This window comes from Parahaliea mediterranea (assembly GCF_003402235.1).
Taxonomy (GTDB): domain Bacteria; phylum Pseudomonadota; class Gammaproteobacteria; order Pseudomonadales; family Halieaceae; genus Parahaliea; species Parahaliea mediterranea.
This window is the reverse complement of sequence record NZ_QEWO01000001.1, coordinates 57,672-173,014: the sequence shown is the minus strand read 5'-3', so window position 1 is coordinate 173,014 and position 115,343 is coordinate 57,672. Positions and strand designations below refer to the sequence as shown.

General features: G+C 64.1%; 91 protein-coding genes (2 of these 91 cut by a window edge). 23 read left to right on the top strand and 68 right to left on the bottom strand.

Translation table 11 applies throughout. The annotated features are described in order from the left end of the window. Positions 1-35, top strand: the final stretch of a protein-coding gene (locus DDZ17_RS00655) for a carboxy terminal-processing peptidase (protein ID WP_116364906.1). The gene continues 2,107 nt to the left of window position 1, outside the view; 35 of the gene's 2,142 nt are visible here — the last part of the coding sequence; its start codon lies off the left edge, out of view; its stop codon occupies positions 33-35. Positions 36-53: 18 nt separating this feature from the next. On the opposite strand, the gene cysG is transcribed toward DDZ17_RS00655, so the two are convergent. Both cysG and serS read right to left on the bottom strand, forming a co-directional pair. Beyond that, entirely contained in the window at positions 54-1,457 is a 1,404-nt protein-coding gene (cysG, locus tag DDZ17_RS00650; protein WP_116364032.1) for a siroheme synthase CysG, read from the bottom strand. Between the two features lies 1 nt (position 1,458). Continuing rightward, positions 1,459-2,757 (bottom strand): serine--tRNA ligase, encoded by a 1,299-nt coding sequence (gene serS, locus DDZ17_RS00645; RefSeq protein WP_116364031.1) that lies wholly within the window; start codon positions 2,755-2,757, stop codon positions 1,459-1,461. Between the two features lie 466 nt (positions 2,758-3,223). Between serS and DDZ17_RS00640 the strand changes: the two genes are divergently transcribed. After that, on the top strand, positions 3,224-3,619 hold the full coding sequence (locus DDZ17_RS00640; protein WP_116364030.1) for an H-NS histone family protein: 396 nt from the start codon (positions 3,224-3,226) through the stop codon (positions 3,617-3,619). A gap of 101 nt (positions 3,620-3,720) precedes the next feature. On the opposite strand, the gene crcB is transcribed toward DDZ17_RS00640, so the two are convergent. From crcB to DDZ17_RS00620, 4 genes are all read right to left on the bottom strand, one after another. After that, positions 3,721-4,095, bottom strand: coding sequence for a fluoride efflux transporter CrcB (gene crcB, locus DDZ17_RS00635; RefSeq protein WP_116364029.1), 375 nt, complete (start codon positions 4,093-4,095; stop codon positions 3,721-3,723). Between the two features lie 85 nt (positions 4,096-4,180). Next, positions 4,181-5,503, bottom strand: coding sequence for a replication-associated recombination protein A (locus DDZ17_RS00630; RefSeq protein WP_116364028.1), 1,323 nt, complete (start codon positions 5,501-5,503; stop codon positions 4,181-4,183). Between the two features lie 2 nt (positions 5,504-5,505). Next, on the bottom strand, positions 5,506-6,117 hold the full coding sequence (gene lolA, locus DDZ17_RS00625) for an outer membrane lipoprotein periplasmic chaperone LolA (protein ID WP_116364027.1): 612 nt from the start codon (positions 6,115-6,117) through the stop codon (positions 5,506-5,508). Between the two features lie 184 nt (positions 6,118-6,301). Continuing rightward, complete coding sequence (locus tag DDZ17_RS00620) at positions 6,302-8,620, bottom strand: DNA translocase FtsK (RefSeq protein WP_116364905.1); 2,319 nt, start codon at positions 8,618-8,620, stop codon at positions 6,302-6,304. 208 nt (positions 8,621-8,828) lie between these two features. On the opposite strand from DDZ17_RS00620, the gene trxB reads away from it, so the two are divergent. The 4 genes from trxB (at position 8,829) to infA (ending at position 11,581) form a co-directional block, all read left to right on the top strand. Continuing rightward, positions 8,829-9,782 (top strand): thioredoxin-disulfide reductase, encoded by a 954-nt coding sequence (gene trxB / locus DDZ17_RS00615; protein ID WP_116364026.1) that lies wholly within the window; start codon positions 8,829-8,831, stop codon positions 9,780-9,782. Between the two features lies 1 nt (position 9,783). After that, on the top strand, positions 9,784-10,494 hold the full coding sequence (gene aat / locus DDZ17_RS00610) for a leucyl/phenylalanyl-tRNA--protein transferase (RefSeq protein WP_116364025.1): 711 nt from the start codon (positions 9,784-9,786) through the stop codon (positions 10,492-10,494). Then, positions 10,491-11,204, top strand: coding sequence for an arginyltransferase (locus DDZ17_RS00605; RefSeq protein WP_116364024.1), 714 nt, complete (start codon positions 10,491-10,493; stop codon positions 11,202-11,204). The genes aat and DDZ17_RS00605 overlap by 4 nt, the downstream gene beginning before the upstream one ends. 158 nt (positions 11,205-11,362) lie before the next feature. Continuing rightward, positions 11,363-11,581, top strand: a complete 219-nt coding sequence (gene infA, locus DDZ17_RS00600) for a translation initiation factor IF-1 (protein ID WP_027948202.1) — start codon at positions 11,363-11,365, stop codon at positions 11,579-11,581. A gap of 167 nt (positions 11,582-11,748) precedes the next feature. Here infA and clpA read toward each other — a convergent pair whose 3' ends face one another. From clpA to icd, 3 genes are all read right to left on the bottom strand, one after another. Next, complete coding sequence (gene clpA / locus DDZ17_RS00595) at positions 11,749-14,037, bottom strand: ATP-dependent Clp protease ATP-binding subunit ClpA (protein ID WP_116364023.1); 2,289 nt, start codon at positions 14,035-14,037, stop codon at positions 11,749-11,751. A gap of 16 nt (positions 14,038-14,053) precedes the next feature. Continuing rightward, a complete protein-coding gene (clpS, locus tag DDZ17_RS00590) occupies positions 14,054-14,377 on the bottom strand; it encodes an ATP-dependent Clp protease adapter ClpS (protein ID WP_116364904.1) in 324 nt (107 codons plus the stop codon). A 251-nt stretch (positions 14,378-14,628) separates the two neighbouring features. Next, positions 14,629-15,882 carry an NADP-dependent isocitrate dehydrogenase gene (icd, locus tag DDZ17_RS00585; RefSeq protein ID WP_116364022.1) on the bottom strand — a complete coding sequence of 418 codons (1,254 nt, stop codon included), beginning with the start codon at positions 15,880-15,882 and terminating at the stop codon, positions 14,629-14,631. A 148-nt stretch (positions 15,883-16,030) separates the two neighbouring features. Between icd and DDZ17_RS00580 the strand changes: the two genes are divergently transcribed. Further along, positions 16,031-16,726 (top strand): pseudouridine synthase, encoded by a 696-nt coding sequence (locus DDZ17_RS00580; RefSeq protein WP_116364021.1) that lies wholly within the window; start codon positions 16,031-16,033, stop codon positions 16,724-16,726. A gap of 8 nt (positions 16,727-16,734) precedes the next feature. Here the strand turns inward: DDZ17_RS00580 and bcp are convergent, their stop codons facing one another. From bcp to DDZ17_RS00545, 7 genes are all read right to left on the bottom strand, one after another. Then, positions 16,735-17,211: a thioredoxin-dependent thiol peroxidase gene (gene bcp / locus DDZ17_RS00575; protein WP_116364020.1), complete on the bottom strand. Its 477-nt coding sequence runs from the start codon at positions 17,209-17,211 to the stop codon at positions 16,735-16,737. A 76-nt stretch (positions 17,212-17,287) separates the two neighbouring features. Further along, entirely contained in the window at positions 17,288-17,614 is a 327-nt protein-coding gene (locus DDZ17_RS00570) for a Rieske (2Fe-2S) protein (protein ID WP_116364019.1), read from the bottom strand. A gap of 4 nt (positions 17,615-17,618) precedes the next feature. Beyond that, a complete protein-coding gene (meaB, locus tag DDZ17_RS00565; protein ID WP_116364903.1) occupies positions 17,619-18,560 on the bottom strand; it encodes a methylmalonyl Co-A mutase-associated GTPase MeaB in 942 nt (313 codons plus the stop codon). 98 nt (positions 18,561-18,658) lie between these two features. Next, complete coding sequence (gene scpA, locus DDZ17_RS00560) at positions 18,659-20,815, bottom strand: methylmalonyl-CoA mutase (RefSeq protein WP_116364018.1); 2,157 nt, start codon at positions 20,813-20,815, stop codon at positions 18,659-18,661. A 94-nt stretch (positions 20,816-20,909) separates the two neighbouring features. Continuing rightward, positions 20,910-21,320 (bottom strand): methylmalonyl-CoA epimerase, encoded by a 411-nt coding sequence (gene mce, locus DDZ17_RS00555; protein ID WP_116364017.1) that lies wholly within the window; start codon positions 21,318-21,320, stop codon positions 20,910-20,912. A 10-nt stretch (positions 21,321-21,330) separates the two neighbouring features. After that, positions 21,331-24,144, bottom strand: a complete 2,814-nt coding sequence (locus DDZ17_RS00550) for an ATP-binding protein (protein ID WP_116364016.1) — start codon at positions 24,142-24,144, stop codon at positions 21,331-21,333. 33 nt (positions 24,145-24,177) lie between these two features. Continuing rightward, a complete protein-coding gene (locus DDZ17_RS00545) occupies positions 24,178-25,911 on the bottom strand; it encodes an acyl-CoA carboxylase subunit beta (protein WP_116364015.1) in 1,734 nt (577 codons plus the stop codon). Positions 25,912-26,238: 327 nt separating this feature from the next. On the opposite strand from DDZ17_RS00545, the gene pabB reads away from it, so the two are divergent. The 3 genes from pabB (at position 26,239) to DDZ17_RS00530 (ending at position 32,053) form a co-directional block, all read left to right on the top strand. Then, the gene (pabB, locus tag DDZ17_RS00540) at positions 26,239-27,609 is read left to right on the top strand and encodes an aminodeoxychorismate synthase component I (RefSeq protein WP_116364014.1); all 1,371 of its coding nucleotides are present in this window, start codon (positions 26,239-26,241) and stop codon (positions 27,607-27,609) included. A 125-nt stretch (positions 27,610-27,734) separates the two neighbouring features. Next, positions 27,735-28,874, top strand: coding sequence for an efflux RND transporter periplasmic adaptor subunit (locus DDZ17_RS00535; RefSeq protein WP_116364013.1), 1,140 nt, complete (start codon positions 27,735-27,737; stop codon positions 28,872-28,874). A gap of 50 nt (positions 28,875-28,924) precedes the next feature. Next, a complete protein-coding gene (locus DDZ17_RS00530) occupies positions 28,925-32,053 on the top strand; it encodes an efflux RND transporter permease subunit (protein WP_116364012.1) in 3,129 nt (1,042 codons plus the stop codon). A 7-nt stretch (positions 32,054-32,060) separates the two neighbouring features. On the opposite strand, the gene thrH is transcribed toward DDZ17_RS00530, so the two are convergent. From thrH to yajC, 7 genes are all read right to left on the bottom strand, one after another. Next, positions 32,061-32,678 (bottom strand): bifunctional phosphoserine phosphatase/homoserine phosphotransferase ThrH, encoded by a 618-nt coding sequence (gene thrH / locus DDZ17_RS00525; RefSeq protein WP_116364011.1) that lies wholly within the window; start codon positions 32,676-32,678, stop codon positions 32,061-32,063. A gap of 106 nt (positions 32,679-32,784) precedes the next feature. Beyond that, entirely contained in the window at positions 32,785-33,759 is a 975-nt protein-coding gene (cysB, locus tag DDZ17_RS00520) for an HTH-type transcriptional regulator CysB (RefSeq protein WP_116364010.1), read from the bottom strand. A gap of 106 nt (positions 33,760-33,865) precedes the next feature. Beyond that, positions 33,866-34,765, bottom strand: a complete 900-nt coding sequence (locus DDZ17_RS00515) for a 5'-nucleotidase (protein ID WP_116364902.1) — start codon at positions 34,763-34,765, stop codon at positions 33,866-33,868. Between the two features lie 59 nt (positions 34,766-34,824). After that, complete coding sequence (locus DDZ17_RS00510) at positions 34,825-36,930, bottom strand: acetyl-CoA hydrolase/transferase C-terminal domain-containing protein (protein WP_157976375.1); 2,106 nt, start codon at positions 36,928-36,930, stop codon at positions 34,825-34,827. A 219-nt stretch (positions 36,931-37,149) separates the two neighbouring features. Beyond that, a complete protein-coding gene (locus DDZ17_RS00505; RefSeq protein ID WP_116364008.1) occupies positions 37,150-38,481 on the bottom strand; it encodes an alanine/glycine:cation symporter family protein in 1,332 nt (443 codons plus the stop codon). Between the two features lie 45 nt (positions 38,482-38,526). Then, positions 38,527-39,528, bottom strand: coding sequence for a 1-aminocyclopropane-1-carboxylate deaminase/D-cysteine desulfhydrase (locus DDZ17_RS00500; RefSeq protein ID WP_116364007.1), 1,002 nt, complete (start codon positions 39,526-39,528; stop codon positions 38,527-38,529). A gap of 38 nt (positions 39,529-39,566) precedes the next feature. Further along, positions 39,567-39,902 carry a preprotein translocase subunit YajC gene (yajC, locus tag DDZ17_RS00495; RefSeq protein ID WP_116364006.1) on the bottom strand — a complete coding sequence of 112 codons (336 nt, stop codon included), beginning with the start codon at positions 39,900-39,902 and terminating at the stop codon, positions 39,567-39,569. A gap of 408 nt (positions 39,903-40,310) precedes the next feature. Here yajC and DDZ17_RS00490 point away from each other — a divergent pair, with 408 nt between their 5' ends. Continuing rightward, entirely contained in the window at positions 40,311-42,014 is a 1,704-nt protein-coding gene (locus tag DDZ17_RS00490) for a class I adenylate-forming enzyme family protein (protein WP_170150123.1), read from the top strand. A 158-nt stretch (positions 42,015-42,172) separates the two neighbouring features. Here the strand turns inward: DDZ17_RS00490 and DDZ17_RS00485 are convergent, their stop codons facing one another. From DDZ17_RS00485 to DDZ17_RS00460, 6 genes are all read right to left on the bottom strand, one after another. Next, positions 42,173-42,622: a nuclear transport factor 2 family protein gene (locus DDZ17_RS00485; protein ID WP_116364004.1), complete on the bottom strand. Its 450-nt coding sequence runs from the start codon at positions 42,620-42,622 to the stop codon at positions 42,173-42,175. A 53-nt stretch (positions 42,623-42,675) separates the two neighbouring features. Then, complete coding sequence (locus DDZ17_RS00480) at positions 42,676-43,440, bottom strand: glutathione S-transferase family protein (protein WP_116364003.1); 765 nt, start codon at positions 43,438-43,440, stop codon at positions 42,676-42,678. Between the two features lie 20 nt (positions 43,441-43,460). Next, positions 43,461-44,333, bottom strand: a complete 873-nt coding sequence (locus DDZ17_RS00475; protein ID WP_116364002.1) for an amidohydrolase family protein — start codon at positions 44,331-44,333, stop codon at positions 43,461-43,463. A gap of 129 nt (positions 44,334-44,462) precedes the next feature. Beyond that, positions 44,463-45,692, bottom strand: a complete 1,230-nt coding sequence (locus DDZ17_RS00470; RefSeq protein ID WP_116364001.1) for a cytochrome P450 — start codon at positions 45,690-45,692, stop codon at positions 44,463-44,465. 180 nt (positions 45,693-45,872) lie between these two features. Then, a complete protein-coding gene (locus DDZ17_RS00465) occupies positions 45,873-46,169 on the bottom strand; it encodes a ubiquitin family protein (RefSeq protein WP_116364000.1) in 297 nt (98 codons plus the stop codon). 7 nt (positions 46,170-46,176) lie between these two features. After that, positions 46,177-47,292, bottom strand: coding sequence for a WD40/YVTN/BNR-like repeat-containing protein (locus tag DDZ17_RS00460; RefSeq protein WP_116363999.1), 1,116 nt, complete (start codon positions 47,290-47,292; stop codon positions 46,177-46,179). A gap of 113 nt (positions 47,293-47,405) precedes the next feature. Here DDZ17_RS00460 and moeB point away from each other — a divergent pair, with 113 nt between their 5' ends. Both moeB and DDZ17_RS00450 read left to right on the top strand, forming a co-directional pair. Continuing rightward, positions 47,406-48,560 carry a molybdopterin-synthase adenylyltransferase MoeB gene (gene moeB / locus DDZ17_RS00455; protein WP_116363998.1) on the top strand — a complete coding sequence of 385 codons (1,155 nt, stop codon included), beginning with the start codon at positions 47,406-47,408 and terminating at the stop codon, positions 48,558-48,560. A 75-nt stretch (positions 48,561-48,635) separates the two neighbouring features. Then, entirely contained in the window at positions 48,636-49,859 is a 1,224-nt protein-coding gene (locus DDZ17_RS00450; protein WP_116363997.1) for a serine hydrolase domain-containing protein, read from the top strand. A 22-nt stretch (positions 49,860-49,881) separates the two neighbouring features. On the opposite strand, the gene DDZ17_RS00445 is transcribed toward DDZ17_RS00450, so the two are convergent. Further along, the gene (locus DDZ17_RS00445; RefSeq protein ID WP_206613397.1) at positions 49,882-52,335 is read right to left on the bottom strand and encodes a zinc-dependent metalloprotease; all 2,454 of its coding nucleotides are present in this window, start codon (positions 52,333-52,335) and stop codon (positions 49,882-49,884) included. A 355-nt stretch (positions 52,336-52,690) separates the two neighbouring features. On the opposite strand from DDZ17_RS00445, the gene pdxR reads away from it, so the two are divergent. Continuing rightward, positions 52,691-54,148: a MocR-like pyridoxine biosynthesis transcription factor PdxR gene (gene pdxR, locus DDZ17_RS00440; RefSeq protein WP_116363996.1), complete on the top strand. Its 1,458-nt coding sequence runs from the start codon at positions 52,691-52,693 to the stop codon at positions 54,146-54,148. Between the two features lie 207 nt (positions 54,149-54,355). Here pdxR and DDZ17_RS00435 read toward each other — a convergent pair whose 3' ends face one another. Next, the gene (locus DDZ17_RS00435) at positions 54,356-54,808 is read right to left on the bottom strand and encodes a MarR family winged helix-turn-helix transcriptional regulator (protein ID WP_116363995.1); all 453 of its coding nucleotides are present in this window, start codon (positions 54,806-54,808) and stop codon (positions 54,356-54,358) included. Positions 54,809-55,050: 242 nt separating this feature from the next. On the opposite strand from DDZ17_RS00435, the gene DDZ17_RS00430 reads away from it, so the two are divergent. From DDZ17_RS00430 to DDZ17_RS00415, 4 genes are all read left to right on the top strand, one after another. Then, positions 55,051-56,280, top strand: coding sequence for a DUF1214 domain-containing protein (locus tag DDZ17_RS00430; protein WP_157976374.1), 1,230 nt, complete (start codon positions 55,051-55,053; stop codon positions 56,278-56,280). Beyond that, complete coding sequence (locus DDZ17_RS00425; protein WP_116363993.1) at positions 56,216-58,522, top strand: TonB-dependent receptor; 2,307 nt, start codon at positions 56,216-56,218, stop codon at positions 58,520-58,522. Before DDZ17_RS00430 ends, DDZ17_RS00425 begins: the two co-directional genes overlap by 65 nt. A gap of 360 nt (positions 58,523-58,882) precedes the next feature. After that, positions 58,883-59,641, top strand: a complete 759-nt coding sequence (locus DDZ17_RS00420; RefSeq protein WP_116363992.1) for an SDR family NAD(P)-dependent oxidoreductase — start codon at positions 58,883-58,885, stop codon at positions 59,639-59,641. A gap of 103 nt (positions 59,642-59,744) precedes the next feature. Further along, entirely contained in the window at positions 59,745-61,097 is a 1,353-nt protein-coding gene (locus DDZ17_RS00415) for a hypothetical protein (RefSeq protein ID WP_157976373.1), read from the top strand. Between the two features lie 189 nt (positions 61,098-61,286). Here the strand turns inward: DDZ17_RS00415 and DDZ17_RS00410 are convergent, their stop codons facing one another. From DDZ17_RS00410 to DDZ17_RS00380, 7 genes are all read right to left on the bottom strand, one after another. Next, complete coding sequence (locus DDZ17_RS00410) at positions 61,287-64,145, bottom strand: TonB-dependent receptor plug domain-containing protein (RefSeq protein WP_116363990.1); 2,859 nt, start codon at positions 64,143-64,145, stop codon at positions 61,287-61,289. 554 nt (positions 64,146-64,699) lie between these two features. Beyond that, complete coding sequence (locus DDZ17_RS00405; protein WP_116363989.1) at positions 64,700-66,232, bottom strand: alanine/glycine:cation symporter family protein; 1,533 nt, start codon at positions 66,230-66,232, stop codon at positions 64,700-64,702. Positions 66,233-66,295: 63 nt separating this feature from the next. Beyond that, on the bottom strand, positions 66,296-67,678 hold the full coding sequence (locus tag DDZ17_RS00400; RefSeq protein WP_116363988.1) for an aminotransferase family protein: 1,383 nt from the start codon (positions 67,676-67,678) through the stop codon (positions 66,296-66,298). Positions 67,679-67,836: 158 nt separating this feature from the next. Then, positions 67,837-69,408 (bottom strand): phospholipase D family protein, encoded by a 1,572-nt coding sequence (locus DDZ17_RS00395; protein ID WP_157976372.1) that lies wholly within the window; start codon positions 69,406-69,408, stop codon positions 67,837-67,839. Positions 69,409-69,504: 96 nt separating this feature from the next. Then, positions 69,505-71,037 carry a SpoVR family protein gene (locus DDZ17_RS00390; protein ID WP_116363986.1) on the bottom strand — a complete coding sequence of 511 codons (1,533 nt, stop codon included), beginning with the start codon at positions 71,035-71,037 and terminating at the stop codon, positions 69,505-69,507. Positions 71,038-71,055: 18 nt separating this feature from the next. After that, on the bottom strand, positions 71,056-72,327 hold the full coding sequence (locus DDZ17_RS00385; RefSeq protein ID WP_116363985.1) for a YeaH/YhbH family protein: 1,272 nt from the start codon (positions 72,325-72,327) through the stop codon (positions 71,056-71,058). Positions 72,328-72,441: 114 nt separating this feature from the next. Beyond that, complete coding sequence (locus DDZ17_RS00380) at positions 72,442-74,364, bottom strand: PrkA family serine protein kinase (RefSeq protein ID WP_116363984.1); 1,923 nt, start codon at positions 74,362-74,364, stop codon at positions 72,442-72,444. 430 nt (positions 74,365-74,794) lie between these two features. On the opposite strand from DDZ17_RS00380, the gene DDZ17_RS00375 reads away from it, so the two are divergent. Next, positions 74,795-75,604, top strand: coding sequence for an acyl-CoA thioesterase (locus DDZ17_RS00375; protein ID WP_116363983.1), 810 nt, complete (start codon positions 74,795-74,797; stop codon positions 75,602-75,604). Between the two features lie 78 nt (positions 75,605-75,682). Here the strand turns inward: DDZ17_RS00375 and nspC are convergent, their stop codons facing one another. The 3 genes from nspC to speA are packed head-to-tail and all read right to left on the bottom strand — an operon-like array spanning position 75,683 to position 80,022. Continuing rightward, complete coding sequence (nspC, locus tag DDZ17_RS00370) at positions 75,683-76,858, bottom strand: carboxynorspermidine decarboxylase (protein ID WP_206613396.1); 1,176 nt, start codon at positions 76,856-76,858, stop codon at positions 75,683-75,685. Between the two features lie 9 nt (positions 76,859-76,867). After that, a complete protein-coding gene (locus DDZ17_RS00365; RefSeq protein ID WP_116363982.1) occupies positions 76,868-78,088 on the bottom strand; it encodes a saccharopine dehydrogenase family protein in 1,221 nt (406 codons plus the stop codon). An 11-nt stretch (positions 78,089-78,099) separates the two neighbouring features. Continuing rightward, positions 78,100-80,022, bottom strand: a complete 1,923-nt coding sequence (gene speA / locus DDZ17_RS00360) for a biosynthetic arginine decarboxylase (protein ID WP_206613395.1) — start codon at positions 80,020-80,022, stop codon at positions 78,100-78,102. Positions 80,023-80,344: 322 nt separating this feature from the next. Between speA and DDZ17_RS00355 the strand changes: the two genes are divergently transcribed. Next, positions 80,345-81,535 (top strand): GNAT family N-acetyltransferase/peptidase C39 family protein, encoded by a 1,191-nt coding sequence (locus DDZ17_RS00355; RefSeq protein ID WP_116363981.1) that lies wholly within the window; start codon positions 80,345-80,347, stop codon positions 81,533-81,535. Between the two features lie 76 nt (positions 81,536-81,611). Here the strand turns inward: DDZ17_RS00355 and DDZ17_RS00350 are convergent, their stop codons facing one another. From DDZ17_RS00350 to leuC, 18 genes are all read right to left on the bottom strand, one after another. Beyond that, a complete protein-coding gene (locus tag DDZ17_RS00350) occupies positions 81,612-83,603 on the bottom strand; it encodes a transglutaminase TgpA family protein (protein WP_116363980.1) in 1,992 nt (663 codons plus the stop codon). Beyond that, positions 83,600-84,607: a DUF58 domain-containing protein gene (locus tag DDZ17_RS00345; protein ID WP_116363979.1), complete on the bottom strand. Its 1,008-nt coding sequence runs from the start codon at positions 84,605-84,607 to the stop codon at positions 83,600-83,602. Before DDZ17_RS00345 ends, DDZ17_RS00350 begins: the two co-directional genes overlap by 4 nt. Further along, positions 84,591-85,520, bottom strand: coding sequence for an AAA family ATPase (locus DDZ17_RS00340; protein WP_116363978.1), 930 nt, complete (start codon positions 85,518-85,520; stop codon positions 84,591-84,593). The genes DDZ17_RS00345 and DDZ17_RS00340 overlap by 17 nt, the downstream gene beginning before the upstream one ends. A 25-nt stretch (positions 85,521-85,545) precedes the next feature. Continuing rightward, positions 85,546-86,748 carry an O-succinylhomoserine sulfhydrylase gene (locus DDZ17_RS00335; protein ID WP_116363977.1) on the bottom strand — a complete coding sequence of 401 codons (1,203 nt, stop codon included), beginning with the start codon at positions 86,746-86,748 and terminating at the stop codon, positions 85,546-85,548. 4 nt (positions 86,749-86,752) lie between these two features. Then, positions 86,753-88,276, bottom strand: a complete 1,524-nt coding sequence (gene purF, locus DDZ17_RS00330; protein WP_116363976.1) for an amidophosphoribosyltransferase — start codon at positions 88,274-88,276, stop codon at positions 86,753-86,755. Between the two features lie 40 nt (positions 88,277-88,316). Beyond that, entirely contained in the window at positions 88,317-88,844 is a 528-nt protein-coding gene (locus tag DDZ17_RS00325) for a CvpA family protein (RefSeq protein WP_241505742.1), read from the bottom strand. A gap of 137 nt (positions 88,845-88,981) precedes the next feature. Further along, positions 88,982-89,698, bottom strand: coding sequence for an SPOR domain-containing protein (locus DDZ17_RS00320; RefSeq protein WP_116363974.1), 717 nt, complete (start codon positions 89,696-89,698; stop codon positions 88,982-88,984). Beyond that, positions 89,695-91,005 (bottom strand): bifunctional folylpolyglutamate synthase/dihydrofolate synthase, encoded by a 1,311-nt coding sequence (locus DDZ17_RS00315; RefSeq protein WP_116363973.1) that lies wholly within the window; start codon positions 91,003-91,005, stop codon positions 89,695-89,697. Before DDZ17_RS00315 ends, DDZ17_RS00320 begins: the two co-directional genes overlap by 4 nt. Beyond that, positions 90,998-91,942: an acetyl-CoA carboxylase, carboxyltransferase subunit beta gene (gene accD / locus DDZ17_RS00310; RefSeq protein WP_116363972.1), complete on the bottom strand. Its 945-nt coding sequence runs from the start codon at positions 91,940-91,942 to the stop codon at positions 90,998-91,000. The genes DDZ17_RS00315 and accD overlap by 8 nt, the downstream gene beginning before the upstream one ends. A 47-nt stretch (positions 91,943-91,989) precedes the next feature. Beyond that, on the bottom strand, positions 91,990-92,811 hold the full coding sequence (trpA, locus tag DDZ17_RS00305; protein WP_116363971.1) for a tryptophan synthase subunit alpha: 822 nt from the start codon (positions 92,809-92,811) through the stop codon (positions 91,990-91,992). 10 nt (positions 92,812-92,821) lie between these two features. Continuing rightward, positions 92,822-94,042 (bottom strand): tryptophan synthase subunit beta, encoded by a 1,221-nt coding sequence (gene trpB / locus DDZ17_RS00300; RefSeq protein ID WP_116363970.1) that lies wholly within the window; start codon positions 94,040-94,042, stop codon positions 92,822-92,824. Positions 94,043-94,048: 6 nt separating this feature from the next. Then, complete coding sequence (locus DDZ17_RS00295; protein ID WP_116363969.1) at positions 94,049-94,684, bottom strand: phosphoribosylanthranilate isomerase; 636 nt, start codon at positions 94,682-94,684, stop codon at positions 94,049-94,051. Between the two features lie 94 nt (positions 94,685-94,778). Continuing rightward, positions 94,779-95,612 carry a tRNA pseudouridine(38-40) synthase TruA gene (gene truA, locus DDZ17_RS00290; protein ID WP_241505741.1) on the bottom strand — a complete coding sequence of 278 codons (834 nt, stop codon included), beginning with the start codon at positions 95,610-95,612 and terminating at the stop codon, positions 94,779-94,781. Continuing rightward, on the bottom strand, positions 95,605-98,028 hold the full coding sequence (locus tag DDZ17_RS00285; protein ID WP_116363968.1) for a motility hub landmark protein FimV: 2,424 nt from the start codon (positions 98,026-98,028) through the stop codon (positions 95,605-95,607). The genes truA and DDZ17_RS00285 overlap by 8 nt, the downstream gene beginning before the upstream one ends. Before the next feature lie 215 nt (positions 98,029-98,243). Next, entirely contained in the window at positions 98,244-99,269 is a 1,026-nt protein-coding gene (locus DDZ17_RS00280) for an aspartate-semialdehyde dehydrogenase (protein ID WP_116363967.1), read from the bottom strand. A gap of 30 nt (positions 99,270-99,299) precedes the next feature. Next, positions 99,300-100,379 (bottom strand): 3-isopropylmalate dehydrogenase, encoded by a 1,080-nt coding sequence (gene leuB / locus DDZ17_RS00275; RefSeq protein WP_116363966.1) that lies wholly within the window; start codon positions 100,377-100,379, stop codon positions 99,300-99,302. 38 nt (positions 100,380-100,417) lie between these two features. Further along, complete coding sequence (leuD, locus tag DDZ17_RS00270) at positions 100,418-101,065, bottom strand: 3-isopropylmalate dehydratase small subunit (protein WP_116363965.1); 648 nt, start codon at positions 101,063-101,065, stop codon at positions 100,418-100,420. Next, positions 101,065-102,495, bottom strand: coding sequence for a 3-isopropylmalate dehydratase large subunit (gene leuC / locus DDZ17_RS00265; RefSeq protein WP_116363964.1), 1,431 nt, complete (start codon positions 102,493-102,495; stop codon positions 101,065-101,067). The genes leuD and leuC overlap by 1 nt, the downstream gene beginning before the upstream one ends. Before the next feature lie 142 nt (positions 102,496-102,637). Between leuC and DDZ17_RS00260 the strand changes: the two genes are divergently transcribed. Continuing rightward, the gene (locus DDZ17_RS00260) at positions 102,638-103,510 is read left to right on the top strand and encodes a LysR family transcriptional regulator (protein ID WP_116363963.1); all 873 of its coding nucleotides are present in this window, start codon (positions 102,638-102,640) and stop codon (positions 103,508-103,510) included. A gap of 84 nt (positions 103,511-103,594) precedes the next feature. Here the strand turns inward: DDZ17_RS00260 and DDZ17_RS00255 are convergent, their stop codons facing one another. Then, complete coding sequence (locus DDZ17_RS00255) at positions 103,595-104,119, bottom strand: PaaI family thioesterase (RefSeq protein ID WP_241505740.1); 525 nt, start codon at positions 104,117-104,119, stop codon at positions 103,595-103,597. Between the two features lie 49 nt (positions 104,120-104,168). After that, positions 104,169-104,633 carry a flavodoxin family protein gene (locus DDZ17_RS00250; RefSeq protein ID WP_116363962.1) on the bottom strand — a complete coding sequence of 155 codons (465 nt, stop codon included), beginning with the start codon at positions 104,631-104,633 and terminating at the stop codon, positions 104,169-104,171. Between the two features lie 246 nt (positions 104,634-104,879). Between DDZ17_RS00250 and DDZ17_RS00245 the strand changes: the two genes are divergently transcribed. Next, the gene (locus tag DDZ17_RS00245; protein WP_116363961.1) at positions 104,880-105,908 is read left to right on the top strand and encodes an NADP-dependent oxidoreductase; all 1,029 of its coding nucleotides are present in this window, start codon (positions 104,880-104,882) and stop codon (positions 105,906-105,908) included. Positions 105,909-106,216: 308 nt separating this feature from the next. Here the strand turns inward: DDZ17_RS00245 and rlmKL are convergent, their stop codons facing one another. The 7 genes from rlmKL to DDZ17_RS00210 form a co-directional block, all read right to left on the bottom strand. Further along, complete coding sequence (gene rlmKL, locus DDZ17_RS00240; protein WP_116363960.1) at positions 106,217-108,421, bottom strand: bifunctional 23S rRNA (guanine(2069)-N(7))-methyltransferase RlmK/23S rRNA (guanine(2445)-N(2))-methyltransferase RlmL; 2,205 nt, start codon at positions 108,419-108,421, stop codon at positions 106,217-106,219. A 29-nt stretch (positions 108,422-108,450) separates the two neighbouring features. Further along, a complete protein-coding gene (locus tag DDZ17_RS00235; protein ID WP_116363959.1) occupies positions 108,451-109,179 on the bottom strand; it encodes a helix-turn-helix domain-containing protein in 729 nt (242 codons plus the stop codon). Positions 109,180-109,258: 79 nt separating this feature from the next. Beyond that, positions 109,259-110,422, bottom strand: coding sequence for a hypothetical protein (locus DDZ17_RS00230; RefSeq protein ID WP_116363958.1), 1,164 nt, complete (start codon positions 110,420-110,422; stop codon positions 109,259-109,261). Beyond that, entirely contained in the window at positions 110,419-111,108 is a 690-nt protein-coding gene (locus DDZ17_RS00225; protein ID WP_116363957.1) for a hypothetical protein, read from the bottom strand. Before DDZ17_RS00225 ends, DDZ17_RS00230 begins: the two co-directional genes overlap by 4 nt. Positions 111,109-111,194: 86 nt before the next feature. Further along, positions 111,195-112,328 carry an acyl-CoA dehydrogenase family protein gene (locus DDZ17_RS00220; protein WP_116363956.1) on the bottom strand — a complete coding sequence of 378 codons (1,134 nt, stop codon included), beginning with the start codon at positions 112,326-112,328 and terminating at the stop codon, positions 111,195-111,197. Positions 112,329-112,347: 19 nt separating this feature from the next. Then, the gene (locus tag DDZ17_RS00215; RefSeq protein WP_116363955.1) at positions 112,348-113,529 is read right to left on the bottom strand and encodes an acyl-CoA dehydrogenase family protein; all 1,182 of its coding nucleotides are present in this window, start codon (positions 113,527-113,529) and stop codon (positions 112,348-112,350) included. A gap of 156 nt (positions 113,530-113,685) precedes the next feature. Further along, on the bottom strand, positions 113,686-114,717 hold the full coding sequence (locus tag DDZ17_RS00210; RefSeq protein WP_116363954.1) for a TIGR03617 family F420-dependent LLM class oxidoreductase: 1,032 nt from the start codon (positions 114,715-114,717) through the stop codon (positions 113,686-113,688). Positions 114,718-115,018: 301 nt separating this feature from the next. Here DDZ17_RS00210 and DDZ17_RS00205 point away from each other — a divergent pair, with 301 nt between their 5' ends. Further along, positions 115,019-115,343: the 5' end (the start) of an LLM class flavin-dependent oxidoreductase gene (locus DDZ17_RS00205; protein WP_116363953.1), read on the top strand. Its footprint extends 560 nt past the window's final position; 325 of the gene's 885 nt are visible here — the first part of the coding sequence; the start codon lies at positions 115,019-115,021; the stop codon falls past the right edge of the window.

Here is a 115,343-nt window from a genome sequence, read left to right as displayed (position 1 = left end):
ACACCCCGGGCGGCGACGAGCGGGCCAGCGACTGAGGCTGCCCGCCCGAAAGACTAGCTGGCGGGCGCCCCGGCGTCCCGCTCCCCGAACCAGGCCAGGTCGCGGTGCAGGCGCACCACATCCCCGACAATGATCAGGGTGGGGGCCTGGGGCTTCTCCCGGGCCACCAGGGCCTCCATCGTTGACAGCGTACCCACAAGCACCCGCTGCCCCTCCATGGTCGCGCGCTCAATCAGCGCCACCGGCGTATCCCCTGCCCGGCCCGCGGCCTGCAATTCCCGGCAGATGACCGGCAGGCCCATCAGGCCCATGTAGAACACCAGGGTTTCGGTGGTGGATGAAAACTGCCGCCAGTCGTGCTCGACCCTGTCGCCCTTGAGGTAGCCCGCCACAAACCGCACGGACTGGGCGTAATCCCTGTGGGTCAGGGGAATGCCCGCGTAGCAGGCGCCGCCGCTGGCGGCGGTAATGCCCGGCACCACCTGAAAGGGAATGCCGTGGCTGGCCAGCAGGGCAATTTCCTCACCACCGCGGCCAAAAATGAACGGGTCGCCCCCTTTCAGGCGCACGACCCGCTTGCCGGCCTGGGCCAGCGCCAGCAGCTGCTGGTTGATATCCTGCTGAGGCACCGCGTGGTCGGAACGGGCCTTGCCAACGTAAATGCGCTCGGCATCCCGGCGAGCCATATCAACAATGGCCGGCGCCACCAGGCGGTCGTAGAGCACCACATCGGCGCTTTGCAGCAGGCGCACTGCCTTGAAGGTCAGTAGATCCGGGTCGCCCGGGCCGGCGCCCAGCAGGTAAACCTCGCCGCGATGCAGCGCCGCGCTGTCGACAAGCCGCGCCTCCAGCAGCTTTGCGGCGTCCTGTTCACGGCCAGCCAGCACCAGCTCCCCGGCGGCGCCGTCCACCGCCTGCTCCCAGAACAGGCGCCGTGCGCCCTCTTCCGGCAGCGCCTGGCGTACCCGGTCGCGCCAGCGCCCGGCAAATTCCGCCAGGCGGCCGTAAGCGGCGGGCACCAGGGCCTCTATCTTGCGCCGCACCAGCCGTGCCAGCACCGGGCTGCGGCCGCTGGAGCTCACCGCAATCAGCAGCGGGTTGCGGTCGATCACCGCGGGGAAAATAAAACTGCAGAGGTCCGGCGAATCCACCACATTCACGGGAATACCCCGCTCGCTGGCCTCGCGGTAAACAGAGCGGTTGGTGGCGGCATCCGGGGTGGCGGCCACCACCAGCGACTGGCCTTGGAGGTCTGCGCCGGTGTACACCTCGCGCCGCCATTCGCCGCCCGACTGCGCCAGCAGGGCCTGCAACTCCGCGCTGGCCTCTGGCGCCACCACGGTCAGCCGGGCGCCGGCCTTCAACAGCAGCCGCGCCTTGCGGGTTGCCACCGTGCCGCCTCCCACCAGCAGGGCCGGCGTGTCGCTGAGCCGCAGGCAAACGGGCAGGTAATCCACCTCAATCCCCCAGTTGCTCGGCGCCGCCCATGTAGGGGCGCAGCACCGCGGGTATCTCCACACTGCCATCGGCGCGCTGGTAGTTTTCCAGCACCGCCACCAGCGTGCGCCCCACCGCCAGGCCGGAGCCGTTCAGGGTGTGCAGCAATTCCGGCTTGCCGGTGGCCGGGTTGCGCCAGCGGGCCTGCATCCGTCGGGCCTGGAAGTCGCCAAAACTGCTGCAGCTGGAAATCTCCCGGTAGGCGCTCTGGCCCGGCAGCCACACTTCCAGGTCATAGGTTCTACGCGCCGAGAAACCGATGTCGCCGCCGCACAGAATCACCTTGCGGTAGGGCAGCCCCAGGGCCTGCAGCACCGCCTCGGCGTGGCCGGTCAACCCCTCCAGGGCCGCGTCGGAATCCGCCGGGCGCACCAGTTGCACCAACTCCACCTTCTCGAACTGGTGCTGGCGAATCATGCCCCGGGTGTCGCGGCCATAACTGCCGGCCTCGCTGCGAAAGCAGGGGCTGTGGCAGGCAAAGCGCAGGCCGGATTCGCCGAGCTCCACATCCTCGAAAATGCGGTCGCGGGCAACGTTGGTGACCGGCACTTCGGCGGTGGGTATCAGGTAGTAGTCCTGTTCCGCGCGCAGCTTGAACAGATCCTCCTCGAACTTGGGCAACTGACCGGTACCGCGCAAGGAGTCGCGATTAACAATGTAGGGGACGTAAATTTCCTGGTAGCCGTGCTCGCCGGTGTGCAGGTTGAGCATGAACTGGGTCAGCGCCCGGTGCAGACGGGCCAGTTCGCCGTACATGACGGTGAAACGGGAACCGGTGATTTTACCGGCGGTTTCGCTGTCCAGCTGCTTAAGGCCCTCGCCGATAGCCACGTGGTCGCGGGCCTCAAAATCAAACGCCGGTGGCTCGCCCCAGCGCGCCACCTCCACATTGTCGTCTTCGCTCTGGCCCGCCGGCACGTCATCGGCCGGCACATTGGGCAGGCCCAGCAGCAGGTCATCCAGGTCCTGCTGAACGGCCCGGGCCTGCTCAGTCAGGTCATCCAGCTGGGCAGCGATTTTCTCCAGGGTTTCGTTCACCTGGGCTTTGGCGTCGTCCACGCTCATGCCCTGGCCGACCAGCTGGCCGATCTTCTTGGAGGCACTCTTACGCTCAGCGAGCAGCGCCTGGCTGTCGATATCCGCCTGCTTGCGCCGGCCGTCGAGGGTGGTGAACTGATCCACATCAAAGGTGAAGCCACGCCTTGCCAGCGCCTGCGCCACCGCCTCTGGATCCTGTCGGACCGCTTTAATATCCAGCATTTTCAATATGCCCCGGTTGGTAAAAAATCAGGCGGCGTATTGTACTGGTTTTACCCCGCCTGCGCAGTGCCGGAAACCGCCGGTGCCCGAAAGCACTGGCCCCCGAAACCGTCGGCGCCTGAAGCCATTGCTGCTTTGTCCGGCCGGAGCCGGGGCACGCCATCCCGCTCGGCAAAAAACAGCGAGAAGATTCGCCGATCAATACTGTCGATGAGTAATCAACCAACCGTTCGCCTGCATTCAATACTGCGAAAACACCCGCATTAAAACTGGGCGATATCCTCGCCATAGAAATAGCGGGGTTTTATCACCGCCTTTTTCCATAGAATCAGGCAGAGATTCTGTAAAAATGGTGGAAATAAAACCCCGTGCGTATTGAGCTATTGCAAAAATCTGATTATTTTATGCAGGCAGGAATTGCGTTTATTCTTTTCCCAAACAGACTCAAACAGGACAACATCCTTCTATGAAAGAATTTCTGAGCGTTCTTACTCACAATCGTCGCCTGAAGGCCGCTGTTAAAAACGCGTCGGTTTCCGATCTTGAAAAGGCTTTTGATCAACTTGGCCTGCTCATCGAAGAAAAGAAAGTCGAGGAAGAAGCGGCCATTGCGGAAGAGCAGGAAAAGCTCGCCATGAAAGCTTCCATTCTTGCGCAAATGCAGGAAGCTGGCCTGGATATTTCTGATCTTGCCCAGGAAGGCGCGAAAAAACCCCGCAAGCGTAAAGCCGGCAAGCGTGCCATCAAGTACCGCTTTACCGACAAGTCCGGTGAGGAACACACCTGGGCCGGCGTCGGCCGCGCACCCAAGGTTTTCGCCGAACTCAAGGCACAAGGGAAACTGGAAAAGCACCGCGTTTGACGTACCCCAACCCGCCGGCCTTGCCGGCGGGTTTGTTTGCCCCGCTTTTCCAACCTGACACCCACTGACTTCCCCCCGCCTCTCGCCTCATCTCTCACCGCTTATGTAAGGGCACGCATTATCCAGATGCCGGAGCCCGCCGCCAAAATACACACCAGCACACTGGATAACACATAACCCGCGGCGTGCAGGTACTCCCCCTGCTCCATCAGCGTTACTGTTTCCAGTGAAAAAGTGGAAAAGGTGGTAAATGCGCCGAGAAAACCCACCATCAAAACACCCCGCCAATCCGGGTGAATTACCTGCCGCTCTATCAAGACAAAAATCAGGCCGATGGCGAAAGAGCCCAGTGCATTCACCAACAGCGTGCCAAGGGGTATATGACCCTGCCAATGGGTATGCACCCAGTTGGCGAATAAGTGGCGCGAAACAGCGCCACCCGCGCCGCCAAGGGCAATAAAGAGTAAATAATTCATGGATGTGGATCACTTATCCCTTGTGAAACCTCAGTCTGCGCGATTTGGCGTCGGATTCCCACACAAGCGCAGCCCGGGTAAATAATCAGTAGCGCTGCTGGTCGCTGTCCCGGTCCTTCTGGCGCAGGTAATTGAGTTTGGCGCGGATTTTCTGCTCCAGCCCGCGATCCACCGGATGATAATACTGGCGCTCGCGCAGAGGCTCGGGAAAGTAGTTTTCCCCCGCCGCGTAGGCCTCTGGCTCGTCGTGGGCATAGCGGTATTGCTCACCGTAGCCCTCGGCCTTCATCAAAGTGGTGGGGGCATTGCGCAGGTGCAGCGGCACTTCATGGCTGGGTGTGGCTTCCACGTCGGCACGCGCCGCCTTGTAGGCGTTGTACACGGCGTTGCTTTTGGGCGCGGCCGCAAGGTAAACCACGGCCTGGGCAATGGCCAGTTCGCCCTCGGGGCTGCCCAGGCGCTCCTGGGTTTGCCAGGCATCCAGGCACAGGCCAAGGGCCCGGGGGTCGGCGTTGCCAATATCTTCACTGGCCATGCGCACAACGCGGCGGGCGATGTACAGCGGGTCGCAGCCCCCATCGAGCATGCGACAGAACCAGTACAGGGCGGCATCGGGCGCGCTGCCACGCACCGCCTTGTGCAGGGCGCTGATCTGGTCGTAAAACAAATCGCCGCCCTTGTCGAAGCGGCGCAGGGAGGCCTGCAGTACCTCCTCCAGTGTCTGCTCAGTGATGGCTCTGCCAGCGCCGGCGTCTGCCGCCAGGTCCGCGGCCAGCTCCAGCAGGTTCAGCGCCCGCCGGGCATCTCCGTCGGCGGCATTGGCAATCAGTTGCAGGCAGTGGTCGCTGGCGGCGGGGGGCTCATCCAGCGCCGCCAGGGCGCGGCGTAACACGCCCTGCAGGGCCTCAGGCTCCAGGCTGCGCAGTTTATAAACCCGGGCCCGGGACAACAGTGCGTTGTTCAGCTCAAAGGACGGGTTCTCAGTGGTGGCGCCAATGAAAATAATCGTGCCGTCTTCCACGTGGGGTAAAAAGGCATCCTGCTGGGACTTGTTGAAGCGGTGCACCTCGTCCACAAACAGCACCGTGTCGCGCCCGCTGCCCTTGTTCTGCCGTGCCTGGGCGATGGCGTCGCGTATTTCCTTGACCCCGGATAGCACGGCGGAAAGCTGGATGAAATGCGCATCGGCATTGTTGGCGACGATGCGGGCCAGGGTGGTCTTCCCGACCCCAGGCGGCCCCCAGAACACCATGGAATGCAACTGCTTGCGTTCGATGGCCAGGCGCAGGGGTTTGCCGGGACCCAGCACGTGGTCCTGGCCGGCGTAGTCATCCAGGGTGGCGGGGCGCAACCGCGCCGCCAGGGGCTGATAGCCCGCGGCGGCGTTACCGAACAGGTCGGAGGTCATGGCTACTCATCGTAGTAGAACAGGTCTGCCCGCGGAGGCGGGCTAAAGTCAAAGTCCGATGCGCGCAATGGTGCATCGCGGACCAAGTGGGTGAAATCCACCTCCACGCGCTGGCCCAGGTTGTCGATAATGTCCATGCTGGTAAGGGTGTTGCCGGCAAACTCCACCTCCAGTTGCCGGAAGGCGGCGTCCTGGCCGCTGGGGGTCAACCGAAAGCGCCCGGGGCCCGCCTCTGCCACCTGGTAGCCCGCACGCAGTGCGGCTTCGTCACCGGCCAGCACCTGCAAGGGGCTGGTCTGGCCGCTGCTGGCAATGGGGCGGCGGGTCACGGTTTCCAGGTCCCTGTCGTGCTGCCACAGGTAGTCGGGTGTGGCAATCACCAACTGGCTGTCTGGCGCGGTAATCTCCCAGGCGAAATACTCCGGGCGCAGCAGTTTGAACTGCCCTTCCGATTCAATGGCCTCATCGCTGCCTTCGGGAAACTGCTGCTGGCTGAATTGCCCGGTGAGTGAGGTAAAGCCCGCCAGGTGGCGCAGCAGTTCGTCGGTGGCATCGGCCAGCGCCGGTACGGCGCTAACCAGCAACGCCAGGGTAAGCAGTAGTTTGTTGCGCATAAGAGCCTTCCGGTGGGCGTAATAATCAGAATGTTGGATGGGTATTGGCAAACCGGGTTCCCCCGAGCGGTTCTAAGCCGCTAATCTAAGCCACTAAATCTAAGCCACTAAATCTAAGCCACTAATCTAAGCCGCTAAAAACAAGCAGTGATCAAAGCCGGTCCATGGCTAAACGGGCGCCCGCCTATTCCGGCGGTGGCGGCGCCAGCACTTCGCGCTGGCCGTTGCTGCCCATTTCAGACACCACACCGGCCATCTCCATCGCCTCGATCAGGCGGGCTGCCCGGTTGTAGCCGATGCGCAGCTTGCGCTGTACCGAGGAAATGGACGCCCGGCGGCTCTTGGTCACGTAGTGTACGGCCTCGTCATAGAGGGCGTCATTTTCATCATCGTCTTCACCGCCAGCGCCGGCCTGCTGCAATTCAGCCGCGGTCACCGGTGTGCTGCCGCCCTCATCCAGCAGGTCTTCAATGTAGGCGGGCTCACCGCGTTTTTTCCAGTCCGCCACCACCCGGTGAACCTCTTCATCGGAAACAAAGGCCCCGTGCACCCGGTTGGGCAGCCCGGAGCCCGGCGGCAGGTAGAGCATGTCACCGTGGCCCAGCAACTGCTCTGCCCCACCCTGGTCGAGGATGGTGCGCGAATCGATCTTGGACGACACCTGAAAGGCAATCCGGGTGGGTACGTTGGCCTTGATCAGGCCGGTAATCACATCCACCGACGGGCGCTGGGTGGCCAGGATAAGGTGGATGCCGGCCGCCCTCGCCTTCTGGGCGATGCGGGCAATCAGCTCTTCCACCTTCTTGCCGACAATCATCATCATGTCGGCAAACTCGTCGATCACCACCACGATGGCGGGGAGTTTCTCCAGCCCCGGCGGGGTTTGCTCCTCGTCGGTTTCGGCGTAGATCGGGTCCGGCGTCCACAGGGGGTCGGCAATGGGCTCGCCGGCCTTGATGGCATCGGCCACCTTGCGGTTGTAGCCGGCCAGGTTGCGCACCCCCAAGGCCGCCATCAGTTTGTAGCGTCGCTCCATCTCGGCCACGCACCAGCGCAGGCCGTTGGCGGCGTCTTTCATGTCGGTAATCACCGGCGTGAGCAGGTGGGGAATGCCGTCGTAGACCGACAGCTCCAGCATTTTCGGATCCACCATGATCAGCCGCACGTCGTCCGGCGAGGACTTGTACAGCAAGCTGAGCAACATGGCGTTGACGCCCACCGACTTGCCCGAGCCGGTGGTGCCCGCCACCAGCAGGTGAGGCATCTTGGCGAGATCCGCCACCACCGGCTCGCCGGATATGTCGTGGCCCAGGGCCAGGGTCAGTGGCGAGCGACTCTGGTCGAAGGCCCGGGAGGACATAACCTCGCGGAAGCTGACGATCTCCCGGTCTTCGTTGGGAATCTCGATGCCCACCACCGACTTGCCGGGGATCACCTCCACCACCCGCACGCTGATCACCGCCAGCGAACGGGCCAGGTCCTTGGCAAGGTTGGAAATGCGCGACACCTTGGTGCCGGGTGCCGGCTGAATTTCGAAACGGGTGATCACCGGCCCCGGGTACACCGCCACCACCTCGGCCTTGATGCCAAAGTCCGCCAGTTTTAATTCGAGCAGCTTGGACAGGCCTTCCAGCGCTTCCTTCGAATAACCCTTGTTGGGGTCGTGCTCTACGGCGTCCAGCAGATCCAGATGGGGCAGCTCGCCGGTAACCGGCGCATCGAACAGGGGCTGCTGCTTTTCCTTTTCCACCCGCTCGGATGTCTCCGGCTTGGCCTTGAGGGGCTTGATCTTGGGGGGCTTGCGCTTTTTCGACGCACTCACATGGTCTTCAATCTGCTGTTTGCGCACCTCCAGGGCCTTTTCCCGCGCGCGCCGATCCCGGGTGCGGTCGATCAGGCCGGTCACCCGGGCGTAGCTGGAGCGGGCCAGCTGCAGGGTCCAGCCGCCAAGGCGGTCCATCAGCCCCAGCCAGCTCAGATCAGTAAAGATGGTCATACCGAACAAAAACACCGCCAGCAGGATAAGGCGGCTGCCGATGGCGCTGAAGGCGGCGGTAAAGGCGTCGCCAATGGCCTGGCCGAGGATGCCCCCGGCGCCCTGGGGCAGGCCCGACAGGCCGCTGTCGTTCATGGCCGCCAACGCGGTGCCGGCCATCATCACCAGCACCAGCCCCAGGGCTCGGATGCCGAAGGTGACCCAGTCGAAGGGCCGCGCGTCAAAACGCTCCAGCAGGATGATCACCGCGCGGTAGGCCAGCAGCAGGGGGAACAGGTAGGCGGCATAGCCCACCAGCGAGAACGCCACGTCCGACAGCCAGGCGCCGGTGGGGCCGCCGGCGTTGGCGATTTTGCCGCCGGTGCCGGTGGCGGACCAGCCAGGGTCCCGGGGGCTGTAGGTCACCAGGGCCAGCAGCAGGTACAGGCACACGGCGCTCACACCGATAAAGGCCCCCTCGCGCAGGCGCGGGCCAAGAAAGCTCCGGGTGTCGGTGGTCTCTGTCACGTTGTTTGCCAATGCTTGCCTTTTTTCATGCCCGTTATTCTGCCACTTTCTTAGATTTTTCAGAAGCTTATGTTCTGTTTTTAGAAACGCCCTCGGCTTCCCCGGCAGCGCCCCTTTAAATTACCATACTCCGTCTCCATATTCGGAGGCAGGCGCCCCCCTTTACGCCGCCCCGATTGACCACTCCAGAGCGCAGGAAGCTACCGATATGAGCGACGTCCAGCACCACCCCCTGATCATCCTGGGCTCCGGCCCGGCCGGCTACACCGCAGCGGTTTACGCCGCGCGCGCCAACCTCAACCCGGTGGTGATCACCGGCATGCAGCAGGGCGGCCAGCTCACCACCACCACCGAAGTGGAAAACTGGCCCGGCGGCCCCGCTGACCTGCAGGGCCCCCAACTCATGCAGCAGATGCAGGAGCACGCCGAGCGCTTCGAGACCCAGGTGGTGTTCGACCACATCGAGGAAGTGGACCTGTCCAACCGCCCCTTCCGCCTGTCCGGCAGCCACCAGTACACCTGCGACGCCCTGATCATTGCCACTGGCGCCTCGGCCCAGTACCTGGGCCTGCCCAGCGAAGAAGCCTTCATGGGCAAGGGCGTGAGCGCCTGCGCCACCTGTGACGGGTTCTTTTACCGCAACAAGAAGGTCGCCGTGATCGGCGGCGGCAACACGGCGGTGGAAGAAGCCCTGTACCTGGCCAACATTGCCTCGGAAGTGGTGCTGGTGCACCGCCGCGACAGCCTGCGGGCCGAAAAGGTGCTGCAGGACCGCCTGTTCGCCCGTGAGAAAGAAGGCAAGGTCACCATCCTGTGGGACCACACCCTGGACGAGGTGCTCGGTGACGACAGCGGCGTGACCGGCATGCGGGTGCGCTCCACCAAGGACGAAGGCACCCGTGATATCGAGCTGGCTGGCGTGTTCATCGCCATCGGCCACAAGCCCAACACCGACATTTTCGCCGGCCAGATGGACATGAAAGACGGCTACATCACCATCAGGTCCGGCCTGGAGGGCAATGCCACGGCCACCAGCGTAGCCGGCGTATTTGCCGCCGGTGACGTGGGCGATCACATCTATCGCCAGGCGGTCACCTCTGCGGGCTTTGGCTGCATGGCGGCTCTGGACGCCGAAAAGTACCTGGACCACCTGAACGACTAAGGTGGCCCTGCTGAGCGTCCTCGCCCCCGGCGAGGACTTTCCCCCCAGCTGCGAGGCCCTGGATTACCCCAACGGCCTGCTGGCAGCGGGGGGCGACCTGAGCCCCGAAACGCTACTGGCGGCCTATCGCCGCGGCATCTTCCCCTGGTACCAGCACCCGGACCCGGTGCTGTGGTGGACCCCGGACCCGCGCTCGGTGCTCTACCCCGACGAACTGCACATCTCCCGCAGCCTGGCGAAACGCCTGCGCCGCAACACCTTTACCCTGGCCACCGACACCTGCTTTCGCGAGGTGATGCTGGCCTGCGCAGAACCGCGGCCGAACCAGGACGGCACCTGGATTGGCGCGGACATGGTGGCCGCCTACAGCGAACTGCACCGGCGCGGCCACGCCCACTCCATCGAGGTGTACAAGGGCGGCGAACTGGCCGGCGGACTCTACGGCATTGCCATCGGCGGGGCGTTTTTTGGCGAGTCCATGTTCGCTCGCGCAAGCGATGCGTCCAAAACCGCACTGGTGGCCCTGGCGTGGCTGCTGCGCCGCGCCGGCGGCGGGCTCATCGACTGCCAGGTGGAAAGCGGGCACATGAATTCCCTCGGCGCCCGCACCATTTCCCGGCTGGACTTCGAGCGCGAGCTTGCCCACACTGTGGCGGTGAGTCCGCAGTCGCTCAACTGGCGACTGCCGGTGTCTAGTGGAGAGTTGCTGTGACGTCGTCCCTGCGGGATCTCAAGGTTTACACCACCTACCCCCATAGCTGCAGCTACCTGCGCGACCAGGAAGCCACCACCCTGTTCATCGACCCCCGCCAGGAGGTTGACCAGCACCTGTACAGCAGCCTGTCCACCCTGGGCTTTCGGCGCAGCGGCAACCATGTGTACCGGCCCCACTGCGGGCAGTGCAAGGCCTGCATTCCGGCGCGCATTCCGGTGCGCGACTTCCAGCCGCGCCGCAACCAGCGCCGCAGCCTGCGGCAAAACCGCGACCTGATCGTGGAGCGCACCGCGGACATCCGCGACAACCAGGCCTACCACCTGTACCAGCGCTATATAGAACAGCGCCACGCCGACGGCGACATGTTCCCGCCGGACCGCGAACAGTACGAATCCTTCCTCAACAACGCCTGGGACTGCACCCGCTACTACCGCTTTTACGATCACCAGCGCCTGCTGGCCGTGGCCGTGGTGGATGTGCTGACCGATGGCCTGTCCGCCATCTATACCTTCTTCGACCCCGATGCACAGCAGCGCGGCCTGGGCGCCTACGCCATCCTGTGGCAGATCGAGCAGGCCCGGGAAATGGGGCTGCACTACCTCTACCTCGGTTACTGGATCGAGGCCTGCAAAAAGATGGCCTACAAGGCCGACTACCAGCCGCTGGAACTGCTGCTGGACAGCCGCTGGCGCCAACTGGTGGTGTAACAGCCAAAATCACCACCGTTCAGCGCAAATCCGGGCAACAATTCAGGACAGCAATTCAGGACCGCAATTCAGGACAAAGCGCCAAAGATTCATCTGGCACATCCCTTGCGTTTAAGGCAAAATGCGCCCCTATTTTTTCGCGAGGAACTGCCAAAGGCATGGCAAAAGAAGACCAGATTGAAATGGAAGGCGAGGTGATCGACACCCTGCCCAACACCACGTTCCGCGTGCAGCTGGAAAACGGCCACGTGGTTACCGCTCACATTTCCGGCAAGATGCGCAAGAACTACATCCGCATCCTGACCGGTGACAAAGTGCGCGTGGAATTGACCCCCTACGACCTCACCAAGGGCCGTATCACCTACCGGGAGCGTTGAGCGCCCTGCTCCGCCGCGGCGGCATAGTGCGCCAGCTGCCCGAAATAGTGCGCCAGCTGCCCGAAATAGAGCCACCAGCTGCCCCATCAGGAAAGAGCGAAGCCCGCCCCAGGGCTGTGTAGCGCAGGCGGGCGCAATCCTGTCATTGCGCCCCGCCCTCACGGCGCTCAGGAATCGGCCAGCACGGCCTCTTCCTCTTCCACACTCACCACCAGCGCATCCGCCGCAGTATCCAGCGACACCAGCGCGGTGCCACCGCCATTGGCCAGCGCGCCAAACAGCACCAGCTCCGCCAGGGGCTTCTTGATGTGATCCTGGATGACCCGCTCCATGGGCCGCGCGCCCATATTGCGGTCGTAGCCCTTCTCCACCAGCCACAGGCGCGCATCTTCATCCACCTGCAGGGTCACCCGCTTCTCGTCGAGCTGCCCTTGCAGTTCGGTGAGGAACTTGTCCACCACCGTCAGGATGACATCCTCGCCAAGGGGCTCGAACTGCACGATGGCGTCCAGGCGGTTGCGAAATTCCGGGGTGAACATGCGGTTGATCGCCTCCATCCCGTCGGTGCTGTGATCCTGGGAGGTAAACCCGATAGTGCGCCGGCTGATGCTCTCGGCACCGGCGTTGGTGGTCATCACCACAATCACATTGCGAAAATCCGCCTTGCGCCCGTTGTTGTCGGTGAGGGTGCCGTGGTCCATCACCTGCAGCAGCAGGTTGAAGACCTCCGGGTGGGCCTTTTCGATCTCATCCAGCAGCACCACCGCATGGGGGTGCTTGGTGACTGCATCCGTCAACAGGCCGCCCTGGTCAAAGCCGACGTAGCCCGGGGGCGCGCCAATCAGCCGTGACACGGTGTGGCGCTCCATGTATTCCGACATATCAAAGCGGATAAGCTCCAGCCCCAGCTGCTTGGCCAGCTGGCGGGTCACCTCTGTCTTGCCAACGCCGGTGGGGCCGGCCAGCAGGAAGGAGCCAATGGGCTTGTCCGGCGAGCGCAAGCCGGCACGAGCCAGCTTGATGGCGGTGGACAGGCTGCTGATGGCCTGGTTCTGGCCAAACACCACCATTTGCAGGTTTTTCTCCAGCTTCTGCAGCACTTCCTTGTCGTCGGTACTTACCGTCTTCGGCGGAATACGGGCGATCTTCGCCACCACCGCCTCGATATCGCCGACGCCAATCACCTTCTTGCGCTTGGAGGGCGCCTGCAACTGCTGGTAGGCGCCCGCCTCGTCGATAACATCTATCGCCTTGTCCGGCAGGAAGCGGTCGGTAATGTAGCGCGAGGCCAGTTCCGTGGCCGTGCGCAGGGCCTTGTCGGTGTAGCGCAGGCCGTGGTGATCCTCAAAGCGGGATTTGAGCCCCTTGAGAATCTTATAGGCGTCCTCCACGCTCGGTTCCAGCACATCGATCTTCTGGAAGCGCCGGCTGAGGGCGCGATCCTTGTCGAAGATACCGCGGTATTCCTGGAAGGTGGTGGAGCCAATGCAGCGCATCTTGCCCGAACTCAGCAGGGGCTTGAGCAGGTTGGAGGCGTCCATCACCCCACCAGAGGCGGCGCCGGCGCCGATGATGGTGTGAATCTCGTCGATGAACAGGATGGCGCCCTCGCGCTTCTTCAGCGCCGCCAGCAGGCCCTTGAAGCGCTTCTCGAAGTCGCCCCGGTACTTGGTGCCGGCCAGCAGGGAGCCAAGGTCCAGCGAATAAACCACGCTGTCCTTGAGCATCTCCGGCACCTCGCCGTCGACGATCATCTTGGCCAGGCCCTCGGCGATGGCGGTTTTGCCAACGCCGGACTCACCCACCAGCAGCGGGTTGTTCTTGCGCCGGCGGGCGAGAATCTGCGCCACCCGCTCCACCTCGGGGATGCGGCCAATCAGCGGGTCGATACGCCCGGCGGCGGCTTCGTTGTTCAGGTTGGTGGCAAAGCTGTCCAGCGGATTGGCCTCGCCCTCCTCCCCGGCGCCCTCTTCCCCGCTCGCCTGGCCGGGCTCCACGCCATCGCCCTCGGCATCGTTGCCGACCTTGGAAATGCCGTGGGTAATGAAGTTGACCACGTCGAGGCGGGCCACGCTCTGGGTTTTCAGGAAGTAAACCGCCTGGCTTTCCTGCTCGGAGAAAATGGCCACCAGCACATTGGCGCCGGTCACTTCGCTTTTGCCGGAGGACTGCACATGAAACACCGCGCGCTGCAGCACGCGCTGGAAGCCCAGGGTGGGCTGGGTGTCGCGCTCGTCTTCGTCTTCGGGAATCAGGGGCGTGGTGGCGTCCACAAACTCCACCAGATCGCCACGCAACCCGCCGATGTCGGCGCCACAGGCCTTCAATACCCGAATGGCGTCGTTGTTATCCAGCAGCGCCAGTAGCAGGTGCTCCACGGTCATGAACTCATGGCGCTTGGCCCGCGCCCCGCGAAACGCCTCGTTCAGCGTCTGCTCCAGATCCTTGCTCAGCATACTTACTCCTCGGGCCCTAGCCCTCCGATGCCTCGATCTCACACAACAGTGGATGCTCGTTCTCGCGCGCGTACTGGTTGACCTGCGCCGCCTTGGTTTCGGCAATGTCCCGCGTGTAAATGCCGCACACACCCTTACCCTTGGTGTGCACGGTCAGCATAACGTGGGTTGCCTGCTCGCGATTCATGCGGAAGAAGGTCTCCAGCACTTCCACCACAAACTCCATGGGTGTGTAGTCGTCGTTGATCAACACCACTTTGAACAGCGGCGGGCGCTTGAGTTCAGGCCGGGATTCCTGCAGTGCCAGATTGCCATCGTGGTGCTCGTCTTCGCCGGCCATGCGCCACTGGCGGTGTGTTTGGTACTCAATCACGCATCGTATCTCTTGGGTGGTGACTTTTGGGGTGGTGCGTTCCGGCTATTGCTCGGGAAGTTCACTTCAGCCTGTCACTAGGATATGGAGTGAGTATACGCCATTTCAAGGTGGCCTGGCCCTGGCCATGCCGGCCGCCAGAAAAGACAAAACCGGCACGGGGCCGGTTTTGTTTGCGTTGTGGCCCGCCCCAGCGGGGCGGGCTGGCAGGCACGGTGTTACATGTTGTCGACCATTTTCTGGCCGAACTCGGAGCAGCTCACCAGGGTGGCGCCTTCCATCAGGCGCTCGAAGTCGTAGGTCACGGTGCCCTGCTGGATGGCGCCGTTCATGCCCTTGATGATCAGGTCGGCAGCTTCGTTCCAGCCCATGTGGCGCAGCATCATTTCCGCGGACAGGATCAGGGAACCCGGGTTCACTTTGTCCTGGCCGGCGTACTTGGGCGCGGTGCCGTGGGTGGCTTCAAACAGGGCCACTTTGTCGGACAGGTTGGCGCCCGGCGCGATGCCGATGCCGCCCACCTGGGCCGCCAGTGCGTCGGACAGGTAGTCGCCGTTCAGGTTCAGGGTGGCAACTACGCTGTACTCTTTCGGGCGGGTCAGCACCTGCTGCAGCATGGCGTCGGCAATCACGTCCTTGATGACGATTTCCTTGCCGTTGTTGGGGTTTTTGATGGACACCCAGGGGCCGCCGTCCAGCAGCTCGCCGCCGAATTCTTCCTGGGCCAGCTCGTAGCCCCAGTCGCGGAAGGCGCCTTCGGTGAACTTCATGATGTTGCCCTTGTGTACCAGGGTCACGGAGTCCAGATCCTGGTCAATGGCGTACTGAATGGCCTTGCGCACCAGGCGCTTGGTGCCTTCCTCGGACACCGGCTTGATGCCGATACCGACGTTGGTGGGGAAGCGGATTTTGGTGGCGCCCATTTCGTTGATGATGAAGTCCACGACTTTCTGGGCTTCGTCGGTGCCGGCCTTGTACTCGATGCCAGCGTAGATGTCTTCGGAGTTCTCGCGGAAGATCACCATGTTGCACGCGCCCGGGTCTTTCACCGGCGAGGGCACGCCTTCAAACCAGCGCACCGGGCGCTGGCAGGTGTACAGATCCAGTTCCTGGCGCAGGGCCACGTTCAGGGAGCGGAAACCACCGCCCACCGGGGTGGTCAGGGGGCCTTTGATGGCCACGGAGTACTCTTTGATGGCTTCCAGGGTTTCTTCGGGGAACCAGTCGCCGTCGTACAGTTCGGCGGCTTTCTCGCCGGTGTAGATTTCCATCCAGGAGATTTTCTTTTCGCCACCGTAGGCTTTGTCTACCGCGGCGTTTACCACGTCGATCATGACCGGGCTGATATCAACACCGATGCCGTCACCCTCGATGTAGGGGATGATGGGGTTGTTCGGGACGTTCAGGCTGTTGTCGTCGTTGACGATGATCTTTTCGCCGCTGGCCGGCACCTGAATATGTTTGTAGCCCATGGTCGTACTCCGTAGCATGTAGGGTTCAATGGAAGGCGGGGTGCGATATCCTTGTGGGAGTGACCCCGGTTCGAGCGGCGCACATTGTAGCAGGTTTCCCCCCCATTCTCTTGATTGAAACGGACATTTTTCCCCTACCCGACACCCCATGGCGCAGCTCATTCTGTTCAACAAGCCCTTTCAGGTACTGAGCCAGTTCACCGATGAAGGCAGTGGCGCGCCCCGCGCCACACTGGCGGATTACCTCAGCGCACCGGGCTTTCGCGCGGCGGGCAGGCTGGATTATGACTCCGAGGGCCTGCTGGTGCTCACCGACCACGGCGCCCTGCAGCAGCAGATCGCCAACCCGCGGCACAAACGCTGGAAGACCTACCTGGCCCAGGTGGAGGGCGATATCACCGACGACGCCCTGCAGCGCCTGGCGCAAGGGCTGCCACTCAAGGACGGCCCCACCCTGCCGGCCAGGGCCCGGCGGATTGCGCCGCCCGCCTGGCTCTGGCCGCGCAACCCGCCCATTCGCGCGCGCAAGAGCGTGGCCGACAGCTGGCTTGAACTGTCAATACAGGAAGGTCGCAATCGCCAGGTGCGGCGCATGACCGCCGCGGTGGGCTACCCCACCCTGCGGCTGCTGCGAACGCAGGTGGGTGACTGGCACCTGGATGGCCTGGCGCCGGGGGAGTACCGGATAATCGAGGTGCCGGCGCCGCCGGCGGACCGAAGCGAGCGCAACGGCAAATACAATGACAAACGCAATGGCAAACGCATTGACAATAGCCGCCGAAATTCACCGAGCCGTCGGCTTAGGGACACCAGCGCCAGCCGCCGGCCTGGCGGCAAGCGCTAGAGCAAGTATCAAAGGCCGAGCTGATCCAGCTCGGCCAAGAGGTCCTCGTGGTGGGTTTTGGTTTTGAACTTGTCCATCACCTTCAGCAGGCGGCCATCCTGGCCAATGATGAAGGTGGTGCGAATCAGCCCCATGAACTCCTTGCCCATGAATTTCTTCAGGCCCCAGCAGCCGTACTTTTCAGCCACCGCGTGATCCTCGTCTGACAGCAGTGAAAAGTTCAGGCCCTGCTTTTCAATGAACTTCGGCAGGCGCGCCACGGGGTCGGGGCTGATACCGAAAACCGCCACGCCGCGCTTGTCCAGCGCCTTGCGGCTATCGCGAATGCCGCAGGCCTGCACCGTGCAGCCCGGCGTCATGGCTTTGGGGTAGAAGAACAGCACCACGGGCTGCTTGCCCTTGAAGTCCTTCAGGCTGACCTTGTTGCCGTCCTGGTCGGGCAGGCTGAATGCCGGTGCCATGTTGCCAATTTTGGGGTGTGCCATGGGGCCTCCTCGGCGCTAGTGGTGGAAACGCTGCCGAGTCTACTGTCACTGCACGCGAAAGGCTAACGGCGATGCGTTAATCGTCGGCATCGCGCAGCATCACGCCCACTTCGTTGCCCTCATACACCAGCGCGAAGGTGCGCAGGCTGCGGCAGGGTTCCTCGGTGGCGTGAATCAGGCGGCCATCGGCAATGGCAAACTGGTACTGGTGCAGGGCGCACTGGATCACGCCGTCGGCGATGGTCGCCACGTCCAGGGGATGGTCGCGGTGCGGGCAGCGGGCCTCAATCAGGTAGCGCTGCCCGGCGCGCTGGATCAACAGCAATTCAGCACTGTCGATCTTGAAGTGCCGGGTGTAGTGATCGTGGAGGTTGATCAGCTTGTCCAGCGGGTAAAATCGCATGCCATCAGGCCTGGAAGACATCCATGATCCGGCGGGCCGCGCCATAGGCTGTCGCCCGCCCTTCGGCCACATCGCGCTCCAACGCCGGCAGGATTTCGCGCACCCGCGGGTGGCGGGACAGCCCCATATGCAGCATTTCGTCCACCAGCTGGTGCATCCACTGGCGGTTCTGCCGCGCGCGCTTGCTGACAAAGGCGCCGTTGTCCTGCGCCTGCAGGTAGTAGTCGACAATCATGCCCCACACGGCGTCCACGTTGTCGTTCTGCAGGGCCGAGCAGGTCATCACCCGCGGCGTCCAGAAGCTGGTGTGGCGCAGCAGGTTCATGGCGTTGTTGTAATGCTGGCGGGTGCGCTTGGCCAGCACCGAGCTGTCGCCATCGGCCTTGTTGATCACCAGCGCATCCGCCAGTTCGACAATGCCCTTCTTGATGCCCTGTAACTCATCGCCGCCACCCGGCAGCATCAGCACCATGAAAAAGTCCACCATGCCCGCCACCTGGTATTCCGACTGGCCAACGCCAACGGTTTCCACCAGGATCACGTCGTAGCCCGCGGCTTCGCACAGCAGCATGGTTTCGCGGGTTTTTTGCGCCACACCGCCCAGGGCGCCCTCGGAGGGCGAGGGGCGGATGAAGGCCTCCTCGCGGCGCGACAGCTCTTCCATGCGCGTTTTGTCGCCGAGAATGGAGCCACCGGCCACCGGGGAGCTTGGATCCACCGCCAACACCGCAACGCGCTTGCCTTGGGAGATCAGGTACAGGCCGAAGGCTTCGATGAAGGTTGACTTGCCCACGCCCGGCACCCCGGTGATGCCGATGCGGATGCTGTTGCCGCTGTGCGGCAGCACCTGCTGCAGGATGTCCTGGGCCTGCTCACGGTGGCGGTCGAGCTTGCTCTCCACCAGGGTGATGGCCTTGGCCAGGGCCCGCCGGTTACCCGCCAGCATGGGCGCAATATCAAAGCCGCTCACGGGGTGAGGGGCCCGATCAGAAGGCGCACGAAAGCGCGCCCGAATGGAAACTGACCCTTGCGCATGCCGTCAAATCAGCCAGCGACGTCATTCACCGCATCCAGCACTTCGCGCGCGCACTGGGGGATGGGCGTGCCGGGGCCGAAGATGCATTTAACGCCAGCCTGGTACAGGTGGTCGTAGTCCTGCCGGGGGATCACCCCGCCGGCAATCACCACGATATCGTCGGCGCCCTGCTTGCGCAGTTCTTCCACCAGTTGCGGCACCAGCGTTTTGTGGCCGGCGGCCAGGGAGGACGCACCCACCACATGCACGTCGTTTTCGATGGCCTGGCGCGCAACTTCCTCCGGGGTGGAGAACATCGGCGACAGGTCGATATCAAAACCGACATCGGCAAAGGCGGTGGCAATCACCTTGGCGCCACGGTCGTGGCCGTCCTGGCCCATTTTGCACACCAGCATGCGCGGGCGGCGACCGTGTTTTTCCACAAAGGCGTCAATGTCGGTGCTGATGCCCTGCCAGTTCTCGTCGTCCTGGAAGGCGGAGCCATAGACGCCGGAGACAGTCTGGGCCTGGGCGTTGAAGCGGCCAAATTCACGCTCCATGGCGAAGGAGATTTCGCCCACAGTAGCGCGGCGGCGGGTGGCTTCCACGGCCAGTGCCAGCAGGTTGCCCTTACCGGATACCGCACACTGGTAGATGTCTTCCAGAATCGCCTCCACCGCTGCTTCGTCGCGACCCTCGCGCAGGCTGGCCAGGCGTTCTAGCTGGGACTTGCGCACTGCCTCGTTGTCGATATCCAGCACTTCCACTTCGCTGGCGGCGTCGGTCTGGTACTTGTTCACGCCGACAATCACGTCATCGCCACGATCGATGCGGGCCTGCTTGCGGGCGGCAGCTTCTTCAATGCGCAGCTTGGGCATGCCGGTTTCAATGGCCTTGGCCATGCCGCCGGCCTGCTCCACTTCCTCGATCAGCTCCCAGGCCTTGTCGGCAATATCCTGGGTGAGTGATTCCATAAGGTAGGAGCCGCCCCACGGGTCCACCACGTTGGTGATGCCGGTCTCTTCCTGGATGATCAGCTGGGTGTTGCGGGCAATGCGGGCGGAAAATTCAGTCGGCAGCGCAATGGCCTCGTCCAGGGCATTGGTGTGCAGGGACTGGGTGCCGCCGAATACGGCCGCCATGGCCTCGATGGTGGTGCGCACCACATTGTTGTAAGGATCCTGCTCGGTGAGCGACCAGCCGGAGGTCTGGCTGTGGGTGCGCAGCATGGAGCTTTTCGGGTTCTTGGGGTTGAATTCGGAGACGATCTTCGCCCACAGCAGGCGCGCCGCGCGCATCTTGGCGATCTCCATGTAGAAGTTCATGCCGATGCCCCAGAAGAAGGACAGGCGCGGGGCAAACTGGTCGATATCAAGGCCGGCGGCCAAGGCAGTACGAATGTACTCTTTCCCGTCGGCCAGGGTGTAGGCCAGCTCCAGCGCGGCGTTGGCCCCGGCTTCCTGGATGTGATAGCCGGAGATGGAAATGGTGTTAAAGCGCGGCATGTGCTCGGAACAGTAGGCGATGATATCGCCGATGATCTTCATGCTGGGCGCGGGCGGGTAGATGTAGGTATTGCGCACCATGAACTCTTTGAGAATGTCGTTCTGGATGGTGCCGGCCAGCTGGTCCTGGCTCACGCCCTGCTCTTCGGCGGCCACAATGTAGCCGGCCAGCACCGGCAGCACGGCACCGTTCATGGTCATGGACACCGACACCTGATCCAGCGGAATGCCATCGAACAGGATTTTCATATCCTCCACCGAATCGATGGCAACGCCGGCCTTGCCCACGTCGCCTGTCACCCGGGGGTGGTCGGAGTCGTAGCCGCGGTGGGTGGCAAGGTCGAAGGCCACCGACACCCCCTGGCCACCGGCCGCCAGGGCCTTGCGGTAAAAGGCGTTGGAGGCTTCGGCGGTGGAGAAGCCGGCATACTGGCGAATGGTCCAGGGTCTGCCGGCGTACATGGTGGCCTGGGGGCCGCGAATGTAGGGCGACAGGCCGGGCATGGTATCGGTGAAGTCCAGGCCCTCGATGTCCGCGGCGGTGTACAGCGGTTTTACCGGAATATCCTCCGGGGTCTGCCAGGTCAGGTCATCCAGCGACTTGCCGCGCATCTGTTTGCTGGCCAGTTCGCGCCAGGCCTCTGGCGTGGCCGCGGATTTGTTGTAGATTTTGTCGCTCATGGGGAATCCTCGTGAAACAGGCCCCGGCGGGCCCGGTTCGGGTGTTGTCATGGAAACCCCCTGTGCCGGGGGCTTGGTCATTGGTAGCGGGCGGTCAGTGGCCCGCCGGCGGCTGGCTCAGCTCGATCAGTACCCCATCGCAGCTCTTCGGGTGAATGAAAATCACCAGGCAGTCGTGTGCCCCGGGGCTGGGTTCGTCCGCCAGGAACTGGTAGCCCTTTTCCTTCAGGCGTGCCACGTCGGCATGGATGTCGTCGGTGCGAAAGCACAGATGGTGCAGGCCCCCGCCCTTCTTCTCCAGGTACTTGGCAATGGGCCCTTCGCCATTCAGCGGATGCACCAGCTCAATGCTGGTGGGTGGCAGGGGGAAGAAGGCGGTGGAGGTTTTTGCCGCCGCCACGTCTTCGGTGCCTTCGTAGTTGAGGCCGAAGTCCTCGAGGAAGCGTTTGACCGCTTTCTCCAGGTCCGGCACGGCGATGGCAATGTGGTCGAGTCCGGTAATCATAGGCGTTGCCTCACACAATCTGTTCGAGGAATGCGCCGGTCATCTTGCGACGGCGGGCGGCAATTTCCTCCGGGGTCTGTACCACGATTTTTTCGTCCGGCGTGATCTTGAACAGGGGCTGGCCCTTGCTGATGATCACGCCGTCGTCTTCCACCAGCACCTTCTCGATGGTGCCGGAGAACGGCGCGTAGACCTTGTTGAACATCTTCATCACTTCCACGATGTACAGCGGGTCGCCGGCGTTGAAGTGGTCGCCCTCTTTCACGTAAACGTCGTGCTGGGGCGTTTCGCGACCGTAGAACATGCCGCCGCTCTCCGCCAGGATCTCGTCGGACTTGGCCACCGGCGGCGGCACCAGCACCTTGGCCATGCGCTCCTGCAGCTCGCCGTCGAACAGGCGCTCGGGAATGTGGATGCTGAGGTCCGGGTTGACGGTGAGGTCGTAGTAACCAGTGGCCTCGGCAATGGCCGGCAGAATGGCGAGAATTTCCGCGCCGGCCTGGAAGCCCTTGTGGGCGGCCCGCACCTCACCCCAGCCGGCCTCGGAGAAGCCCGCCGGGGCCTGGGCCTCAGCCAGCAGCGTCTGCAGGGCAATCCAGTCGTCGGCGTCCACCCGGTTGTTCAGCTCGGCGTAGAAGTCCACCGCCTGCTGCAGCACGTCGTTGTCGTGATCCCAGATCATGCTGGCGGCGGGGGCGCCGGCCACATAATCCATGTTCAGATAGTGGTAGGTGTCGGCCAGCAGTTCCACCGGGTTTTCGTTCCAGCTCACCTTGCCGTTGATCAGGGTGTAACAGTCGCGGTTGATGCTGAGCCAGCCCGACAGTACGTGGGGCTCTTCCAGCAGGCGGGCCAGTGGACGCAGGAACAGGGTGCTCTTGAGGTCCAGGGCCGTGGCCATGGCCTTGGCCGCCTCGCCATCGTGCCCCGCCGCCGCGGCGCTGCACACCTGCCGCCAGGCGTAGTCCAGGTCGACACCGTTGGCCTGCTCTTTCAGCTCGCCCACGGCGGTCAGGTAGGGCACGATAAAGCGGGTGGTGGGGCGGGCATTGATGTTCTGGCCGATAAACCAGTTCACCAGGCCGTAGTGGAATTCCAGGTTGGTGGCCAGGTCCTTGCCGCGCATGTTGGTCTGGCGGATCACCTCGGCCATGCGCTCGTAAGTGTCCAGGCGGGTCTCGCCCACCGTCAGCAGCAGGGCGATGTTGGAATCATAAGCACCGGCCAGGGTGTACTTCATGAACACGTCGGTGTCCGGGTTGTGCAGGCTGATGCCCTGGTCGTCGCGAATCTCGCCTTCCACCGCGTCGGACCAGGCCTCGATCACACCGCCGGCGCTGGGCTGCAGGGCCTGGTTGGTGGCGTTGAGGCGCGCCTCCACGCTGTCGTTGTGGCGCAGGATGCGATCGGGACGCGGCAGTTTTTCGCCGTGGGCCGCCAGCAGCACCATGGCCTCCACCAGCGACTCGACAATAAAGTGCTCGTCGGGGTTTTCGGGGTTGGTGAACTTCAGGGCATAGCACAGCTCGGTGACGCGGTGCTCCACCTGGATACGGGTGTTCATCTCCATGAAGAAGTGCTTGTCGCGATCGACAATACACTCAAAGGTGGACACCGAATCCAGGCCCACGGCTTCGCCGAAACGGGCCGCCTCGTTCTCCATGGCCTCCAGCGTCAGCAAGTCCTGCTTGAGGATGCGGGTTTCCACCTCGTTGCCGCTGGCCTCGGCCTGGGCGATGGCCGCCTGCAGGGATTCCACCGTCACCGACACTTCCAGCAGTTTCTGTTCGTGCATCTGCAGCGAGCAGTCGCGGCCGCCCATGGTCATGCACCACTGGCCGTTACCGATCACCTGGATTTCCTGGTGGCGGGTGGTTTCGATATTCAGCTCCACCAGTACGTTCTTGTTGTCGCCAACGCCGGTGGTTTTCACTTCGTTCAGAATCTCGCGCACCATTTCCGGGGTGCGGGGGGCTTCACCAATACCGAGAATACGCTGGCCCTTGCCGCCGCCGCCGCTGATGGCCTTCAGGCGCACGCGGTTTTCGGGGTAGTCGGCGGCCATTTTCTCCACCGCCTCCGTCAATGTGGCACTCAGCTCATCCACGGTGTAGAGATCGATGCCCTTGTTGTAGGACGCCGCCAGTACCAGGTCGGCCTTGTCCTCCAGGCTGATGTCCGGGTTATCCAGGGCGCCCTCTTCCACCGCCAAGCCCTGGTCGGCGCACAGGGCCTTGAGGTCTGCAATGCTCGGGTGCTTTTTCAGCAGGGTCAGGGCGGTGCCGTTGTCGATGCCAGGGGTCACCGAAACCCCGGACTTCAGCGCGGTGCGCTTGGCTTCGTCCTTAAGGCCCGCGTCGTGCACGGTGCGCGAACAGGGGCCGATGAAGTTGAGGCCGGCGCGCTCCATGGCCGCCACCATGCTCTCGTCCTCGGCCATAAAGCCGTAGCCAGCGAAAATGGCGTTGTAGCCGTTCTCGTGGGCAATGGCGATGATCTGGGCGATGCGCTGGTCGCGCTCTTCCTTGTTGGCGCCGGTGTAGTCCGGCACCCGGTGCACGCGGTCGGGGTTGGCAATGCTGCGCAGTTCCGGCGCCAGCGCGTTCTGGTAGACGATGGAGTCCTTCTCGGACAGCAGAATGCCAAAGTCCACAATGCCCATTTCGCTGAAGACATCCATGGCCTCTTTGCGAATGGGGCCGCGGCAGATGATCAGCGGGCGCAGGTGGGTGCAGTCAAACTGGTTGACCCAGTCCGAGTGGCGACGGCCCAGGCGCCGGTCGCGGTGAATCAGGGGGTTGCGCAGATAGTGCTCGTTGGACACGGTGTTTCCTCTGTTCTTGTGCGTTGCGGCGGCTTAGTGGAATTCGCGCTGTACCGAAGACAGCGGTTCCGGCGTGTAGTGGCGCAGGCAGAAGTCCATGTGCTCCGCCAGCACCTGGCGCAAATCGGAGGGCATGACAATCTGCGAGATAGACCCAAGGCTCAGCGCCTCGTTGGGGTTCATCAGTTCGCGCTCGTAGCGCTGGGCCAGCAGCTGTTCTTCGGATTTGACCCAGTTGCCCACCAGTTGCTCGGCCATGGCGCGGGCATCGTCGGCGGACAGCCCAGCCTGAACCTGGGCCTCGGTTTCGGCGGCGATTTTTCCGGCCACCGCGCCGCGCAGTTTTTTCAGTTCGTCCTTGTACACGTACTCAACGCCCGCCGGGCCCATCACCGCCACGCGGGTGGTGGGCAGGGCCACCACAAAGTCGGCCCCTGTGGGGTAGTTGTTGTAGGACGCATAGGCGCCGCCGAAGGCGTTGCGCACCAGCACCAGAAAGCGCGGGGTGCGCAGATCGACAATGGCATCCAGCATGGCGCGGCCGGCCTGCACAATGCCGCGGCTTTCCTGCTCGCGCCCGGGCAGGAAGCCGGTGGTGTCTTCTAGGAAGATCACCGGGATGTTGTAGAGGTTGCAGAAGCGGATAAAGCGCGCGTTCTTGTAGGCGGCGTCGATATCGATCTGGCCCGAGGACACCGCCGAGTTGTTGGCCACAAAGCCCACCACGTTGCCGCCCATGCGCCCGAGGGCGGTGATGGTGTTGCGGGCGCGTTCGGCCTGAATTTCAAGGAAGTCACCGTGATCGCACAACTGCTGGATCATGATGGTGATATCGATGGGGGTATTGAAGCCGGTGGGGGAGTTGAAGGCTTTCTTCAGCAGGATGTCGATGTCCCAGGTTTTGCGGGTCACCGGGTCCGACGAGGCCTGGTGCGGCGCCAGCGCGTTGTTGCTGCTGGGCAGGTAGTTGAGCAGGGCCCGCACCTTGCGCAGGGCCGCCACTTCGTCGGGCACCACAAAGTCGGTCACGCCGCTCTGGCTGTGCACACCAGGGCCGCCGAGTTCGTCGGGGGTTACGTCCTCGCCAAGGACCGACTTCACCACCCCGGGGCCAGTCAGGCCGAAGAAGGTCTCGTTGGGCTGGATGAGAAAGCTGCCCTGGCGCGGCAGGTAGGAGCCGCCGCCGGCGTTAAAGCCGAACATGCACATGATGGAGGGCACCACGCCGGAGATCTTGCGCAGGGCGGTAAAGGCGTCGGCGTAGCCGTCCAGCCCCCCTACCCCGGCCGGAATGTAGGCGCCGGCGGAATCGTTCAGGCCTACCAGCGGAATACGGCGCTTGGCGGCCAGTTCAAACAGCCGGGCGAGCTTTTTGCCGTTGGTGGCATCCATGGAGCCGGCGCGCACGGTGAAATCGTGGCCGTAGATGGCGATATCGCGGCCGCCCACTTTGATCAGGGCGGTCACCAGCGAAGCGCCATCCAGATTGGGGCCCCAGTTCTGGTACAGCACCGTGGGCGCCTCGTCGGCCAGGAACTGGATGCGCTCCCACACCGTCATGCGGTTCTTCTGGTGCTGACGCTGGATGCTTTTGACACCGGCGGCCCGGTAGGGGCGCTGCTGCAATTCCCAGCCAGCCTTGAGGGCATTTTCGTAGAGACCCGGTTCGCTGGCCACCTGGCCGGGAACCTTGAATTCCACTTCGTTCTTTTCGGCGAAGGGATTCTCCAGGGAGGCGATGAGTGCTTGATCGTTGTGTGCTGTCATAGTCCTTCTTTATCGGGCTGTAAGGTTGCCGTGCGACACCCGTGGGGAAGTGCCCGTTCATGCTCCTCGAGACTTTGGGGGATTTGCGCGTTGCGATTGGCGGGCTTAGGATGCAGTCCTGCCGCTGTATCGGCGAAACACAGTAATTCACCACCTTGGGTGAGTCAATTTCCCGAGGTGACACGAAAATTGACATTCTGGACGCAATTCAAGTGGTTAAACCGCTCTCCTCTACCAGTTTGCGTATTTTTGGCTTGCCGCTGATACGGAAATAAGCAGTGCCAACATTGACCCTGGCGGTCCTCGCGGCACTCCCCGTGGGACGACATGCCTGAATTTGCCCTGAAGCGCGAAGAAGTCCCCTACTTCAGCGACGTCTGCGACCTGTTCAAGCGCCTGCGCGACCTGCCGGACGCCGCCCTGCTGGACAGCAGCCACGGCGCGCCGCGGGCTGGCCGCTTCGACATTGTGGTGGCCAGGGCAGCCGCGGACAGCCCGCCAGTTCTGACCGGGGCCGCGCAGGATGGGGCGAGCGTGCGACGCCATCTCGGCGAACTGCAAACCTACCAGCGCCAGCGCTACCGGGGCATTGGCGCCCAGGATGCCGACCTGCCCTTTTGCGGCGGGCTGCTCGGTTACATCAGCTACGACGCCGGCGCCCTGCTACACGGCATCACTCCCGCCAGTGCCGGCGAACAGCCGCTGGTGGCCCTGCGCGCCTACGATGCCTGTATCATTCAGGATCACCTGCTACAGCGCAGCACCCTGGTCAACTTGCCCGCCCTGCCCGCCCCCTGGCGGGCCGACCTGCTGGCGCGGCTGCGCCAGCCGCCTGCCGCGCACGAGGACGCTTTCACCCTGCTGGGTCGCTTCCAATCGCGGCTGGGTGAACAGGGTTACCGTCGGGCCTTTGGCCGCATTGCCGATTACATTCGCGCCGGTGACTGCTACCAGGTGAACCTGGCCCAATGCTTCAGCGCTCCTTACCGGGGCGAGCCGTTCGCTGCCTATCGCGCCCTGCGCCGGATGGCCGGCGCGCCCTTCTCGGGCTATGTGCAGCAGGGCGACGGTGCCCTGCTCTGCCTGTCACCGGAGCGCTTTCTCTCCCTGCGCGGCCGCCACGTGGAAACCCGCCCCATCAAGGGCACCCGTCCACGGCTGGACGACCCCGCGGCGGATGCCGCCATGGCCAGCGAATTGCGCCACAGCCCGAAGGACCGCGCCGAAAACCTGATGATTGTCGACTTGCTGCGCAACGACCTGGGCCAGAGCTGCCTGCCCGGCAGCATCGGCGTGGACGCCCTGTTTGAGGTGGAAAGCTACCCCACCGTGCACCACCTGGTGAGTGCCATCAGCGGCGAACTGGCGCCGGGGCGCGACGCCCTGGACCTGCTGCGCGACGCCTTCCCCGGCGGCTCCATCACCGGGGCGCCCAAGCGGCGGGCCATGCAGATCATCGCCGAATTGGAAAACACCCCGCGCCAGGCCTACTGCGGATCGCTGCTGTACATCAGCGCCGATGGCCGCATGGACAGCAACATTGCCATTCGCAGCCTGCTGATGAATGGCACCGAAGTGCGCTGCTGGGGCGGCGGCGGCATCGTTGCCGATTCCGATTGCGCCGCCGAGCACAGCGAAACCCTGGATAAAGTCGGGCGCTTTCTCAACTGCCTAGAAACCGAGTTCAGCCCAACCTGAAAACGCCCAACAGTTTCACCTACATGCACTATAGTGGGTTGGTGCCCGACCCGTTGCGGTTTTGTGGTACAGACAGCATGTAATAACTAAGCGGCCCAAAGGGCCGCAACTGGGGGTATCCGGCCATGCGCGTTGAACACCTTTTCCTACTCTGCGGCTTGCTCGCCCTGGGGCCTGGTGGCTGCGACAAAGGCAGCTCCAACGCACCGCCTGCCAGCGCACCCGCGGCGCTGACCTTGCGGGCGGGCCAGGTGGCCACGGTGACCGAGCGCACCATTGAGCCGGCCTTCACCCTGAACGGCAAAACCGAGGCAGTGCAATCGGCAAACATCAAACCGCAAATTGCCGCGCGCATTCAGGCGCAACATTTCAAGGGCGGCGAGCTGGTGGAAGAAGGCCAGCTGCTGGTGGAACTTGACCCGGCCGACTTCAAGGCCAACCTGGCCGCCGCCATGGCCGCACTGCAGTCGGCACAGGCCTCGGCCCGGCAGACCGAAGCCAACTGGGAGCGTGCCGAATCCCTGCTGCCCAAGGGCTATATCTCCCAGCTGGACTACGATGCCGCCAAGGCGGCGGTAGAGGGTGCCCGCGCCAAGGTGGCCGAGGCCCAGGCCAGCCTGGAACAGCATGAGTTGGACCTGTCACGCACCCGCATTCTGGCGCCCTTCAGCGGCCGCATCAGCCCCCCTGGCCACGCGGTGGGCGACCTGGTCAGCCAGCTCTCCGTCACGGCCCTGTTCGAGCTGTCCCAGCTGGACCCGATCTACGTGATCGGCAGTGTGGAACAGAGCACCTACAACCGCTTTGCCCTGCTGGCCCAGAAGCTGGCCGCCGAGGGCGTGGAGCTGCCAGAAGTGAAAGTGTCGCTGGAACTCACCGGCGGCGAGGCCTACCCCCACGAGGGCCACTTCCAGGCCTGGGACCACAACGCCAAAGCAGCGCCGGGGATGATTATCGGGCGCACCGAATTCCCCAACCCCGACGGCATACTGCTGCCCGGCCAGAACGTGATTCTGCACGGCCATGCCCTGCGCAGCGTTACCGGGGCCTTCATTCCCCAGGCCAGCGTCCAGCAGGACCAGCAGGGGCACTATGTGATGGCCATTGCCGAGGACGGCACCCTGCAGCGGCGCAATATCGAGGTGGGCATCCGCGATGGTGCCGACTGGTCAGTGCGCACCGGTCTCAAGCCCGGCGAGCGCGTGGTGTTGCAGGGCGGCCAGGCCCTGCCCCCCGGCAGCCCAGTGGTAGTCGCAGAGCCCTGATTGACGTTGCCAGCGGCAATGTCTGAGCCCCATTACGGAGGTCCAGCCCGGTGAGTCCACAGTTTTTCATCCGTCGTCCCAGGTTTGCCCTGGTCATCTCCATCCTGATCACCCTGCTGGGCGCCCTTGCCGCCATCGTCATGCCGGTGGATCAGTACCCGGACATCGCCGCCCCCAAGGTGGTGGTGCGAGCCAACTTCCCCGGCGCCAGCGCCGAAACCGTCAAAGAAGCAGTAGCCGCGCCCATTGAAGACGAGGTGAACGGCGCCGAGGGCATGGTGTATATGTCCTCCAAATCCGCCAGCGACGGCAGCTACACCCTCACCGTGACCTTCGAGATTGATGTCGACCCGTCGCTGGCTCAGGTGGATGTGCAGAACCGGGTGGCCCTGGCCACCCCGCGCCTGCCGGAGGAAGTGCGCAAGCGGGGCGTGAGCGTCAAGAAACGTTCGCCGGACATGCTGATGGTGGTGAACCTGCATTCACCCGACGAGCGCTTTGACGGCGTGTTCCTGTCTAACTACGCCAGCCTCAACATCACCGGCGAGCTGGCGCGCATCCCAGGTGTTGGCGAGGCCAGCATTATCGGCGCGCTGGACTACGGCATGCGCCTGTGGCTGGACCCGATCAAGCTCAACGCCCACGACCTGTCGGTCAACCAGGTGCTGGCGGCGGTGCGCGAGCAGAACCAGCAGGCCGCCGTCGGCCAACTCGGCGGCCCGCCCAACCCCGACACCACCCAGTTCCAGTATGTGCTCAAAACCAAGGGCCGACTGTCCAGTGTGGAAGAGTTCGAGAACATCATCCTGCGCAGCGACGACCAGGGCGCCCGCCTCACCCTGGCGGATGTGGGCCGGGTGGAGCTCGGCGCCCAGGCCTACAAGGGCTACGGTGAATTCAACAATCGCCCCGGCGTACTGATTGCCATCTACAAGCAGTCCGACGCTAACGCCCTGACCACCTCCGAGCAGGTGCGCGAGCGCATGGACGACTTGGCCACCTACTTTCCCGAGGGTCTGGAATACGTGGTGGGCCACGACACCACCCTGTTCATCGAAGCCTCGCTGGAGGAAACGGTGTTCACCCTCATCTTCACCGTGGTGCTGGTGGTGCTGGTGACTTACCTGTTCCTGGGCAGCGTGCGCGCCACCCTGGTGCCCACCATCGCCGTGCCGGTGGCGGTGATCGGCACCCTGGCGGTGCTCTATGCCCTGGGCATGACCATCAACACCGTCACCCTGTTCGCCCTGATCCTGTCCATTGGCGTGGTGGTGGACGACGCCATCCTGGTGGTGGAGAACGTCGAGCGCTTGATGCACGAAGAGCACCTGGCGGCCCGCCCCGCCACCGAAAAGGCCATGCAGCAGGTGGCCGCCCCCATTGTGGCCACTTCCCTGGTGCTGGCGGCGGTGTTTGCCCCCACCACCCTGCTGCCCGGCATCACCGGCGAGATGTTTGCCCAGTTTGGCGCCACCTTAGTGGTATCGGTGCTGATATCGACCATCAACGCCCTCAGCCTGAGCCCGGCCCTGTGCGTCATGCTGATGAAGGAGAGCGAACACGGCCCCAACCCCGTCATCCGCGTGTTCAACCGCGGTTTCGCGGCCGTCACCCGGGGCTACGTGTGGCTGGTGGGCTGGCTGGCCGCGCATCTGGTCATCAGCAGCGCCCTGATCGTGGGCCTGTTCGCCCTGCTGGTGCTGATGTACCGGGTGGTGCCCACCAGCTTTATCCCGGACGAAGACAAGGGTTTTTTTATTGTGGACGTGCAGTTGCCCGCCGCCGCCTCACTCAACCGCACCGGCCAGGTAATGGATGACATCTACACCCGCCTCAAGGACGACCCGGCAGTGGAGCTGGTGCTGTCGGTGAACGGCTACAGCCTGCTCAACACCGCCCTGCAATCCAACGCCGGCATGGTGATTGTGAAGCTCAAGCCCTGGTCGGAACGCACCTCGCCCGAGGCGCACCAGTTCGCCCTGCAGCGCAAGTACCAGCAGGAGCTAAGCGCACTGGGCTCGGCGCGGGTGCTGGTGTTTGGCTCCCCTGCCATTCCCGGCCTTGGCACGGTGGCGGGCTTTTCCTACGTGCTGGAGGACACCCAGTCCCGCGGCGCCGAAACCATGGCAGCCATGGTGCAGACCCTGCTGCAACAGGCCAATGCCCAACCGGAACTCGCCCGTGCCTTCTCCACCTTCCGGGCGGATTACCCGCAGATCTGGCTGGAGGTGGATCGCGAGCTGGCCAAAAACCTGGGCGTGTCTGTGCAGGACATTTTCCTCACCCTGCAGACCCAACTGGGCGGCTTCTACATCAACGACTTCAACCTGTTCGGCAAAACCTACCGGGTGATGGCCCAGGCCGAGGCGGAATTCCGCCAGACCGAATCGGATCTGAAATCCCTGTATGTGCCCGGCCAGAACGGCCAGATGGTGGCCCTGTCGGCCCTGGTGAGCACCCGCCCGGTACAGGGGGCCGATGTGCTGTACCGCTACAACACCTACGACGCCGCCACCGTCACCGGCCAGCCGGCGGCGCTGTACAGCTCCGGCCAGGCCATGGACGCCATGGAGAACCTGTCGGGTGGTGCCCTGCTGCCCGGCTTCAAGTACGAGTGGACCGACTCCAGTTTCGAGGAGCGCAAGTCCGGCAACCTGGCACCCATCGCCCTGGGGCTGTCGCTGGTGTTTACCTTCCTGTTCCTGGCGGCCCTGTACGAATCCTTCAGCATGCCCATCGCCATTATCCTGTCGGTGCCGCTGGCCATGGTGGGAGCCATGGCGGGCCTGCTGATCGGCGGTGAATCGCTGAGCCTTTACGGCCAGATCGGGCTGGTGCTGCTGGTGGGGCTGGCGGCCAAGGTCGCCATTCTCATTGTGGAGTTTGCCAAGTCGCTGCGCGAGGCCGAGGGCATGGATCTGCAGGAGGCCACGGTCACCGCCGCCCACCAGCGCTTTCGCCCGGTGATGATGACCGGGCTGTCCTTCACCGTGGGCGTGTTCCCGCTGGTGATCGCCAGCGGCGCCGGGGCCGCCAGCCGGGTGTCACTGGGGCTGGCGATTTTTGGCGGCACCATCGCCTCGGCGGTGTTTGGCACCCTGCTGGTGCCCATTTTCTTCAAACTGGTGCAGCTGTTCCGCGAGCGCATTCACGGCGGCAGGACCCTGCCGCCCGAATAGCCGGCCCTTACAGGCTGAGGTCGCGCTCGCTGGCGGTGATGAAGGCCTGCTTCAGGTCCGCATAGGTGTGTACCGCCGGAAACTGGGGAAACTCGGCGATCACGTTGTCGGGCGCATGGAACAGAATGCCCGCGTCGGCCTCGGCCAGCATGGTGGTGTCGTTGTAGGAATCGCCGGCGGCAATCACCCGGTAGTGCAGGCTGTGCAGGGCCTTCACCGAGGCGCGCTTCGGGTCTTCCTGGCGCAGCTTGTAGTCCACCACCCGGCCGCTGTCGTCGGTAATCAGCCGGTGGCAGAACAGGGTCGGCCAGCCCAGCTGGCGCATCAGCGGCTGGGAGAACTCATAAAACGTATCGGACAGGATGATCACCTGGAAGCGCTCCCGCAGCCAGTCCACAAACTCCACCGCGCCTTCCAGGGGCTCAAGGGTGGCAATCACCTGCTGGATGTCATCGATCTTCAGGCCGTGCTGATCCAGCAGGCCCAGGCGCTGGCGCATCAGCACGTTGTAGTCGGGAATGTCGCGGGTGGTGGCGCGCAGTTCCTCAATGCCGGTTTTCTCGGCGAAGGCAATCCAGATTTCGGGGACCAGTACCCCTTCCAGGTCCAGGCAGGCCAGTTCCATGTACTTACTCCAGCAGGCAAATAAAGCGCGACAATCTAGCCGCTGGCGCAAGGCGGCGCAAGCGCGCTGAAGGGGCGGCTTAACCTGCAGGCAGGGGTGGGCTGGTTCAGTAGACCGGTAGTTCCAGGTGGGAGAACAGCTCTTCCAGTTCGGTTTTGCTGTGGCAGGCGAAGGCCTCAGTCACCACCTGGCGGGTCAGATGGGGGGCAAAGTCTTCGATAAAGTCGTACATATAGCCGCGCAGGAAGGTGCCGCGGCGGCAACCAATGCGGGTCACGCTGCTGGCGAACAGGCGGCTCGCATCCAGCGCCACCAGGTCGCTGTCCACGCTGCTGTCGTAGGCCATGTGGGCGACAATGCCGATACCCAGGCCCAGGCGCACATAGGTTTTGATGACATCGGCATCGGCGGCGGTGAACACCACCTTGGGCACCAGCCCCTTGGCCATAAAAGCCTCGTCCAGCTTGGAGCGACCGGTAAAGCCGAATACATAGGTCACGATGGGGTGGGCGGCCACGTCTTCCAGGCTCAGTTGCGACAGCTGGGTGAGCGGGTGGTCGCGCGGTACCAGCACGCAGCGGTTCCAGCGGTAACAGGGCATCATCACCAGATCCGAGAACAGCTCCAGGGCCTCGGTGGCTATGGCAAAGTCCACCGTGCCGTCGGCGGCCATTTCTGAGATCTGCATCGGCGTGCCCTGGTGCATGTGCAGCGACACCTCGGGATAGCGTTCGATGAAGGAGCGAATGGTGGCCGGCAGGGCGTAGCGCGCCTGGGTGTGGGTGGTGGCAATGGACAGGCTGCCCTTCTTCTCGTTGGAGTACTCCTGGGCGACCTGCTTGATGCTTTCCACTTTGCGCAGCACTTCGCCGGCGGCCTTCAGAATGGCCTCGCCGGCCGGTGTTACGTGGGTCAGGTGCTTGCCGCTGCGGGCGAAAACTTCCACGCCCAGTTCGTCCTCAAGCAGGCGAATCTGCTTGCTGATGCCGGGCTGGGAGGTATAGAGACTCTGGGCGGTAGCCGACACGTTCAGGTCGTGATGAGCCACTTCCCAGATATAGCGAAGCTGTTGCAACTTCATGACCGCCTCCCGTAAGACCCCCGTCGCGCCCCGGCCAGGGCGGTGCTATATGCACAATAGTAGTTAATCAAAGCCAGCGCTAGCGATTCAGGCATAAGGGATGACTTCAGGCATTGGCGACGCCGTGCGGCACATGCCCGGTGGCCACATGGGGGCCGGCGGAGGCGCAGTGGGTCTGCTGGTCGTCAAAGAACACATCCGCCTGGTAGGCCCTCAGGAACTCGGTTTTATTCAGCCCACCGAGAAAAATAGACTCGTCAATGCGGATATTCCAGGCCCGGAGGGTGCGAATAACCCGGGCGTGGGCCGGCGCCGAGCGGGCAGTGACCAGGGCGGTGCGAATTGGCGCCTCGCTGGGCGGAAAGGCCTGCTGCAGGCGGTGCAGGGCCGCCAGGAAGGGCTTGAAGGGACCGCCTCCCAGCGGCGTGTGGGCCGCCGCCTGCTCGCTGGCGGTGAAGGCCTCCAGGCCCTCGGTTTTGTAGATGCGCTCGGCCTCGTCGGAAAACAGCACCGCATCGCCGTCAAAGGCAAAGCGCAGCTGACCGGTGTCGGAGCTGCCGCCGCGGGACGACACCAGAGTCGCCGCCGCCACCCCGCAATCCAGCGCGTGGCGCACGTCCTCCGCCTCATTGGACAGAAACAGCTGGCAGCCAAAGGCGCGAATGTAGCGCCAGGGGCTGTCGCCACCGCAGAAGGCAGCGCGGCTGATGGGCAGGCCAAAGTGCTCGATGGAGTTGAACACCCGCAGCCCGGTGTCGGCGCTATTGCGCGACAGCAGCACCACCTCCACCTGCGCCTCACCCCCCAGCATTTCGTTCAGGCGCAGCATTTTTTGCACCAGGGGGAAGGCCTCGCCCGGCTCCAGCGGTTCATCCTCGTGGACCACCTGGTAGTCGGAATAGGCCTGCAGGCCCTGCTCCTCGTACACCTTGTGGCTGGCGTCCAGGTCGAACAGCGCCCGGGAGGAGATAGCGATGACCAGTTTGTTGTCGCTTGTTTTATCCATGGGCACTAGCATAGCGCCGGCGCACAGGCGGCACCAGACGGCGGCCGGTTGGGGCTGCATTATTGCTGCGCATCCTGTAACCAGCCGCGCTCCTCCAGCAGGCTGGACAGCACCCGCCCCAGCAGTCGCTCGCCCACATTGGCCGGCGGCACCAGCTGCAATCGCGCCAGGTAGTCACCAGCCGCCGCCGGTGGCCGGTGGCGCAACGCCCGCCCCAGCAGGCCCAGCCACTGGCGCGGCTGCCGGCGCAGGCCATCCAGGGTTTTCAGGCAGTCCGCCAGCCCCTGCTCGATGCGGGTGAGGTCTGAGCCAAAGGGATAGTCCGACAGGCAGCCCTGCTTTTGATACGGCGCCAGTGCCGCCGCCAGCCGCCTGGGGGTGTTGTCGCGACAGGCCGCCGGAATGCGATAGTCGGCCTCCACCTTGCCGCTGGCCACGGCCGCTTTTAGCAAGTCCTCCTGAAAGCGCGAATCGGCCACATTGATCAGGCGTTTCATCACCTCGCTGTCGTCCTGGCCGCGCAAATCGGCAATGCCGTACTCGGTAACGACGATGTCCCGCAAATGGCGCGGAATGGTGACGTGGCCATAGTGGGGCACGATATTGGAATGCACCTTGCGGCCGTCGCGCCGGGTGCTGCGAATACAGAGTATGGAGCGGGCGTCGGGCAGGTCGTGGGCCATGGCGACAAAGTTGTACTGCCCCCCTACCCCGCTGATAACCGTGCCGTCCTCCAGGGCGTCGGACACCACCGCGCCGGACAGGGTCGCCATCATCCCGGTGTTGATGAAGCGGGCGTGGCGGCGCTGTGCGCTGTACAAGGGCACGTCTTCCAGCAATTGATTGGTGCGCTCAACCCAGGTCATGCACAGGGTATCGGCCACCGCCGGGTCCAGTTCCCGCAGGCGCCGGTAAAAATCCCTGGGCCCGAGAAAAAAGCCCGCGTGCAACAGCTTGCCGTGGCGCAGGGGGCGCCCGCTAGTGGCAGCCAGCAGGGCCTGTCGCACGGCGGGCTGGTCGATGTCGTTAGCCAGGCCTTCACCGGCGCAGATCAGCTCGCCATCGGCCAGTGCCACGGTGTCATCCACAATGCCCCAGTGGGCCAGCCAGGCCAGCTCACTTTCGCCAAGGCGCGCCGGCAGTGCATCGCACCGGCGCAGCCACAGCAACAGTGCTTCGTCGATAGTCTCACCGATGGCGCCGGCGTTCAGGCCTTCCTGCAGCACCAGGTCGTCGTAAACCCGGCGCTTGACGATGCCGGCCTCCACCAGGGCCAGCATGCCGCTAACGAACATTTCGGTGGACACATACAAGCCGCCATCAAAGGGGCCGCAGTGTTGTTCCACCGGACTTGCCACCGTCTCCAGGCCGGCCAGTATCTCGCGGTAGGTAGCGTTCTGACGCTGGCGCAGCAGGCAGGCCTGGGCCACCGCATCCCCCAGGGCGCCAATGCCGATTTGCAGGGTGCCTTTGTCGGCAATCAGGCTGCTGGCATGAAAGGCGGCGGCGTAATCCGCCAGCGGCACCTGGCCATTGGGTGCGCTGAACAGGCGCCGCTCGCAGCCGGGGCCGCTCACCAGCAGATCGAAGAAGCCCGGCGCCACCCGGGCATCGCCCCCCATAAAGGGCAGCTCGGCATGCACCTGGCCAATGCGCAGGCAGGGTCGCCCGGCCTGCGCCAGCAGCTCGGCCATGTGCCGAGTCAGGTCCGGGTTGCAGGACAGGCTGATCGCATCACCCTGGCGCGCCACCAGTTGCGCGATCACGTTGACTCCGTGGCCCACCAGGTCGCGGGCCACGTGGGTGTAGTTGCTGGAGATATAGTGGCGCTGGGCATCCGCCACCTGCTTCATGGCCCCGGCGCGGAAGTAAAACTCACTCACGCGGATATTGGCGGGCAATTCACCAGCGCGCAGGGGCGCCATGTAGGCCAGCTCTTCGTAATCGTCGTAGATGCGCTCGATCACCGGCCCGGCCAGGCGCCCGGCCAGCCCCGGCGGCACCGGCGGGCGCTCCAGCGACAGGGCGGTGAGAATGTGCAGGCTGATATCGGGGTTGGCAGCGGCCCGTCGATAAAAAGCGTTGACCAGCTGCACCGGCTTGCCCAGCCCCAGCGGCACTGCCACAACCAGGTGGGGGCCTACACGCTCCAGCGCGCGATCCACGCACGCCTCAACCGAATCCGTCAGCACGCTTGCCGGCGCGCTTGTGGCTGGGGCACTGCTTGCGGCGGTGTTTGTCGTTGCTTTTTGCTCGGTCTCGGACACGGCTACCCTCCCTGGACAGTCTGATCCCCCGGTTACCGTCTTGTTCCCGCGCTGTTCTGCTATCGCGCGGTTGTCGCTTTGTTACCGCTCTGTTAACGCTCTAGCGCCGCGCCAGGCTCAATCTCGCCCCCGGTTGAAGTACTCCCGGCTGAGCCTGAACACCAGTGGCGACAGCAACAGCAGGGCAATCAGGTTGGGGATGGCCATGAAGGCGTTGAGGGTGTCGGCAATCAGCCACACCAGATCCAACTGTATAACCGTTCCCACCGGAATCGCCACCACCCAGGCCAGTCGGAATGGCAAAATGCCGCGGGTACCCGCCAGGTAAACCACGCAGCGCTCGCCGTAGAAGGACCAACCGATCATGGTGGTAAAGGCAAACAGGCACAGGCCAATGGTGACGATGTACTCACCGCCCGGGAAGGCGCCAGCAAAGGCCATGGAAGTGAGCACCGCGCCGCTTTCACCGCTGGGCAGCACGTCCATAATCACAATCACCAGGCCAGTCATGGTGCACACGATCAGGGTGTCAATAAAGGTGCCGAGCATGGCGATCATGCCCTGCTCCACCGGCTCGTTGGTGCGCGCGGCGGCGTGGGCAATAGGCGCGCTGCCAAGGCCGGCCTCGTTGGAGAAGATGCCCCGGGCCACGCCAAAGCGCAGTGCGGCCATCACCGTGGCGCCGGCAAAGCCACCGGCGGCGGCGCTGCCGTTAAAAGCGCTGTCGACAATGACGGAAACCGCATGGGGGATATATTCCAGATGGGTGACCAAAACAATGACGCTCATCAGAATGTAGCTGAGGGCCATGAAGGGCACCAGCCAGCTGGCCACGGTGGAAATACGGCGAATGCCACCCAGCACCACCGCACCCACCAGCACCATTAGCACCAGGCCGGTGGCCAGTGGCGGTATGGCAAAGGAGTCGCTGAGAATTTCCGACACCGAATTGGACTGGACCGTGTTGGCAATGCCAAAGCCCGCCAGGCTGCCGAAAATGGCGAAGGCATAACCCAGCCAGTGCCAGCGTTTGTGCAGCCCGTTGCGAATGTAATACATGGGGCCACCGCTGTAATTGCCGTCGCTGTCGGTTTCGCGAAAGCGCACGGCGCAAACGGCCTCGGCGTACTTGGTGGCCATGCCCACCAGGGCGGTGATCCACATCCACAGCAGGGCCCCGGGCCCGCCGAGGGCGATGGCGGTGGCCACCCCGGCGATGTTGCCGGTGCCGATGGTGGCCGACAGAGAGGTCATCAGCGCCGCAAAGGGCGAGATGTCCCCTTCGCCCTGCCCCTTGCGCCCCCGCAGCAACAGCCCCAGTGCCGTCGGTATGCGCCGCACCGTGGCAAAGCGCAGGCCGATGCTGAGATAAATGCCGGTGCCCAGCAGCAGCAACAGCATCACTGGCCCCCAGGCAAAGGCATTTATCGCTTGGATGATTTCTGTCATGGCGCCCTCGTCGTTTTATTCTGGGCGCAGTCTAGCAGAGAGCGCCTACAGGCAGGAGTCGGTCTGGGCCAGCAGGCCGAAAATTCCGCCAGTGTGAACAAACACAATATCCCGGCAGTCGGCAAAGCGGCCCTGTTCCAATTCGCGCAGCAGTCCGTAGAAGGCCTTGCCGGTGTAGACAGGGTCCAGCACCAGGCCTTCCATGCGGGCCAGGTCGCGGATGAGGGTGAAAATTTCCGGCCCGGCCTGGCCGTAGCCGCTGCCCACGTAGCCATCCAGCACCCGCGCCGTTACCTCGGCTTCGGGCTGGCTGGGATAGCGCTGGCGCCAGTCGGCCACATCGGCGGCCACCTTGTCGACAAAGTACTGCTCGTCGTCGCAGACATTGACACCCCACACCGTCAGCGGCAGGTGGTGCAACGCCGCCCCGAGGGTCAGCCCGGCCTGGGTGCCGCCAGAGCCGCTGGCGCACACCAAATGGGCGCGCTCGATGCCGGCGGCCTGCAGGTCGCCGGCCAGCTCTTCGGCGGCGGCGATATAACCCCACAGGCCAAGGCCATCGCTGCCCCCGGTGGGAATCACCAGGGCCTTGTGGCCGCGGGCGGCGTAGTCGGCCCGCACCTGCTCCAGCAGCGCGGGCAGTTCGCGCGTGTAGCGCTTGGGCAGGTGAATATCGACCTCGGCCCCGGCCAGCAGGTCGAGAAAATAATTGCCCTCGGCCCTTGCAGGCCGCTCGCCGCGCAGCACCAGGTGGGCCTTGAGCCCGGCCTGGGCGGCCACAAAGGCGGTGGCCCGGCAGTGGTTGCTCTGCAGGCCGCCGCAGGTAACCAGCGTGTCGCAACCCGTCTCCAGGGCGTGGGCCAGGATGAACTCCAGCTTGCGCACCTTGTTGCCAGACAGCAGATTGCCGGTCAGGTCGTCACGCTTGACCCACAAGCGCAGCCCCTTTCCCCAGGCGGCACTCGCCCGGGGCAGGTATTGCAGGGGGGTGGGCGTGCGGGCCAGGTCGACCCGGCGCGGATAGCTGAGGGAGGCAGCTGGCGACATCAGCGTTGGCGGTGGCCCGAGTGAGCCGCGCCGGGCCTTCAGCCGATGGACTTCAGGGTGCCCTTGGGCAGCACCGCGTGCACGTGAACCCGCTGGAACTTCATGTCCACCTTGTCGGCCACGGTGAGCACAATGTAGTTTTCGTCCAGCGCGCTGATGCGCCCGAGAATGCCGGAGCTGGTGACCACCTCGTCGCCCTTGGCCAGGGCCGCCACCATCTGGGCATGCTCCTTCTGGCGCTTGCGCTGGGGGCGAATGGCGATGAAGTAGAACAGGGCGAAAATGCCCACCAGAAAGACAATCTGGAAAATTTCACCACCCGGTGCGGGGGCGGCGCCGGCCTGGGCGTGGGCGCTGGCGATAAACAGACTCATAACAGGTTCCTTGCGATGGGCTCGCCGCTGCAACGGGCGCAGGGGTACGAGCGTTGAAGCGCGCTAATGTACCTGTTTGCCCCGGGCGGGGCAATCGCGGCCCGGTGCGCGGCCGGGTGTGCGGACCAGTGTGCAAATCAGTGCGCAAACCCAGTCCGCAACAGGCGCCCAACCACCGGCAACGTCAGCGTGCAATAGACAGAACCGCGCAGTTTTATGGATGCCAGGCGTCGCACCGCCCCGCCCGGTACAAATAGGTCAACAGGCGGTGCAAATCACTGTGCCGGGCGGTGCAGGCAACCGGCCGCCCTAGTATGATGCCGGGTTTGATAACAAGCGCTGCGCCCACCCCTGCGGGATCGCTCCCGGCCCCGGGCAATGCGCCGCACCCGCAGCACAGGAGCAGACATGAGCACAGAACTGACGGCACTGGTGAGCGCGATGGATACCGCGCGTCAGCAACTCACCGGCCCCAGCGCCCCCTGGGAACTGGACCGGCGCACCATCGACGGCGTTGAGCTGCGCTGTTACAAGCAGGCGCCCATCACCCTGCGTGACGCCATCGACACAGGCCGCGCCCACGGCGACAAGATCTGTGTGACCTACGAAGGCGAGCGCGTGACCTTCGACGCCTTTTTTGACGCCGCCGACCGCATGGCCAGCCACCTGGCCAACCACCACGGGATAGAGCGCGGCGACCGCGTGGCCATTGCCATGCGCAACTACCCCGAGTGGATGATGGCCTTTGTGGCCGCCGTGTCCATTGGCGCCATTGTGGTGCCCCTGAACAGCTGGGGCAAAACAGAGGAGCTCTGCTACGGCCTGCAGGACTCCGGCGCGCGCATTGTGGTGTGCGACACCCAGCGCCTGGCGCTGGTGCGCGATGCCCTGCCCGAACTGGGCTGCAAGGCCATTCTTGTGCGCGATGACGACGCCGGCGATGAATGGGTAGAGCCCTGGGCCGCCAGCCAGCAGCAACCGGCCAAGCTGCCGGATGTGGAGATCAGCCCCGGCGACCTCGCCATCATCATGTATACCTCCGGCACCACCGGCAAACCCAAGGGGGCTGCCTCCACCCACTTTGCCGTGTCGCAGGCACTGTATAACTTTGAATTCCATGCCGCCCAATCGGCCATGGCCAATATGCCCACCATCGAGAAGATGCTGGGTTCGGGCTTTGATTCCGCCACCCTGCTGGCAGTGCCCCTGTTCCACGTCTCTGGCTGCTATGCCGTGTTCCTTGGCAACCTGCGCGGCGGCCGCAAGACTAGCATCATGTACAAGTGGGACCCGGCCCGGGCGCTGGAGATTATCGAATCCGAGCGCATTACGGTGTTCACCGGCGTGCCCACCATGACCATGGCCCTGCTGGAACACCCCAATTTTGCCAGCACTGACACCAGCAGCCTGTTTGCCCTGGGCGCCGGCGGCACCGCCTGCCCGCCCCACCTGACCGACCTGATCTACAGCAAGCTGCCCGATGCCTACCCCGGCACCGGCTATGGCATGACCGAAACCAACGCCACCGGCTCCAGTTGCACCGGCGCCGCCTTCCGCCTGCGCCCCAACGCCGCCGGCAACCTGTCGCCCATCGTGGAAGTGCGCACCGTGAATGAAAACGGCCAGGCCCTGCCCGCTGGCGAAACCGGCGAGCTGTACCTGCGCAGTCCCACCAACGTGCAGCGCTACTGGAACCTGCCCGAGGCCAGCGCCGCCACCTTCATCGACGGCTGGGTGGCCACCGGCGATGTGGGCTACGTGGACGACCTGGGCTTTTTATACGTGGTGGACCGGGTCAAGGACATGGTGATTCGCGGCGGCGAGAACATTTACCCGGTGGAGGTAGAAGGCGTGCTGCTGACCCACCCCGCCGTGCACGAGGCCACTGTGTTCGGCGTGCCCCACGAGCGCTGGGGCGAGGAGCTGATGGCCAGCGTGTACCTTGGCGAAGACAGCGCCACCGAGGACGAGCTGCGCGCTTACCTGGGCGAGCACCTGGCGGCCTTCAAGGTGCCCGCGCGCATCCTGATCAACAGCGACGAGCTGCCCAAGAACGCCACCGGCAAAGTGCTGAAAAAAGCCATCCGGGATGCCTACCTGGCGCAGCACTGAGGCTCGCCGGGGCGGGCGAGCAGCGCTGACGAGACAAGCCAGCGCCCCACCCCCTTTCGCCCCACCCTTTCTTCGCCCCACGCTCTGGCCCCGCCCTCTCGCCCCGGCAAGCCCGGGCGGGGGGCGTCAAGCCTATACCAGCCGAGGCAGGCGGGGCGCTACAGCCCCATAAAATCCGGCACGTTGAAGACCCAGCTTTTCTCCTCCACCCGCCGGCTGATGCGCCAGCCGGCATCGGTGCGCCGGTACTCATCCACATACCACAGGCCCAGCATGAACACCTGGGTGCCGCCATCCGGCATTGCCATCTCCATCGGATTGAAGCACATCACCCGCCCCTTGCCGGTGTCGCCGTCCACACTCACCTGCACGTTGGCGTTCAGGTGCTGACTGTTGGGGAAGACGCCTTCTGCGACCGCCTCTTTCAGATAGGCAATGGTGGTTTCCAGGTCGCCGACGCTACCGCCGAACACGCTGTAGTCAACGTGGGCGTCGCTGGTGAAGATGTTGCGCAGGTCATCGAAGGATTTGTCATCGATGATTTGCGCGTAGTGGAAGACCAGGTCCTGGATTTCCCAGCGGTCTGACATTTCCTGTTGGCTTAGCATGCTGTTCTCCTTATGTGTGCATACCGTGGGCCTGTGTGGCGCAGCGGCAGCGGCTAAAAATCCAGTGGCAGGCCGAGATGGCGCTGGTAGATGCGATCCCGGTGGGCGCGCAGGCGCGGTGTCATCAGGGCGCCGATGGCCTCCCCGCCAGAACTATAGGTTGTGCGCATGAAGGGCGGCATGGGGCAGACGTCTTCCGGCAGCGGGTCGATCATGGTGGCGAAGGTGGCCCAGTAGATGTCCGCCGCTCCCAGGGCGTTGCCGACAAAGTACGCCCTGTTCTCTTCCTCGGCCTGCGCCAGCACCGCATCCAGGTGCGCGCTGATCGCCTGCAACTCTGCCAGGGCAGCCTCAGCCGCGGCGGCGCTCCAGCCGTATTTGGCGGCCATGCGGGCCACCGCCGCCGGCGGCTCATCCAACTGCATGCCCGGCGCCAGCAGCAACAGGCGCCGCTGCCAGCCAAAACCGTTCACGCCCGCAATCAGGGCGCACAGGCCAATGGCCTGCGCGCGCAGGCCCGGCTCCCGGGGCAGCAGGGGCGCCTGCGGCGCCAGCCGCTCGGCATGCTGCAGAATATCCAGCCAGTGGCTGGCGGGCGGCAGACTGTCGCCAACCAGTACCGGCGCCGAATCCTGCCCGGTCCAGGCGCGCAGGGCGTCGTTGGCCTGCCCCGCGTCCTGGCGCACCGGCAGGTAATCCAGCCCCTTGTGGGCCAGGATGCCCTTGGCGGCCTCGCCCCAGGGGCCCGGCACGCCGGCGGTCAGTACCAGCTTCAGGCCCGGCTGGGCGCGGGCATCCTCAACGTCAACGTAATCCATAGGCAGTCCGTATGCGCTGCTTACTTGTCCAGCTTGAACACGCGCAGGGCGTTTTCGCGCAGGAACTTGGGCCACACTTCATCGCGGAAGGGCACGTCCGGCATTTCTTTGAAGATGCGATCCAGCGATAGCCCCATGGGGAAGTAGCCGGCGTACATCACCTGGTCGGCGCCGCGGGTGTTGGCGAAATGCACAATGTCCTTGGGGTAGTGCTTGGGCGCGAAGGCGCTGGTCATGTAATGCAGGTTGGGGTACTTGAGCATCATCTTCCAGGCCACATCGGTCCAGGGCTCGCAACCGTGGCGGGTCACCACGTTCAGCTCCGGGAAGAACCACAGCACCTCGTCCAGCAGCTCCACCTTCTGGGGGCCAAAGGGCAGGCGCGGGCCGGGGATGCCCATGCAGGGGCAAAACGGGATATCCAGCTCCACCAGCTTGGCGTAGATGGGGTACCACTTCTTGTCGTTGACCGGCACCGGCGGGCAGATCATGGCCGGCGAGGCAGTCACGGCCTTGATGTCGAACTCTTCCTTCAGCGCGACGATGGTGCGCACCTCGTCCATGCCGTTGTTGGGGTTGGCTTCGTAGCAGGCAAAGAAGCGATCGGGAAAACGGCGCAGGGCCTCTTTGTGCTGTTCGGCGTAGGGGCCAACGCCAATCATGGCGCGCTCAATGCCGTGCTTGTCCATCTGCGCCACGGTGTAGGCCACATAGTCATCCTGCCCGTCGATCTGGGGGATGTCCTTGAACATGTACTGGGCCGGCATTTTGAACATCTCATGGCTCTGTTTGTCCATGAGCATCGGTTTGATCCACTCGTAGAAGTGGCTGTTGTCGTCGCCGGGAACGGCCAGCATCAGGTCGATGACGCCGATATCTTTGGGCATGGGCATTGGGGGGTCTCCAGTGTGTGTCAGCAATCCCACCATTGTGGCCAAACCGGCGTGGCCCACAAGCAGACACAGCGCCGGGGCGGGAGAATCCCACCCCGGGCTTAAATGGATGTACCGGTAACCAGCCGGTCAGGCTACGTCAAACACTATCGGCATTTTCTTGATGCCGTTGATGAAGTTGGAGCGCAGCCAGCTGACTTCACCGTCAAAGCGGGGGTTGCGCACGTGCTTGAGGATCTCGGTAAAAATCACTTCCAGCTCCAGCCGCGCCAGGTGCGACCCCAGGCAGAAGTGCTGGCCAATGCCAAAGGCGCGGTGCTCGTTGCGCACGTCTTCGCGCCGGTTGCGGGTGATGTCGAAGGTATCGGGCTCTTTGAAGTTGGCCTCGTCGGCACTGGCGGCCCCGTAGTAAAGCTGCACCCGGTCACCCTTGCGAATCACTTGCCCGCCCAGTTCTACGTCTTCCATTGCAGTGCGCTTGAAGGCTATCACCGCCGGGTTAAAGCGCAAGAATTCCTCGATGGCATCGCCAATCAGGCTCGGGTCGTCCACCAACTTCTGGTACTGCTCGGGGTGTTCCATCAGCAGGCGCATGCCCTGGCTGGTGACGGTGCGGGTGGTCTCGTTGCCGGCCACAATCAGCAGCATGAAGAAGTTGCAGAACTCGTCGTCGGTGAGGGGTTCGTCCTCCACCGTGCCTTCCAGCAGGGTGTTGACGATGTCCTCCTGGGGCTTCTCTTTATGGGCGGCGGCGATATCCATGGCCATCATGAACATTTCCACCATGGCGTTGGTGCCGTCCTCCGGCGAGGTGGTGAGATCCGGGTCGTCCATGCCGAGCATGATGTTGGTCAGCTCGAACAGGCGCTGGCGACGCTCGATGGGCACCCCCATCAGTTCGCAGATGGCCAGCAGGGGCAGCTCCATCGCCACGTCCTCAACGAATTCACAGCGCCCGCCCTCCACGGCGCGGCTCACGATATCCCGGGCGATCTGCTCAAAGCGGCCGCGGTAGCTCTCCACCTTGGCCGGGGTAAAGGCATTGCGAATCAGGCGCCGGTATTTCAGGTGCTGGGGCGGGTCCATGTTGATCATCAGCAGGCGCAGCATGGCCAGGTCGTCGTCCGTGGCCGGCTCGTGCAGCATGCAGCTGCGCTCGTGGGAGGAGAACAGCTTGGGGTTCTTGGACACATAATCGAGCTCTTCCTGGCGACTGATCACCCAGTAGCCCGGGTGGTCACCCACCGGCTCGTGCCAGTACACCGGCGCCTCGTTGCGCAGGTAGCGGTACATCTCGCGCGGATGACCGCCCTTGAAAGTGTCGGGGTTGATCAGGTCGATATGGGGACAGCCGCTCATGTTGGCACCTCTCGCTGGTGGTGGGCGCCCTGGCGGGCGCTTATGGGCAAAATACTACTCACTAATAGGCATTAGTCCAATAGGGCTGGGCGGAAAATTTTTTGGCTCGCGCTGGATGATTATGGGCAGCCGGCGCAGAGCGTACCGCCCGCCCCGCTACAGGCTCAACCCCAGCCGCGCTCAGCCGCCAGAGAGCGCGCCCAGCACAATGAAGGGCTCGTGCCCGGCGCTCACCGCCGGTGGCAGGGGGGCGTCCGGCGGCTGGTCGGAAATATCCTGATTGCAGGCATAAAAGCGCACATAGGCCCGGCGCTGGCCGCTGTGGCGGTCGCGCATGGTGCCGAGCAGGCTGGGATAGCGCTGCTCCAGCGCAGCCAGCAGCGCGCGTTGGGTGGCGGGGCCCTGCAGCGCCAGGCGCACGGGGTTTTGCGCGCCGCTGAGCCGGAGCAAGGGGGCCGGCAGAATCACGTCGATCATGGCGGGCTCAGTTTAGGGTTTGCACTTCCACCGACAGCACCGCCGGCAGATGGGCGGCAATGGTCTGCCAGCTGTCGCCGCCATCGTTGGAGGCATACACCTGCCCGCCGGTGGTGCCGAAGTAAATGCCACCGGGGTCGCACTGGTCCACAGCCATGGCATCGCGCAGCACATTTACATAGCAGTGCTGCTGCGGCAGGCCGTGGCTGAGGGGTTCCCAGTCGCGGCCGCCACTACGGCTGCGGTACACGCGCAGCTTGCCCTCAGGCGGGTAGTGTTCGGAGTCACTCTTGATCGGCACCACGTAAATGGTTTGTGGCTCGTGGGGGTGCACGGCAATGGGAAAGCCGAAATCCGACGGCAGGTTGCCACTCACCTCCACCCAGCTGTCGCCGCCATCGTCGCTGCGCATCACGTCCCAGTGCTTTTGCATGAACAGGGTATCCGGCTGGGACGGGTGGGCGGCAAGGCGGTGCACGCAGTGGCCCACTTCCGCCCCGGGTTCGGGCAGCTGTTCGGAATGCAGGCCCCGGTTGATGGGCTTCCAGGTTTCGCCGTGGTCGTCGCTGCGAAAACTGCCGGCGGCGGAAATGGCCACGGTAATGCGCCCCGGCCGCGCGGGGTTGAGCAAAATGGTGTGCAGGCACATGCCCCCTGCCCCGGGCATCCAGTCGCGCCCGGTGCCGTGCTGGCGCAGGCCGGGCAGCTCGCACCAGCTGTGGCCCCCGTCGCGGCTGACGAACAGGGCGGCGTCTTCGGCGCCGGCATAAACCGTGTCCGGGTCGTCCGCCGCCGGCTCCAAATGCCAGATGCGCTTGAAGGTCCAGGGCCGCAGGGAGCCGTCGTACCACTGGTGCTGCCCCACCTCACCCTGGTAGCTGAAGTCGTTGCCCACCGCGGCCCAGGTGGCGCCGCCGTCGTCCGAGCGCTGGATGACCTGCCCGAACCAGTCGCTGGCCTGGGACGCATACAGCCGCTGTGGGTCCGCCGGGGAGCCCGCCAGGTGGTAGATCTCCCAGCCGCCAAACAGCGGGCCGTCGATCCGCCACTGCCTGCGATTGCCATCTGCGTGAATGATAAAGGCGCCCTTGCGGGTGCCCACCAGAACCCGTACTCCCTGCATTGCCGACTCCTGTGCTGGCCCAGCGCCAGGTTGCAAACACTGCAGTAAAAGTAGACTAGTATTGCCGCTATGACTGCGATTTCTGCCTGCCAATCGGCCGCGCGCCGCCCCCGATGGACACCCTGAGCCGCGACGAGTTGCTGCGCTACAGCCGGCAGGTATCGCTGCCGGAGGTGGGCCTTGAAGGCCAGGCCCGCCTGCGCCGGGCGCGGGTGCTGTGCATTGGCGCCGGCGGCCTGGGTGCGCCGGTGGCGCTGTACCTTGCCGGAGCCGGCGTTGGCACCCTGGCCCTGGTGGATGCGGACCGGGTGGATGCCAGTAACCTGCAGCGCCAGGTGCTGTTTGGCAGCGACGATGTCGGCGAGCTCAAAACCCGCGCCGGCGCGCGCCGCCTGCGTGCCCTCAACCCCCATGTCACTGTCGATGAACACCCGCTGCACCTGAGCGCAGACAATGCCCTGGCATTGATCGCTGCCTACGATGTGGTGGTGGATGGCAGCGACAACTTCGCCACCCGCTACCTGGTCAACGATGCCGCGGTGCTGTGCCAGCGGCCCCTGGTGCATGCCAGCGTGTTCCGCTTTGAAGGTCAGCTCAGCGTGTTCAACGCCGATGGCGGGCCCTGCTACCGCTGCGTGTTTCCCGAAGCGCCGCCAGCGGCCCTGGTGCCTTCCTGCGCCGAGGGCGGCGTGCTGGGCATGCTGCCCGGCCTGTTTGGCAACCTGCAGGCGCTGGAGGCGATAAAGCTACTGCTTGGCATTGGCTGCCCCCTGAGCGGCCGCCTGCTCAGCTACGACGCCCTGCAGGCCAACTGGCGCGAGTACCCCCTGCAGCGCGACCCCCAGTGCCGGGCCTGCGGCGCCCGCGCCGACATTACCCGGGAGAGCTTTTCCGCCGTGCACGCCGCCGTGCATGCCCGCGCCTGCACCGACAGTGACACGCCACGCCTCAGCCCCGGCGAACTGCAGCGCGCGCTGGCCGCACCCAACCCGCCACGGCTGCTGGATGTGCGCGAAGCCGGCGAAGTGGCCCTTGGCACCCTGCCCGGCGCGCTGCACATTCCCCTCGCTGAGCTGCCCCGTCGCCTGCAAGCGCTGGATTCGCAGGCCAGCTGGGTGATTACCTGCCAGCGCGGGCCGCGCAGCGAACAGGCACTGGCGCTGCTGCACGACGCCGGCTTTACCTCACTCGCCCTACTGGCAGGCGGTATGGAGGCCTGGCTGCAGGCAGGCGGGGATTTAACGACGGAAAAAAGTGCACCACCTTGAATTAGAACCTTGGGTATGTAATCTTTCTTGCAACAATAATGACCGGCACCGCCGACAACGAGAGATTGCAGCGCTATGCATCCACCCAGCACCCTCACGGATTCTGCCTTCCATCTACTTCGCCCGAACCGCCTGCCCCGCCGCATCGCACACGCAGGCGTAGCGCTGGCTGGCGCACTCACCCTGCTGCTGGGGGCCTGCAGCGACAGCGGCGATTCCCACACGCCCCCGGCGCCGCCGCCGCAGCCCGAGCCGCCCGTTTACAGCTTCAACGCAGTGGATGAGCGCTTCCAGCGTTTTCTGGATGAGAGCGCGGTGTTTGATGGCATCTCCTACACCGTTGTGGATCGCGAACAGGGCATGGTGCACGAATCCGCCTTTGGGGATCACAGCCTGGACACGGTGGTGATGCTCGCCTCCACCAGCAAGATGCCGGCAGCCGCCCTGCTGATGGCCCTGCACGAGGATGACAGCCTCAACTTCGACATTGAGGCCAGCATCGACAACTACCTGCCCTGGGAGGGCGTGTACGGCGGCGCCACCAGCGTGCAGTTGCTCAGCAATACATCCGGCATTCCGGGCCTGGAGGCGCTGTCCAGCTACGGCGCCCACCTGTGCCAGTACGCCCCCAGCGGCACCCTGGAGGCCTGCGCCCAGACCATCTACGCCACCCTGCTGCCCGGCACTGAGGCGCCGGGCACGGCCTACAGTTACGGCGGTTCCCAGTGGCAACTGGCCGGCGCGGTGGCGGAACAGGTGAGCAACAGCAGCTGGCGCCAGGCCTTTGACCGGTACATCGCCGAGCCCTGCGAACTGGAGGTTTTCCAGTACGGCAACATGTGGAGCGACCTTGGCGGCTGGACCGGCAGCCCAGACAGCCTGCGCGGCCTGGACAACCCCAACATTGAAGGCGGCGCCATCAGCAGCCTGCAGGACTACGCCAAGCTGCTGCTGATGACCCTGCGGGGCGGCCTGTGCGGCGAGCAGCGGGTGCTATCGGAACACGCCCTGGCCTTTATGCGCGAAGACCGGGCCGGCCAGTTCGGCACGCCCTACGGCATGGGTTGGTGGATTGCGGCACCCGACAACGACGGTGAGCGCCCCACCGTGTTTTACGACCCCGGCGCCTTTGGCGCCGTCGCCTGGATTGATACCGCGCGCGAGATTGGCGGCTACGTTGCCATCGACGATTACAGCCGCACCGACGCCGAAGCCCCCGTGGCGCTGGTGCTGAACAAGATCATCGCCCTGGTGGCTGAGGAAGTGGACCGGGCTCGGGCCGAGGCAGCCGCCAACTGACACAGCGCCCCGGCCCAGGCGCTCAGATCGGTGAACCGGGGGGCGCCTTCAGCCGCTGCAGGCCACCCAGGGCGTCGGCATCATCGATAAAGCGGCCGATCTGGGCGGCCAGAAAGCGATAGTGGGCCCGCCACGCGGGGCTGGCGACCGGCGCCTGTTCCTCCAGCCGTGGCTGCAGTGCCAGCAGGGCATCCAGGGCCTCGGCCCGGGCCTGGTTCTGGGCGCCGGCATTGCCTGCCAGCGCCATCAGGCGCTCCAGCGTTACCGTATTCACCACCCGTTGCATGGCCCCGGCGTTGCCCTTGCCGGGCTCGGCGTAAAAGGTGGCCGCCAGCAGGGCATCCAGCAGGTCGGCAAAGGCCGGCTGGGCCGCCGAGCGGGCACGGTTGTTGTTCATGCGCGCGGCGCGGGTGGGGTTCAGCAGCAAATCCACACTCATGCCCGCTGCCACTTCGGCGGCGGCCATCGGGTCCAGCACGTAGCCGGTCTGGCGCGGGAACAGCTCCCGGTCGTCACCGGAGCCGGGCGGGCGCGGTGGAATCAGCGCCAGCAGCTCCGGGCGCAGGGCCAGGGCCTCGGGGCGCAGGGTTTCCAGCAGGGCCGCAATGGCCTCCCGCTGGCGGGCCGGGGTAATCATCGCCGTGGGCACCTGGCCGTCACCGCGCAGGGCGTAGGCGAACTCCTGGCCACCGATGAGTGTCGCCGCCGCCTGCACCTGGTAGCGGTGCATCAGGTACATGGGCACCAGGGCGTCCTCAATGCTCGCCATGGGCCGGCCGATGCGAATGGTGCGCTCGGAGAACTGCGCCAGCACCTTCTCGCGCAGGCCCATCAGCCGCTTAAGTTCCGCCACCGGGTCGCTGCCGTTGTCCCACAGGCTGCCACGCGGGTGGGCGGGGCCCGCGCTCACTGCAAAGGCGTCGCCACGGGAGTGCACATCGGCCACAAAGTGCAGGCCCTTGGCGTAGGTGTCGCGGATGATCTGCTCGCGCGTGGCGGCCACATCAGTGCCCTCGGGGAAGTCCTGGTAACCGTAGAGAATGGCGCGCTTGTCCCATTCGCCCATGCCAACGGTATAAGCCTGCGACAGGTCCACTTCACCGCGCTCATTGAGGGTGACATAGGGGTGGGGGTAGTCCATCACCGATGCCCGGCCGTCGGTGCTGCCGGCAAAGTTGTGCTCCAGCCCCAGGGTGTGCCCCACTTCGTGGGCAGACAGCTGGCGAATACGCGCCAGGGCAAAGTCCTGCAGCGCCTGGGGCACCTTGCCATCCTCGGCGTAGGGGGCGGTGAGCCCTTCCGCCAGCAGGTAGTCCTGGCGCACCCGCAGGGAGCCGAGGGTCACATGACCCTTGATGATCTCCTGGGTACGGGGGTCGCGCACACTGGCGCCGTAGGACCAGCCCCGGGTGGAGCGATGCACCCACTGGATCACGTTGTAGCGCACATCCATCGGGTCGGCGTCTTCGGGCAGCATCTTCACCTGAAAGGCATTCTGGTAACCGGCGGCTTCAAACGCCGCGTTCCACCACAGGGCGCCTTCAATCAGTGCGCTGCGCACCGGCTCCGGCGCACCGCGATCCAGGTAGTACACAATCGGCTCCACCGGCTCGCTCATCGCGGCTGTTGGGTCGCGCTTTTGCAGCCGGTGGCGCCAGGCGTAGGTCTGGCCCAGGGGTTCGCCGATGGCAGTGCCGTAGTCATAGCGCAGGCTGGTGTAGCTGGGGTCGATAAAGCCCGCGCGGGGGTCGTAGGGCAGCGGCTCGTAGCCGGGCTCCGGCAGGCGCACGAACGAGTGGTGCTGGTGCACCGTCACCGCCCGGGCATCCGGGGTCACCGTGCCGATAAGGCGGCCGCTGGCGTCTCCGGCCAGGGTCACCATGGCCTCCACTTCGGTATTGTCGGGGAAGGCCCGGGTGCGCGGCAGGAAGATGGCAGAGCGCTGGGGGTCGGCCTTGTAGCTGCCCTGCTCCGCCTCCTTCAGCCGCCCGGCCACATTGTGGGCATCGCGCAGGAACCACTCAGTGGCATCCACCAGCACGCGCCCCTGGCTCTGGGCAACAATCGCAAAGCCCCCCAGAGCCGAGCGGGCGAAGGCCTCGGTCATGGCCTGCTGCTCGTCGGGGTTGTCGCTGGTGGCCACATAGGTGGGGTTGTCCGCCAGCAGCAACACCTTGTTGCCAGAGCGCACAAAGCGCGCCAGGTACGTCTCCCCCAGTTGCCCACGGTCAAGCCCCAGGTCGTTGGAGCCAACGCCCCGGGCCAGGCTGCTCACGTAGATAAAGGGCGCTTCCAACTCCGCCACTTCCAACAGTAGCTTGCCGTCGTCTTCATCCCAGTACAGGTCCACAAAGCCGTCGAGGTGCTGCATGCCCCGGGTGTGGGTGTCAATGCCGGGCAGGCCGGCCGGGGCCTTGTCGTCATTGCCGCAGGCCACCAGGGCAACACCCAACAGGGCGAGAAGGAAGGCTCTCATGCCGTTCTCCGATAGCGAAAAGCGGGCAGTGTAACAAGCTGATTGGCAAAGCTGGAGTGAACGGCCGCCGCTGAGTGATTCCGCCACGTTGGTGGCTTGGCGATTTCCCGAACGCCCGCGCCCACTGCACCAGCACTGGGCGCGGGGGATGGGCGGCTGCCCTGTTTTTGCCCTGCCGCTTCTGTCCGGCGGCGTTGTAGCAGCCTGCTATCTGCCACCCACCGTCCACAGGCCCTACAAACACACGCCCACAAAGGCTCCGCCTGTGCCGTGGCCATCGGGCTTTGCCATCTGGTACAGAATTTGCTCTTCTTGGCATCATTGGAACAGCGGCAGATAACCCAAGAGAATTGCCATGCAGGAATCCTACATACATATCGAGTTCGACCAGGAGCGCACCCTGCAAGATCAGGTGAAGGAGCACCTGGTGGCCCTGATCCTGAACGGCAAGCTGCCCGCCACCGAACCCCTGCCCTCCTCCCGCCGTATGGCCGGCATGCTGAAGGTGTCGCGCAATACCATCGTGCTGATTTACGAACAACTGGTGGATGCCGGCTACCTGATCAGCAAACCCCGCTGCGGCTACTACGTGGCGCCGGCCTTCGCCAACCCGGAGATGCTGCTGGGCGACGATGCCGCCAGCGACGCCACACCCGTACAATGGCAGCGGCGCTTCTGCATTCGCCCCGGCAACGAGCGCAACATCGTCAAACCCAACAACTGGGCGAGCTTTGAATACCCCTTTATTTACGGCCAGGTGCAGCACGAATTCTTCCCCATCGAACAGTGGCGCGACTGCGCCCGCAAAACCCTGCACGAGCGCTGGAGCCGGCACTGGATAGACGACCGGGTAGACACCGACGACCCCATGCTGATCGAACAGCTGCGCACACGGCTGCTGCCGCGGCGGGGCATCTACGCCGAGGCCAGCGAAATTCTGGTGACCATCGGCACCCAGAACTCCCTGTACCTGCTGGCCAACCTGCTCTGCCGCCCCGGGGTAAAAGTGGGCCTGGAAGACCCGGGCTTTCGCGACGCGCGCAATATCTTCGCCACCTTCGGCGCCGACCTGCACCTGCAGGAAGTGGACGATGCCGGCCTTGTAGTGGATCAGCGGCTGGAGGACTGCGACTACCTCTACCTCACCCCGAGCCATCAGGTGCCCACCGGCGCCGTGCTTTCGGCCGCGCGCCGCAAAGCCCTGCTGCAGATGGCCGAGCAGCACGACACCGTGCTGATCGAGGATGACTACGACGCCGAAATAAACATGCAGGACAACCCCACCCCGGCGCTGAAGGCGATGGACCGCAACAGCCGCGTGGTGTACATCGGCAGCATGTCCAAATCCATTTCGCCGGGGTTGCGCATCGGCTTTATGGTGGCCGATGAAGAGCTGATCAACGAAGCCCGCTCCCTGCGCCGGCTCATGTATCGCCACCCGCCCGCCAACAACCAGCGCCAGCTGGCCCTGTTCCTGTCACAGGGCTACTACGACGCCTACCTGCGCAAAATTCGCGAGCTGTACCGCTCCAAACTGGAGCGCATGGTGCAAGGTGTAGAGCACTACCTACCGGGCATGCTTGGCGGTTCCGTCAGCTCCGGCGCCACCTCCCTGTGGCTGCGCGCGCCTAATGGGATAGACAGCGAAGCGCTAGCCTGGCGCGCCGCCAAACAGAGCGTGCTGATCGAACCCGGCGGCATTCACTTCGCCGGCGAACAGCCTCCGGCGAACTACTTCCGCATGGGCTTCTCCGCCATTGCCGCGCACAAGATCACCCCTGGTATCCAGACACTGGCGGGGTGTTTTGAGTGATAAGGTCCGCTGAATCGGGTTGATTTGGCTGGGCTGATTCATGTTTGCTCCATCGACATACAATTGCATTTTTCCATGCAGATAGAGCACGAAGCACGCCGGACCTGCAGTGCCTCTGGTACTTCCCCAACCGACACCGCTAAAACTACTTCAACTCAAAACTAATAATCATGCTTGATTACGCCCATGGCCCGCGCCATTTCAAAACTACTGGCGCTTCCCTAAACATAACTCATCAATCGCTCGTTCCTGTATGATAGCCAGCGCTTTCAGAACAATCTGTACTTCGCTTGGAGACAAATTCGCCAAGTCATCATCCATCTTGTCTACCCGTGTATCACTAAAACGTGATTGGAGGTCAATGCCAAGTGGCGTGAGCGCAATGCGGACTTCCCGTCGATCAGACCCATCGCGATCCCGCTGGATATAGCCTTTACTCACCAACTGTTCAATCTGCCGGCTAACTGTTGAAGGGTCTTTAACAGACCACTCCGCTAGCTGACTCTGGGCCAGCATGCCGTGATCCCACAACTGGTTCATCAAGACAGCTTCCTCCGGCGACAGATTAATCTGCACCTTGCGGACGCGCTGCATGGCGAGCTTGCGCAGAATATTGCCCGCGCGGGTGATCTGGTAGGTAATTGATTGGCTTAAGTCCATATGTAAACCCGCTGAATTATCGCTTCTCTGGGAAATCAACCGCACTTATCCCGGCTGCAGGACATTTCGGTACAGATAGTTATAAAAGTGTATATTACATTATTTGTAATATACAATTATTCTGATTGCTCGTTCGCTGACCCTAATAACAGGATGCAGAAACAATGACGCAATCTCGGCACCCAAACCGCACCCTTAACCGCCGCCAACTCTTCGAAGCTGCCACCTCCGTCGGGGCATTCATGGCTTTGTCCAGTCTACCGCTGGGAACCAATGCCGCTGCCAAGACGACACTCGCCTCCAAGGATGTTGCTTCAAGGGCAAAAGCGGTCACTGACTCCATCGGCGAGGCCGTGCAACGTGCGCTGCGCCGGACGAGCGACAAGACCGAGCTCGGACAGGCCAGCGGTGCACTTCACGTTCTCAGCAACCTGAATCTTGGCTTGGCGATGAATATGTACAACGCCGACCCATTGAATCCCACCGTGTTCAATTACATGAACACCCACGTGAAACAGGGTGGCGACAACGCCGACGCATTCTACTCCGGGTTCGCAGTTGATGCTCGCTACGAATACCGGCTTTACGGCAACCTTGGAACCGCGAGCTACTCCTCATTCACAACTGTCGAACACGCCGACAATACACCTTGGGGTGGTGGTATGGGGGCCGCACTTTACAACCACGAGCTCCAAGTGAGCGACAACGGCGACTTCGAACTCACGATCAGTGCTCGGCCTCGCCAAGGCAATTGGCTAAAAATCACTGATCGGGATTTTCGCATCACTATCCGGCAATTCTTCGCTGACTGGGAAAATGAAGTGCCCATGCGCGTCACAGTTGAGCGTATTGGGGCGTCTGAGCCAGCACCCTATCGCAGTGCTGAGCAGATAATGCAGGCCCTCGAACACAGCGCCCGCTGGACAGACCTGACCGTCGACTTTTGGCAAGACGCGATGGATATGTTCCGAAAGTACCCCAATGAATTTCGCAGTTGGCGCGAACTGACGGGAGACGGAGTCAACGCCACACCCGGTGGTGATCCTGAAAACTGCTTCTGGCAAGTACCCCACGGTAAAGCACTGATCCTGCGAGTCCGACCACCGGAATGTCGTTACTGGAATCTCGAATTCAACAATCCGTGGTGGGAAACCATGGACTACCGGTTCTTCCTGTCCGGCACTAACGCTCATCATGCGGTACTTGAAGATGACGGTGAGCTCATTGCCGTTATTGCCCACAGCGACCCTGGCCTACCCAACTGGCTCGAAACCTGCGGCCACACTGAAGGCATGATGGGCCGACGTTGGATGTTCGCAGATAAAAACCCACGCTATACCACTGAGCTGGTAGATCACGAAGCGCTATTCCGTCACTTACCCAGCCAAGTCAAGAAAATTACCCCGGATGAGCGTAAACGTCAGAGAGATGGTCGACTGCAAGGCTTGTACCGCCGGTTTCAAACCCTATAAGGCTGATATGGATAGTTTCGATACTAAGGAAAACAGCATGCACTCAATTCAATTTCGTTGCCGCCTGTTGACGATCGCAACACTTGGGGCCATAGCACTTAGCCATCCTCTGAAAACATTAAGCGCGAATCAATTGGAAGAGGTTGTAGTCACAGCACAAAAGCGCGCCGAGTCGCTGCAAGAGGTACCAATCTCCATCGTCAGTTTCAATCAGGACAAGCTTGCGACGCTGAGAATCGACGAACTGACCGATATCGGCGCTTCCATACCCGGGTTTGTCGTCAATAACCTCAATAATGACCCCGCCGCAGTACGCCTCTTCATCCGCGGAATTGGTGGCAATTCAGTCCAAATTACCCAAGACCCATCGGTTGCCCTATACATGGATGGGGTCTACATCGGTAGTGCTTTTGGGACGGGATTTGAGGGCGTCGATGTCGAGCGCATAGAGGTACTCCGGGGGCCTCAGGGAACGTTGTATGGTCGAAATGCTACCGGCGGAGCTGTGAACGTGATCACCCGCAGGGCTTCAACTGAAGCTTTCGTCTTCGAGCAGGATTTCAGCGCTGGTAACCTCGGCGCCTTCAAATCCTCAACCTCACTGAATATCCCGATTTCGAGTAACGTCGCTGCAAAGCTCAACTATCTGAAATCAGATCGAGACGGCTATGTTTCCAATGATGGCCTCGGTTTGGACTTCGGTCGCGAAAACCGCAATGCGGTTGTGTTCGATCTCCATATGGCTCCTAGCGATTGGCTCAGTGCCGACTATCGCTTCGAGCGTACGAATATGGACGACAGTCAGCGCCTGGAGCAGGTAGTTGAGCTCGACCCAAGTGGTGCGCTCGCTTTCTCCACCGACATTCAGCAATGGAGCCCTGACCGCTTAGACGATGTCACTGCAGTTCGATCAATCAGTGCCAACGACCTCGAACTGCAGTCTCACAGCCTCCACATCAATTGGGACCTCTCAGAGGCGGTATCTTTGCGGTCAATTACCGCCTACCGAAAATTTGAGAACGAAGCCTATTCCGATCCTCTGTCTACGGCTATCGGTAATGGTACCTTTTACAATAACGCGCCATACGATGCCGTATTCCATACAGACTACAAACAATTCTCGCAAGAGTTCCAATTAGTGGGCGGCATAAATCGCTTTGAATATGTGGCAGGGGCTTACCTGTTCCGTTCAGAGGCATCATGGGCCGTCAATCAAGTTTCTATTGGTTTCCCACTCGGCCCAAATTTCTCTGACACGGAAAACTCATCGGAGGCACTGTTCGGACAGGTAACATACACGCCTGAATTCCTCGAATCTCGCCTTCACCTGACGCTGGGCGCTCGGTACTCGGCAGAAAACCGACAAGCGAATAGAACCAATATCAATATTACGCCGCCGATGATCGACGCGGAGTATGACAAGGATTTTTCCAAGTTTAATCCCGCTCTAACGGCATCCTGGGACCTCGGTGATAATGCAAATCTATATGCCAAAGTAATGACTGGATTCAAATCCGGCGGCACGTCCATGAGCTCCCCCAACGTCGTCTTATATCAAAAGGGCTTTGATGAAGAGGAGGTTGTTAGCTATGAGATGGGTTACAAAGGAGAACTTCTGGAGCGAAGTGTCCGGCTGAACGCTGCCGCGTTTTATACTGAAATGGACGGGAGTCAGACAAGTGTACAAACCGGTGCTGCGCCCAGCGCACGTGATTTCCTGCCAGTGGATGGAAACACCTTCCAGGGCATAGAGATCGATTCCACCTTATTGCTGCCTGCCGGTTTCAGTTTTTCATTGGCGTACAGTTTTCTGAAGACAGAGCTCGGCGAGGATTCCGTCACTTCAGCAGCTGGGATTACGCACCTTGTCGATGAGTTTCCCTATGCCCCGGAACATAGTGGGACGCTATCGCTAGACCACTACCTTGCATTACCCGTTGGGGAACTGACAAGCTCCATTGAGTACAGCTATCAAGACGAAACTTTCAGCTCCGTCAACGAGAACGACAATACCACGTTACCAAGCTACTCACTCCTTGGCGCCTCAATCGCGTGGAAGGATATCGAGCTAGGGGCTTCGCTAGGATACCTCGACATCCAGCTGTGGGGCAGGAACCTGCTTGATAAGGAATACGCGATTGTCAGTACGGCATCTTGGCAAGCTTTTGGCGCGAGCAACCTGACTACCTTCGGCGATCCACGCACTTACGGGATCACTCTCAGCTACCGTTCAAGGTATTGATTACCTCCCGACCCCGGCGACTATCTAAGTAGTCGCCGATAGGGCAAAAAAAAGCACCGTTCGATCAATATTGCACATTTCGAGAGCCAATCTTTCAAATTACTTACCGTCTGTAATGTCCGGATAGATATCTCCCGTAGCGAGAAAACGGGGCCAGCCACCTCGAACAAAGGGATGCGAAAACATAACATTGGACTGCCCAAAGACGGCTTTGCGGCGTATCTAGCCAATTGGGTAATCCACATTTTCAACAGGAAACACTCACCCTTCCCCAAGGGAGCTGCACACCGCCCCCACCACAACGCAAATCACCGCCCGAGACGGTATGATGGCAGCCCGCTTCACTACCGGACACTAACCATGCCCAATACCGTTTTCATCACCGGCGCTACCTCCGGCTTTGGCCTGGCCTGCGCCCACCGCTTTGCCGAGCAGGGCTGGAACCTTGTTTTCACCGGGCGGCGCACGGAGCGCTTGCAAGCCCTGCAAAAAGCACTGGAACCGCGCTGCGCGGTGCTGCCACTCACGCTGGATGTACGCGACACCGATGCAGTGCAGGCCGCTGTGACGGCGTTGGAAGCGCCCTTCGACAAGGTGCATACGCTCATCAACAATGCCGGCCTGGCCCTCGGTACGGAGCCCGCCCAGCACTGCGACCTGGAAAAATGGCATCGTATGATCGACACCAACGTCAAGGGCCTCACCACTGTCACCCACGCCCTGTTACCGCGCCTGATTGACAACGGCGCGGGTGCCAGCATCATCAACATCGGCTCTGTGGCCGGCCACTGGCCCTACCCCGGCGGCAATGTGTACTGCGGCACCAAGGCCTTTGTGGAGCAGTTCTCCTACGCCCTGCGCGGCGACCTTCAGGGCACCGGCGTGCGCGTTACCAACCTGGCGCCGGGCCTGTCTGAAAGCGAATTTACCCTGGTGCGCACCGACGGCAACCAGGATGCCCACGACGCCCTCTACGCTGGCGCCAACCCCATCCAGCCCGAGGACATTGCCGATACTTGTTGGTGGCTGGCCTCGCTGCCGCCACACCTCAACGTCAATGCGCTTGAGTTGATGCCCGTGCGCCAGTCCTTCTCGCCCCTGTCGATTCACCGGGAGTAGACCGGGGCGGTGCGCCGCCGTGACACGCCCTGCCCCGGTTGTTAGCATAAAGCGCGACCACTGGCTCCAGCAGTTCGGGTTTAATCAGTAAAAAGGGATTTTTATGCGGATTATACTTGCAGGGCTTTTCTCTCTTGCCGCTAGCGCACAGGCAACTGCCGCGCAGGCGGACCCCGCCCAGGCCTGCGGCAACCTGGATATGAACGACCCGGCGGCCATTCTCGCCTGCCTCGCGGCGGACGCCAGCGAGTTCAACGCGCGAACCAAGGCACAGTTCGACCCCAACCAGAAGTGCGCCCTTATGCAGTACCGGGTGGTGCAGGTGGCTACCACCGCGCTGGACCCAAAAGCCGGCAGGCGGGTGAATTCCAGAACCCTGGCTGACCCGAATGTCGACAGGCCATCCTGCGAGACGCTGTCTGAGGTGGTTGAGTTGATTCACGGTCGCCCCGCCGCCTGGTCGCCCTGCCTGGGTTACGACGAAGCCGAGGACAAGTTCGAACACTTCACCTACTGCCTACCCAAGTACCAGCAGTTGCGTTATGGGCGGGCCAAGGCCACGGTGGGCATGATGACCTGCAAGCGCGCCACGGCCACCTACCAGGCGGCCCTTGGCTACATTTACCCGCCGCGTACCGACCAAGGCGACTACTTAGGCCGCCCCCTGCCCGCCACTTATGTTGCGCCGGACTGTGCCGAGGTTGATGCGTTCTTCAAGGCATCTCATGCAGTGGAGTTGGCGGAACTGGAGGCGCAGCACCAGCAGCAGATGAAGCTGAAGGCCGAGCGCAAGGCAGAGGCACAAAAGAAGGCCAAGGAACAGGCCCTGCGCGCGAAAAAAACCCAGGAGATGTATGCCCGGATCGAGGAAGACTACCAGCTAGGCTTTGAAGAGCTGAACGCCCAAAGCCTGGCATCGCTGAACAGCGCGGAGCACCCGACCGACACCATCGACAACACCCAAATCCGCCACGCCCTGGTGAAGGAGATCTGGGCCCTGATGCCGCAAAGCCAGCACGAAGGCAATGGCATCAAGGCCAGGCTCGTCCATTCGTCTGCGGGCTTCTTTACCTGGACCAACAACCCCATGGCGCCCAACGTGTACCACGCCGTGAAAGACGTCGCGATAGAGCGCTGCGACGTGCAGGATGGCCGTGCCCACTGCCGCTACACCGCGACTGTGTCCTCCAGCATCGACTACCCGGGCATGCAGAACGCACAGCAACGGCAGGTGTACAGCAAGCTGGGAGATGTGGCCGGTGGCGGGCCTCGGTCGCTGGCCATGGAATCCGACTTCTACCACGACGGCCAGCAGTGGCGGGCAAAGCTCAGCTACGAGCAGGCCAAACAACTATTGCCCCCCAACGCCAAGCACGATGCCAACCAGGCCGCCAAGGAGCGGGAGAAGATGAACTGCGACATCATGTCCGCCATGGGCGTGCCGGTATTGTGCTAGGGAGTAAGCCCCTCTGATACGGCACGTGACAAACCGCGCCTTTACCTTCCACCCTACATAAAAAAGGCCCGGCACCCCAACGGTACCGGGCCAAACTGCACAGCCCGCAACAACTGTTTCAGGTTTTTGGCAACGCCAGCCGGCGCAGGGCGCCGTGGGCTTTCACTTCAGCGTCTGTCTGTTTCATGCTTAAAACTCCGCCCGCACGCCAACTCGAAAGCGGCTGCCCAGGAAGTCGTACAGGCCGCGATTGGTCTGCGGGTAGGCGGATGGCAGGTCGGTGCCCTGGTACAGGGGCTCGGCGGTCAGCGGCGGGTCTTCGTCGAAGATGTTGCTCCAGGCCAGGTAGACCTCACCGGTACTGTCATCCCAGAAGTCGAAGCTGCGCGAGATATAGGCGTCGAACACGACCTGCCCATCAACGTCGTTGTCGTCGATGGTAAAGGCCGGGTAGACGCTGGCCGGGCAGTTGTTGCTGCATTCGATGAAGTCATCCCCCAGTTCGCCGGCGCTGACACCGCGCAGGGTGAGGTTGAAGGTCCACGGCGCCAGGCTGTACAGCGCTGTTGCCCGGTATTTCCAGTCGGGCGTGACGCCGGTAAACGATGCGTTGGTGCCCGCCATGTCGATGGCGGTGGCGCCGTTGTCGGTGACATTCTCCATGTAGTGAGTCGCCATGAAGCGCAGGCTGACGTAGCCGGGGACATCCGACACCAGTTGGGCCATCTCAAAGTCGTAGGAGAGTTCCAGATCCAGCCCCTCGGCGCGCAGGCTGTTCAGGTTCTCGTAGTAGATGTTGATGGTGGTCAGGGTGGTGGGGTCGCTCGGGTCGGTAAACACCATGTCGTCGCAGTAGGCCTGTATGCCGCTGTCGAAGCAGAAGCTGGCCACCTGCTCCGCCGACACGCTGCCGATCACGTCGTTCACCTCGATGTCGTAGTAGTCCAGCGAGGCGCCAAAGCCCGGCAGGAAGCTGGGCTGCCACACAATGCCGCCGCTCCAGCCCTTGGCAACTTCCGGGGCAAGCGCGGTGCTGCCCTGCAGGCTTTGCTGGTAGGGCACGATCACTCCGTCAATCTCTACCGTGTTGCCACGGGCAGTGCCGGTGGCGAACAGTTCGCCCAGGTTGGGCGCGCGAATGTCCCGCGAGCGCGTTGCGCGCAGGGTCACGTCCTGCACTGGCTGCCAGGTCAGGCCCAGCTTCCAGGTTTCCACTTCGCCGCTCAGGCTGTAATCGGCGTAGCGGTAGCCGCCGTTAAAATCCACCCCAAAGCCGATGGGCACCAGGGTTTCTACATAGCCTTCCCACACGTCGAATTCGCCGCGGTCTTCCTGGAAGTTGCCGAAGCGCCAACCGCTCTGGTACTGCGCCTCAACGTCGCCGTCGATGGATTCCTCGCGCCACTCACCGCCAAAGGCAATGGCGATGGGCCCCGCCCAGCCCGTGATGTCATTCACGCGGAAATTCAGGGCGGCCACGTCCATGTCGTAGGTTTCCTCCCGCTCCGGTGCGCCGCTGACGTAGTCCCAGGCGGCCGGCGTGGACACGCCGGTGCCCATGATATTCAGGGGCACGCAGCCATTGTCCGGGTCGCTCAGTGTGCTGCGGCAAACGGCCTGCCCGGTGGCCGGGTCAATCACCGCATCGGTGGCCATGGCGTAGCGTTCCAGATGGTAGATGGTTGGCAGGTACTTTTGCAGGGCAACGGTGCGCGATTGGGTGTAGCTGGCGTCCCAGTCCCAGTCTTTCTCGAACAGGTTGAAGAATCCCTCGGCGCCGGCGGTAAAGCGGTAGGTTTCGCGCTCGTTGTTGTGGCCGGAGATATCCGCATCGCCATTGGCGGTAGACAGCAGGAAGGCATCGACCCCCGCCGCGTCCATGGCCTGGGCCATCTCGTTTGACAGGTAGGCATTGTCGCGCGTGATGACGTTGCGCAGGGTGGGCACGCGCAGGTAATTGGCGTAGCCCTCCCAACCCGCGTAGGAGGCTTCGCCAAATACTCTGAAGGCGTCGTTTACATCAAAGCTGGCGCGGGTGAAAAAGCTCTGCCGCTCATCGGCAGCCGCCAGCGACTGGGTGCCCGCCTGGTGCGAGGTGTACTGCCAGTCGCCGCCCTGCATCCACTGGCCACCCAATGCGCCGTAGTTGAGCTGGTTGATGGCCCCACCCTCGCCAAAATAGGTGCCTTTTAACGGCCCATCGACGATCAGGCCGCCAATGGTGTGGGAGGCCAGGCCAATCTGCTTGCCAACAATAAAAGTGGGCACGCCCTGCTCGCCCCGGTACAGGGCCGGGTTGGGCATGGCGTAGTAGCCGGACTTGTTCCAGTCGCGCTGGGTGTCGTGGATGCCCTCGCTGTCAGTGGCCTGGGAGTCGAACAGGAAGTGGCCACGGCCGCCGGCAAAGGCGGTGCCGGCGGTAAAGCCCACGCGCTTGGACTCGTTGTCGCCACGGGCGGTGAGGCCGTAGTCGGCGGTGGTTTTTACACCCTCGTAGTCTTTGTCGAGAATGAAGTTGACCACGCCGCCCACCGCGCCGGAACCGTAAGCGGCGGACGCGCCGCCCGTCACCACCTCTACCCGCTCGATCAGGCCCTGGGGCATGGTGTTGGTATCGATGAAGCCCGACGAGGTGGATACCGGCGAACGGCGCCCGTCCAGCAGCACCAGCGTGCGCCCGGCGCCCAGGGCGCGCAGGTTGATGGCGCTGATGCCTGCCACGCCAGTGGCAAGGTTACCGGAGTTGGTGGTGCCATTCTGGCTGCCGGCAACCGACGGCAGGGTGTTGACCAGATCGGCAATGTTCTCCGGCGCCTGGGTGGCCAGTTCTTCCGAGCCAAGTGAGGTCAGCGGCGTGGGCGTGTCGTAGCCTGTACGGCTGAGCCGCGATCCGGTCACTATCACCTCTTCCACCACCCCTTCGGGGGATGCGGCCTGTGCCCGCGCGCCGCTGGCGGACAATGCCATGCCACCCGCCAGCAGATACGCGATGGGCTGGCCAAAGGCATAAGCCAGAGGACGTTTTTCAAAGTTGAATGACTTGTTCATGTAACCCCCTATCTTGTGGTTCCCGGGGAACCGCACAAAACAGTTACCGTCGACTCTGCGTTGCTGCACCGGCAGAGCACCTGTTCCAACTGGAACGTAAAAGGAGCGACGTTACCCGTCAGGGGTGTTTGTTAGGCTTTCCGCGCTCTTGAGACCACAGTAGAGGCTGGGCGGTAAGCGCCATAGAACCAGCCATCTGGAAAGGTAAGGCCACTGCCGGCGCCCGCCCGCCCCATGCACAGCCGCGGCGCTTTTTGCATAAATTTTCCAGGCCGAGCGCACCGCAATAGTGCCGGAACTCCGCCCCACAGCCTGGCGTACACACCTGCGCCAACGCGGCGTTGACGAACACGGGCAGCCATTTTCCGCTCAAAAACAAGGCGAAATTTGGCGGGTAGGCAACAGCGACAACAGCAAAAACAGAAGCACCAACAGCACGAACGGCGCACCCGAAGGTGCGCCGTTCTCGGCAAACTGGTGAGATAAAGCGCGCGCGTGCTATGCCGGCAAAAAGGCCGGTAAAAATCCGGTGAAACAGCCGGCGAAATCGCTGGCTAACTGCGAGCGGCGGCGGGCTCTGCCCGGGGTGCCTTGTTATCGCGAATCTGCTGCAGGTGGCGCTGCAGTTCGCGCTTGGCCACCGGCGCCAGCAGGTACAGGCCAATGATGTTGGGCACGCAAATCAGGAACACCAGGGCGTCGGAAAAGTCGAGAATGGCGCCAAGCTGCATGCTGCAGCCAATCACCACAAACAGGCAGAACACCAGCTTGAAGGCGGCCTCGGCCTTGCGCCCCTCGCCCACCAGGTAGGTCCAGCCCTTCAGGCCATAGTAGGACCAGGCAATCATGGTGGAGAAGGCAAACAGAAAGCCCGCCACCGCAATAAAGTAAGGAGACCAGGCCACGTTGCGCTCGAAGGCGCGGGAGGTCATCTCGATGCCGCCCAGGCCCTCGGTAAAGCCCGGCACGTAGTAGAGGGTGGTGATGATGACCAGCGCGGTCATGGTGCTGATGATCACCGTGTCGATGAAGGGTTCCAGCAGCGATACAAACCCTTCGGTGACCGGGTCGTTGGTTTGCACCGCCGAGTGGGCAATGGCGGCGGAGCCAATGCCCGCCTCGTTGGAGAACACCGCCCGCTGGAAGCCGATCACCATCACGCCCAGCGCGCCCCCCGCTACCCCGTCGGCGCTGAAGGCGCCGCTGACAATGGCCTGCAGGGCAAAGGGCAGTGCCTCGCGGTTCATGAACAGGATAAGCAGCGCACCGGCGCAATAGAACAGGGCCATAAAGGGCACCACCTTGCCGGTGACCCGGGCGATGCTGCGAATGCCACCCAGAATCACCAGCGCCACCAGCGCCGCCAGCATCAGCCCGAACAACCAGCCCTTGTCGCCAAACCAGCTGGAGCCAAAGCCGCCGGTAACATTCACCACCTGCACATAGGCCTGGTTGGCCTGGAACATGTTGCCGATACCCATGCAGCCAATCACGATGCCAAGGGCATAAAAGCGCCCGAGGAATTTGCCCGCGGCCGCCCTGCCGCGTTCGGCAAAGCCCCGTTCCAGGTAGTACATGGGCCCGCCGGACACGGAGCCGTCGGGGTTTTCGCGCCGGTACAGGGTGCCCAGGGTGCATTCCACAAACTTGGTGGACATGCCCAGGATGCCGGCGGCAATCATCCAGAACGCCGCGCCGGGGCCGCCCACGGAAATGGCCACCGCCACGCCACCGATGTTGCCGATGCCCACCGTGCCGGACACGGCGGTGGCCAGGGCTTGGAAGTGTGTTACCTCCCCCTGGTGCTCCGGGTCGTGGTAGGTGCCGCGCACAATGCGCAAGGCGTGGGGCAGCCCGCGCACATTGAGAAACCCGAAGTAACCGGTGAAAAACACCGCCGCGGCCACCAGCCACAGCACCACCAGCGGCAGCTCGGCGCCAAACAGGGGGACGCTGAAGAAGACAACGGAAGACAGCGCCTCGGTCACCGGACCCATCAGGCTGTCGACCCAGGCGTCGATGTCGGCCGCCAGCGCGGGGAGCGGCGCCATCAGCGCCAACAGGGTAAGGATGGTGCGGTACTTCATGCAGTGATTCCTGTGTCCGGTTTGACTATAACGCAGCGCGGCCCAGGATGCAGGCACCGCAGATCAGGCACAACGCATCAGCGCGCCGTCCAGCGCTTCGAGTATGTCGTCGATATCCCTGCACGAGGCGATCAATGCCGGGCTCAGGCACAGGGTATTGTTGAACTCGCGGAAGCTGCGGTTGGTGCGCCCGATCAGCACGCCCTGCTCGGCGCAGTCCCTGGCCACCGCCATGGCGGTTTGCTCCGGGGCCGGTGCTTTGCTCTGCCTGTCCTGCACCAGCTCCAGCCCGGCGAACAGGCCAACGCCGCGCACATCGCCCACCTGCGGATACTTGGCCTTGAGGGCGGCCAGGCCCTCCAGCAGCTGCGCGCCGCGCTGGCGCACGTTGGCCAGCAGGTCTTCGCGCTCGATGATGTCGATATTCACCAGCCCCGCAGTGGGGCCAGCGGTGCAGCCGCCAAAGGTGCTGATGTCGCGAAAATAGCCCAGCCGGTCCGCCGGCTGGGCCTTGAAGCGGTTGAACAGGTCGGCGCTGGTAACGGTGCAGGATATGGCGGCATAGCCGCTGGCCACGCCCTTGGCCATGGTGACGATGTCGGGCTGCACATCAAAATGCTGGTAGCCAAACCACTCGCCGGTGCGGCCCAATCCACACACCACCTCGTCGATGTGCAGCAGCACATCGTACTTGCGGCAGATGGCCTGGATGATGGGGAAGTACTCCGGGACCGGCGGAATCACACCGCCGCCGGCGGTGATCGGCTCCAGCACCACCGCGCCCACGGTGTCTGGCCCTTCGCGCTCTATCACCGCTTCCAGGTCGCGGGCGCAGTCGATGTCGCAGCTGCCGTAGGTTTTGCCGAAGGGACAGCGATAGCAGCAGCAATGGGCAAAGGACACAAAGCCATCCAGAAAGGGGCCGTAGTGTTCTTTGCGTTCAAACTGGCCGGTGGAGCTGAGGGCACCGAAGGTGGTGCCGTGGTAATCCCGGTCGCGGTAGATGATTTTGGACTTGCTGCCATCGCCCTCCAGGTGGGCCAGCTGGCGCACCATTTTGTAGGCCTTTTCGTTGGCCTCGGAGCCGGAGTTGGAGTAGTACACCCGCCCGAGCCCCGGCAGCTTCTGCAGCAGGCGCTCGGCAAAGCGGGCACCCGGCTCGCTGCCGGCGGTGCCGGCGAAGTAGCACATGGTCACCAGCTGGTCGCGAACGGCATCGGCAATTTCGGTGCGGCCATAACCCACGTTCACCGACCACACCCCGCCGGAGGTGGCATCAAGGTACTCGCGGCCGGTGGCGTCGGTGACCCGCATGCCCTCGCCCTTCACAATGACCGTCGGGTCACTGTGGTCGAACTGGCTGTGCGGGGTGAGATGGTGCCAGACCGTGTCGCGGTCGGTCTGGATGATGTCTGGAACTGGTGCCGACAGGGCCGCCTGCTGCATGCCGTTTCTCCCGTGCGTAGGCTTTTGGAGCACAACGCCCCGACTTGCCTTGCAGCTTAGGGAGTGTGGCGCGGGTGGCTGTAGATCCAGCCCGCTGCGGCCCATGGCACCAGCCCGGCTGTGCCTGACAGTGCGCACCAATATGGTGCGCGTACCGTTCAGAGCATGCTTTCGGGCACGATCAGCGACAGGGTGCCGGCGGCAAACCGCTGCCACCAGGTGGTGTGTGGCTCGGTGTCGTAGGTCTGTGGTGCGCCGTCGGCGGCAGGGTCCACCCAGCGCAGGTCGCCGTCCACCAGTTCCACCCGGTAGGCCTGGCGGTTGACCATGATGTCAAAGGTGTCGTGCAACTGGGTGGCCACCGCCTCGTTCTCAATCAATATGCCCATTTCGGTATTCAGGGCGATGGACCGCGGGTCCAGGTTGAACGACCCCACAAACACCCGGCTGTGGGCCGAGCCCATGGTTTTGGCGTGCAGGCTCGCCGCCGATGAGCCAATCCACTTTTTGTTGCGGGTGATCTGGTTCGGGCTGGGTTTGAATTCGTACATTTCTACACCACTGCGTATCAACGCCTCCCGGTAGCGGATGTAGCCGGCGTGAACCAGCCCCACGTCGTTGGCCGCCAGGGAGTTGGTGAGAATGCGCACCCGAATGCCCTGCGCCACCAGTTCGCCGAAAAACGTCACCAGCTTTTCGCCGGGCACAAAGTAGGGAGACACCACCACCACCTCACCCTGGGCCTCGGTAAACAGCGGCGCCAGCTGGGGTGCCAGGTGGGTTTCTGCGGTCACGGCGGTGGCGCTCACCTTGTCTGGCGAGTCGTAGAGCAGCGCCGCCCGGCCCCGGTAAAAGCGCATGTCGGCGAGTTTCAGCCGCTCCAGCACGCCCTCCTCGCGAATGGCGTGAACGTAGTCCGAATCCATGTACTGCAGCGCCCGCTGCTCCAGGGTGTTGCGGGCTGCCTGCAGTCGCTCGCTGTCGCTGATATCGGCGACGCCAAAAGCCGCCACTGGCACCACCACGTCGCTGTTCCAGTACTGGTCAAACATGGCAGACACCTTGCCCACCACCGGGCCGATGCCAATCACATCCAGGTCCTGAAAGGCAGTGTGCGCCACCGCGCCAAAGTACTCGTTGCCGATGTTGCGCCCCCCCACCACGGTCACCTGGTTGTCGGCAGTGAGGGATTTGTTGTGCATGCGGTGGTTGAGCCGCTTCAGGTCGCCGGCAAAACCCACCCCGCGATTGCCGCGGTAGCCAAAGGGATTGTAGAGCCGCACCTCGATATTGGGATGGGCATCGAAGCGGGCCAAAAAGGCGTCCTTGTCCTCGGTGTCCAGGTCGTCCAGCAGCAGCCGCACCCGCACGCCCCGGTCCGCCGCCTTGAGAATCTGCCCAATCAGCAGCACGCCGCTGGTATCGTTGTGCCAGATGTAATACTGGATATCGAGGCTGCGTTCGGCCGCCGCCACCACCGCCATGCGGGCCACAAAGGCGTCCATGCCATCTACCAGCGGATAAAAAGCCGACTGGTCCCCCAAATCGCCGAAGTTCGCCTGCACCCGCTGGCCCAGGGTGGTGTCGCCGGTTGCCGTGAGGGCGTGGCTGGCTGTTTTCTCGTAAGTGCCGGGCGCCGGCACCGAGGCGCAGGCGCCCAGCAGGCTGAATACCACCGCCATCGCCCACTGCAGGGGCCTGGCGATAGGCGGGTAATGATGCTGATTCAAAGGTCACCCCGGTGTTGTCTTGTTATCCGGGGTCGATTGTAACCCTGCCCGCTACCGTCTTCGCAAGCCGGTAGCGGGCCTGATCACCGGTTGGTGTCAGGCCCCGATGCCCAGTTCGCTGTGAACGATACGCGATTTCACCTCGCCACCGCTGACCGATTCCAGAATCACGTCAAAACCCCACAACTGCTGCAAGTGGCGCACCACTTCCTCGGCGCTACCCTGCTCCAGCGGCCGGCCGCGGTGCATTTCGTGGCGCAGGGTCAGGGCGCGGTCGCCGCGCACGTTTACGTTGTACACCTGTATGTAGGGCTCGATGTTGCCAAGGTCGTAGTTGGCCGACAGCGATTCCCGCACTTTCTGGTAGCCCGCCTCGTCGTGAATGGCACTCACTTCCAGGTAGTCCTTGTCCTGATCGTCCACCACGGCGAACAGTTTGAGCTCGCGGATCAGGCGCGGGGACAAAAACTGCAGAATAAAACTCTCGTCCTTGAAGTTGCGCATGGCAAAGTCCATGGTCTCCTGCCAGGGGGTGCCGGCAATGTCCGGAAACCAGGCGCGGTCTTCGTCGGTGGGGCTTTCGCTGATGCGCCGCAGCTCCTGCATCATGCCGTAGCCCAGGGTGTAGGGGTTGATGCCGCTGTAATAAGGCGAGTTGAACGGCGGCTGGTACACCACGGCCGTGTGGTACTGCAGGAACTCCATCATAAAGCCGTCAGTCACCAGCCCTTCGCGGTACATCTCGTGCAGGATGTGAAAGTGCCAGAAGCAGGCCCAGCCCTCGTTCATCACCTTGGTCTGGCGCTGGGGATACAGGTACTGGGACACCTTGCGCACGATGCGGATAATCTCCCGCTGCCAGGGTTCCAGCAGAGGCGCGTTTTTCTCCAGGAAGTAGAGAATATTTTCCTGGGGCTCCTCCGGGAAGCGGTGCTCGTGTTGCTGGGCCTCGGCCTCGGCCACCGGCAGGGTCTTCCACAGCTCGTTGACCTGCTGCTGCAGAATGACCTCGCGTTCCTCCCGCTTCAGGCGCTCCTCTTCCACCGACAGCGGATAGGGCCGCTTGTAGCGATCCACCCCGTGATTCATCAGCGCGTGGCAGGCATCCAGCACGTCTTCCACCGCATCGATGCCGTGGCGCTGTTCGCACTCGGCAATGTAGTTCCGGGCGAACAGCATGTAATCAATGATGGACTCCGCATCAGTCCAAGTGCGAAACAGGTAGTTGTTCTTGAAGAAGGAGTTGTGCCCGTAACTGGCATGGGCAATCACCAGGGCCTGCATGGTGAGGGTGTTTTCCTCCATCAGGTAGGCAATGCAGGGGTTGGAGTTGAACACGATTTCATAGGCCAGCCCCATGCGCCCGCGCTTGTAGTTGTTCTGTACGCCCAAAAAATGCTTGCCGAAACTCCAGTGGTGGTAGTTGATGGGCATGGCCGCCGAGGCGTAGGCATCCATCATCTGCTCGGAGCTGATGATCTCGATCTGGTTGGGATAGGTATCCAGGCCGAAGTTGCCGGCAATGCGGGCAATCTCCCGCTCGTAATCCTGCAGCAGCTCAAAGGTCCAGTCGGACTCGGTGGACAGGGGCTCGCGCTTCGGTGGCTCGCGTTTGGGGTGCTCTGCCATGTCGTGCCAACTCCCGTGTCAGGCGCTTTGCTTGCGAAACAGTTCGTGAAAAACGGGATAGATATCCCCCGGCCCGGTAATGTGCTGCATGGCAAACACCTCGCCCCACTCGCCCTCAAGGCCGGAGTAGGTCTGCCACAGGGGCTTGTCGCCACTCTCGGTGATTTCCACATAGGCGTAGTACTGGCACAGGGGCAGAATCTGCCGGATCAGGGCGGTGCAGCGCTGGGCGTCGTCCGGCCAGTTGTCGCCGTCGGATGCCTGGGCCCCGTAGATATTCCACTCGGCAGGCGAATAGCGCGCCTCGATAATGCTCTTCATCAGGTCCAGGGCACTGGACACCACCGTGCCGCCGGTTTCGCGGGAGTTGAAGAATTCCTCTTCATCCACCTCCTTGGCCACCGTGTGATGGCGGATGAACACCAGCTCGGTGCGGTCGTAGTTTCGCGACAAAAAAAGGTAGAGCAGGATGTAGAAGCGCTTGGCCAGGTCCTTGGTGGCCTGGTCCATGGAGCCGGACACATCCATCACGCAGAACATTACCGCCTTGGAATGGGGCACTGGCTCGTTGTAGTGGCGGTGGTAGCGGATATCCACATCGTCCAGGAAGGGAATGCGCGATAAGGCCTCGCGCAGCACCTCTATGCGCTCAAGCAGTTCGGCACGCCGGGCATCGTGCTCTGGCGTCTGTGGCATTTCCGCCAGCTCCGCCAGTTCTGCCTCCAGATCACGCAATTCCCGCCGGCGCCCTGCCCCCAGCGCAATGCGCCGGGCGGTGGCCGAGCGCAGGGAGCGCACAATGCTGAGGTTGGCCGGCGCGCCGTCGGAGGCAAAGCCCCCCCGCCGCCGCTGGAATTCCTCCAGCCCCGACAGCTGGCGCTTGGTGAGGTTGGGCAGTTCCATGTCGTCAAACAGCGCATCGAGAAATTCCTGCTGGTTGATCTGGAACACAAAGTCGTCCATGCCCTCGCCGTCGGGGCTGCCCTGCTGGCCGCCACCGCCACCACCGCCGCCCTGGGGCCGCGGGATGCGATCGCCCCGGGTGTACTCTTCATTGCCGGGCACCACGTGGGTGATCTGGCCGCCGCGGCCATGATGGAACTGGGGCTCGCCGATGTCCTTGGTGGGAATGGAAATCTGCTCACCGCGGTCGTTATCGGTGATCTGGCGGCCCTTGAGGTTGTCGGCAACGGAACGCTGGATCTGCTCGCGATAGCGGCGCAGAAAACGCTGGCGGTTCACCGCGCTCTTCTGCTTGGGGTTGTTGCGGCGATCGATCAGAAATCCCACTGATTTGCCTCCGGTCGCTGAATGCTGCCAATCCTGTGTTTAGACCTTCAAATCATACGCATGACTCACTACAGCCGCCGCCCGCAATGGCGGGGCGGCGCAAGGCGCCCTAGGCTACTGCGACTTTCTCACCCGCAGGTACCACTCCGACAGCAGGCGCACCTGCTTCTCGGTGTAGCCGCGATCGACCATGCGCTCGACAAAGTCGGAGTGCTTCTTCTTGTCCTCGGCCGAGGCCTTGGCGTTGAAGGAAATGACCGGCAGCAGATCTTCGGTGCTGGCGAACATTTTTTTCTCGATCACGGTGCGCAGCTTTTCGTAGCTGGTCCACTTGGGGTTGCGGCCCTCGTTGTTGGCCCGCGCGCGCAGGGTGAAGTTGACGATCTCCGAGCGGAAGTCCTTGGGGTTGGAAATGCCTGCGGGCTTCTCGATTTTCTCCAGTTCGTCGTTGAGCGCCGAGCGGCTGAGGATTTCGCCGGTTTCCGGGTCGCGGTATTCCTGGTCCTGCACCCAGAAGTCGGCGTAGGTGACATAGCGGTCGAACAGGTTCTGGCCGTATTCGGCATAGCTCTCCAGATAGGCGGTCTGGATCTCTTTGCCGATGAACTCCACGTAGTTGGGCGTCAGCCACTCCTTGATGAAGTTCAGGTAGCGGTCGTGAGTCTCCTGGGGGAACTGCTCCTGCTCGATGGCGGTTTCCAGCACATACAGCAGGTGCACCGGGTTAGCGGCCACTTCGACGGCGTCGAAGTTGAACACCTGCGACAGCACCTTGAAGGCAAAGCGGGTGGACAGCCCGTCCATGCCCTCGTTCACGCCCGCGTTGTCGCGGTACTCCACAATGGATTTGGCCTTGGGGTCGCGGTCCTTCAGGGATTCGCCGTCGTAGATGCGCATCTTGGAGTAGACGCTGGAATTTTCCGGCGTCTTCAGCCGCGACAGCACACTGAACTGGGCGAGAATATCCAGCGTATCCGGTGCGCAGGGCGCCTCGTGCAGGGAGCTGTTCTGCAGCAGTTTTTCGTAGATCTTGATCTCTTCGGTGACCCGCAGGCAGTACGGCACCTTGACGATGCTCACCCGGTCGATAAAGGCCTCGTTGTTCTTGTTGTTCTTGAAGGACTGCCACTCGGATTCGTTGGAGTGGGCCAGCACAATGCCCTCAAAGGGAATGCCACCGATGCTCTCGGTGCCATTGTAGTTGCCCTCCTGGGTGGCCGTGAGCAGCGGGTGCAGCACCTTGATCGGTGCCTTGAACATCTCCACAAACTCCATCAGCCCCTGGTTGGCCCGGCACATGCCGCCAGAATAGGAGTAGGCATCCGGGTCGGACTGGGCGAAGTGTTCCAGTTTGCGGATGTCCACCTTGCCCACCAGCGACGAGATATCCTGGTTGTTCTCATCCCCCGGCTCGGTCTTGGAAATAGCCACCTGGTCGAGGATGGACGGAAACACCTTCACCACTTTGAACTGGCTGATATCGCCGTGGTATTCGTGCAGGCGCTTCACCGCCCAGGGCGACATCACCGACTTCAGGTAACGGCGGGGAATGTCGTATTCGTCTTCGAGGATCTGGCCGTCCTCGTCGGCATTGAACAGGCCCAGCGGCGACTCAAACACCGGTGAACCCTTGATGCAGTAGATGGGTTGGCGCTCCATCAGCTGCTTCAGGCGCTCGGCCAGCGATGACTTGCCGCCGCCCACCGGCCCCAGCAGGTAGAGGATCTGCTTGCGCTCCTCCAGCCCCTGGGCGGCGTGACGAAAGTAAGCGACGATTTTCTGGACGCACTCCTCCATGCCGTAAAACTCGTCAAAGGCCTTGTAGCGCTTGATGACCTTGTTGGCGAAGATGCGGCTGAGGCGAGGATCTTTGGCGGTGTCCACCAGTTCCGGCTCGCCGATGGCAAGCAGCATGCGCTCGGCGGCGGAGGCGTAAACACTGGGGTCGGATTTGCACAACTCCAGGTACTCCTGAAGACTGTACTCCTCCTCGCGCGTGGATTCGTAGCGGTCCTGATAGTGATTGAATAGGCTCATCGTTCTATTCCTCCCCTGTCCCTGGACAAAGAAAACTCACTGAAGACTCGTCCTCAGCATACAGCAAATTCAAGCGCCAAAAAGACGAAGTTAAAAAATTTAATGCGTGATTTTCCGCACAAAAGCTTCTTTAATGGGCGTTCTGCCTCGCACAATCTGCACCCTGCCCCGGCCGGTTTTTTCACCCCTGTTCCCCCACATTCCCCGCTTCACTTGCAGCTGCTTTCGCGACGGCACACTCACCTCGTTCCCGCTGTCGCCGCACGGCCTAGCACTTAGTACTGAGCACTTAGTACTGAACAAGTAGCAATATTTGTTCCCACCGACACACCCTGTGCAAAAATGCAGCGCCCTGCCCGCTTGCCGCGCCATTGGCGGCGCTGCTATAACGAGCGGCCTGCTATAGCCCTTTGTTGTACAAGGAAGTCCCATGACCCACCCTTTTGAGCGCGCCATTGCCCTTGAACCAAGCTCCGACGATACGTTTACCGGCCAGATTCCCGCTGACTACGCCAACTTCATCGGCCCCTTTGGCGGCGTGCTTGCCGCTGTCATGCTGAACGCGCCCTGCCAGTCGGCCCAGCGCCTGGGCGACCCGCTGTCCCTGACCGTGAACTTCGGCGGCCCGGTGAGCGAAGCGCCGTTCACGGTGGCTACGCGGCCCACCTGCACCAACCGCTCCTCCCAGCACTGGCTGATGGAATTGCACCAGAATGGGGAGACACCCGTGACCGCCAGCGCTGTTTTTGCCCGCCGGCGCGACACCTGGGCCGACCAGGAGCGCCGCCCGCCGCAGGTGGCGCCGGCCGCCGAGGCCGAGCCGCTGGCCACCGATCACCTGCCGCGCTGGGTCAGCAACTATGAGATGCGGGTGGTGCACGGCGGCATGGGGTTTCTGGCAGCAGCGCCACAAGCTAGCGACAGCTCGGAAACCGTGCTGTGGATACGCGACAACCCGCCGCGGCCGCTGGACTTTCCGGGCCTGGCGGCCATTGCCGACAATTTCTTTCCGAGAGTGTTTGTGCGCCGGCCCCAGTTTGTGCCGGTGGGCACGGTGAGCCTGACCACCTACTTCCACGCCGACCAGACGGAGCTGGCCCGCCAGGGCGATGGCTTTTTGCTGGGCCGGGCCTGGGGCAACCGCTACCACAAGGGCTATCACGACCAGTCCGCGGAGTTGTGGAGCGATGCCGGCCAGTTGCTGGCCAGCACCCATCAGGTGGTGTACTTCAGGGAATAGCGGCCGGCAGGATCAGAACGGCCGCAGGGGCTGCTACCTCAGCCGCTGGCGCAGTCGCGACAGCGGCCGGGGTGTCAATCAGGACAGCCGTTGGCGGAAGTCCTGGTAGCCAAATTCGCGAATGACCTGCAGGGCGTCGGTCTCGGAATTCCACACCGCGATGGCCGGCAGGCCACAGCCGTTGAAGGTGGTGGTTTTCACCATGGTGTAGTGGGCCATGTCCTGGAACAGCAGGCGCTGGCCCGCGGCCAGGGGGGCATCAAAGCTGTAATCACCGATCACATCCCCCGCCAGGCAGGTCAGCCCGCCCAGGCGGTAGTCGTGCGCGCGTTGTCCCGGTTCCGAGGCACCGTAGATGCCCGGGCGATAGGGCATTTCCAGCACATCCGGCATGTGGCAGGTGGCGGAGGTGTCCAAAATGGCCTGGTCCAGGCTGTTCCAGGTGGTATCCAGCACCGTGGTGGCCAGCACGCCAGTGCCAATGGCCACCGCCTCCCCCGGCTCCATGTACACCTGCACGCCGTGGCGCTCGGAAAACGCACGAATGCAGTCCACCAGTTCATCCACCTGGTAGTCGGGCCGGGTGATGTGGTGGCCGCCGCCAAAGTTCACCCACGTCATCTGCCCCAGCAGGTGGCCAAAGCGCGCTTCCACTGCGTCCAGCGTGCGCTTGAGGGGCGGGAAGTCCTGTTCGCACAGGGTGTGAAAGTGCAGTCCGGAAATCCCTTCCAGCGCCGCCTCATCCAGCTGCGACAGCGGGATGCCCAGGCGCGAACCCGGGGCGCAGGGGTCGTAGATGGCAACATCCCCCTCGGAGTGCTCCGGGTTGATGCGCAGGCCAAAGCGGAGCCCGGGGCGCTCAATCAGCGCCTGGCGCACCAGCGGCTGGGCGCGCTGCCACTGGCCACAGCTGTTGAACACCACATGGTCGGCAATGGCCAGAATCTGCTTGAGGTCGGCCTCGCTGTAGGCCGCGCCAAACACATGCACTTCGCCGCTGTAGAACTCTCTGCCCAGCTGCGCCTCGTGCAGGCCCGAGGCGCAGGTACCGCTCAGGTAGCGCGACACCAGCGGCGCAAAGTGCCACATGCTGAAGGCCTTTAGCGCCGACAGCACCCTGGCCCCGCTGCGCTCGGCCACGTCGGCCAGAATGCGCAGGTTGCGCTCCACGGCCACCTCGTCCACCACAAAGCAGGGCGATGGCAGCCGGGACAGGTCCAGGCGGGAAAAATCGGTGAACTGGTTAATTTCCACGGCGGCGTCTCAGAGCTCCGCGCCTTTCTGGACGTCCAGGCGGAAGCCCGGGTCCAGTTCCACTACCTGCCAGGGCAGGCCGTGCTGGTTCATGTCCGCCATGAAGGGGTCCGGGTCGCACTGCTCCAGGTTCCACACCCCGGGGCGCTTCCAGTGGCCTTCCAGAATCATCTTGGCGCCAATCATGGCCGGCACGCCGGTGGTGTAGGAAATCGCCTGGGACTGCACTTCGGCATAGCAGGCCTGGTGGTCGCAGATGTTGTAGAGGTACATCACCTTCTCCTGACCGTCCTTCTTGCCGCGCACAATGCAGCCAATGCAGGTTTTGCCTTTGGTACGCGGGCCCAGGGTGGACGGGTCCGGCAGCAGTTTGGCCAGGAACTGGATGGGCACAATCTCCACACCGTTGTAGTCCACCGGCTCGATACCGGTCATGCCCACGTTGCCCAGCACTTCCAGGTGCTTGAGGTAGCTGTCGCCAAAGCTCATCCAGAACTGGGCGCGCTTGAGGCTGGGAAAGTGCTTGGCCAGGGATTCCAGTTCTTCGTGGTACATGCGGTAAATGTTGTAGCTGCCCACCGCGTCGGGGCACTCAAAGCGCGCCATTTTCGACATGGGGGGCGTGGTCACGAACTGGCCGTTTTCCCAGTGGCGGCACTCGGCGCTGACTTCGCGGATGTTGATTTCCGGGTTGAAGTTGGTGGCGAAGGGATAGCCGTGGTCGCCGCCGTTCACGTCGATGATGTCCAGCTCCTCGATCTCGTCAAAGTAGTGCTTGGCGAGATAGGCGGTAAACATGTTGGTGGCGCCCGGGTCAAAGCCGCTGCCCAGCAGCGCGGTCAGGCCGGCCTGCTCGAAGCGGTCCTGGTAGGCCCACTGCCAGTGGTATTCGAACTTGGCGGTATCCGGCGGCTCGTAGTTGGCGGTGTCCAGGTAGTTCACCCCGGCATTCAGGCAGGCGTCCATGATCGACAGGTCCTGATAGGGCAAGGCCACGTTGATCACCAGCTCCGGCTGCTCCTGCTTCAGCAGGGCCGTCAGTTCCTCGACGTTGTCGGCATCCACCTGGGCGGTGCGGATGGGGCGCTCTATCTGCGCCGCGATAGCCTTGCACTTGGCCTCGGTGCGGCTGGCCAGCAGGATGTCACTGAACACCTGTGGCAATTGCGCGCACTTGTGGGCCACCACGCCGCCGACGCCACCGGCGCCGATGATGATTACCTTTGCCATGAAACCTCCTGTTAGGAATGATGCTCGAAATAAGTGTAGCCCTGCAGGCTATCGCGGAAGGCCTGCAGAATGCGCTGGCGCTCGGCCACGCTGATGCGACCGCTGCGCACGGCGTCCTCGGCCACTTTGCGGAACTGCTCCTGCATGTGCTTGGGCTCGTACTCCACATAGCTGAGTACGTCGGCAATGCTGTCGCCGTGGAATTCGCGCACAAAATCAAAGCTGCCATCGGCATTGATCGACACGCTCACCACGTTGGTGTCGCCGAACAGATTGTGCAGGTCACCCAGGGTTTCCTGGTAGGCGCCCACCAGGAACACGCCCAGGTAGTAGTCCTCGCCATCGCGCAGGCCGTGCAGCGGCAGCGTGTTTCGCAGGCCACCCGGCAGCGTAAACTGGTCGATACGGCCGTCGCAGTCGCAGGTCAGATCCGCCAGAATGCCCTCGCGCAGCGGCTCCTCGTCGAGCCGGTGAATGGGCATGATGGGAAACACCTGGTCAATGGCCCAGATATCCGGCAGTGACTGGAACAGGCTGAAGTTGCCGTAGTAGATGTCCGACAGCTGCTCCGGCAGGCTCTCCAGCTCCGCTGGCACCCGCTCCAGCTGCGGCAGCAGAGCGTTGATGGCCTGCATCACCGCCAGGCAGATGTCCTCGGCCAGGGCGCGGTCGCGCAGGCTGGCCTGGCCGCGGTGGAACAGTTCGCGGGTCTCGTCGCGGTAGAAAATCGCGTCGTTGTAGCACTCCTGGTAGCTGTCGATGTCCACCCGCGCCAGCACTTCCAGCAGGTGGGCAATAAACTCGGAGCTGTCCTCGGGCGCGCTGGCGGGAATCTTCCCGGGCTGCGAATCGCGGATATCCAGCACGTTGAACAACAGCATGGACGAATAGGCCACGGTGGCACGGCCGGATTCGCTCACCAGCACCGGGTGGGCGATCTCCAGCGGGTCCAGGGTCTCGCGGACTGTCTCGACGATGTTCACGCAGTACTCGTCGAGCTGGTAGTTCATGCTGTGGGTGGAGTTGGCACTGGCGCCTTCGTAATCCACCGCCAGGCCGCCGCCGAGGTCGAGGTAGCCCATGGGGGCGCCCTCGGCCACCAGCCCGGCGTAAAACTGGCAGGCTTCCAGCACGCCGCTGCGCACGTTGCGGATATTGGGCACCTGAGAACCCAGGTGACAGTGCAGCATCTGCAGGCAGTGCAGCATGCCCGCGTCGCGCAACTCGGCCGCCACCTGCAACAGGGCGGTGGTGGACAGGCCAAAAATCGAGCGGTCGCCACTGTCCTGGCTCCAGTGCCCGTCCACCTTCACCGCGCTGCGCATGCGCACGCCAATCAGCGGCTCGATATCCAGGTGCCGGCTGCGCTCGATGATCACCCGCAGCTCGTGCAAAGATTCCAGCACAAAAAACACCGGATAGCCCATGCGCCGGGCGTACAGGCCCAGGTCAATGAACTCGCCGTCCTTGTAGCCATTGCACACCACCAGGGTATCGGTATCGCGCAACTGGCTGAGGGCGATGATCAGCTCCGCCTTGCTGCCGGCTTCAAAACCGTGGTGGTAGCGCCGGCCGTAGTCGGCAATCTCCTCGATAACGTGGCACTGCTGGTTCACCTTGATGGGGAACACACCACGGTACACGTTGTTGTAGCCGCCCTCGGCAATGGCCCGGGCGAAGGATTCGTTCAGCACCGCTATGCGGTGATCCAGCACATTGCGAATGCGCAGTACCGCCGGCATGTCCAGGTGGCGCGCGCGCATCCCTTCAACAATGTCGAGGATGGATACGGCTACGGTGTCATCGCCCTGCTGCAACAGGGCCTGCATTTCACCGCGCTCGTTGACGGAATAATAAGGCGCGCCCCAGGCATCGACGCCGTACAGGGCACTGCTGTGGGCAGGGCTCCAGCCCTCAGGGAGTTCAGGCGCCACGGCGGGTAACCTCGCGGTGGCAGGTATCGGAGCCGGCAGCAATAACCGCCGGCATGGAAGGGTCAGCTTTTCTCGGCACTGACGGGGCTCCTCGCAGGTTCAGATGTCACACTGCACCGGCGGTAACCGCCCGGCATCAGTGTGGAAAGGCCAAAAACATAAAATCCTGATAGTGGACAAAACGGCCCGCATTCTAGGGCCGCTCACTTGGAACGCAAGCAGAATTTTAGCCTCCCCATGTGAATTTTTAGCGCATAAGCGGTACTGGCACCGGCGGCGCAGCCGCTATAGTCTGCGCATTCTCTGTGTAACGACCACTGACATGCACATACGTTCCCCGCTCGATAGCGATCTCCCCGCCCTGCTGGCCCTGGAAGAAGCCAGCTTCCGCAGCGACCGCATCAGCCGCCGCAGCTTCCGCCGCTGGTTGCGCCACCGCGACTGCGTGTTCCGCGTGGCGGTGGACGGCGACGAGCCCGGTGAGGCAGACAACGCCAGCCATAAAGAGCATAGCACGCTGTTGGGCTACGCCCTGGTGACCCTGCGCCGGGGCACCCGCCTGGCCCGCCTTTATTCGCTGGCGGTGGATGGCGCCGCCCGCGGCCGCGGCATTGCCCAGGCCCTGCTGGCCTCGGTGGAACAGGCCGCCCGGGACGCCGGCGCCATCGACATGCGCCTGGAAGTGGCCGAGAACAACCACGGCGCCATCGCCCTGTACGAAAAGCTTGGCTACACCCGCTTTGGCCTGTACGAGGACTACTACGAAGACCACGCCAGCGCCCTGCGCATGGAAAAGCGCATTCGCCCCTACCAACCCGCGGGGGATAACCGCCAGTTGCCCTGGCTGCCACAAACTACCGCCTTCACCTGCGGCCCGGCGTCGCTGATGATGGCCATGGCCGGCCTGCCGGGCGCCAACTACCTGCCAAGCCCCGAGGAGGAGATTGCCCTGTGGCGCGAGGCCACCACCGTGTTTATGACCTCCGGCCACGGCGGCTGTCACCCGATGGGACTGGCCCTGGCCGCCCACCGCCGGGGCTTTCGCGCCGAGGTCTGGGTGAATATCGAAGGCCCCCTGTTCCTTGAGGGAGTGCGCGATGAAAACAAGAAGCGCGTGATGCGCATCGCCCACGAGGGCTTTGAGCGCGAGTGCCGCGAGGCTGGCATTGCGGTGCACCACAGCGACATTGACCAGGACGAACTGACCCGCCGCTTCAGTGCCGGCGCCAACATGCTGATCCTGATCTCCACCTACCGCATGGACAGCATGAAGGCCCCCCACTGGGTGACCCTGAGCGGCTTTGACGACGCCTGCCTGTACGTACACGACCCGGACCTGGGAGACACCAGCCCCCGCGCCCTGCGCGAGGCCCCGCGCAACCCCCTGGACTGCCAGCACCTGCCCATCGCCCGGGGCAGTTTTGCCGCCATGAGCCGCTTTGGCAGCAGCCGCCTGCGGGCTGTCGTTGCATTGGAGGCGCTGGAGGCGCTGGAGGCGCCCAGCAGCAGTTAATAAGGGCGGCAGTCAATAAAGTCCGCAGTCAACAACAGCACCAGCGCATAAAAGCTCGGTCATTCAGCCCAGTCATTCAGCGCGGGCGCAAGCGCCGGCGCGACTGGCGAATGCGCTGTGCCGCCTCCCGCTGCATTGTCCCGGCGGGGGCGTACTGGGCCTGCTCAAAGAGCCGGGTGACCGTGGCAACCACCTCGGCATTGGCCGGCTGGGCGGCCGCCGCGCGGCGGGCAAAATCCCCCGGCGCCTCGCCCGGGCCGCGCTGCAGGCCGAGCCGCGCCAGGCGCGCACAGAAGGCCAGGTACTCGCGGGTTACCGCATCCATCGCCGGGCCCCGGCGCGCTCGCATCAGCCAGATGCCCAGCGGCCCCAGCACCAGCAGGCCGCTACCCAGCAGGATCAGCACAAACTTCTGCGCCGTGAGTTCGCCCAGGTAGCGCTGCAGAATCTGCAGCTGGTTCTCGCTGTTGAAACCCACCACCCAGGACTGCCAGCGGTAGGTGAGCGCGTCGTAGCGCAGGCGCAGGCTGTTGATCCAGTCGATGCCGCGGTAGCGCAAAGGCGACAGGGGCGAATCTGCCAGAAAGCTACCCTCCCCGGCCAGCGCCTGCTCCAGGCCCTGTTCGATGCGCGAGGGAGAGACCGCGGCAGTGGGGTCCACCCGGCGCCAGCCCTCCCCGTCCAGCCACACCTCGGCCCAGGCGTGGGCGTCGAACTGGTGCACGATGACGGTGCGGTTGACCGGGTTGACCTCGCCGCCCTGGTAACCCGCCACCACCCGGGCCGGCACGCCACCGGCGCGCATCAGAGTGACGAAGGCCGCGGCGTAGTGCTCGCAAAAGCCGCGGCGTGTGTCGAACAGGAACTGGTCGGTGGGGTGCTCACCCAGCAGCGGCGGCTGCAGGGTGTAGATGTAGGGCTGCTGCCGAAAGCGCTCGAGCACCGCCTCCACAAACGCGGCATCGCTGCCCGCGCCTTCGCGCAGTTGCTGCGCCAGGGCGCGGGTGCGCGGGTTGTCGTCGGCCGGCAGGCGCAGCTCCGCCAGCCGCCGCCAGTCACTCAGGCTCGGTGCCAGCGGCGCATCCGGCCAGGAGCGCACCGTGTAACGGTACTGCTCCTCCACTTCCACCGGGCGGAACAGGCGGTAGTCCGGCGCCTGCATCACCCCGGCCTGGGCGGACTCGGCATAGCGCAGGCTGTATAGCCAGTTCTGCTGGGTGGGCATCATCAGCACGCTGTAGCGCAGCGGCTCGCCTTCGGTGGCCACCGGCGCGGCGCGGCGCTCAGCGGCCGGCACCTCGTAGTAGTTGAAGCTGGACCACACCCCCGCCTGCAAACGGCTCATTACCAGGCCGCGCCAGTACAGCTCAGCCTTGGGGGGAATGTCTCCCTCAAAGCTCACCCGAAAGGCCACCGCGTCGGACTTGCTGAGGTTGGAAATGGACCCGGGGCTCATGTTGTCGGATACGCCGGTGCGGGCGGCGTGGGTTTTTACCGGCACCGTCCACAGGGGTCCAATGCGCGGGAACAGGAAGAACAGCACCAGCATCAGCGGAAAAGCCTGGGCCAGCATCACCCCGGACTGGCGCAGGGGAGCCAGGCGAATATGGGCCCGAGCCCCCTGGTGCAGGGCCACCAGCGCCGCCGTCACCAGCCAGACGGTCAGCAGGCTGTAGAGAACAATCAGCAAATCCTGGGTGAACAGAAACTCGGTGATGCAGATGAAGTAACCCAGAAACAGCAGTACGTAGGCGTCCTGGCGCCGGGCCAGTTCCAGCAGTTTCATGGCGTAGGCGGTGAGCAGCAGGGCCACCGTGGGCTCCAGACCCAGCAGGCTGCCGTAGCTTAGCCAAATACCGGTGCCGGCCAGCACAATCAGCCCCAGCTTCACCAGCCGTTTGGGGAACGGCCACACTCCGCGGTAGATCTGCAGCCGCCACAGGGCACAAACACCATACACCGCCACCACCCACAGGGGCAGGCGCGTGATATGCGGCGCCAGCAGGGCCGCCATCCCCAGCAGTATCCACACCAGGGCGTTGCGCGGAATCTGCTCGTTGGCCTTCACGCGCTGCGCTCCACGCCGTGCAGGGCCAGGGCCGTCAGTACCTGGTCGCGGTGGCCATCCCCGCTGCCGGGGGCAATCTCCACCCCGGGCAGGCGCAGCCCGAAGGCCTCGCGCCGGCGCTCGAAGTCCAGGGCCCAGTAACACAGGTGCGACAGACGCTGCTCGGTGCCCAGACCGGCAAAGGCCTCCCACGACAGCCAGCGGTCGCTCTGGGCGTGGGCGGCATAGAGCTTGCTTTGCAGGCCCTGGCCACGGGCCAGGCCCTTCCAGTGCACATGGCGCAGGGAGTCGCCGCCGCGATAGTCGCGAAAGCCGTCGAAATCCTCGGCCCCCGGCACCGGCAGCGCGCCGCCGCTGCCCGCCTCTGCCGCCTGCCCCGGCAGCTCCGCAGACGCCAGCGGCTGGGGATACACCACCGCCTGCAGGTCGAGGTCCACCCAGGTCCAGCAACGCAGCAGGCCGAGCGGATAGGTGGTTTCTATCAGCAGGCGCCCGGGGTGATACCAGCCGCGCCGCCCCACCGGGCAGTAAAAACGCAGCACTTCGCTGTCGGCGTCGATCAGGTTGATGCGCTGCTCGTTGCTCTCGGGCCAGGCCAGGCGCAGATCAAAGCGCGGGCGGCGGCCGCCCCGCTCCAGGCGCAGGTCGAACTCGGTCTGCTGGCCTGCAAAGGCGGCCCGGGCCAGCACCGCGTGCACCCCGAGACCGGCGAGATTGGCGTAGGTGTGGAGGATGGCAACAATGAACAGGGTGGCCAGCAGAAAGGTCAGGCCATAGCTCATGTTGTTTTCGTAGTTGATGGCGGTGAGCAGCATCACCGCCAGGCACAGCAGGAAGAAAACCCCCACCCGCGAGGGCATGATAAAAATGCGCCGCTGGTCCAAGGTGACGCTGCGGGCGGGGGGGATACGGCGCTTTATCCAGGCGCCAAAGCGCCGCCGCAGGCGCTCTCGCCAGCTGCCGGGCGCTGTGCCCGCCTGCGCTGCCTCAGGGGCGTATGACATCCACCTTGCGCAGCATTTGCATAACCAGGGCCATGCCGTCTCCGGAAAAGTCGCCACTGGGCACCAGGCGATGGGCCACCACCGCCGGCAGCACCAGTTGCAGGTCTTCTGGCACCACGTGGCCGCGATTGTGCATAACCGCCCAGGTGCGGGCGCAATCCAGCAGGGCCAGTGCCCCGCGCGGCGACAGCCCCACGGCGAACTCCGGCGCCTCGCGGGTGTAGGCCACCAGCCGCTGCAGGTAGTCCAGCAGGCTGTCGGCGGTGTGTACGCCCGCCACCGCTTCGCGAATCTGCGTCAGCTGCGCCGTGCTGATGCGCTGTTCAAGGCGCTGGCTGTCGCCGCCCGCCAGGGCCTGGCGCTGGAACATCTCGCGCTCGGCCTTGGGGTGGGGGTAGCCCAGTTCCAGGCGCATCAGGAAGCGATCCAGCTGGGATTCCGGCAGCGGATAGGTACCACTCTGGTGAATCGGGTTCTGGGTGGCAATCACAAAGAAGGGCTCGGGCAGCGCCCGTGTCTCTCCTTCCACCGTCACCTGCCCTTCGGCCATGGCTTCCAGCAGGGCGCTCTGGGTACGCGGCGTGGTGCGGTTGATTTCATCCGCCAGCAACAGCTGGGTAAAAATGGGGCCGGGATGGAAGGTGAAGCTGGCGTCGTTGCGATTGTAGATGGACACCCCGAGGATATCCGCCGGCAGCAGGTCCGAGGTAAACTGCACCCGCTTGTAGGACAACCCCAGCACATCCGCCAGGGCGTGGGACAGGGTGGTTTTACCCATGCCGGGCAAATCCTCGATCAGCAGGTGGCCCCGGGCGAACAGGCAACACAGGGCCAGCCGTATCTGCGACTCTTTGCCCAGCAGCACGCGGCCCACTTCGGCCACCGCGCCGTCAACCAGCCCCTGTATCTGCATGCCCGCCCCCCGCGGTCAGTGCGCCTCAGGCCAGGGCATCCAGGCCCCGCCGGAGGTCGGCTTTCAAATCGTCTACGTGTTCAAGGCCCACCGCCACGCGGATCAGCCCGTCGCTGATGCCCGCCTCTGCCCGCTGCTCGGGGGTCAGGCGGCCGTGGGTGGTGGTCGCCGGGTGCACAATGGTGGACTTGGCATCCCCCAGATTGGCGGTCAGCGACAGAATGCGGGTGCCGTCGATGCAGCGCCAGGCGCCCTCGCGGCCCCTGCCCACCTCAAAGGCCAGCACGCCGCCAAAGGCGCTCTGCTGACGCGCGGCCAGGGTGTGGCCCGGATGATCTTCAAGCCCGGCGTAGAACACCCGCTGCACCTCGGGCTGTGCCTGCAGCCAGCGCGCCAGCGCCAGCGTGGAACGGCAGTGGGCCTCCATGCGCAGGCCGAGGGTTTCCAGCCCCTTGAACAGCACCCAGGCATTGAAGGGGCTGAGACTGGGCCCGCAGGTGCGCAGGAAGGTCATGACTTCCGCCATGTGCTCCCGGCTGCCCACCACCACGCCGCCCATGCAGCGGCCCTGCCCATCCAGGAACTTGGTGCCGGAGTGCAGGACAATATCCGCGCCAAAATCCAGCGGGCGCTGCAGCGCCGGTGTGCAGAAGGTATTGTCCACCACCAGCAGCGCGCCGGCGTCTTTGGCCAGCGCGGCAAAGGCGGCGATATCCGCCACTTCATTGAGCGGGTTGGAGGGCGTCTCCAAAAACAGCATGGCGGTGTTGGGCTTGACTGCGGCGCGCCAGGCATCGGCATCTAGCAGCGGTACAAAATCCACCTGGACGCCAAAACGGGTCAGGTACTTGCCGAACAGGTTGGTGGTGGTGCCAAACACATCGCGGGAGCAGATCACATGATCGCCCGCGCTCAGCAGGGCCATGGCCGTGGCGAGGATGGCGGCCATGCCAGAGGCCGCAGCCACCGCGGCCTCGCCCCCTTCCAGGGCGGCCATGCGCTCCTCGAAACCGCGCACCGTCGGGTTGGTGTAGCGGGAATAGACGTTGCCCGGCTGCTCGCCGGCAAAGCGCGCGGCGGCCTCGGCGGCGCTGTTAAAGATGTAGCTGGAGGTGGTGTAGATCGGCTCGCTGTGTTCGCCCTCGGGGGAACGGCTGATGCCGGCGCGCACCGCCAGTGTTTCAATTCGCGCGCCCGCCAGTACGTCGCTGCTGTCTCTGTCTGTCATGCCCTTAACTCGCGTCGTTGTGCAGGCCCACCACAGCGCCTTCTTCCTGTTGTCGGGCGCGCTCCTTGCTCTGCGCCTCGTCGTTGCGCAGGGCCTCGATGCGGTCGAGGTAGGCCTGGTCGACATCGCCGGTAATGTATTCGCCGTTGAACACCGAGCAGTCGAAGCCGTCGACATCCTCGTTGCCCTCGCGGGAGCACTCCACCAGGTCTTCCAGGTCCTGGAACACCAGCCAGTCGGCGCCGATCAGCTCCCCCACTTCTTCCACGCTGCGCCCGTGGGCAATCAGCTCGGTGGCCGAGGGCATGTCGATACCGTAAACGTTGGGGTAGCGCACCGGCGGCGCGGCAGAGGCAAAGTAGACATTCTTCGCCCCGGCATCACGGGCCATCTGGATGATTTGCCGGCAGGTCGTGCCGCGCACGATGGAGTCGTCCACCAGCATCACATTCTTGCCTTCAAATTCCAGCGGCACCGGGTTGAGCTTCTGGCGCACGGATTTCTTGCGCTGGCTCTGGCCCGGCATGATGAAGGTACGGCCAATGTAGCGGTTTTTCATGAAACCTTCGCGGAACTTGATACCCAGTTCGTGGGCCATGGACTGGGCCGCAATACGACTGGTGTCGGGGATGGGAATCACCACATCGATATCGTGCCCGGGCCGCTCGCGCAAAATCTTCCTGGCCAGCGTCTCGCCCTGGCGCATCCGTGTCTTGTACACCGAAATGCCATCCATCAGGGAGTCCGGGCGAGCAAAGTAGACATGCTCGAAGATACACGGGCGCAGGCGGTGCTGCTCGGCACACTGGCGGCGATGCAAACGGCCAGCGCTGTCGATGAAAATCGCCTCGCCCGGGGCCACATCCCCAATCAGCTGATAGCCCAGCACGTCCAGGGCGACGCTCTCGGAAGCCACCATGAACTCTTCGCCTTCTGGCGTCTCCCGCTTGCCCACCACCAAAGGGCGAATGCCGTAGGGATCGCGAAAGCCCACAACCCCATAGTCCACCAGCATGGCGACCGCGGCATAGCCGCCGCGACAGCGCCTGTGCACCGCCTCCACGGCCTTGAAAATATCGTCGGGGCTGGGGCTCAGCTTGCCCAGGGTCTGCATTTCGTGGGCAAAGATATTGAGCAAAACTTCCGAGTCGGAATCGGTATTGAGATGGCGCAGGTCATCCTGGAACAGTTCGCGAGCCAGTTGTTCCGCGTTGGTCAGGTTGCCGTTGTGGGCCAGGGCGATACCGTAGGGAGAGTTCACATAAAACGGCTGGGCCAGCGCGGTGCCGGAGCTGCCCGCGGTGGGATAGCGCACATGGCCAATGCCGATCTGGCCCTGCAGGCGTTGCATGTGGTGCTGCTGGAACACATCGCGCACCAGGCCTTCGCGCTTGCGCTGGTGAAAGCGCCCGGCGCTGCAGGTCATAATTCCGGCGGCGTCCTGGCCGCGGTGCTGCAGCACCGTCAGCGCATCGTAAATATCAGGAGCCACATTGCCGTGACCGACAAGTCCAACCAGACCACACATGCTTTTTTCCTCAGTTGCGGCTCACGCCGCGGCTTGTAACTTACACCGACTGGCCAGGCGCCAGGGCCGACAGGTCATCGGTATCAAATCGTGACAGGGTGCCCCGCGCCCAGCTCATCAGCGCGTCCACCTGGGGCATGAGCCGGGCCTGGTGCAGCCAGACCTGATCCCGGGGCGGCAGCAGCTCGCGCACCAGGAACACCAGCACCATGACAATGACCACACCGCGGGTGAAGCCGAAGATGGTACCCAGCAGGCGGTCGGTGGCGCCAAGGCCCGTGGCCCGAACCAGCTGCGACATGAACATGCTGATTAGGCCAAACACCATCAACACGGCGATGAACAGGATCAGCCAGGCGGCCACGTAGCGCGCCGTGATGTTACTGATGTAGCCGGTGAGACTGGTTGCCAGCTCACTGGCGAAGAGATTGGCAACGATAAAGGCGGCAACCCAGCCCAGCAGCGACAGCGCCTCGCGGGTAAAGCCCCGCCACAGGCTGACCAGCGTGGAGAGCCCCACGATGGCGATAATGGCCCAGTCGACCCAGGTCAGTTGCGTCCAGTCCAAGAATTCCACCTGTTCAATTGCGGGCGCATTCTAACAGAGCGATTGCGGGCAAAACACCGCGAAAATTCCCGCCCGGCGCGCGTACACGGCTCGCGCGGGCGTCACGGCTCGCGTGGACGTCATGGCTCGCAGGGGAGTCATGGATAGTAGCGCCGCACCATGGACTTCACGCCGAACTGGCGATCGATATCCGCCTGAATACCATCGAGGCGGGCGCGCTCGAACTTGGGCCCCACGTACACCCGGTAGAGCTTGCGTCCCTCCACCTCGGCCACCTTGATATAGGCCTTGTGGCCCATGGCATCCAGGCGCTGGCGGGTCTGCTCCGCGCGCTCCTTGTTGCTGACGCTGACCACCTGCAGGGTCCAGGCGATGGGAATACCCTGCGCGTCGGTTTGCGGCTGCACCGGGCGCTCTTCCCGCGCGCGTGCGGCCACGTCAGGCTCGGCCGTCGCTTCAGCGCTCGCTTCGCGCTTGGTCGCCTCTGCCGGCTCAGCCACCGGGGCGGCGGGCTCAGCGGGGGGCCCTAACTCGCCTTGGTTCTCGCCCTCGCCCTGGCCTTCCGATGACGGCTGATTGGCTTCCGGCACGGGCTGATTGGCATCGCCCAGACGATCGCCGGGGGCGCTGTCTTGCTCGATGTCCTCGGGGCTGTCCAGCGGCGGCGAGGTGCGCAGCCCCACCTTGTCCGGAGACGGCAGGGGCGTGGTATCAATCGCTGGCGGTGGCGGCATGCGTACCACCGGCGCGCGAGCGCCGGTATCGGGCTCCACGAAAATGATCGGCCAGAACACCACGCCCAGCGCCACCAGGATCAGCGCTCCCACCAGGCGCTGCTTGAGCACGTTATTCACGCCTTGCCCCTGTTCTCATCCCTGTCGAGCAACGGCATGACCGCCGCCACCGTAACAAATGACCCGAAGACCACCAGGCGGTCTCCCTCGGTCATGACGCTCTGCGCCCGGCGCAGGGCCTGGCGCAGGTTCTTGCTGACGCTGATCATGAACTCCCCCTGCTCACGCAGCAAGTCGCCCAGGCGCGCGGCCTTTTCGGCCCGGGGATTGTCCGGCTGGTCGGCCAGGAACCAGGCGGCAAAGCGCCCGCTGGTCTGCGCCAGCATGGCTGTCAGGTCCTTGTCTTTCATGGCTGAGAACAAGGCAATTGTCTTTCCATTACAGGGGCTTGCATCAATATACTCAACCAGCTTCTCAACCGATTGCGGATTGTGCGCCACATCCAGCAGGTAGTCGATACCGCCGAGTTGCCGGCGCTGGCGGCGCCCCGGCGGCTGAAGGGCCGCCAGGATGGACGGCACCGGCAGGGCCTGCACATCCACCCCCAGCAACAGCGCGGCCTGCAGGGCGGCGCAGAGGTTGGAGGGCAGCAGTGCGCCTGCGGCGATGGGCGGCAACACCGTGGCTGTGCCTGCGGCCGACACCAGTTGCGGCTGCCAGCAATCGGCATCCGCCCGGTCATCCGCGCCCTGGCTGTGCTGGCAATGAAAGTCCCGCCCGAGGTAGCGGGCCCTGGCGCCACTGGCCGCCACCGCCTCCAGCAGGCCGGCGGGCGGCTGGGCTTCGGCAATCACCGCGTCAATACCGGGGCGCAGGATGCCGGCCTTCTCCCGGGCGATGCCGTCGATGTCATCTCCCAGCCAGTCCTGGTGATCAAGCCCGATGCTGGTAATAACCGCCACCGTCGCATCCACAATGTTGACCGCATCCAGCCGCCCGCCCAGGCCGACCTCCAGCACCAGCACGTCGGCGCCGCGCTGGCGGAATACCCACAGCGCGGCCAGGGTGGCAAATTCAAAGTAGCTGAGTGAAATTTCGCCCCGGGCGCGGTCGATGTCGGCAAAGGCAGCGACGATGTCGGCATCGCCAACGTCGCTACCGGCGAGGCGGATACGCTCGTTAAAGCGCAGCAGGTGGGGAGAGGTGTAGACGCCGGGCTGATACCCGGCGGCCAGCAGCAGGGCCTCGAGCGCCGCCGCGGTGGAGCCCTTGCCGTTGGTGCCGGCGATGGTCACCACCGGCACACTCGCCGGCAGCAGCGCCAGCCTGCGGGCAACTTCGCCAACGCGGTCCAGGCCGAGGTCAATCTCCCGCGGGTGCAGGGCTTCGAGGCGCTCCAGCCAGGCGGCCAGGCTGGTGTCAGTCATCGTCCTGAACGGACTCCACCTCGTCGTCGGCGCGCATTGCCACCGTTTCTTCCTCGTCCGCGGGCGGCGCGTCCTGCACCAACTCCATGGCGGTGAACTTGGCCAGCAGGCGGCCCAGGGTGTCGCGCATGTCGTTGCGGTGCACGATCATGTCGATGGCACCGTGGTCGAGCAGGAACTCACTGCGCTGGAAGCCCTTGGGCAGCTTCTGGCGAATGGTCTGCTCGATGATATTGGGGCCGGCAAAACCGGCGCGGGCATCCGGCTCGGCAACGTTGATGTCGCCCAGCAGCGCCAGTGAGGCAGACACGCCGCCGTAGATCGGGTCGGTCATCACCGAGATATAGGGCACGCCCGCCTGCTTCATGCGCTCAATCACGGCCGAGGTCTTGGCCATCTGCATCAGGGAGATCAGCGCCTCCTGCATGCGCGCGCCGCCGGAGGCGGAGAAGCACACCAGGGGAATGCCCTCTTCCAGCGCCAGTTGCGCGGCGCGGGTGAACTTCTCGCCCACCGCGTAGCCCATGGAGCCGCCGTGGAAGGCGAATTCGAAGGCTACCACCACCAGCGGCATACCCTGCAGGGTACCGCGCATGGCGATCAGGGCGTCTTTCTCGCCGGTGGACTTTTGCGCCGCGCTCAGGCGGTCGCGGTAGCGCTTTTTGTCCTTGAACTTGAGGCGATCCACCGGCTCGACGTCGGTAAGGATTTCCTGCCGGCCCTGCTGATCGAGGAAAATATCCAGGCGCCGCCGGGCGCCGATGCGCATGTGATGGTCGCACTTGGGGCACACATCGTCGTTGCGCTCGAGATCCGGGCGATACAGTACCGCCTCACATTTGACACATTTTGTCCACAGGCCCTCGGGCACATTGGAGCGGCGATTGCCCTCCTCCTTGCGCACCCCGGTGGGCAGAATCTTGTCTATCCAGCTCATGGCATCTCCCGCTTTGTTGCGGGCATTATAAACGTCGCCCCCCGCAACTAGGAAGGCACGCCATCAATTCCGCGGCGGATTTGCGCCAGTAATTCCACTGCGTGGGCAATGGTTTGCGCATCGCTGTGCCCATTTTGCGCCGATTCCGCCAGGCGCTGCACCAGGGCGCTGCCCACCACAACGCCCTCGGCCACGTCGGCCACGGCGCGGGCCGAGGCGGCGTCCTTGATACCAAAGCCCACCGCCAGCGGCAGGCCGGTGGTTTCGCGGATGCGGGCCAGCTGGGCCGCCACATCGGCCGTGTCCAGGTGGCCGGCACCGGTCACGCCCTTCAGCGCCACGTAGTAGATGAAACCACTGGCCTGGGCGGTGATCAGCCCCATGCGCTCCACCGGCGTGGTGGGGGCAATCAGGAAGATGTTGTCCATGCCCACCCGGCGCAGTTCGGCATTCACCGCGGCCACTTCCTCCGGCGGGATGTCCACCGTCAGCAGAGCATCAACGCCGGCGGCCGATGCCGCATCGGCAAAGGCGGCATAGCCCATGCGCTCCACCGGGTTGGCGTAGCCCATCAGCAGCACTGGCGTGTCGCCATCGCGGGTGCGGAACTCGCGCACCATGTTCAGGGCGTCGCGCAGGCGTACCTTGTTGGCCAGCGCCCGCTCGTGGGCCAGTTGAATGGTGGGGCCTTCGGACATGGGGTCGGAGAACGGTACGCCCAGCTCGATCACGTCGGCCCCGGCTTCCACCAGCGCGTGCATCAGGGGTACGGTGACCGCAACACCCGGGTCGCCGGCCACCACGTAGGGAATCAGGGCCTTGCGTCCCTGCTCTGCCAGCTGCTCAAAACGTTGCGCAATTCGACTCACGGCAATCCCCTTAAAACGCAATGCCGTCAATGGCGGCGACGGTGTGAATATCCTTGTCTCCCCGGCCGGAGAGGTTGACCACAATCTGCTGGTCAGGGCGCATCTGGGCGGCCAGCTTGGCGGCGTAGGCCAGGGCATGGCTGCTTTCCAGGGCCGGCATGATGCCCTCAACCCGGGTCAGGGTATGGAAGGCTTCCAGCGCCTCGTCATCGTCGGCCACCACATAATTCACGCGGCCAATGTCCTTCAACCAGGCGTGTTCGGGGCCTACCCCGGGGTAGTCGAGGCCGGCGGACACCGAATGGGTGTGCAGTATCTGCCCGTCCTCGTCCTGCATCAGGTAGGTGCGGTTGCCGTGCAGCACGCCCGGCGTGCCGGCGGTGAGCGGCGCGGCGTGCTCGCCGGTGGCCAGACCGTGGCCGCCCGCCTCCACACCGTACATGGCCACGCTATCGTCCTTCAGGAAGGGGTGGAACAGGCCAATAGCGTTGGAGCCACCACCGACACAGGCCACCAGAGCATCCGGCAGGCGGCCGGTCTGCGCCAGCGACTGGGCGCGGGCCTCGCGGCCAATCACGCACTGGAAGTCGCGCACCAGCTCCGGATAGGGATGGGGGCCGGCCACGGTGCCAATAATGTAGAAGGTGTCATCCACGTTGGTGACCCAGTCGCGCATGGCTTCGTTCATGGCGTCCTTGAGGGTCTTGGAACCGGAGGTCACCGGAATCACCTCGGCCCCCAGCAACTTCATGCGATACACATTCAGGGCCTGGCGGCGCACGTCTTCCTCGCCCATGTACACCTGGCATTTCAGCCCCAGGCGCGCGGCAATGGTGGCGGTGGCCACGCCGTGCTGGCCAGCGCCCGTTTCGGCAATCACCCGCTGCTTGCCCATGTGCTTGGCCAGCAGGGCCTGGCCGATGGTGTTGTTCACCTTGTGGGCGCCGGTGTGGTTGAGGTCTTCGCGCTTGAGGTAGAGCTGGGCACCGCCCACCTTGGCCGTCCAGCGCTGGGCGTGATACAAGGGCGAAGGGCGCCCCACGTAGTGGGCGAGGTCCGCATCCAGTTCCGCCTGAAATTCCGCATCGACGGACAGCCGGCGATACAGCCGCTCCAGCTCTGCCAGCGCGGACATGAGGGTTTCAGCCACAAATTTGCCACCGTATACGCCGAATCGGCCCTCGGCGTCCGGCACGCTGTCAAACAGGTTGTCGTTGAGTTCGCTTGTCATGGTTTGCTAGTCCTGCAACTTGTCCGCGGCGCGTACCGCCGCAATAAACGCTTCCACTTTGCCCGGGTCTTTACGCCCCGGGGCGCTTTCCACACCGCCGCTGACATCCACCGCTGCCGGGTGCAGCAGCGCCATGCCCTGCCCCACGTTACCGGCGTTCAGCCCACCCGCCAGTACAACCGGCATGGGAAACTCCCCCACCGCCTGCTGCCAGTCGAAGGCCTTGCCGGTGCCGCCGGGTACGCCGTCCTGCCAGCTGTCCAGCAGTATCGCGCTGGCGCCCTGGTAGGGCCGGCTGGCATCGGCCGGCGTCATGCCCGCCTTTACCCGCAGCGCCTTCAGCCAGGGCCGCTGGAACTGCCGGCAGAAGGCCGGGCTTTCGTCACCGTGAAACTGCAGGGTATGCAGCGGCACCTGTGCCAGCACCTCGCGGATGCGCTCGGGCTGCTCGTTGACGAACAGCCCCACCAGCTGCACAAAGGGCGCTGCCGCGGCGGCGATGTCCCGGGCCGCGGCGATGTCCACTGCCCGCGGGCTCGGCGCGTAAAACACCAGCCCCAGGGCATCGGCCCCGGCGGCACAAACCTGCCGCGCATCATCGGCAGCGGTAATGCCGCAAATCTTGATTCGGGTCCGGGACACGAAGGAAACACCAATAAATCAGGGGGGCGAATCATAGCAGACCGGGCACCGGACTGTCTGTAAAGCCGCGCTGCGGCCAGTGAGCGATTGCCTGCTAGCTGCCGCCCAGCAACAGCGGCCCTGGGGGCGTTGCCGGCAGGCCGAAGTGGGCCGGGTAACTCACCTCCACCAGGTAGAGGCCATCGGGGGCCGCGGTATCGGCGGCGCGGGTGCGGTCGCGCCCGGCCAGCAACTGGGCCAGCCACCCCGCGGGGCTGCGGCCGCTGCCCACCGCCATCAGGCTGCCGGCAATGTTGCGCACCATGTGGTGCAAAAAAGCATTGGCGCGAATATCGATCACTACCAACGGCCCGCGACGCTCCACATTCACCGCCTGCACATTGCGAAACGGGCTGGTGGACTGGCAGGCCGCGGCGCGAAAGGCGCTGAAGTCCTGCTCGCCCAGCAGGCACTGGGCCTCGCGGTGCATCAGCGCGGCATCCAGCGGGCGTCGCTGCCAGGTGACCTGGCCGCCGAGATGGGCGGGCCGCACTGGCGTGTTGGCAATGATGTAGCGGTAGCGCCGGGCGGTGGCGGAAAAACGCGCGTGAAAATCCTCGCTGACCGGCACGGCCCAGTGCAGGCGCACATCAAAAGGCAGGTTGGCGTTGCCGCCCAGCACCCACGCCTTGGGGCTGCGGGACACCGGGCAGTCGAAGTGCACCACCTGGCTGTGGCCATGCACGCCGGTATCGGTGCGGCCCGCGCAGTGCACCCGCAGCGGCGCGCTGGCCACCTGCGATAGGGCGGCCTCCAGCGTTTGCTGGACTGTGCTGACATCGAGATGGGGCTGGGATTGCCAGCCGCTGTAGCGGCTGCCATCGTACTCGACCCGACAGGCCACCCGGGCGCCGGGCGGCAAGGGGTCGGGGGACAGAAAGTCAGTCAAGCCGGTCTATCAGCCCCTGTGCTTCCTGGCGCTGCTCTTCACTGCCTTCCATGAGCACTTCTTCCAGAATCTGGCGGGCACCCGGTTCGTCACCCATGTCGATATAGGCGCGGGCCAGGTCGAGTTTGGTGGCCACTGGATTACCTTCTGAGGCAAAGACCAGGTCGTCGTCATCGTCCTCATCATTAGGTTCCGCCGCCGCGGCGCCGTGCCCTTCAAAGTCGCCGCTGAGGTCCAGTTCGTCTTCCAGGTCGGCAAAATCGTCTTCAATTTCCAGGTCACTGAAGCTGTCGTCCGCCGCTGTCAGGTCATCCTCGAAATCCGGCGCGCTGTCGAAACTGGCGGGCGCATCATCACTGATCGGCGATGCCAGCGCGCCGCTGGGGTTGCCCACGGTCGGTGCGGCGCTGACGATCGGTGCGGCGCTGAAGCCCGGCGCCACCGTATCGGCCGGCGCACGATCAAAGTCGGTAGCTGCCAGCACCTCTTCCGCCCGGGCGATGGCGGCGGCATCGCCGATATCCCGCAGGGCCTCAAGCTCGCTGAGGGCTTCGGCCTCCCGGTCGGTGCGGGCGTAAAGCTCCAGCAGTTTGAGCCGGAACACGGGATTGCGCGGCTCGGCGTTGATAGCGTTGCCCAGCAATTCGATGGCCTGGGGATAGCGCCCGTAGGCGATGTAAATGTCGGCCTCGGCCAGGGCATCGCCGGAATCCACATCAGAGGCGTACTGGTCGTGCTTGCGCTGCCCGTAGCCGCGCTCTTCGTTCGGGTTGAGCCGGGGCTCCGGCTCGGGGGAGGCAACCTCGGTGGGCGGCGGTGCTGGCGCTGGGTCGTCGTCGACGTCAAGGTCCTGGTTTTTCAACTCCACGCCGGCGAACACGTCCTGCTCATCCTCGGCGTCATCACGCGCTGAGCGCCGCCGCCACAGCAGCAGGCCGAGCAGCAGCAATAGCAGGGCAATGCCCGGGTAGAGCAGGTTGTCGTACCAGTTACTCCCGCCTGCGCTGGCGGGTGTTTTGGCGGCGGGCGTGGACGGCTTGGCCGCGGGGGCCGGTTGCGCGGTGCCGCTCGCATCAGCCGCTGCGATGGCGTTGTCGCCACCGTCTTCGCCGGCCTCATCGCCAGCGACCTGGGCCGAACCAGGCTGGGGACTTTCTATCTGAGCGCTGCCGTCTTCTGTCCGAGCGTTACCGCCCAAGGCCAGCGCGCTGTCACCGTCGTTACTGTTGCCGCTGCCGTCTTCAGCCAGGCCGCCGGCGCCCGCATCGATATTCGCATCCCGCAGGGCCTGCTGCAGGGCGGCAATCTGTTCATCCTTGACCGAGACGATACTTTCCAGCGTTTCCACCTGGTCATTCAGCGCATCCAGGCGCCCCTGCAACTCGGCGTTTTCCAGCTCGGAGCGCTCCAGGCTCTCCAGGGCCGCAGTGTTCTCGTTACTGCCAGCGCTGCCCGGCGCGGTATTGCGCGACGGCGAGGCAGCGGCATCAGCGCCCTCCCCGTCTGCGGCATCATTGGCTGAAATGCGCAGTGAGGGCCCGGCCGCTGCATAGGGGTCGGAGGCGCGCCCGGCCCGCCAGTCTTCGTTCTGCTGCTTGACCTCGGCGAGGGCCTGCTCCAGGTCGGCGGAGCTGATGTCACCGGAAGCCGGCAGGTAAATGATGTAGCCGGCCTTGATGCGATTGATGTTGCCGTCGATAAAGGCGTCGGGGTTCAGGCGCTGGATATCGAGCATGGTCTGGTGCACGGAGGTGCCCTCCGGGCGCGCCGCCTTGGCAATCGACCACAGGTTTTCGTCGCGCCGGACCATGTAGCGCGCCCCTGGCGCGGGGCTATGGGCGGTATCGGCGCTGTAATTGCGCTGGGGCATCTGCCCCGGGCCGAGGGTGGATTTCTGGCCGACACCCACCCGGGTGCCGCTGGTTGCCGTTTCAGTCTTTTTTTTCGAGGTCGGCGGAATGCCCTCGACCTCTTCCACCCGCTCGCTCGCCGATACCGAACGGGCGGCGCTGTCAAAGGCCGGTGGGTCCACCAGCACGGTGTATTCGCGCAGCAGGCGGCCCGAGGGCCAGCGGGTTTCAATGATGAAGTCGAGATAGGGTTCCAGCACCGGGTCGTCGGAGCTGATGACAATACTGCCCCGGCCGTTATCGTCCACCTGGACTTCAAACTTGATGCCGGTGAGGAAGTAGGCGCGATCCACGCCCATGCGGTCAAAATCTTCGGTGGTGGCCAGGCGCACGCGAATCTGGTCTTCGTGCAGGCTGCCGGTATTGAGTAGATCCACCCGGGCTTTCAAGGGTTCGTTGAGGAAGGATTCGAGTGTGATATCGCCGAGGCCCAGGGCCCAGACAGACCCGGCCTGCAAGCAGCCCAGGGAGAACAACACCGCCGCTAACTTACGCTTCCTAGCCATACCCCTGCCTTTATTATTCTGCACCTGCTTCGCCAAGCCGGCATCCCCCCAGTCCAGCCGCTGCCGCGACGCGAACCGCCACAGCCGGAAGAGCGCTCTTCCGGTCCCCAATAGCCCCGAGGGGCACTGCAGCGGGTTTAGAAGGACCCCGTTAAGAGGTTTCCCGACGCCTGCCGGGGTCCCGATTTCGCCCAAGTATGTCGACTAGGTCTCTATTAATCAAGATAGGTGCGGATCATGCTCTCGGCAATTTGCACACTATTGAGCGCGGCCCCTTTGCGCACGTTGTCGGCCACAATCCACAGGTTCAGGCCGCGCGGATGCGAGATGTCTTCGCGGATACGACCGACAAATACCGGGTCTTTGCCCGCCGCCTCGGTGACCGCGGTGGGATAGCCGCCATCGGCGCGCTCGTCCATCAGGGTGACCCCATCGGCGCCGGCGAGCAGCTCGCGCACTTTTTCCACGGAAATTTTGTCGCGGGTTTCAATGTGTACGGCTTCGGAGTGACCGAAGAACACCGGGATGCGCACGCAGGTGGGGTTTACCTGAATGCTGTCGTCGCCGAAGATTTTCTGGGTCTCCCACACCATTTTCATTTCCTCCCGGGTGTAGCCGTTGTCCTGGAAGGTGTCGATGTGGGGCAGCGCGTTGAAGGCGATCTGCTTGGGGTACACCTCGCACTCGGCATCCTGGCCGTTGAGCAGGCGCGCAGTCTGGCCCGCCAGCTCCTCAATCGCTTCCTTGCCGGTGCCGGAGACGGCCTGGTAGGTGCACACGTTGATGCGCTCGATACCCACCGCGTCGTAAATCGGCTTCAGCGCCACCAGCATCTGGATGGTGGAGCAGTTGGGGTTGGCGATGATATTGCGGTTGGTGTACTGGGCCAGGGCCTCGGGGTTGACCTCGGGCACCACCAGCGGAATGTCTTCGTCGCGGCGGAAGTGGGAGGTGTTGTCGATCACCACGCAGCCAGCCGCCGCGGCCTTGGGCGCAAACTCCTCGGAGATGCTGCCGCCGGCGGAAAACAGGCCGATCTGGGCCTTGCTGAAGTCAAACTCGGCAAGGTCTGTCACGGTGACGGACTTGCCCTTGAACTTGATGGTTTTACCCGCCGAGCGGCTGGACGCCAGCGGGTAGAGGTTGCGCACCGGGAAGTTCCGCTGCTCGAGGATTTCGATCATGGTTTCGCCGACGGCACCGGTGGCGCCGACGACGGCTACATCGTATGAATCTGCCATTGTCTTGTTCCGTTAGCTAGTGAATGAATGTCAGGACGCGAGCGCGCGCAGTACCGCCGCGCCCATCTCGGACGTGGATACCCGGGTGTCGCCCTCGGCCCAGATATCCGCAGTGCGCAGGCCCGCGTCCAGCACCTGGCTGACCGCGCTTTCAATGGCGGCGGCCGCCTCGGGCTGCTCCAGGGTGTAGCGCAGCATCATGGCCACCGACAAAATGGTGGCCAGCGGGTTGGCGATGCCCTGCCCTGCAATGTCGGGCGCAGAGCCGTGGCAGGGTTCGTACATGCCGCGGCCGTTCTTGTCCAGCGACGCCGAGGGCAGCATGCCGATGGAGCCGGTGAGCATGGCGGCGGCGTCGGACAGAATGTCGCCGAACATGTTGCCGGTGACCAGCACGTCAAACTGCTTGGGTGCGCGCACCAGTTGCATGGCCGCATTGTCCACGTACATGTGGGACAGCTCAACGTCGGGGTAGTCCCTGGCTACCTCTTCCATGACCTCGCGCCACAGCACGGTCACTTCCAGCACGTTGGACTTGTCCACGCTGCACACGCGCTTGTCGCGCTGACGCGCCAGGTTAAAGGCCAGGTGGCCAATACGGCGGATTTCCGACTCGCTGTACACATAGGTGTTGTAGCCCTGGCGCTCGCCGTTTTCCAGGGTGCGGATGCCGCGGGGCTCGCCGAAGTAAATGCCGCCGGTGAGCTCGCGCACGATGAGAATATCCAGCCCCGCCACCAGCTCCGGCTTCAGGCTGGAGGCCGCCGCCAGTTGCGGATACAGCAGCGCCGGGCGCAGGTTGCCGAACAACTCCAGCGCCGAGCGCAGGCCCAGCAGGCCCTTCTCGGGGCGCAGTTTGGCGTCCACCTTGTCCCACTCGGGGCCGCCCACGGCACCCAGCAAAATGGCGTCGGCCTGTTTTGCTTTGGCCAGGGTCTCCTCGGGCAGGGGTACGCCAGTGGCATCCAGCGCGGCGCCGCCCAGCAGGGCGTGGTCCAGGCTCAGGCCCAGGGCGAACTGGCGATCCACCGCCTCCAGCACGTTGACGGCCTCGGCCATGATTTCCGGGCCAATGTGGTCGCCGGGGAGAATCAGGATGTTCTTGCTCACTGCGTTATCTCTTTGTCACGTTGTTGGTTCAGGGGCCTTCAGCGAATGCTGCCAAACAGCCAGGGGGCACGCTCGCGGTAGAGCACCTCGAAGGCGCGGATGGCATCGGCGCTCTCCAGGGTCAGGCCGATGTCGTCCAGGCCATTCAGCAGGCAGTGTTTGCGAAAAGGCTCCACCTCAAAGGCAACGCTGGAGCCATCCGGGGTACGGATCACCTGCGCCGGCAGGTCGATCTCCAGCGTGTAGCCTTCGTTGGCGTACAGGGCCTCGAACAGGCTGTCGACGGTGTCCGCCGGCAGCGCGATGGGCAGCACACCGTTTTTGAAGCAGTTGTTGAAGAAGATGTCGGCAAAGCTCGGCGCAATAATGCAGCGAAAGCCGTAGTCTTCCAGCGCCCAGGGCGCGTGCTCGCGGCTCGAACCGCAGCCGAAGTTCTCCCGCGCCAGCAGTACCGAGGCACCGGCGTAGCGTGGCTGGTTGAGGGCAAACTCCGGGTTCAGCGGGCGTTTGCTGCAATCCTGGCCGGGCTGGCCCTCGTCGAGGTAGCGCAACTCGTCAAACAGGTTGGGCCCAAAACCAGAGCGCTTGATGGACTTCAAAAACTGCTTGGGGATGATCAGGTCGGTATCGACGTTGGCCCGATCCATCGGCGCGGCAATGCCGCTGTGTACAGTAAAGGCTTTCATTACACGTCCTCCGCGATGCTGCGTACGTCGACAAAGTGCCCCGCCACGGCGGCGGCGGCGGCCATCGCCGGGCTGACCAGGTGGGTGCGCCCGCCAAAGCCCTGGCGCCCCTCGAAGTTGCGGTTGGAGGTGGACGCGCAGTGCTCACCGGCGCCGAGCTTGTCGGCGTTCATGGCCAGGCACATGGAACAGCCCGGCTCGCGCCACTCCATGCCGGCGTCGATGAAGATGCGGTCCAGCCCCTCGGCCTCGGCCTGGGCCTTCACCTCGCCGGACCCCGGCACTACCAGTGCCTGCTTGATGGACGCAGCAATTTTGCGGCCGCGCACCACGTCTGCCGCGGCGCGCAGGTCTTCGATGCGCGAATTGGTGCAGGAGCCGATAAACACCCGGTCCGGACGGATGTCGGTGATCTTCTGCCCGGCGCTGAGCCCCATGTATTCCAGCGCCCGTCGCACAGCCTCTTTGGCGGTGGCGGTAGGCTGGGCCTCCGGGTCTGGCACACTGCCATCCACCGGCAGCACCATCTCCGGCGAGGTGCCCCAGGTGACCTGGGGTTGGATGTCTTCGCCACGCAGCTCAATCACTGTATCGAATTCGGCGTCGGCGTCGGAATGCAACTCGCGCCAGGCGGCCACGGCCTGCTCCCACTGCTCGCCAGTGGGCGCGTAGGGGCGACCTTTCACGTAGTCGATGGTGGTGTCGTCCACCGCCACCATGCCCATGCGGGCGCCGGCCTCAATGGACATGTTGCACAGTGTCATGCGGCCTTCCATGGTGAGCTTGCGCACCACCTCGCCACCAAACTCGATGGCATAGCCGGTGCCACCGGCGGTACCGATGCGGCCGATCACCGCCAGCGCGACATCCTTGGCGGACACGCCCGGCTGCAACTGGCCATCCACCTTCACCAGCATGTTTTTCATTTTGCGGGTAATCAGGCACTGGGTGGCCAGCACGTGCTCCACCTCGGAGGTGCCAATGCCATGCGCCAGTGCGCCCAGGGCGCCGTGGGTGGAGGTGTGGGAGTCGCCGCACACCACCGTCATGCCGGGCAGGGTTGCGCCCTGCTCCGGGCCCACCACATGCACAATGCCCTGGCGGCGGTCGTTGATGGGGATCTCCACGATATTGAAGTCGCCGCAGTTGTCGTCGAGGGTTTTCACCTGCAGGCGCGACACCGGGTCGACAATGCCATCAACCCCGCCGCTGCGCTCGGCGGCGTCGGTGGGCACGTTGTGGTCGGGCACGGCCAGGTTGGCGTCCAGGCGCCAGGGCTGGCGCCCGGCCAGGCGCAGGCCCTCAAAGGCCTGGGGCGAGGTCACTTCGTGCAACAGGTGACGGTCGATGTAGATCAGGGCGGTGCCGTCGTCGCGGCTTTCCACCACGTGCTGTTGCCAGAGTTTGTCGTAGAGGGTTTGTCCGGCCATGGGGCTCTCTCCCTTCATTAATGGTGGTTCTGTGGCGCGCCGTGGCGCACCGGGCAGCATGGAAGTGGAGCGATACTACGCTTGAGCATGCGATAAAACAAATTTATTATTTTTATCCAATCGATTCCCGAAAGGAATGAAAATGGAAACCCAGAACCTGCAGGCCTTCATCCAGGTAGCACAGGAGCGGTCCTTCTCGCAGGCCGCCGAAAAGCTCCACCTGACCCAACCGGCGGTGAGCAAGCGCATCGCCCTGCTGGAGCAGCAACTGAGCTGCCAACTGTTCGACCGGATTGGCCGCCACGTGGGGCTCACCGAGGCCGGCGAGGCGCTGATGCCCTACGCCAAGTCGGTCATCCAGCAACTGGACATGGCGCGCCAGGCGGTGCGCGATTTGTCCGGCCAGGTGGCCGGCGACCTGCGCCTGGCCACCAGCCACCACATCGGCCTGCACCGCCTGCCGCCGGTGCTGAGTCGCTTCAGCAAGGCCTTTCCGGCGGTGCAGATCGACATTGAGTTCATGGATTCCGAGCAGGCCTACGACCTGATCACCCACGGCAAGGTGGAACTGGCCGTGGTGACCCTGGCACCGGACGCCGATGCCAGCATCATCACCCAGGCCGTGTGGCCGGACCCGCTGGATGTCATGGTGGCCCGGGACCACCCCCTGGCCCACCTCGCCCCCTGCCCGCTGGCCGCGCTGGCGGAGCACCCCGCCGTGCTGCCCGGCCTGAACACCTACACCGGCCAGATTGTGAAACGGCTGTTCGACCAGCACCGCCTCGACCTGCAGGTGTCCATGGCCACCAACTACCTGGAAACCATTCGCATGATGGCCTCGGTGGGCCTGGGCTGGACGGTGCTGCCGCGCAGCATGTGCGATCACACCCTGCTGCCGCTGTCGGTAAAGGGCATTCGCATTGAGCGCACTCTGGGGGTGATCTATCACCGCGGGCGCAGCCTGTCGCGGGCCGCCCGGGCGTTTATTGAGACTCTCGACGGCGAAGCCGACTAACCATAAACAGCAGGCGCAGCCGGCTAATCCATAAACAGCCGGCTAACGCTGGATGGCCAGCACTGCTGCCGAACCCGCCAATGGCTAGGACGACGCCCCCAGCGCCCCGATCCGTTTTTTACCCTCTCCACCCTGCCACATGCCGTCGTGATCGGGCAGGTAGAAGGTGCCGCTGTAACGGGCGACGATGCCACGCTCGCTGACAATCAGGCCACTGCAAAAGCCAAAGCGCCGCCTCACCGTCACCTCGCTGTTGCGGGCCTCCAGCCAGTCGCCCTGTTTACCGGCGCTGATGAAGTCCAGCGACAGGTTGATGGTCGGGTTGCCCCCCATTTCACCACGGGCGTGGTTTACACCCGAGGCCGCGGCGATATCCGCCAGCGTCATCAGCGCACCGCCGTGGCAAATGCCCATCATATTGGCGTGCTGCTTGTCGACGTACAGGCCGAAGGTCACACCCTCGGCCGACACCCGCCGGTAGAAGGGCTGCAGGTTATCGGTAAAGCCCATGCCCCTGGGCACCTGCTCAAAGCCCTCGGGCACCGGCGCCAAACCCTCGGGCGCACTCGTCATTCCGGGCGCGTTGTTGGTGCTGTCACCTTCGCTCATGTCTGTTGCTTCCCCTTTTATTCACAGTCCCCGGGTACGCACACCGGATTCAGAAAATGCCCATGGCAAGCCCCGCCACCAGGGCCTGGCCCAACTCGCCACACTGCTGCCGATGGCGGTCGGTAACCGCGCCGCGGCAGATCAGCGGCTCTGTTGCCTCGGTGAAAGGAATACCGGCAAGCATGCGCTGGGCCTGGCGGCGGGCGTTGCGCCCGTCATTGCCCGCCGACAACACCAGGGCGCAGGGCAATACCCGGCCTGCATTGATGGCCGGGTAGAACACCCGGTCCAGGTAATCCTTAAGGCCGCCGGCCAGGGCGCCGGCGTTTTCCGCCCCCACCAGCACCAGTGCATCGGCGTTTGACAGGTCGGCGCTGCCGCTGTCCCAGGCCCGGCGCAAAACAACGGTGCACGCATCTTCATCCGCCGCGGTGCAGGCCCCCTGCCACAGCGCGTGGGCCAGCGCGGCGCTGGCGCCACTCTGGCTGTGATAGACAATCAGCAGGGTTTTCACGGTGGCAAAGCGGGCCCTTAAAGCGCGGCGGGTTGTGGGGCGAAACCGCCGATTTCACCACAGCGGGGCGCCCCTGTCATGCTGGCGGGGCTGCGGCTAGGCTGCGGCCCTGGCAGAACGGCGCGGCCGGTGCTCTAATGTCGCCTCTCGCCGGCAGGCTCAAGCGCCGGCCCGGCACGCACCTTTCACCCACAAACCACCCACCACTCACCCACTCACCATCCACCCACGATAAGGACAACACCGATGAGCGAGACCAACCGCCAGTGGCTGCTGAAATCACGCCCCCAGGGCATGATCGGCCCAGAGCATTTTGAACTGGCGCACGCCCCCATGCCCGAGCCCGACCTGGCCGCCGGCCAGGTGCTGGTGAAGACACTGATGCTCAGCTTCGACCCGGCCATGCGCGGCTGGGTGGAAGACGAACCCTCCTACCTGCCGCCGGTGCCAGTGGGCGAGCCGATGCGCGCCAGCGGCATCGGCCAGGTGGTTGCCTCCAGCAACCCGGACCTGCCCACCGGCACCCTGGTGCAGGGGATGATGAACTGGCAGGAATACAGCGTGGGCGACCCGGCCTCGGCCCTGATGCCGCCGCGCCCCCTGCCCGCCGGCACCCCGCCGGCCATGGCCCTGGGTGTGTTTGGCGCCACCAGCCTTACCGCCTACTTTGGCCTGCTGCATGTGGGCCAGCCCCAGGCTGGCGAAACCGTGCTGGTTTCCGGCGCCGCCGGGGCCACCGGTTCGGTGGTCGCCCAAATTGCCCGCATCAAGGGCTGCCGGGTGATTGGCATTGCCGGCGGCGAGGACAAGTGCCAGTGGCTGCGCGAGCAGTGTCGCATCGAGGAGGTGATTGACTACCGCAACCAGGACGTAGCGGCCGAGCTGGCCCGCCGCTGCCCCATGGGCATCAATGTGTTCTTCGACAACGTGGGCGGCGCCACGCTGGAAGCCGGCATCGAGCAGATGGCGGACTTTGGCCGCATTGTGCTGTGCGGGGCCATCTCCGGCTACAACGACGACGCCCCCAGCCCCGGGCCCAGCAACATCATGAAACTGGTCACCCGCCGTATCCGCATGCAGGGCTTTATTGTGATCGACTTTCTCGACCAGGCCGAGGCGGCCTACGCCGACCTGGGGCAGTGGGTGGGCGCCGGCGAAATCGCCTGGCGCGAAGACATTCAGGAGGGCTTTGAGAACATTCCCGCCACCCTGCTGCGCCTGTTCGACGGACGCAACCAGGGCAAGCAGTTACTGAAGCTGGCCGACCCCGCATAAAGCCGGCCTGACCCCCGCCGTCCCCACAGCTTATCCACAGAACAGCCTGTGGATAACTTTGGGGACAGCCCGCGGCGCCAAGGGCCAGAGTGGAACCCGCCCTGCGCCCTCGCCTTGCCGTCACCATCGCCGGCCCTGAATTTTCCTTTTAATTTTCAGCAAGTTGTGCCAACAACTTCGTAAACTACTATCTATTAGTAAACCCCCGCGGAAAAACACCTGCCGCTGTGGATAGCCGCCGCGCGGAGGTTTGTAGACGCTTACCCGAAAAGCGGCGCCAGGCGGGCTGGCGAACCGGGCGCAAGGGGCTAGGCAGCAGCCCCCCGGTGGCGCAGGCGGAAGCAAACGTGGATGCGGGCATTGCGCTCGAAATCCGGGTCGAGGGTGTCGCGGGTAATGTCCTGGCAGTCAAACTGCTCGGCCAGTTCCGGCGCCAGCCGGAACCCGCGGCGATTGTTGGAGAAGTACAACTGGCCGTCGGGGCGCAGCCGGGCCATGGCGGCCTGTACCAGGGCCGGGTGATCGCGCTGCACGTCGAAGCTGTCTTTCACCGCCCGCGAATTGGAGAAGGACGGCGGGTCGAGCATGATGAGGTCGTAGTCGCGCCCGCCCTGCTCCAGCCAGCGCAGGCAATCGCTGCGCTCGATGCGATTGCCCTGCTCCCCCAGGCCGTTGTGGGCCAGGTTTTTGCGCAGCCAGCCGAGGTAGGTGTTGGACAAATCCACACTGGTGGTGGAGCGCGCCCCGCCCACCGCCGCCTGCACGGTGGCGGCCCCGGTGTAGCAGAACAGGTTGAGGAAGTCCCGCCCCCGGGCCTCGGCGGCAATGCGCAGGCGCAGGGGCCGGTGATCCAGGAACAGGCCGGTGTCGAGGTAGTCGTGCAGGTTGACCAGCAGCTTGGCCTGCCCCTCCCGCACGCTGAAGAACTCGCCGCGGTCGGCCTGTCGTGCATACTGCTCGCTGCCCCGCTGGCGCTGGCGCACCTTGAGGGCAATATCCGCCGGCTTTACGTTCAGGGCGCCGGGCAGCGCGGCCATCACCTCGTCCAGGCGCCGGGCGGCGGCGTCGGGGTCGATACCGGCCGGGGCGCGGTACTCCGCCACATGCACCTGGCTGCCGTACATATCCACCGCCACCGCGTACTCGGGCATGTCGGCATCGTACAGGCGATAGCACTCCACGGCGCTGCGCTTGAGCCAGGGGCCAAGGCGGCGGCGGTTTTTGCGCAGGCGGTTGGCAAACATCTGCGCGCCCTCCGACAGGGGGGCCGCCGGCGCCGCCTGTTCTGCCGGCGCCGTAGGCGGCGGGCTGCTAGCCGGGGGGGCCTCGTCCCGCAGCCGGTTGTCCTTCAAATCGAACAGCAACAGGCTGGCCGGCAGGGCACCGTTGTAGAGTTTGTACTGGCGGTGGCTGCGCAGGCCGATGGCGCGACCGAGGTCCAGGTCGGAGGTGAAGATGGCCGCCTGCCAGTCGTCAAATTCCCGCTTCATGGCGGCGCCCAGCTCGCGGTAGAGATAGCGCAGGCTGTCTTTTTCGCCCAGGCGTTCGCCATAGGGCGGGTTGCACACCAGCAGGCCCTCGGCGATCGGCAGGTGGGTGGGGCGGCGCAATTCCGCCAGGGGCTTGCGCAGCACCCGCACCGCCCGCTCAAGGCCAAGGCGGGCGATGTTTTCCTGGGCCCGGCGCACCACCCGGTGATCGGCGTCGTAGCCGCGCATCTCCGGCAGCTGGCGCTGGCGGCCGCGCTCGGCCCGGCCGCGGGCGTCGCTCAGAATGGCCTGCCACTGCTGGGGGTTGTGCCCCGACCAGGCCTCGAAACCAAAGCGCTGGCGCTCCAGCGCCGGGGCGATATCCGCGGCCATCATGGCGCCTTCCAGCAGCAGGGTGCCGGCGCCACACATAGGATCGATCAATGCCCCGCCCCGGGCGGCCATGCCGGGCCAGTCGGCACGCAACAGGATGGCGGCCGCCAGGTTCTCCTTCAGCGGGGCCGCCCCCGCTTCGCTGCGGTAGCCGCGCCGGTGCAGGCTGCCACCCACCATGTCCAGGGCCAGCATGGCCCGGTCTTTGGACAGGCGCAGGTTGAAGCGCAAGTCCGGGTCGCGCCGCTCCACCGAGGGCCGCCGGCCAAAGCGCTGGGCAAACCAGTCCACCAGGGCGTCTTTGGCGCGCTGGGCGCCGAACTGGGTATTGCGAATGGCGCGGTTCTGGCCGCTGAAATCAATGGCGAAGGTCTGGCGCACCTGCATCCAGCGCTGCCAGTCCAGGGCACTGAGCCCAGCGTAGAGTTGGTCGCCATCGGCGGCGTCCACCGTGGCCAGGGGCAGCAGCACCCGGTTGGCCAGGCGCGACCACAGACAGACGCGGTAGGCCGCCGCCAGCGGCCCGGAAAAATGCACGCCGGCGACGGTCTCGCGCACTGTGTTCGCCCCCAGGCTCTGCAGCTCATGGGCCAGCAGGCTCTCAATGCCCTTGGGGCAGGTGGCAAACCAGTGCTGTTCGTCGGTACTCAATCAGACTCTCCTGTGGCGGCGCCGGCGGCTCAGTTTTTGCGGCGCGGGGGTCGGGCTTTGCCGGCGGTTTTGCCGGAGGATTTGGGGCTCGCCTTTGACTTTGCCGTGCGGCTGGACCGTTTGGCGGCGGTGCGGGTACGGGTGCCGGCGTGGGCGGCCTTTTCCCGGGCCATGACATCCAGCACCAGGTTGGATGAGCTGTCCATGTACTCAATGTAGCGCTGGAACTCGCTGTCGCTGAAGCGGCGCAGGGCATCGTGCTTGCGGTACAGGTTGATGAAACGGCGCTCGCGCTCGTACTGGCGCGGCAGGGCCATTACGCCCCAGTCCTCCAGGCGCTTTTCCAGCTGCGGGTTGTAGGTGCGCAGGAATTTCAGCAAAAAGGGGATCGGGTCGTGGCGCGCCAGCAGCGAAGCGCTGCGCAGCACCAGCTCCAGCGGCAGCAGTTTTTCACCGCTCTCTACCGCTTCCAGCATCTGCTTGTCTGCCAAACCCAGGCTCTCGGCCAGCTCCTTCAGCGTGAGCCCGGCCGTCTCCCGGGTGTCGCGCAGGAAGTGGCCGGCCTCGGCCATGGCCTCCAGCCGCTCGGGCTCCATGCTGGCGCTGAGTATCTGGCGCAGCCAGGACTCGCCGAGCATGGCGCTGAGGGTGGCGGTGTTGCGGGCCAGCCCCAGGGTGCCGCCGGCCACTTCGCCGCTCAGGCGCAGCAGCGCATCCACCAGGGTGCGCTCCTGTGCTTCGTCGCTCCGCTCACTCATGTTCGCAGCTCATGTTGTTCCCAATCCCTGTGCACGGCCGCTTGCGGCCGGAACTTGCAGTATAGCCAGAGCGCTTGCATCACTGGCCCTCGGGCGCTAAGCCAAGGCCGGTTTCCAGGGCGAAGATCTGGCGCAGAATGCCGCGCCATTCGTCGTACTGGGATTCCAGGCTGCCGCTCAGGCGGAACACGCGGCCGCTGACATCCAGCACCGTGGGGCTCACTTCGTTGTCAAAGCCCTGGGCCAGTTCCCGCAGGTCCTGCTGCTGCACCTTGCTCCAGCGAAAGGTGTTGTAGGTCTGCTGCATGGCGGCAAAGGAGCCGCGCCGGCCGGCGCTGTCCCTGTCCTGCAGGCGCTGCTGGTAGCCCTGCATGTATTCGGCCTGTTCGCGCCCGTACTGGCGCCACAGGTCGTAGGTGGGGCGCATGTCATCAACCAGGTCCACATACTGCTCGTCCACCGTGTCGATAAAGCGGTGCTCCTGGTCGCGCAGGCGCTGCACCCGCGCCATCATCGGGTCGCCCTCTGCCGGCAGCCGCTGCACGCGCAGGTGCCCGGCCTCGTCCGCCACCAGATAGCCGGCAAAGGCATCCGGCGCCAGGCTTTGGGCATAGCGCAGTTCGCCCACCTGGGCGATGGCGCGCACCTCGGCGCTGGATAGGCCCTGGCGCACCGCCAGCAGGTCGTTGGCGATCTGGCGGTACAGGTCGGCAAAGGGGTCGGCCCCGGCCGGCACCGGGTAATCGCCGGGGCCGGTGACATCGGTATACACGCGCTGCAGCCACACCCGGCCGGTGGCATCGCGGGCATTCACCGCAAGCGCCAGGCGCAGGCCATCGGAGTGCAAAATGGTGGCGCTGATCTGCAGCTCAGCGCTGTCGTCGGCTTCGGGCAACACCCGCACCACGCCCCAGGCGCCGGCATCCACCAGCGCCTGGCGCAGCAGCACCGGCAAGTAGCGCACTTCCGCCCGGCGGATTTCCGGAAAAATGCCGCGCGTACCGTGTGAGGTCACATCCTCGGCCAGCCCCGGGTCGAACACCGCAAGGCCGATATCCAGGGCTGCCGCGTCATCCATCGGGGCCTGCCGCCGGAGCACCACGCTGCCCACCGGCGCCGGCCATTCAGCGGCCTGCACGGGCGGGGCATACTGGGGAGACGGGCGTGTGGCGGTGCCGCCACAGGCGGCCAGCAGCAACAGCGCCGGGGCCAGGGCCAGCACTGCTGTCAGCGCCGCCCTCACGGCGCCTCCGTGGTGCACACGCGCCCGCGGGTGACGGTCATTTCGCAGTGGTAGCCGCTGCTGCCGGGTTCAAAGCGGGTGTAAACGCGGTTCAGGGTAAAGGGCATGGACACCTGGTCGGACACCACGGTGGTGGCGATGTTCATGTTCTGGCGATCCTGGCTGAGGGTCAGGCGATGGCGGATGCTGAGCCCGTCGGGCAGCAGCAGGGTAAACACCAGTTGATGGCCGTCCCAGCCGCACAACTCGCGCCCGAAGGGGGAATCCAGGCGGTAGGCGTCGGGGCCGGTGAACTGGCAGTCCAGGGCGAAGTTGCCCTCGCGCTTGACCTGGATGCCCTGGCTGTCCTGGGCCACGGTGACCAGGGCGGACTGGGTGATCATGTCCGCCATCTGCGCCAGCCCCATGACGGACGCGCCGCTGTTGCTGCCGCCAATGGCAATGGCCGGGCCACCCACTTCGCCGCCGCCCGCGCTGCGCCGCTCGGTCTGCTTGCGCAGCTCGCGCACCAGGGCGTTCAGCCGGGCCTGGATGTTGTCGCTCTGGGCGTAGTTCATTTCCCAGTGGCCGCTGAAATCCACCGGCGCGCCCTGGCGCTCGCCGGTCAGCCGGGGCTGCTGTTCGGCACAGGCCGACAGCAGCAACAGGCTGCAGGCAAGAAGGGCTCTGACGGGGGCGGCGATCATGGGCGGCAAGTGTACCCCAGCGCCCCGCCGGCGGTAAGCGAGGCGGTGTGAATCCTGCTCAGGCGGCGCCCATTGCGGGCCCCGCCTCAGGCAAACAGGCCCTCCCCCGCGGCCAGGCGGCGGCCCAACTCGGCGAGGTGAACGCTGCTGCCCCCCAGGGTCATTTCGTTGTGGCGCAGCCACAGGCAGTAGCGCCACAGGCTGTAGTCGCGGTCGATGCCCATGCCGCCGTGCACATGCTGGGTGGCATAACTCACCCGGTGGCCGGTGTCGCCGGCCCAGATCTTGGCGATATGGGTTTCGACGCCCGCCTCGCACTCATCGTGCAGCAGCGAGCAGGCCTGGTAGGTGGCAAGGCGCAGGCATTCGATATCGATGTAACAGTTGGCCATGCGGTGGCCCACGGCCTGGAAGGTGGCCACCGGCACGCCAAACTGCTGCCGCTCGCTGGTGTAGGTGGCCGCCATGCGCATGGCGGCATCGGCCACCCCGAGCTGGTGGGCGCAGTGGGCGGCGCTCAGGCGTTCAGCCAGCCAATCCATGATGGCAGCACCGCCAGTGGCCGCCAGCACCCATGGCGCCGCCACCTCGACATTCTCCAGCACCAGGTGGGCCTGGGGCTCGAAGGCGGTTGACTGGCAGTCTTCAAGGGTGACGCCGGGGGCGCGGGTATCCACAAAGCACACCGCGACCTCCTCGCCGTGACGGGCCGCCACCAACAGGTAGTCGGCCTGGCGGGCAAAGGGCACGGCCTGCTTGGTGCCGTTCAGGCGCAGGCCCTCGGCGGTGACCTCGGCCCGGGTCAAGCGCGGGTCGGCGGGGTTCTCGTTACCCGCTTCCAGCACCGCGGCGCCCAGCAGCACATCGCCGGCCACCGCCGGGGCCAGCAGGCGCTGCTTGAGGGCGCTGTCGGCAAAGCGCTGCAGTACCATCAAGCCGCCCACGCAGTGGCTGAGCATTGGCACCGGGGCAATGCTGCGCCCCACTTCCTCAAGCAGCAGGGCCAGTTCCATAAACCCGAAGCCGCCGCCACCCTCACTGGCGCTGACCGGGATGGCGGTGAGCCCCGCCTGCCCCAGGGTGCGCCACAGGTCGGCGTCGAAGCGCACTGTGGCGTATTCGTCGTAGGGCTTGAGGGACTCCGCGCTCACCTGCTCGCCCAGTATCTGGCGGGCCAGCTGGCGGATGTCCTGCTGTTCGCTGCTGAATCCAAAGTCCATGCTGTGCTCCCCTCGCTCGCTAGCGGCTGGCCCGGGGCATCCACAGGCCCGCGGCGGAAATAATGTCGCGCTGGATCTCGTTGGTGCCGCCGCCAAAGGTAATGATGGAGGCGGTGCGGTACAGGCGCTCCAGGCGGCGGGCGCTGTCGCCACCGGCGCCGTCGCGCAGCAGGCCGGCCTGGCCGACAATTTCCCCCAGCGCCCGGTACAGTTCGATGAAGGTTTCCGAGCCATAGACCTTGGCGGCGGAGGCATCGGCCATGTCCAGACTGCCCTCGGTCATGGCCCAGCTCTGCTTGTAGACAATCAGCTTCATGCACTCAATGGCGGCGCGGCAGCGCGCCAGATTCATCTGTACCCAGGGCGCGTCGATCACCCGGCCGCCGGCGGGCAGCTCGGTGTCGCGGGCCCAGCGCACGGTGGCGTTGAACAGCTCGGCGGAGGGGCCGAAGTTGATCAGGCTCAGCCGCTCGCGGTTGAGTTGGCCGGTTATCAGCTTCCAGCCACCGTGAAGTTCACCCACGCGATGGTCGTCGGACACACGGATATTGTCGTAGTAGGTGGCGTTGGTGCGCACGCCACCCAGGGTGTTCACCGGCGTGCAGCTCCAGCCCGGGTCTGCGTTGGGCACCAGGAACATGGATATACCCTTGTGCTTTTTGGCCGCCTCGGGGTCGGTGCGCACCGCAAGCCAGGTGTAATCGCAAAAATGCGCCAGCGAGGTCCACATCTTCTGGCCGTTGATGACCCAGTCGTCGCCATCGCGCTCGGCGCGGGTTTTCAGGTTGGCGAGGTCGGTGCCGGCGCCGGGCTCGGAATAGCCAATGGCGATCAGCAGCTCTCCGGCCAGGATTTTGGGCACGATTTCGCGCTGGATCCACGCATTGCCGTGCTCGGCCAGCATGGGGCCGACGGACTCGGTGGTAAGGAAGGGAAAGGGGTAGCCCGCCCGCATCACCTCCTCGACAAAGATGAACTGCTCCAGCGGCGTGAGGCCGCGGCCGCCCAGCGCCTGTGGCCAGCCGAGCCCAATCCAGCCGTCGCGACCCATCTGGCGCAGGGCTTCGCGCCACAGGGGGCCGCCGCCCTCGCCCATGTCGCGCTCGCACTCGGCGCGCAGTTCGGGGGTCATCAGCGTGCGGAAGTACTGGCGCAATTCGTCCCGCAGGGCCAGTTGTTCCGGTGTGAACTGGATTTTCATAGGCGCTTCCGTTGGCGATCACGAGATTCAAGCGCCATGCTAGCCATAGCACGGCGCCCAGGCTTGGACCGGGCCGGCCAATTTTTCTGTCATCCGGGCTCCGCTTTTTTGTTATTCGGGCGCTGCTCTTCTATTTCTCGGGCCCTGCTTTTTCTGTCATTCCGGCGCAGCCGCAGGCGCCAGGCGGTGCAAATCGGCAATGATGCCGCGCCACAGATCGTCGGGCGCCTGGTAGGGAATGTACAGGGCCAGGCGGTCGGCCAGTGCGCCGTAGCGCTCCACCAGCTGGGCGGCGATGGTGTCCGGCGGGCCCTGGACCGCAAAGGCAGTTACAAAGTCATCGTCGATATGGCCGGCCAGGGCCTCCCACTCGCCGGCCTTGCTGAGCCGGTTCAGTTCGCCCTGCAATTCGCCCTTGCCGATGGCGTCCATCGGCGGGCGATAGGCCGGGGTGGAGGCATAAAAGCCCAACAACTGGCGGATGCTCTCCCGGGCGGTGGCCATGGCCTGGGGGCTCTCGCCGGTGATCACCATGGCGTTGATCTGCAGGGTGAAGTCGGCGCGCTGCCGGCCGGCGCGCTCAAGGCCCCGCTGCACCGCTGGCAGGGTGTGCTGGTGCAAAAAAGCCAGGTTGTTGAAGGGGTGCACAATCAGCCCGTCGGCCACCTCCCCCGCCACCTCTGTCATGCGCGGCCCCAGAGCGCCCAGCAACACCGGCGGAATGCCGTGGGGGTTGGGGCCGGGGTTGAACATGGGCGTCATCAGGGTGTGGCGATAAAAGCGCCCTTGATAGTTGAGCCGCTCGCCGTGCTGCCAGCAATTGAAAATGGCCTTCAGGGCCAGGATGTAATCGCGCATGCGCGCAGCCGGCGGGTCAAAATCCACCCCGAAGCGCTTTTCGATGTGGGCGCGTATCTGGGAGCCCAGCCCCAGCAGGAAGTGCCCGCCGCTGTAGCGCTGCAGGTCCCAGGCCTGGTAGGCCAGGTGCAGCGGGTTGCGCGGGAAGGCCACCGCAATGCCGGTGGCGATATCCAGCGCCGGCGCCTGTTGCGAGGCCAGCACCAATGGCAGGAAAGGGTCGCCACTGCCCTCCAGGGTGTAGAGTCCGTCGTAGCCTATAGCGGCCATTCGCGCCGCATCCGCGCCGGCGTCTTCGAGCCGGCTGTACAGGGGTCCGTCAATCTTCATGTTATTCGCCTTGTTGGAGGGGACGGTTTGGGTGAGCCAGGCCAGAATACTTGTTGCCTGCCCGTGGCGGACGTTACCCCAGCCCCCGGCAGCGGTACAGCCGCCCGCCTCGCCACCCGGGCGCAACAGCGCCGCCAGCCACAGGGACGCAGCGCTGGTTTACCATGCTGAACAGCAAATGCCCCGCCCCCCTTTGTCGCGCGCCATAATGCCGCAATCCGATAACAACTCTCGATAGCAATTCTCGATAGCAACTCTCGATAACAACACCCGATAACAACACCCCAGCGAGTACAGCACTATGAAGATCGGCGTCTGCCTGCCCTACATGAAAGACGGACTCACCCGCGACGACTACCTGAATTGGTTCCAGCGCGTGGACGAAGGGCCCTTCCACAGCGTGTCCTGCGGCGAGCGGGTGCACGGGCCCACCTACGACATGCGCGTGGTGCTGGCGGCCGCGGCCATTGCCACCCGGCGGGTGAAGATCACCCCCACCCTGTATGTGCTGCCGATGCACCCGGCGGTGGGCGTGGCCAAGGAAGTGGCCACCATGGACATTCTGTCGGGGGGCCGCGTGGAGCAGGTGTGCGTGGGTTATGGCGGGCGCGAGAAGGACTATGAGG

What these genes read in the sequence shown, in the direction of transcription:
- clpS (WP_116364904.1), bottom strand. Translation starts at nt 14,377, where the DNA reads ATGGCCGGCGAAGACGAGCACCACGATGGCAATCTGGCACTGCAGGAA.
- lolA (WP_116364027.1), bottom strand. Translation starts at nt 6,117, where the DNA reads ATGCGCAACAAACTACTGCTTACCCTGGCGTTGCTGGTTAGCGCCGTA.
- DDZ17_RS00260 (WP_116363963.1), top strand. Translation starts at nt 102,638, where the DNA reads ATGGAAACCCAGAACCTGCAGGCCTTCATCCAGGTAGCACAGGAGCGG.
- DDZ17_RS00245 (WP_116363961.1), top strand. Translation starts at nt 104,880, where the DNA reads ATGAGCGAGACCAACCGCCAGTGGCTGCTGAAATCACGCCCCCAGGGC.
- DDZ17_RS00410 (WP_116363990.1), bottom strand. Translation starts at nt 64,145, where the DNA reads ATGAACAAGTCATTCAACTTTGAAAAACGTCCTCTGGCTTATGCCTTT.
- DDZ17_RS00340 (WP_116363978.1), bottom strand. Translation starts at nt 85,520, where the DNA reads ATGCAGATACAGGGGCTGGTTGACGGCGCGGTGGCCGAAGTGGGCCGC.
- DDZ17_RS00545 (WP_116364015.1), bottom strand. Translation starts at nt 25,911, where the DNA reads ATGACAGCACACAACGATCAAGCACTCATCGCCTCCCTGGAGAATCCC.
- cysB (WP_116364010.1), bottom strand. Translation starts at nt 33,759, where the DNA reads ATGAAGTTGCAACAGCTTCGCTATATCTGGGAAGTGGCTCATCACGAC.
- DDZ17_RS00280 (WP_116363967.1), bottom strand. Translation starts at nt 99,269, where the DNA reads ATGGCAGATTCATACGATGTAGCCGTCGTCGGCGCCACCGGTGCCGTC.
- DDZ17_RS00405 (WP_116363989.1), bottom strand. Translation starts at nt 66,232, where the DNA reads ATGAAGTACCGCACCATCCTTACCCTGTTGGCGCTGATGGCGCCGCTC.
- pdxR (WP_116363996.1), top strand. Translation starts at nt 52,691, where the DNA reads ATGCAGGAATCCTACATACATATCGAGTTCGACCAGGAGCGCACCCTG.
- DDZ17_RS00255 (WP_241505740.1), bottom strand. Translation starts at nt 104,119, where the DNA reads ATGAGCGAAGGTGACAGCACCAACAACGCGCCCGGAATGACGAGTGCG.
- meaB (WP_116364903.1), bottom strand. Translation starts at nt 18,560, where the DNA reads ATGCTGGCGGGTAACCGGCGGGCCCTGGCCAAGGCCATCACCCTGGTG.
- DDZ17_RS00450 (WP_116363997.1), top strand. Translation starts at nt 48,636, where the DNA reads ATGCATCCACCCAGCACCCTCACGGATTCTGCCTTCCATCTACTTCGC.
- DDZ17_RS00570 (WP_116364019.1), bottom strand. Translation starts at nt 17,614, where the DNA reads ATGCGATTTTACCCGCTGGACAAGCTGATCAACCTCCACGATCACTAC.
- yajC (WP_116364006.1), bottom strand. Translation starts at nt 39,902, where the DNA reads ATGAGTCTGTTTATCGCCAGCGCCCACGCCCAGGCCGGCGCCGCCCCC.
- infA (WP_027948202.1), top strand. Translation starts at nt 11,363, where the DNA reads ATGGCAAAAGAAGACCAGATTGAAATGGAAGGCGAGGTGATCGACACC.
- DDZ17_RS00380 (WP_116363984.1), bottom strand. Translation starts at nt 74,364, where the DNA reads ATGAGCCTATTCAATCACTATCAGGACCGCTACGAATCCACGCGCGAG.
- DDZ17_RS00220 (WP_116363956.1), bottom strand. Translation starts at nt 112,328, where the DNA reads ATGGACTTTGGATTCAGCAGCGAACAGCAGGACATCCGCCAGCTGGCC.
- DDZ17_RS00415 (WP_157976373.1), top strand. Translation starts at nt 59,745, where the DNA reads ATGCGGATTATACTTGCAGGGCTTTTCTCTCTTGCCGCTAGCGCACAG.
- DDZ17_RS00235 (WP_116363959.1), bottom strand. Translation starts at nt 109,179, where the DNA reads ATGAGTGAGCGGAGCGACGAAGCACAGGAGCGCACCCTGGTGGATGCG.
- DDZ17_RS00215 (WP_116363955.1), bottom strand. Translation starts at nt 113,529, where the DNA reads ATGAAAATCCAGTTCACACCGGAACAACTGGCCCTGCGGGACGAATTG.
- DDZ17_RS00485 (WP_116364004.1), bottom strand. Translation starts at nt 42,622, where the DNA reads ATGCTAAGCCAACAGGAAATGTCAGACCGCTGGGAAATCCAGGACCTG.
- DDZ17_RS00505 (WP_116364008.1), bottom strand. Translation starts at nt 38,481, where the DNA reads ATGACAGAAATCATCCAAGCGATAAATGCCTTTGCCTGGGGGCCAGTG.
- pabB (WP_116364014.1), top strand. Translation starts at nt 26,239, where the DNA reads ATGCCTGAATTTGCCCTGAAGCGCGAAGAAGTCCCCTACTTCAGCGAC.
- serS (WP_116364031.1), bottom strand. Translation starts at nt 2,757, where the DNA reads ATGCTGGATATTAAAGCGGTCCGACAGGATCCAGAGGCGGTGGCGCAG.
- DDZ17_RS00490 (WP_170150123.1), top strand. Translation starts at nt 40,311, where the DNA reads ATGAGCACAGAACTGACGGCACTGGTGAGCGCGATGGATACCGCGCGT.
- icd (WP_116364022.1), bottom strand. Translation starts at nt 15,882, where the DNA reads ATGGGCTACAAACATATTCAGGTGCCGGCCAGCGGCGAAAAGATCATC.
- DDZ17_RS00435 (WP_116363995.1), bottom strand. Translation starts at nt 54,808, where the DNA reads ATGGACTTAAGCCAATCAATTACCTACCAGATCACCCGCGCGGGCAAT.
- DDZ17_RS00500 (WP_116364007.1), bottom strand. Translation starts at nt 39,528, where the DNA reads ATGTCGCCAGCTGCCTCCCTCAGCTATCCGCGCCGGGTCGACCTGGCC.
- DDZ17_RS00480 (WP_116364003.1), bottom strand. Translation starts at nt 43,440, where the DNA reads ATGGATTACGTTGACGTTGAGGATGCCCGCGCCCAGCCGGGCCTGAAG.
- DDZ17_RS00420 (WP_116363992.1), top strand. Translation starts at nt 58,883, where the DNA reads ATGCCCAATACCGTTTTCATCACCGGCGCTACCTCCGGCTTTGGCCTG.
- DDZ17_RS00460 (WP_116363999.1), bottom strand. Translation starts at nt 47,292, where the DNA reads ATGCAGGGAGTACGGGTTCTGGTGGGCACCCGCAAGGGCGCCTTTATC.
- moeB (WP_116363998.1), top strand. Translation starts at nt 47,406, where the DNA reads ATGGACACCCTGAGCCGCGACGAGTTGCTGCGCTACAGCCGGCAGGTA.
- DDZ17_RS00335 (WP_116363977.1), bottom strand. Translation starts at nt 86,748, where the DNA reads ATGACAGACAGAGACAGCAGCGACGTACTGGCGGGCGCGCGAATTGAA.
- purF (WP_116363976.1), bottom strand. Translation starts at nt 88,276, where the DNA reads ATGTGTGGTCTGGTTGGACTTGTCGGTCACGGCAATGTGGCTCCTGAT.
- DDZ17_RS00445 (WP_206613397.1), bottom strand. Translation starts at nt 52,335, where the DNA reads ATGAGAGCCTTCCTTCTCGCCCTGTTGGGTGTTGCCCTGGTGGCCTGC.
- DDZ17_RS00225 (WP_116363957.1), bottom strand. Translation starts at nt 111,108, where the DNA reads ATGATCGCCGCCCCCGTCAGAGCCCTTCTTGCCTGCAGCCTGTTGCTG.
- DDZ17_RS00535 (WP_116364013.1), top strand. Translation starts at nt 27,735, where the DNA reads ATGCGCGTTGAACACCTTTTCCTACTCTGCGGCTTGCTCGCCCTGGGG.
- DDZ17_RS00375 (WP_116363983.1), top strand. Translation starts at nt 74,795, where the DNA reads ATGACCCACCCTTTTGAGCGCGCCATTGCCCTTGAACCAAGCTCCGAC.
- DDZ17_RS00390 (WP_116363986.1), bottom strand. Translation starts at nt 71,037, where the DNA reads ATGGCAGAGCACCCCAAACGCGAGCCACCGAAGCGCGAGCCCCTGTCC.
- accD (WP_116363972.1), bottom strand. Translation starts at nt 91,942, where the DNA reads ATGAGCTGGATAGACAAGATTCTGCCCACCGGGGTGCGCAAGGAGGAG.
- DDZ17_RS00580 (WP_116364021.1), top strand. Translation starts at nt 16,031, where the DNA reads ATGGCGCAGCTCATTCTGTTCAACAAGCCCTTTCAGGTACTGAGCCAG.
- bcp (WP_116364020.1), bottom strand. Translation starts at nt 17,211, where the DNA reads ATGGCACACCCCAAAATTGGCAACATGGCACCGGCATTCAGCCTGCCC.
- scpA (WP_116364018.1), bottom strand. Translation starts at nt 20,815, where the DNA reads ATGAGCGACAAAATCTACAACAAATCCGCGGCCACGCCAGAGGCCTGG.
- DDZ17_RS00470 (WP_116364001.1), bottom strand. Translation starts at nt 45,692, where the DNA reads ATGAGCGGCTGTCCCCATATCGACCTGATCAACCCCGACACTTTCAAG.
- trxB (WP_116364026.1), top strand. Translation starts at nt 8,829, where the DNA reads ATGAGCGACGTCCAGCACCACCCCCTGATCATCCTGGGCTCCGGCCCG.
- crcB (WP_116364029.1), bottom strand. Translation starts at nt 4,095, where the DNA reads ATGAATTATTTACTCTTTATTGCCCTTGGCGGCGCGGGTGGCGCTGTT.
- DDZ17_RS00640 (WP_116364030.1), top strand. Translation starts at nt 3,224, where the DNA reads ATGAAAGAATTTCTGAGCGTTCTTACTCACAATCGTCGCCTGAAGGCC.
- thrH (WP_116364011.1), bottom strand. Translation starts at nt 32,678, where the DNA reads ATGGAACTGGCCTGCCTGGACCTGGAAGGGGTACTGGTCCCCGAAATC.
- trpB (WP_116363970.1), bottom strand. Translation starts at nt 94,042, where the DNA reads ATGACAAGCGAACTCAACGACAACCTGTTTGACAGCGTGCCGGACGCC.
- DDZ17_RS00425 (WP_116363993.1), top strand. Translation starts at nt 56,216, where the DNA reads ATGAGCGTAAACGTCAGAGAGATGGTCGACTGCAAGGCTTGTACCGCC.
- DDZ17_RS00630 (WP_116364028.1), bottom strand. Translation starts at nt 5,503, where the DNA reads ATGACCTCCGACCTGTTCGGTAACGCCGCCGCGGGCTATCAGCCCCTG.
- DDZ17_RS00365 (WP_116363982.1), bottom strand. Translation starts at nt 78,088, where the DNA reads ATGGCAAAGGTAATCATCATCGGCGCCGGTGGCGTCGGCGGCGTGGTG.
- DDZ17_RS00315 (WP_116363973.1), bottom strand. Translation starts at nt 91,005, where the DNA reads ATGACTGACACCAGCCTGGCCGCCTGGCTGGAGCGCCTCGAAGCCCTG.
- DDZ17_RS00475 (WP_116364002.1), bottom strand. Translation starts at nt 44,333, where the DNA reads ATGCCCATGCCCAAAGATATCGGCGTCATCGACCTGATGCTGGCCGTT.
- DDZ17_RS00465 (WP_116364000.1), bottom strand. Translation starts at nt 46,169, where the DNA reads ATGATCGACGTGATTCTGCCGGCCCCCTTGCTCCGGCTCAGCGGCGCG.
- DDZ17_RS00430 (WP_157976374.1), top strand. Translation starts at nt 55,051, where the DNA reads ATGGCTTTGTCCAGTCTACCGCTGGGAACCAATGCCGCTGCCAAGACG.
- DDZ17_RS00400 (WP_116363988.1), bottom strand. Translation starts at nt 67,678, where the DNA reads ATGCAGCAGGCGGCCCTGTCGGCACCAGTTCCAGACATCATCCAGACC.
- DDZ17_RS00355 (WP_116363981.1), top strand. Translation starts at nt 80,345, where the DNA reads ATGCACATACGTTCCCCGCTCGATAGCGATCTCCCCGCCCTGCTGGCC.
- clpA (WP_116364023.1), bottom strand. Translation starts at nt 14,037, where the DNA reads ATGCTGAGCAAGGATCTGGAGCAGACGCTGAACGAGGCGTTTCGCGGG.
- DDZ17_RS00345 (WP_116363979.1), bottom strand. Translation starts at nt 84,607, where the DNA reads ATGTCATACGCCCCTGAGGCAGCGCAGGCGGGCACAGCGCCCGGCAGC.
- DDZ17_RS00285 (WP_116363968.1), bottom strand. Translation starts at nt 98,028, where the DNA reads ATGGCTAGGAAGCGTAAGTTAGCGGCGGTGTTGTTCTCCCTGGGCTGC.
- mce (WP_116364017.1), bottom strand. Translation starts at nt 21,320, where the DNA reads ATGATTACCGGACTCGACCACATTGCCATCGCCGTGCCGGACCTGGAG.
- leuC (WP_116363964.1), bottom strand. Translation starts at nt 102,495, where the DNA reads ATGGCCGGACAAACCCTCTACGACAAACTCTGGCAACAGCACGTGGTG.
- DDZ17_RS00210 (WP_116363954.1), bottom strand. Translation starts at nt 114,717, where the DNA reads ATGAAGATTGACGGACCCCTGTACAGCCGGCTCGAAGACGCCGGCGCG.
- leuD (WP_116363965.1), bottom strand. Translation starts at nt 101,065, where the DNA reads ATGAAAGCCTTTACTGTACACAGCGGCATTGCCGCGCCGATGGATCGG.
- DDZ17_RS00515 (WP_116364902.1), bottom strand. Translation starts at nt 34,765, where the DNA reads ATGGATAAAACAAGCGACAACAAACTGGTCATCGCTATCTCCTCCCGG.